Source organism: bacterium (assembly GCA_026708015.1).
In the GTDB taxonomy this organism is placed as follows: domain Bacteria; phylum Actinomycetota; class Acidimicrobiia; order Acidimicrobiales; family Bin134; genus Poriferisocius.
Map to the genome: position 1 here is coordinate 6,425 of JAPOVT010000007.1, position 83,564 is coordinate 89,988.

An 83,564-nucleotide genomic window follows, 5' to 3' on the forward strand; every position below is an offset into this window, starting at 1 on the left:
TTCCCCCCCCCCGCCCCGAAGCGAATCCGCGTCTCGGAGAACACCGGCATCCCCCAATGCCTACTGATCGCACGGCGCCGGGCCCCCCCCCCCCCCCCCACAGAATTCTTTTCGCTGCGAAAGATACCTCTGTCGCCCGAAGAGGCTCTTTCAGCTGCCGATTCCATCGCCAGCGGGGAGGCATCCGACTGGGGAAGTCGCACGCTCTGGCCAGCGGACCGAATTGCCGGTGGGGACTGGTCACCGGTGCAATGGTTCGAGGGTCGCTTGGCCGAAGCGGCCTACGAGATCAACCAGTCGCCGCTACTAGAGCCGGTAGGCAAGCGCCACGAGATCGGGCCGGCAGGCCAGAGAATTCGGGATGCCTATACGCAATGCGAATCTGACACTCCGGAAGCGGTGCCTATTTTCTGGTCGGTGAGCTCCCAAATCCACAACACCATGCACAGCAGCCCCGAAGCGAATGGCCTCGCAAAGAATGCCAAGAAGGGCTTGGCCCAGAAGTACTGGCAACGGCGCAGCCGTCTTCTCGTCGCCCAGCGGTACGACACCATTAGTGGGAGGCTTACCGCTATCTGGTCACCAACGCCGTCCATCGGATCAGGATGGACCCCTGTGACCGTTTCCGATGAGATCGACGGCCATGCATTAGCCGCATGGTGGAATTCGACGCCGACAAGGATCATGCTTTTGAACCTCAGAAGCAAGAAATTGACCTACCCCGCTTGGTCCTTGGACCAATTGCGCAGCGTTGGCATCCCAAATCCCGACAACCCTGCTTGGGCGACCCTTGCCCGAGCCTGGGAGGAAGTCAGCGACGTCGAGATTATGCCACTGTCACAAGCTGACGACTGCCCAGTTCGATCCACTATCGACCGAGCCGCCGCCCTTGCCCTCGGCGTGGAAGAACAACAGATCGCTGAGTGGCGAGGGATGCTTGCTCGTGAACCCACCATCAACAACCGCTTGGCCGACTGATTCCACCAAAGGAATGTTGTCACTGGTGTCGGTAGACATATGGGCATGGATTGTGGTGTTCTTACCAGGGAAAACGCCTCCGGCAGCAGGATTTTCGTGGACGCAGTGGACGTCTCCGGACTCGATGATTCTGCTTTGGACGCTCGTTTGCGGCAGATCGGACAGGCCCGCATCCGGTTGGACGGTTTCCTGGCGGAGGCGGTGGCGGAGAAGAAGCGACGGACCAGCCCCTACGACACCGCTTAGGCACTCAAGACCGAGTTGCGCCAATCGGGTCAACAGGCTCAGCGCATCATGCGCGATTCCAAGCAGCTTGAGGGCTTGGAAGCTACTCGGGGCGCATTGTCAGCCAGCAAGATCACCGCGGAGCACGCCCGCATCCTCGGCACCGCGGCACAGTGCGGCCCGATGGACGAAGCCAAGATGCTCGCCGCAGCTGAGATTCAGACTCCCGAGAGGCTTCGCCGCACAATGCACGAATATCAAGACGAATTCGTCGGCGACTACGGAACCAGCTCGCAGCGGCCCCCGGCACCGGGCGCGGCCGCCGGATGCGACCCTGAGGGTAGGCGACCTCCGCCTAGACGCAAACTAGCGTATCGAGGTCAAGCTACCCGGTGTTAGACCCTTCGGACCGACGTCCACCCCTGCATCCGACCTGGCGGAAACTGTCAGTTCGGAATTTGGGGCGGTCGTGGTACGCTGAATATCGTCAGGCAGAGTCGCGATAGGAGGTGCCCCCTTGAGCAACACGCTCAATCAGGCAGAAGCCAACTATGACGCGTATCTGGCCTTGCACAAAGACCGGCTGGAAAACGAGCGCCCCGGAGCAATAGCGCTCATGCACAACGAGGAGATCGTTGAGATCTACGACGACGAGGACAATGCGTATAGGCATGGCTGCGACACCTATGGACTCGGCAGCTTCTCCCTCGTGCGTATAGGCGAAAAGCCCCACCGCCGGGGACGTCGCCTGAAAGTGCTTTCCTGACAGCAGCGACTATGCCGACAATCGCAATCGAGATGACAGACAACGAGATTCGCCATGTCGCAGATGTCGCCCTGCCCGACCCGGAAGACCCATTTCACCCATTCGGGCTGTCCCCCACCCGATTCTCAGCGATAGTGGACACCGGCAGCACCCACACCGGCGTGACACAAAAGGTGGTTGACGCCCTTGAGGCCGAACAGGTAGGTGTGGCAATGGTCTCATATGCGGGGAACGAAACGGTCAGAACACCCACCTACAAGATGGTTATGGGAATCCCCATCATGGAAACCGAGGAACAGGGGGGAACAAGAACCTACGTGCGCGGCGAGAGCCTCCTGGTGGAGCTGATACCAGATCAGGAGGACGGCACGGACATCATTCTCGGGATCGACCTGCTGCAGAGTTTCCACATCACGATGTACGGGTCCCAGTGCATCATTAGTAACTGACACAGGCCTGACCTCGCTGCTCCAGCCGAAGACCTCAGAAAGGCGATACCCCGGGGCCTGTCCGAAGACATGAGCTTCCCGGGGATACACACATGCTATCGGCCGCCTTGACATAAAGCTGACGAATGGCAATGGGGACTTGGGCGCAGCCGAGGAAGAGGACTCGTTGCGCAAGCTGGGTACTGCCCGAAATCACGAGTCCTCTTCAAATGACGCTAAGAACTCCTCGGAGTTGAGATAGCGGGTGTACCGCCCCGCTGCGATATCCCCATGGGGATCTGGGATGCCGGGATCTTCTTGGTCTGAGGTGCAGTCTTCGGTTGCCAATGGTCGTCCCCTTCTAGGCCGCGCCGCCTTCGGCCATCAGCGCGGCCAGGCTGCGGCGCCATTCCACCGAGGGGCGGTCGGACTGTACGCTGACGGTGGCGGTGAGGTCCATGGGGAGCACGCCTTCGAGCTTTTCCAGCATGGCCTTGTCTTCGGCGCCGATGGCCAGGTCGAACTTCATGATCTCATCGGCGGGCACTGAGAAGTCGTCGTTGCGCCACACCACGAAGTTGAACAGCGAGTTCACGTCGTCCATCGGGGTGGTCAGCAGCAACAAGATGTGCTCCAAGCCCGACTCGTAGGCGATGGTGCTGCGCACCGAGAACGGCAGCACATAACCCGTAGTCATCCGGCGATGCAGCACATCGTCTTCCTGGCCGGTGACGGTCTGGCCCGCGTCGGAGGTGTTGTTGGCGTTCACCTCGTAGACATAGCCCCGGTAGCCGTCGGGCAGGTCGCCCATCTCCAATGGCGGGATCACCGTTTCTTGGGCCAGCCCGAAGGTGGCGGTGTGTACGAAGGGGAAGTGGGAGAAGTCCATGAAGTTGTCGGTGATCCGGGTAGACGACACCGCCCAGTGCTGGAATGGCGTATTGAGCCGCCGAAACTCGGGGTTGTCCTCTTGGGGGATCTCGGGGATCCGGCCCAGCGGCTTGCCCGGACACAGCCACACCAGGCCGTAGCGCTCCTCAATGTTGATGGTGTCGAGGTGGGCCTTGGGAGGCACCGGCGTTCCCGGCGGCGACGACGGAACCAGCTCGCACCGGCCCCCGGCACCAAAGCGCCAGCCGTGATAGGGGCACTCCAAGCAGCCGTCCACCATGCGCCCCTCCGAGAGCGGGGCCTGCCGGTGAGGACAGCGATCGGGTGCGGCGGTAAGCGATCCGCCTTCCGAGCGCCACAAGGCATAGCGGCGGCCCAGCACCTGGACACCGTGCGGTCCGGGATCGATGTCTTCGCTGAGCGCGATGGGATACCACTGGTGGTCCAGTGCGGGCTGTCCGACAAGTGCGTTGGAAGCGCCATTTCCGCTCATGGCCCGATGATATCCCGCTGGATTCCCCCGAAGAGGGGGAAGCTCATGTCCTTATGTGGTTGCTGCGCCACTCGCCCTATAGAAGAATCATGAGCGATTTTGAAGGCCCGGAGAGCTATCAAATGGACACATCCGAATCACACGTGATCGCCGAGGCGCTGGAACGGCCATCAGGCGCTCACTTCGTGCGATGCGCACTTCAGGTAAACCCCTATCACTACCGCGAGAGCTACCGGAACACACCCAACGACGGCGACGCCCAGAGCCATGCGGCAAGTCTCGTGGACAAGGCCCGCGAACTCGAAATTGGCGTGCTGGCGATAACCGACCACAACAGCGTTCAAGATGTAGAGGCATTCCGTAAGGCTGCAAGCAGTACTGAAGTGACCGTGCTGCCCGGATTCGAACTCGAGTCGAGAGACGGAATTCATGTTCTGTGCATCTACGACTCAGACACCACCACGGCTGAACTCAATCGGCTCCTGGGCGAATTCGGCATCCGCAAGACCGAGCCTTCAAGAGACAATTGCAACGAGGATTTCGCCACGATTTTGGAGATGGTCTCCAGCCAGGGCGGGATCGCCATCGCGGCCCACGCCGTTGGGGAGAAAGGACTCTTCAAGGCCCTCCGGAAGAGCGCTCGAGCGATGGCGTGGAAGAACGAGAACCTGTTGGCGATACAGATTCCCTCGTCGATTGACGAGCTTGACGAGGGGGAGCGCTCAATCATCAGGAACGAAGCACCGGAGTATGCCCGCCCGTACAAGGCGGGTCGCCATCAAGCAATTGCCGTGGTCAATGCCAAAGATGTCGCCAGCGTGAGCCATCTAAGCGAAGAGGGAGCCACCACCCTGATCAAGTTTGCCGGCCAACCCAGCGTCGAGGGGTTGCGGCAGGCCTTTCTCGATCCCGATTCGCGTGTTCGCCTCAACACCGATGAGGAACCTGAGGAGCATTCGGAGTTGGCAGCCATTGCGTGGGAGGGAGGTGGCTTTCTTGATGGCGGTGCGATTCACTTCAACCCGAATCTGAACGTGCTCATCGGTGGCCGCGGTACCGGCAAGTCGACCGTGATCGAGAGCATTCGGTACGTCTTGGACCTCGAACCTGCTGGTGACGAAGCACGCAATGCTCATCGCGACATTGTCCGTCATGTGCTTCGCAGCGGAACCAAGGTGTCGCTGCTGGTGCGTTCGCTGCACCCCGCTGAACGCCGGTATCGAATCGAGAGGACCGTTCCGAATCCGCCGGTGGTTCTCAATGACGAAGGCGAGATACTAGACCTACGGCCGACCGACGTGCTGCAACGGGTGGAGGTATATGGCCAGCACGAGATTTCTGAGCTCACCCGCAGCGGCCCCAAGCTCACCAGGCTCCTTGACCGCTTTGTGCGCTCCGACGCCGACCTCGAAACACGCAAGGCAAGCATCCAGCGCGGACTTCAAGCCTCCCGAGTAGCAATACTCGAAGCCGACGAAGAACTCGCCTCAATCGACGAGCGCCTCGCCGAGCTGCCCCGGCTTGAAGAAACCCTGGAGCGGTTTCAAGAAGCTGGTCTCGAAGAACGCCTCAAGGACCAGAGCCTGCTGGTTCGAGAGGACCGGATAGTCGAATCCATCTCGGAACGCCTACAGCCGGTACACGATGTTCTGGCGACGCTGCGCCAAGAACTACCGCTCGACCGCGCCTTTCTGTCAGAGCGCTCATTAGCGGAATTGCCCGGAGAACCGATCCTCGACAGGACGAACTCGGTGCTGGCAGAGCTGAGCGACGCACTTGAATTGGCGGCACAGCAGATCGAGGGCGCCTTGGAGCGGGCTCAGCAAGGCATCGACACAATCACCGCGGAGTGGTCGGAGCACAAGTCGGCCATAACTGAGCAGTACGAGGCGATTCTTCGTGAACTACAGAAGTCAGCCGTAGACGGGGAGGAGTTCATCCGCTTGCGTCGAAGCATCGAAAATCTGCGTCCCCTCAGAGAGCGGCGCGGCACGCTCGAGAAAGTGCGCAGCGAGGAAGTTCAGCGGCGACGCAAGCTGCTTGATGAGTGGGAGGGAGTCAAGGCCACCCAGTTCCGCGAGCTTTCAAAGGCTGCAAGTCGGGTGAGCAAGCAGCTCAAGGGCTATGTCCGGGTTGAAGTCACTGCCACGGGAGATCGGACGCCATTGACGAGCCTGCTGAGAGAAGTGGTCGGAGGTCGGTTAGATGTCGCGATCCGGAAACTCGAAGCAGCCGAGGACCTTTCCCTCACCGATCTTGCGGCTCGCGGTCGCTCGGGGGCTGAAAAGCTGACGAAGCACTACGGGATCACTCGGCAACAAGCCGAGAGCATCGCCGGAGCGGGCGAAAGCACGCTCATGAAGATTGAGGAACTGGAGTTGCCACCGACCACTGAGCTGCTCTTGAACACCTCGGGCAGCACAACAGAGGAGTCGTGGCAGTCGCTCCGCAAGTTGTCGAAAGGCCAGAAGGCCACCGCCGTGCTGCTGCTATTGCTGCTTGAATCCGATGCGCCGCTAATTGTCGACCAACCTGAGGACGACCTCGACAACCGCTTCATCAGCGAGGTAATCGTAGAAAAAATGCGAGAGAGCAAGAGGCAACGCCAGTTTGTCTTCTCGACGCACAACGCGAACATTCCCGTGCTCGGTGACGCTGAACTCATATTGGGCCTCGATGCCAAGGGCGACGTCGACGACGGCGATCTTGAAGGACGGGCATTTCTCAGCCCGGAGCACATGGGATCAATCGACACGCCCGCGGTCCGGACTCTGGTAGAAGAAATCCTCGAAGGCGGCAAGGAAGCGTTCGAGCGCCGTCGCCGCAAGTACGGCTTCTGAAGTCAACCGATGAATCAGACCGACTTGCTCCGACTGATTGCCGCTGGCGAGGGCTCGCGCGTGGAATTCAAGCGGGACGACGTACGTCCGGAAAAGCTCGCCCAGGTGATCGCCGGACTGCTGAACGTCGAGGGTGGTCAGGTGCTGCTCGGCGTCGAGGATAGCGGCGAGATCTCGGGGCTAACGCGAGCAGGTGGGGAAGCCGAGGAGTGGATTATGCAGGTCGCTCGCGATCATCTAGCGCCCCCCATCATCCCGACCTGGGAGGTCACCGAGTTCGAAGGCGGCACCATGGTCGGAATTGTGACTGTGCCGGCCAATGCACCTGACAAGCCTTACAAGTGCAAACAAGGAGCGCACTGGGTTACCAAGGTCCGGGTCGGCACCGCGACACGCGATGCCACTCGCGAGGAAGAACAGCGACTGTACCAGCAGTCGGGTGGTCTCCGCTTCGGCCTCAAGCCGGTACTAGGTGCTGGTGTAGCTGACCTCGATTCCCGACGCCTAGAGGACTACTTCGTGCGCATCCGCGGCGATGTGGAGATGCCCAGTCCTGGCTCGAAGCCGTGGCGCAGGTTGCTCTGCAACCTTGAACTTGCCATCGAGGCAGGTGGCGAAACGTACGCCACAGTCGACGGGATGCTCCTGTTCGGCCAGAACCCGGGGCGATTCCTGCCGCAGTGCGGAATTCGGGCGGTGTGCTTCGCGGGCCTTGAGCCGGGCTATGCCACCAAATCAGACGAAAGCATCAAGGGCCCATTAGTGGGCTTATTCTCAGACGGTGGCGAGCTAGTCGAAACTGGAGTGGTGGAGAGGGCTCTCGACTTCGTCCGTCGCAATACGGGCACCTCCGCGGCGCTCGAGGATGGTCGCCGTATCCAACGCCGAGACTTCCCCGAGGAGGCTGTCCGCGAAGTTGTGGTCAATGCCCTCATACACCGCGACTACAGCATCGCTGGAACCGACGTGCTGCTGTCGGTCTTCGATGATCGAATTGAAGTGCAGAGTCCGGGAAGTTTGCCTAACACAGTGAGCATCGAAGGCATGCGTGCGGGCATCCGCTACGCGCGTAACCAGGTGATGATGAGCATCATGCGTGACTACAAATACGTCGAGGGGCTGGGTATGGGCATCCGCCGACAGGTCATACCCGCCATGGAGCGACACAACGGAACCGAACCGGACTTCTTCGAAGAAGAGACCCGCTTCACCGTCTGCCTGCGGAAGTAGAAGCAGAACCGCACACTGCGCCGGTAACGTCAACTGACGTGTCAGCGGCCGACTGGGTGATCACCGGCGACATTGTGACCATGGACGCCGAGCGCACCATCATCTCCGGCGGCGCAGTGGCGGTAGCCGACGGGAAGATCGCCGCAGTAGGCAAAGCCGACGACATCCAGGCCAGGTACCCGGATGCACCCGAGCGGGGGTCGGCTGACTCGTTGGTGGTGCCCGGATTCGTCAACGCCCACCAGCACCTCACCGCCGACCGGCTGGTGGCCTCGGCCATCCCCGACGACCTGCCTCCGGGTGCCGCCATCTTCGAGTGGATCGTGCCCGTTCACGAGCATGTCACCGCCGACGACGACGAACTGGCCGCCACTTTGGGGTTGATGGAGGCGGCGACCAACGGCATCACCACCACCATCGACGCCGGCACGGTGGCCCATCCCGACCGGGTGGCCCAGGCCATGGCCCAAGTTGGCGTGCGGGGCGCCGTCGGGCGTTGGGGGTCTGATGCCGACGGCCTGCCCCAGTCCGCCCCGGCTCTTGAGGTGGTCGATGCTCAGCGGGACCTCATCGAGCGCTATCCACCCGGCGGGCTGGTGGAGTCGTCGGTCACCCTGGTGGGCCACGACCTGATGTCCGACGATCTGGTGGTGGCGGCTGCCGATCTGGCCCGCTCAACAGGGAGACGGCTGAGTTTCCACCTGTCCCCCACGCCCGACGACGCCGCCCGCTATCTGGAGCGCACCGGGCATCGTCCGCTGGTGCATCTGGATCACTTGGGGGTGCTCGGCCCCAACGTGCTGGTGGGCCACGCCGTACACATCGACGACGCCGAGATGGATGCGCTGGTGCGAACCGGCACCGCGGTGGCCTCATGTCCGTGGGCCTACCTGCGACTGGGCCAGGGACTGACACAGCGCTTCGCCCACCTGGATTTGTGGCGACAGGGAGGGCGGCTGGCGCTGGGATGCGACACCGAGAACGCCGGCGACGCCATCGACGGCCTGCGCGCCGCGGCCCTGTTCGCCGGGTTGGCCAAAGACACATCCGCCGATCCCACCGAGTTCGGCGCCCACCACGCCTTCGAGCTGCTGACCATCGCCGGGGCCGAGGCGGTGGGTTTGGCCGGCCGGATCGGCTCCTTGGAAGTGGGAAAGGCCGCCGACATCGTGGTGATCGACCGTTCCGGCATCCAGTGGCAACCGCCCAGCCCCGACCCGATTTTACAACTGGTGTGGGCGGGCGGAGGTGGATCGGTGACCGATGTGCTGGTAGACGGCCGCCTCGTGATTGCCGACGGCCAGTGCACAACAGTGGACACCGGATCGCTGCGCTCCGAGGCCCGCCAAGCCGCCCAGCGACTAATCGAGCGCTCAGGCATTCGCCCCCGTTCCCGCTGGCCGATGCGATAACCAACAACATCAACTAGAAATAGGGGCGATGACCTACCCCAACACTCTCATCTTCGTTGACTTCCCCTCCGACGACCCCGAGGCATCGGCGGTCTTCTACCACGAGGTGTTCGGCTGGGAGGTGGAGCCCCGTCCCGCGGGCATATTCCACCGGATCGTCCCCGGCCAGAACTTCCAGCTGGACGACGGCTCTCAGAGCGAGATCGGCAACCTGCACATGGGGATCCACAACGCGGCCAACGCCCGCCCCCACCCCGACCCCGACGGCGTCGAGCCCCGCGGGCTGTCCCAAGACGGGCGCACCGTGCGGATCTGGATCCTGGTGAGCGACGACGACTCCTCCGACGCCATCATGGACCGGGCCCTGGCCCGCGGCGCCACCGAGCTGTGGCGCGATCACTACTGGGCCGAGTTCAACGGGTTCAACGCCGCCTTCAAAGACCCGTGGGGCAACACCCTCATCTTGTGGACCAAGGGCGGCGACGATCCCCAGATCCCCGACGGCTGGACCGACGAGTAGACCCGCCGTGACCCATCACGATCACGACCCCGTCTACGACGTCCATCCCCCCGCCCCCCGCTGGACCCACATCGCCTTGCGGGTGGCCGACATGGACGCCACCATCGACTGGTACACCACCTACACCCCGATGCGGCTCCTCGACCGACGGGAAGACCACATGGGCTACGGGGCCTGGTTGGGCCACGGCGACTCCCCCGACTCGCCCTTCATCTTGGTGTTGGCCCAGTTCTTCCCCGAGACCGACCCGTTCAAAGACTCACCCATGGCCAAGCTGGCCCCCTTCGCCCACCTGGGCATCGAGCTGACCAGCCGAGAGGCGGTGGAGGAGACGGCGGCCAAGGGCAGCGCCGGCGGATGTCTGGCCATGCCCCCCACCGACATGCCACCCCCCATCGGCTACATCTGCATGCTGGCCGACCCCGACGGCAACATGGTGGAGTTCTCCTACGACCAGGGGGTCTACGCTCTGGCCAGCCAGCTCGCCCAGCAACAGAGCTGACCCAGCGGCGACGCTCAGCCGATCACCAGCGTCAGCTTGTCCCAGCCCCGCACCGTGGAGGTGTGGGCCCGCTCGGATTGGTCGAGGTCGACAGTCCAATCGGGGAATCGCTTGAGCATCTCATCGAGCGCCACCCGGCCCTCCAGGCGGGCCAGCGCCGCGCCGAGGCAGAAGTGCAGCCCATAGCCGAATGACAAGTGGTGGTTGATATCGCGGTGGATGTCGAAGTCGTCGGCGGTGTCGCCCCACTTGCGATGGTCGCGGTTGGCCGACCCGTTGAGCAGCAAGATGGCGCTGCCCTCGGGCACGGTGGTGCCGTGGTACTCCACGGCCTGCTTCACGTAGCGGGCCTGCACCGGCGACGGGGCCTCATAGCGCAGCGACTCTTCGATGGTGTTGGGGATGAGACCGGGGTCGGCAGCGACCTCCCAGCGCTGGTCGGGCAACAACCCCAGCATCAGCATCGTCCACCCGATGAGCTTGGTGGTGGTCTCGTTGCCTGCCGCGGACAACAGGCCGATGTAGCTGAGGATCTCCTCTCGGGTGAGGCGGCGGACAACGCCGGTGTGATCCTCGAACTCGGTGTGGATGAGCTGGGTCATCACATCGTCGGACGGATTCTCCTTCCGCCAGTCGAGGTACTCGCCGTAATTCCCCTCGGCCGCGGAAACTTCCATCGTCTGGACCGCGCCCCCTATCGGCATCTCGCTTGACTCAAGCCGCAGGCCGCTGTCGATCTGGTCGCGAATGGCCTGCTGATCCGACTCGGGGATGCCGAGCAGCATGCCGATTACCCGCATGGGCATCGGCGCACCCAACGACTCGATCACATCGAAGCTCTCGGCGCCTTTGAGGGCATCGAGTGCATCAGCGCAAAAGCGCCGCACTTGGGGCTCGATGGCATTCATCTGCTTGGGGGTGAATACCCGGGCCAGCAGACTCCGATAAACCGCGTGGCGGGGCGGATCGTCGAACAAGATCATGCCCGGGGGCATCTCCACCTCGGCCTTGAGCAACTCCAGCACCGTGCCCCGCCCGGAGATCAGCCGGGTGTGGTCTTTCAGGCCAGCCTCCACGTCGTCCCACCGGCTGAGCGCCCAGAAGTCGTGCTTATCGTTGTAGTACAGCGGGCACTCGTCGCGCAGCCGCTTCCACACCGAGTTGGGATCGTTGTCGATCTCGAAGTCGTAGGGGTCGTAGTAGGGGGCAGAAGGAGCCGATGCCGTCATGTCATTCCTCCTCACAAACGTCCTCCCGCTAGATGGCAGTCAGAAGACCGCAAAGTACCATGTTCTCCGGAAACGAGAAGATCGTTCCCCTTCGAGAGGAAGTCATGGATCAGGAGCGGATGGCCGACATCATCGAGATCGAGCAACTGCTGGCCCGCTACGCCGTCGGCATGACCAAAGACGACATCGACACCGTGATGGAGGTGTTCACCCCCGACGGCACCTACCGCGCGTTCGGCGACAAGTACGCCCTGGCCGACTTCCCCCGGCTGGTGGCCGCCGCCCCCAAGGGCCTGTTCTTGGTGGGCCCGCCGGAGATCGAGCTAGATGGCGACCAAGCCTCAGGCACCCAGCCGCTGTGCTTTGTAGGCCAGACGGACCATCAAATGCGGATCGGCTACTACAATGACACCTACCGCCGCACCCAGAGGGGCTGGCGGCTAGCCACCCGCTCGATGACCTTCCTTCGGCGAAGCGGCGCCCGAGACGCCGGCCGCACCCACGACCCCGACCGCCCCGAGCCGTCGGCTAGCTGAGGCTGAAACCGGTGAGCAGCTCCATCAGCTTGACGATCATCTTCAGGGGCAAGCGTCGCACCATGGACTACGTCGAGGGCGACACTGTGCTGGAATCGGCCCGGAGGGCCGGGCTGAGTCCGCCGTTTTCCTGCGAGGCAGGCAACTGTGCAACCTGCATGGCCTTTCTCAAAGAGGGCAGCGTCACCATGCGGGCCAACGAGGCGCTGGAACCCGATGAGGTGGAAGACGGGTACATTCTCACCTGCCAGTCGGTCCCCGACTGCGATTCAGTAGTCGACTACGACAGCTTGTGATCGGGGACGATGGCGTGGAGGCAGAAGCGCCAGACTTCCTCGCCGGTGACCGGCCGATCCACACCGGTGCTCCGCCCCGCGGTGACGGTGGCGGCCTGGAGGACGACAGCTGCTAGACGTCGCGGGCGCCCTTCCCGAAGGAGACCGGCTTCACCTACCTGCTCCACGATCTCGGCCACGTATTCGTAGAGGGGTGAATAGGCCGCCACCACCTCCTCGGGGTGGTCGACCAGTAGCCGCTGGGCGAACTCGGCAAACAGCGGCTGCTCCGATACCCGTCCCGGCGCGCACAGGTCGTACACCATCAGCACCACCTGCTCCAGACGGTCGAGCGGACCGCCCTCGGCAGTGGCCGTCCGGATACGGGCCACCGCGATGCCCATCTCCTCTTCGAACAGAACCAGCAGCAGCTCGTGCTTGCTGTCGAAGTACTGGTAGAAGCTCCGCACCGACTGCTTCGACTGGTCGACCACCTCTTGAACGGTGAACTCCGTTGAGGCCTTGGCCGCGATGGCATCGCGGGCCGCGTCGAGAAACTGCTGAACCCGCTTGGCCGCCCGGTCTCGGGCCGTCCGGGTCGACCGCTCGATGGCCCGGTCTCGCCACATCGTGTCCCGGCCCAGTTCGTCGACCTTCATGGCATCAGCTGGCCCGCTGCGCGCCGGTGCCCGCGGCGCTCTGGCCCATGTTCTGCCAGCGCGCCTGGACCTGCTCGGCGGTCAGCTTCTCCCGCCGGCTCATCGAGCGGATGCTCACGTCGTGGCCGGCGGCGGCCGCCCGCAGAGCGCCCACCGAGGCCTGCTCTAGAGGAACATGGCTGAAGGGGTCGAACGAATACCACGCCATGGCGTTTCGATGGGTGATCTTGTCCGCCTCGTCCTGGGCCACCCCAGCCTCGGTCATCAGCTTCGCCAATTCTTCGGGGGCGTCGGGCCACGCCGAGTCGCTGTGGGGGTAGTCGCACTCCCAGCTTATGTTGTCGATGCCGATCTGGTTGCGCAGATACACCCCGGTGTGGTCGGAGATGAAACAGGTGAGGAAGTGCTGGCGGAACACGTCGCTGGGCACCCGGCCGCCGAAATCCTGGCCGGTCCAGCGGTGGTGCATGTCGTAGGTGCGGTCGACCCGCTCCAAGAAATACGGCACCCATCCGGTGCTCCCCTCCGACAAGGCGATGCGGATGGCGGGGAACTCCTTGAGCACCCGGGACCACAGCAGGTCGGCGGCGGCCGATTGGATGTTCATCGGCTGAAGGGTGATCATCACGTCGGGGGGCGAGTCGGGCGCCGGGAAGCTGAGCTGACCCGATGAGCCCAAATGGATCGACAGCACCGTGTCGGTGTCGCACACCGCGGCCCACAGCGGGTCCCAGTACCGGTCGTGGAAACTCGGATAGCCCAGGGCGGCTGGGTTCTCGGTGAACGAAAGCGAGTGGCAGCCCTTGTCGGCCACCCGGCGCACCTCCTCAGCGCACTTCTCGGCGTCCCAAATAACCGGCAGCGCCATGGGGATGAACCGCCCCGGATGGGCCCCGCACCACTCGTCTATGTGCCAGTCGTTGTAAGCCCGCACCAGAGCCAGGCCGAACTCCTCGTCTTCCACTGCGAACAACCGGGCGGCAAATCCGGGAAACGACGGAAAGTTCATCGACGCCAGCACTCCGCAGGCGTTCATGTCCTTGATCCGCTCGTCAACCATGAAACACCCCGGCCGGATCTCCTCCAGCGACTGGGGCTCGACGCCGTACTCCTCCTTGGGACGGCCGGCCACTGCGTTGAGGGCCACGTTGGGCACCTCGACCTCGCCGAAACGCCACACATCGGCCCCGTCATCACGGCGCACGATACGGGGCGCGTCGGCCTTGTAGCGCTCCGGCAAGTGGGCATCGAAGAGATCGGGAGGCTCGATGATGTGATCGTCGACGCTGATGAGAATCAGGTCTTCGGGAGCAAAGGCCATGGCCGCCTCCGTGCGGGAATCTTGGTCAAGGTTAGGCTGGGAATGAGATTCCCCTATTATCGCAACAACATTCCAAGTCTCCTGAAAGGGACAGCGATGCCCAACCCGACGGCCACCGCCCTGCACGGGCGAGGGGTGCTCGACATCGACACCGGCGAGGTGATCGAGCCCGGCTATGTGCGGGTGGAGGGCAACCGCATCGCCGAAGTCGGTTCCGACAAGCACATTGCCGACGACTGCGACGAGGTGATCGAGCTTCCCGAGCTCACGCTGTTGCCCGGCTTCATGGACATGGAGGTCAACCTGTTCATGGGCGGTCCCGGCGCGGGCCTGTTCGACTCGGTGCAGGCCAACCCGGCCAAGATGACGCTGCGGGCCACCGCCAACGCCCGCCGCACGCTGCGGGCCGGCTACACCACGGTGCGAAACCTGGGCTTGTTCGTGAAGACGGGCGGATACCTGCTCGACGTTGCCCTGGGCGAGGCCATCGACGCCGGATGGGTGGACGGCCCCCGGATCGTGCCCGCCGGTCACGCCATCACCCCCACCGGCGGACATCTCGACCCCACCATGTTCCAGGCCCTCGCCCCCGACGTGCTGCCCATAACGGTGGAAGAAGGGGTGGCCGACGGCATCGACGAAATCCGCCGGGCCGTGCGCTACCAGATCAAATATGGCGCCCAGTTGATCAAGTGCTGCGGTTCCGGCGGGGTGATGTCGCACACCGGGCCCGCCGGGGCCCAGCAATACTCCACCGAGGAGTTGACCGCCATCGCCGACGAGGCCCACCGCCGAGGCCTCAAAGTGGCCATCCACTGCCACGGCGACCAAGCCGTCCGCTCGGCCATCGAGGCCGGCATAGACTGCATCGAGCACGGCTTTCTGATGAGCGACGACACCATCCAGCTCATGGTGGACACCGGCACGTTCCTGGTGAGCACCACCGCTTTGACCGAGAACTGGGACGTTTCCAACCAGCCGCCGGAGCTCCAGGCCAAGGCGGCTGAGGTATTCCCTCAGGCCCGCCAGACCATCTCCAAGGCCATCGAGGCCGGGGTCAAGATAGCCGCCGGCAGCGACGCCCCTGCTATCTGGCACGGTCGCAACGCCGAGGAGTTGGTCGTTTTGGTGAGGCGGGGGATGACCCCGCTTCAGGCCATCCGGGCCGCCACGGTGGTCAGCGCCGACCTGATCGACGCCCCCGACCTCGGTCGCATTGCTCCGGGGATGCTGGCCGACATTGTCGGGATGCCCGGCGACCCGCTCACCGAGATCGAGCGGGTGCAGTTCGTGATGAAAAACGGCGCGGTCTGCAAGCGCTAAGGAGACGCTATGGCCCATTTCCCCAAGCCAGCGGAGGGCAGCTGGACCGAGCACTACCCCGGCCTGGGAACCGGTCCGGTCTCCTACAAGGACTCCTACGACCCTGACTACTGGCAGCAGGAGATCGACGCCATCTTCAAAAAGGAGTGGCTGTGCATAGGGCGCGTCGAGCGGTTGGGACGGGCAGGCAGCTACTTCACCAGGGAATTCCCCTGGGCCAAGCGGAGCATTTTGGTGGTCAAAGACCGGGAGGGCACCGTGCGGGCGTTCTACAACGTCTGCCGCCACCGGGGAAACAAGCTGGTGTGGGATGACTTCCCCAACGAGGAGACCTCCGGGGTGTGCCGCCAGCTCACCTGCAAGTACCACGGCTGGCGCTACGACCTCGACGGCTCGCTGGTGTTCATCCAGCAGGAGTCGGAGTTCTTCGACGTTGACAAGGATTCTCTCGGCCTGGTTCCGGTAGCCTGTGACATATGGGAGGGCTTCATCTTCGTCAACCTCGACCCTGAACCCCAGCAAACGCTCGCCGAGGCCCTGGCGCCGCTGTCAGAGGGTCTGGCCGGCTATCCGTTCGGCGAGATGACCCAGACCTACGAGGTGCGCTCGGAGATCGACAGCAACTGGAAGCTGTTCATCGACGCGTTCGTGGAGTTCTACCACGCCCCGGTGCTGCACCAGCGCCAGGCGGCCGCCGAGGAGGCCGAGAAGCTGGCCGGATTCGGCTTCGAGGGACTCCACTACGAGCTGTTCAGCCCCCACTCCATGGTGTCGTCGTGGGGCGGCATGTCGCCGCCCAAGGACCCGAGCATGGTCAAGCCGATCGAGAACCTGCTGCGCAGCGGCCTGTTCGGTCCCTGGGACAAGCCCGCAGCCGTCAACGACAATCAGGATCTGCCTCCGCTGCTCAACCCGTCCAAGCACCGCTCGTGGGGCATCGACTCATTCGTGCTGTGGCCCAACTTCATGATCTTGTTCTGGGAGACAGGCTGGTATCTCACCTACTCCTACTGGCCCCTCGGCCCCGGCAAGCACCTGTTCGAGTCAACCCTCAACTTCGTTCCGCCGGAGAACGCCAGCCAGCGCGCCGCCCAGGAATTCGCGTTCTCCACCTTCAAGGAGTACGCCTTCCAAGACGCCAACACCCTGGAGGCCACCCAGGCCATGATCGAGAGCGAGGTGGTGGACACCTTCATGCTCAACGACCAGGAGATCCTCTGCCGCCACCACCACGCCGCGGTGCGCGAGCAGGTGAAGGCCGGCGGGCGGCCGGGCGGCTACCCGTGGATGCCGGCGTCGGACAACGGCGGAGGGGAATGACTGTGAGCGACACCTCCGCTGCGGCGCTGCCCTCCGACTTCGCCGACCTGGCCCCGTATGCCGACTGGGCCCTCGACTCCTGGCGGGAGCGCTATGAGAAGCGCTTGGACTCGACGATGGTCGATATGCAGGCGTTCTACGACGCCATGATGCCCCGGCTGTCCGAAATCATGGACTATTGCGACACTTTCGACCTCGACGACCTCCCCGATGATGCCCGCAACCTGCTCTTGCTGACGTTCTCTCTGTGCGAGGCCTCGTTTCCGGTGGAGGCGTGGCGGCAACCCCGCGTCCCCGACAGCGGCTCGGCCGACTTGGAGATGGTGCGGGAGCCTCCGCTGTAACCTAAAGCGCCTTGGCAACGATGGATCCTGACACCTTTCGACGCGACTTGGGGGCGTGGCTCGACGCCAACACCGATGATCTGACCCCGCCCTATGAGGGCGCGGGCTCGATGGACGAGCAGATGGCCCACTACGTCCACGTCAAGCGGGCCCTATTCGACGCCGGGTTCGGCCGGTACGGATGGCCGGAGTCGGTAGGGGGGCTAGGGGGCTCTCCGCTGTTGCGGGCCGTCGTCGGCGAGGAGGTCAACCTGCGGGGGCTGTCCGATCCGAGTCCCTGGACGATGATCGAGGTTCTGGCCCCCACCGTCATCGACTTCGCCCGGCCCGAGATTTCCGCCCGTTTCGTGCCGCCGTTTATGCGGGGCGACGAGATGTGGTGCCAGGGGTTCTCCGAGCCCGATGCGGGCAGCGACTTGGCCTCCCTGTCGTGCCGGGCCACCAAAACCGACGGCGGTTGGGTGGTGAGCGGACAGAAGATCTGGACCAGCTTCATCCAATACTCCTCGCGCTGCGTACTGCTCACCCGGACCGGCGACCCGGACAGCGCCCATCGAGGCATCACTGCTTTGCTGGTGGACGTGGACTCTCCGGGCATCACCTTTAGCCCGATCGAGACCATGCACGGTCGGCTGGACTTCGCCGAAGTCCATTACGACGAAGTTTTCGTGCCCTCCGACCGGCTCATCGGCGAGGAGAACGGGGGATGGCAAGTGGCCATGGACATCCTCCCCTACGAGCGGTCCACCACGTTCTGGCAACGGGGGGCCCTGTTGCACCGGCGATTGTCCGACTTGGTGACCCAGGTAGCCGATTCGGGCGATTTCAGCGACGCTGCGGCCAAGGCGGTTGGTCAGGCGTACCTGTCCCTGGTGGCCTTCCGCTGCCGATCCCGCGACACCCAGCACCGGCTCGACGCCGGCCAACAGCCAGGGGTGGAGACGTCGATCGACAAGATGCTCATCACATCGGCCGAGCAGCAGCTGTTCGAGGCAGTGCGTGACTTGCTCCCCGGCGTGATCGAGTTCGACGAAGACCTCACCGCCGCTCAGTGGCGCACCGATTACCTCTACTCCAAGGCGGCTTCCATCTACGGAGGAACCTCCGAGATTCAGCGCAACATCGTCGCCCGCCGTTTACTCGATTTGGGGCCAGAGTCATGAGCGAACTCCTCGATCACAACGATTGGACCCTGCTATCTGCGAGTTTCACGTCGGCGATGCTTGACGCGCCCGGTCCGGCTGAGGCTGACCAAGTGCTAAACGAGATGGGCTGGGCCGATCTGCTACATGCCGCCCCCGGACCGGCCGTGGCGATTGCTTTCAGCGCACTCGGCGCTTCAGGCTCGGCCGCCACCTTGCTCGATGACGTGGTAGCCCACGCGCTCGGCATACCCATATCGCCCTCCTCCTGCGTCTTCTTTCCTACCTCCTTGCACACCAACCCTGCGGCCCCACAACCAGGCGATCCCCGGTCCCTGATGGAGGAAGATCCCCTTGTCCTCAATGGTCTGGTGTCGTCGCGGATAGACCGGGCAAACACAGTGGTGTTGCCCGTGGATGAGTTCGAGGGCACAGAAACAGCAACGATTGAGGCCGGCTTGCTCCAAACACCGGCGCTAACCGGAATCGATCCCGATCACCCCTATCGCCATGTATCAGCTCACATCGCGACCGACGATCTGACTCCGTTGCAGACAAAGGGCAACTGGGAAGCCGCAATGACCGCCGCCCGGATGGCGCTGGCCTACCAGCTTCTCGGCGGAGCCCGATGGATGCTGGACGAAGCCCGCCAGCACGCCATCGACCGCGAGCAATTCGGTCGCCCGGTGGCGTCCTTTCAGGCGATTCGCCACAAATTGGCCGAGTCGCTAGCGCTAATCGAGGGAGCACAATCGGTGACCGAAGCGTGCCTCCGCGATCCCAACCCCCTGTTGGCCGGGCTGGCCAAGTCTTTGGCCGGTCAAGCTGCACTTACCACGGCGACCCATGCCCAGCAGGTGCTGGCCGGAATGGGCTTTACCGCCGAGCACAGCTTCCACCTGGGTCTCAAGCGAACGCTGGTGTTGGACGCGCTGTGCGGCTCATCCAACTGGCTCCCAACAGAGATCGGCCGCGATCTGTTGATATATGGGACCGTGCCCCGCCTCATCCAGCTCTGATTACTAGGAGGAACTATGGGTCGAGAGGACTACGCCAGATACGCCAAGAGCTGGTCGCCGCCCGACTACACCGTTGACGACAACGGCAAGGTGGTGGGCGGCTATGTGCCCGAGGGGCCCAACAACTGGGGGCGCTGGGGCGACGACGGCCGCTATGAATTCATGCTGGTAGCACCACCGCTCAACATCCCCGGCGCGGTGGGCTCGCCTCTAAACCCCATCGCCATCAAATAGGTGCCAACCGAACGCTAAGCGCCCTACTCCCCAGGGAACCGCAGGCCAATCTGGTCGCGGATCTGGTCGAGGGTGCCCATGATCGAGAGCGTTTCGGCGTGGGAGATCACCGGGCTCTCCAGCTCACCGGCGGCCAGGCAGCGGTGGAACTCATCTACTTGGAACCGGAGACCGTCGCCCTCCCAGGAGCCGTCAATCTCCTCCCGGTCGAACCCGCGAACCACCGTGAGCGACCCCGGGCAGTGCATGAACGCCGGGATCTCAATGGTTCCCTCGGTACCGGCAATGCGGGCGGTGCAGCCCAAGTTGGTGGCGATGGCCGCCTTCACCACCGCCAGCTCGCCGCCGGGGTGGCCGAGAACGGCGGCCACCTGCTCGTCGACCCCGGTCTCGCCGATCCGACCCTGAGCCGCCACGCTGGTGGGCGTGCCCAATACCAGAGAGGCAAACTGCACGGGGTACACGCCTAGGTCGAGGATCCCCCCGCCGCCCCGCTCGGGGTCGTACAGACGGTGGTCGGGATCGAATGGTTGGTGGAACCCGAAGTCGGCCTCCACCAGTTGGGGCTGGCCGATGGCCTGGTCTGCGAGCAGGTCGGCCAATACCCGATAGGCGGGGAGGAAGCGGCTCCACATGGCCTCCATCAGCAGCAGCCCTCGCTCCCGGGACGCATCGATCATGCGCTGGCTCTGGGCCCGGTTGAGCGCAAACGGCTTCTCGCACAACACAGGCTTGCCCGCCTCAAGAAACAGCAGCGTGTCCTGTTCGTGGCGGGATTGAGGGGTGGCCACGTACACCGCGTCCACTCCGGGATCGGCGGCCAGCTCCTCATAGCTGCCGTAGGAGGCCGAAGCTCCGTACTGGGCGGCAAAGTCCCTGGCCCGGTCGGCCGAGCGCGACCCAATAGCGTAGATCTCAGCGTCGTCCAGCAACTGGAGCCCGTTGGCAAACCCAACGGCGATGCCTCCCGGCCCGGCGATTCCCCATCGAACAGTCACGGCGGCACGCTACCGCACGCGATTGGCTGTGGCCCTCCCCTACCCTGGGCCGTTGAATGGACCAAGAGACACTGGCTTGGCTGACCGATCCCGACTCGGGGTGTTGGGAGGAGTTGGGTTACCAGCGATTCCCCCTGGGCGAGCCGGAATTGGTTGACACCGTGCCGCCGGTGGTCGATTGGGACGAGGTTCGGGATCGCTACGACGCGGTGGTGATCGGCAGCGGGGCAGGGGGCGGTGTGGCCGCTCACGTTCTGGCCGCAGCGGGCTGCTCGGTGCTGGTGGTGGAGCGGGGCCGCGCCCTCAAATCCACCGAAATCGGCTGGGACCCGGTGCGCAACCACCGCACCGCCGTCTTCGGGTTCGGCGAGGGGGTAACCCCGGTCGGAAACCCCCGGGCCGTAAAGGATGGGAATGGCGAACAGGCCGTCGAGCCCCACGATTTCCGCTACCACAACAACGCCGTTGTGCTGGGGGGCGGCCCCCGGCTGTACGGCTGCCAAGGATGGCGGTTCGCGCCGGAGACGTTTCGCATGGCCAGCGAGTACGGCGTACCCGACGGCTCGGCCTTGGCCGACTGGCCCATCACCTACGTGTTGGCCCACGGGCACGTCGACACCGACGAGCCGCTCAGCGATGGCATCGGCCCCGGCCTGGCCATGGCCACCCGAGAGCACTGCCACCACAACGACGGGATCGTCGGCGGCGGCATGATCGCCGACGAATATGCGGTGTCGCCGGTGCAGCACTGGGTGATGGGGTCGTGGTTCCGGCCCCAGCACCAAAGGGCCGCTGAGGCTGCGGGCGAGATCGACGAGTATGGGCGCCCGACGGGAGCGTCAGCTCGGCAGGCCCTGCGGGACACCTACCGGCGCACGATCATGATCATGGGCCCGATCCAGGAGATCCCCACCCGATCGGCCGGGCTCGACCTGTCGGCGGAAGTGCGGGATCGCTGGGGCCTGCCGGTGGCCCGCTTCTTCGGCGTGCAGCACGAAGAGGACCTGCACACCGCGGAGTTCCTGGGCGACCGGGCCAAGGAGTGGATTGCCGCCACCGGAGCCCGGGACATAACCGGGGGTTCGATGGGGTTCCAAATCCTGTCCGGCGGCCAGCACCAAGCCGGCACCGCCCGCATGGCCGAAACTCCGGCAGCCGGCGCCGTCGATCCCCAGGGGAAGGTGTGGGGCTGTGAGCGGACCTATGTGGCCGACTCCTCGCTCCATGTCACCAACGGCGGCGTCAATCCCGTGCTGTCCATCATGGCCAACTCCTGGCGAGTAGCCGACCTGCTCTCCCGCTGAACAGGGCCGATCCCCCGCTCAGGCGTTCAGCAGCTCCTCTTCGATGCGCTCGGCCATCACCTGGGTGGCCCATTCGATCTTGGCGGGCAGGTGCTCGGTGGGGAACAGCCCCTCAGAAGGCCGGTAGTCCTTGAGCACCTGCTTGGCGATGGTGTCCTTGTGGACCTCGGTGGGGCCGTCGGCCACCCCGAAGGTGGGAGCCATCATCCACATGTTGGCCAGCGGGGTCTCGTTGGACATTCCCAGCGAGCCGTGGATCTGCATGGAGCGGAAAACCACGTCCATCAGCACCCGGGGGGTGGCCACCTTCACTCCGGCGATGTAGAGCCGAGCCTTGGAGGTGTCGGACTGGTCGATCTGCCAGGCGGCGTGCAGCACCTGCAAGCGGAACTGCTCGATCTGGATCCACGAGTCGGCGATCATGTGCTGCACCGCCTGCTTCTCGGCCAACAGCGATCCCTTGGTCTCCCGGCTGAGGGCCCGCTCGCACATCATGTCGAACGCCTTCTTGGCCGTGCCCACCGAGCGCATTGCGTGGTGTACCCGGCCCCCGCCCAAGCGGGTCTGGGCGATCTTGAACCCGGCCCCCTCTTCGCCCATGAGGTTTTCGATTGGAACCCGGCACTCGTTGAACCGCAGATAGCTGTGGCCACCGTGGCCCCGGCGCTCGCCGCCCACGCCCACGTTGCGCACCAGCTCCAAGCCGGGGACGTCGTGGGGCACCAGCATCATGGACGATCCCCGGTACACCGACACGTCGGGGTTGGTGATGAGCATGACGATGAGGAACTCGGCCCGCGGGTAGTTGGAGGCGAACCACTTCTCGCCGTTGATCACCCACTCGTCGCCGTCTCGATGGGCGGTGCAGGTGAAGTGGTTGGGATCGGAGCCGCCCTGGGGCTCGGTCATGGAGTAGCAGGTGGAGATCTCTCCGGCCAGCAGAGGCTTTAGGTACTTCTCCTTCTGCTCGTCGTTGGCGTAGTGGGCCAAAATCTCGGCGTTGCCCGAGTCGGGCGCCTGGCTGCCAAACGCCGAGGGGCCGAACGTGGAGCGGCCCAAAATCTCGTTCATCAGCGCCAGCTGCACTTGGCCGAACCCCATGCCCCCCATCTCCGGCTTGAGGTGGCAGGCCCACAGCCCCCGGTCCTTGACCTTCTGCTGGATGCGGCGCAGGTGGCTCTGCACCTCCTCGTCGGACTTGTCGAACGGCGACCGACCCCGGAAATAGTGGTCCAGTGGCTCGATCTCGGTGTGCATCAGCTCGGTGAGCCAATCCAGGTGGTCTTGAAACTCAGGGTCAGTAGAAAAATCCCAGGCCATGCTCCGACACTAGTGACGGTGCGCTTGGTCAGCGAATGGGGGCGAGGTGGATGGGGAAGGCTTCTCGGATGCGGGCGTCAGCTTCGACGGAGATGTGGTCGGGCTTGGGGCCGCTGAGCACTCCGGTTACGTAGTCGTGGGCCACCTCGTCCATGAGACGGGCACCGGCGTCCACCCAGTCGTCGGGGCTGAGGCGGTCTCCGATCAGGGGATATATGTACTCGGTCTGCATGAGCGAGAGGGTTTGGGAGTGGCCGAGGAAGTGCCCTTCACCCTTCACCACGTCGGCGATCACCTGGGCCGACAGCGTCTCGGGGGTGATCTCGATGCCCCGCACCGTGCGGTTGATGGAGCCCAGCATGTCGTTGTCAATCACCAGAGCCTCCAGCGAGCAGGCCATGATGCTGGCCAGCATCCCGGCCGTCTCGTTGATCATGTTTGCCCCGGCGTTGGCGGCCAGGGTGATGGCGTTGGCTTTCTCGGCCCCGGCCTGGTTGTCGGGCAGCTTGGAGTCGGCCATTCCTGCGGCCACGCCCGACGGCAAGCCCAAGTAGTTCACCACCTGGGCCGCGGCGGCGTTGATGATCGCCTCTTCGCCGCTGCCCCCGCTCATCGCCCCGGTTCGCAGGTCGGACACGAACGGCCACATGCCCAAAACGCAGGGATGTCCGGGCAGCACCAGGTTCACCGCGGTCAAACCGGCCAGGCACTCGGCCAAGGCCTGCACCAGCGACCCGGCCAGCGCGGCCGGTGAGGTGGCCCCCGCCTGACCGGCTGAAAGCAGGTTGAGCGGCATGCCTCGGCGGGCTTGCTCAAGGAGGCACAGCGCCGACTCCTCGGCGAAGCGCAGCGGGGGCACCACGAAGGTGTTGTTGGCGATGCTGAAGGGACGGCGGGCGAACTCCCCCTCGGCGCCCAACGCCATGTCGAATAGGTCCACGCACTCGTGTACATGGTCGGGGTGGAACATGGCCGTGCCCAGCGGCTTGGTCGTGCCGGCCAGAATGGCGTAGGCGGTGTTGATGTCCAACTCCCGGGCGGTTTCCATGTCGCGGGCCACCAGCGTCCGCACGAACACGTGGATGTTGTCGAGGGTGTCGACGATCCGGGCCACGTCGTAGAGGTCGGCCAGAGTGCTATGGCGGAAGCGCTTGGTGTCGTGATCGAGCATCATGACCGCCGCCCCGCTGGTGCAGAAGTGGACTCGGTTTCCGCCGATCTCCACCCCCCGGTCGGGGTCGAACCCGTACAGCGTGAACTCCTTGCACGCCCCGTCTACCACTCGCCGGACGAGGTCGGGGGGGAAACGCAGACGGTCGTGCTCGTCCATCCGTCCGCCGTTGGCCGTCACCGCCTCGATGATCTCCGGGGTGGCCTGGCCCATACCCAGATCGGCCAACAGGCCGAGGGCCGACTCGAATACATCGTCGCACTGCCCTTCGGACAGAGGCCGAAAGGCTCCGCCGGGCATCCCCGGCCACACCGCCTGGGCATCTGCGGCCAGCGGGGCCTCCCGCATGGCCACTCGGGCCGCTCGTCCTCCTGCTCGCCTCGCCATATCACGCTCTCGATTTCTCGTTAGTGAGACCCCGTTCCATATCAGGATCAGGCTCTCGGTTTCTCGTTGTCGGGGTCGTAGGCCGGGCCGTCGAGCACCATCGCCGGTCGCCGGTCGCTCATCAGCTGCACCTCGAAGCGGGTGCCCGGTGCTTTGTACTGGGGCTTCACGTAGGCGAAGGCCAAGCCGCGCCCGGTGGTGTGGCCCCAGGTGCCCGATGTGGTTAGGCCGATGAGCTCGTCGCCGTCGTACACCGGCTCGTTGCCCCGGCAGTCGTTGTCGGTGGTGTCCACCTCGCAGTACACGAGGATCATCTCGATGTCATCGCCCATAGCCAGCCGTTCCTCGGAGGCCTCCTTGCCCTGGAACTCGCCCGACCAGTCCACGAACCGGCCCAAGTCGGCCTCCACCGGAGTGATCTCGGTGGTGAGCTCGAAGCCCATCGCCTTGTAGGCCTTCTCGATGCGCATGGTGTTCATGGCGTAGGCGCCGTAGTGGACCATGCCGAGAGGCTCCCCCGACTCCACCAGGGCGTCGTACAGCTCGGCAGTGTGCTCCTGGAAGTGGTGCAGTTCCCAGCCCAGCTCGCCCACATACGACACCCGCAAGGCCAGACACGGCACCCCGGCGACATTGATCTCTTGGCCGGTGAGCCAGCGGAACCCGGGCGCCTCCAGCTCGGCATCAGTGAGGGGGGCCAAGATTTTGCGGGACAGGGGGCCGGAAACGGCCAAGATGCCCATGTCGTCGGTACGGTCGAGAACGGTCACGTCCTCGCCGTCGGCAACATGGTGGGTCAACCAGTCCCGATCATGGAACTGCCCGACAATGGCAGAGTTCAGGTAGAACCGGTCTGGAGCCAGCCGGGTGATGGTCATCTCGGTCTCGATGCCGCCCAGGGTGGTCAGGAAGTGGGTGAGGCGCATCCCCCCGTCTTTGGCCGGCATCCGATTGGCGGTCAGGCGGTCGAGAAGCGCCTCGGCGTCGGCCCCGGTCACCTCGAACTTGGAGAAGGCGGTGAGATCGGCGATGCCAGCCCGCGCCCGGGTGGCCCGGCACTCGGCGCCCACGATGTCGAAGGCGTTGGAGTGGCGGAAGGTGTGGGCCTCAGGCTCTCCGTAATACTGCGGGCGCTCCCAGCCGAAGATCTCCATCCACTGGGCCTGCCGAGCGTCGAGCCGGTCGTAAATGGGATCGGTCTTCTGGGGGCGGCCGGCGAAGCGCTGCTCGCCGGGCAGGCGGGTGGCGTACATCTCGTGGAATTCGTCGATGGCCTTCTCGATGGCGTAGCGGCCGGTCGGGCCGCAGTGGTCGCCGAATCGACGGGGGTCCATCTCGGCCACGTTGATCTCGGTCTGGCCGTGCACCATCCACTGGGCCAAGTACTTGCCCGCGCCCGGACCCTGGGTGATGCCAATGGACGCCCCTGCGCACAGCCAGTAGTTCCGCAGCCCGGGGGCCGGCCCCATGAGGTAGCCGGAGTCGGGGGTGTGGGTGATCGGCCCGCTGACCACGGTTTTTATTCCTGCGTCAGCAAAGGCGGGGATGCGTTTGCCGGCTTCAATCAGCCAGGGCATGAGCTGGTCGAGGTCGGGCGGCGTCAGGTAGAAGTGCTTGTCCCAGTCGATGCCCTCCAGCCCGTACGTTTGGGCGTTTTCCCGCTCGTAGGGGCCGACCAGCAGCGAGTCGATCTCGCGCCGGTAATAGGCCGACGCTCGGGGGTCGCGGATCACCGGCGGGTCGAAGTCGCCCAGTTCCTTCATCTCGGCCATGGGCTCGGTGATGAGGTACTGGTGGATCACCGACACGATGGGCACGTCCAGGCCCACCATGGCGCCGAGCTGGGGGGCGTAGCACCCGGCCGCGTTCACCACGTGCTCAGCCACGATTCGGTGGGTCTCGCCGCCCACTTCGCAGACCAGCTCCCAACGGTGATCGGGAAGCTGGTTCATATCGGTGACCAGCGTGTTGCGATAGACCTCGCCGCCCAACTGCCGGGCCCCTTTGACCATGGCCTGGGTCACGCTGGACGGATCAGTCCAGCCGTCGTTGGGGGTCCAGCACCCCATCAGCACGTCGGACACGTCCATGAACGGCCAGTGGTCGAGGATCTCCTTGGGCTCGATTAGGTGGTTCTCCACCCCCACCAGATCGAGCATCCCGCTCACGTAGCGGAACCAGTCCACCTGATGGCGGTCGAGGGCCAGGCGAATGGCCCCGGTGCCGTGCCAACCGCTGGCCAGCCCAGTCTCGGCTTCGATGCTGTCGTAGAGGTCGGGGGCCACCTGGTGGCACTTGGCCATGTTCAGACTGCCGATGAAGTGGGGGATGAGGCCCGCGGCATGCCAGGTGGAGCCCGAGCACAGCTCTCCCTTCTCCACCAGCACGGTGTCGGTCCAACCCTCGTGGGCCAGGTAGTAGAAGAGGCCCGCGCCCATGGCCCCGCCGCCGATGATCACAACCTGGACTTCGTCGCGCACCGCTGGCCGCTCCTTGGCTTAGAGTCGAACCCGCTCTTTGCGGGGATCGTAGAACGAACGTATGGATGCGGTGGCGGCGATGGGCACCCCGGCCACCTCGATCTCGAAGCGCCCGGCCTCCACCCAGTCCTTGGTGACGCCATCGACGCATTCCACATAGCCCAGGGCCAGCGCCCGTTTCTCGGTGTAGCTCCACATCCCGCTGCTGGTGCGGCCCACCAACTGGCCATCGCAGTAGATGGGCTCATCGTGGTACAAGAGCCAATCAGGGTCCTCCAGCCGGAACTTGATGAGCCGCTTGGTGCGGGGCCCCTCCCGCTGGGCGGCCAGCGCGTCGCGGCCCCGGAAACCGCCGGCCTTGTCCCAAGCCACCGCAAACCCCAGCCCGGCCTCCAACGGGGTGTCCTCATCGGTGATGTCATGGCCCCAGTGGCAGTAGGCCGCCTCCATGCGCAGCGTGTTCATGGCGTGGTAGCCAGCGTGGCGCAATCCCAATGGCGATCCCGCGTCCACCACCGCATCGTGCAGAGCGACTGCGTGTTCGTTAGGCACATAGAGCTCCCAGCCCAGCTCGCCCACATAGGTCATGCGCAGCGCCAAAGCCTCCACTCCGGCAACGCACAGATCCTGGGCGGTGCCGAACGGGAAGCCGTCGTTGCCGAGATCGGCGTCGCAAAGCTGGCTCAGCGCGGCCCGGGAGTTAGGTCCCATCACGCCCAGCACGGCGTAGTGGTCGGTGACGTCTTCGATGACCACATCTCGGCCCCGAGCCGCCCGCCGCAGCCAAGCCCAATCGCGGGTGGCGGTAGCCGCCGAGGTGACCACCCAATAGGAGTTCTCCCCCCGGCGGGTCACGGTGAGGTCGGCTTCGATACCGCCGCAGTCGTTGAGCCACTGGGTATACACCGCCCGCCCCACTGGCACGTCCACCTCGTTGGCGCACACCCAGTTGAGCAGGGCCATGGCATCAGGGCCTTCCACGGTGAACTTGGCGAACGAAGTCTGGTCGAACAAGCCCACCGCGTTGCGGACCGCTTCACATTCGTCTCCGCTGGCCTCGAACCAGTTCTGCGGCCCCCAGCTGTAGCGGTATTCCCGCTCTTGGCCGGGAGCGGCGTACCAGTTGGGCCGCTCCCACCCCCCGACCTCGCCGAACACCGCTCCGGCTGCGTCGATGCGCTCGTGCAGCGGCGACCGGCGGATGTTCCGAGCGGTCTCGTACTGGCGGAACGGCCAGTGCATGGCATACAACAGCCCCAGGCTCTCAGGGATGCGGGCATCGAGATAGGCGGGCTCGCACTGGAACCCGAATGAGCGGCGGATGTCCACCATCGACAAGTCCATGGGCGGGTGGTCGTCGACGATCCAGTCGGCCAGCACCCAGCCCACCCCGCCAGCCGACTGAATGCCCACCGAGTTGAACCCGGCGGCCACAAAGCAGCGGTCCACCTCGGGGGATTCGCCCAGGTAGTACACCCCGTCGGGGGTGAAGGCCTCGGGGCCGTTGAAGAAGAGTTGAAGGCCGGCCTCCCCCAGTACGGGCATGCGATGGATGGCCCGCTCGAAGATCGGCCCGACGTGTTCCCAGTCCTCGGGCAGGGTCTTGAACTGGAGGTCGCGGGGGATGCCGTCGAGGTTCCAGACCTTGCCCCGGGGCTCGAAGAAGCCGGCCATCAGCTTGCCGGTCTCCTCTTTGAAGTAGGTGTAGTTGGACGGGTCGCGCACCGTGGGCATATTGGGATACGCACCATCGACTGGTTCGGTGACGATGTAGAAGTGCTCGCAGGCCTGCACCGGCACGCTCACCCCGGCGGTGGCAGCCAGCTGGCGGGTCCAAATCCCGGCGGCCAACACCACGGTCTCGGCCTCTACCCGACCCGCCTCAGTGTCCACCCCTACCGCCCGGCCGTCTTCCACCACCACCCCGGTCACCGCGGTGCCCTGGACGATCCGGGCGCCTGCGGCCCGAGCCCCCTTGGCCAGCGCCATGGTGGTGTCCACCGGAGAGGTAACCCCGTCTCGGGGAATGAACAGCGCACCCACCAGGTCGTCGATGTTGAGCAGCGGGCACAGCTCGAGGGCTTCGTCAAGGTCGATCTGACGGATGTCCACTCCCACGGTCCGGGCCATGGACATGCCCCGCAGCAGCTCCTCCCACCGCTCCTCATCGGCGGCCACCGAAATGGAACCCGGCGCTCGATAGCCGGTGGCCTGGCCGGTTTCGACCTCGAGCTCTTCGAACAGCTGGGCCGAGTAGGTGGCCAACCGGGTGAGGCTGTGGCTCGACTTGAGCTGGCTCACCAGCCCCGCGGCGTGCCAGGTGGTGCCGCTGGTGAGTTGTCCCTGCTCGATGAGCAGCACATCGGTAACCCCGCGGCGGGTGAGGTGGTACGCGATGGAACAGCCGACGATCCCGCCGCCAACAATGACTACCTGAGCCCGGTCGCCAAGCTCAGCCATCCCACCCCATTAGGCCGCTCCAGTGATGCGAGGTTTATGTTTGCCGTCAATTGCACCCCCTGAACCACACCTCCAGAGGCTGCTCCCGCTTTACAAAATTGCCAGCGGATTCACCGGCGAGCCGGTGCCGTAGCGTAACACCAGCGGAGCGCAAACGTATTGGAATTCCCAGCGGCCCAATTGCAGGACCGCTCCCGGTAGGCAGCGTACTCTTCCGCGGTCGGCGGCGTGCGATCACTCAGTCCCATAAGTCAGTCTCTATCACGAAAGCTCGTCTACAACCCACGGTGGCTTTATCACCAAAAGTGCTGTTATGATGTAGCTTCATGCGTACGCAGATTGCCCTAGAGCCTGAACAACACGCTGGAGTAAAGCGAAAGGCCGCTGAGCTGGGCATCAGCATGGCCGAATATATTCGCCGACTCGTTGAACGCGATCTCGCTGCCCCCAGATCCCAGGCCGACATTTCCGACATATTCGCACTGGGAGGTTCTGGGGGCAGCGATATTGCCGCGGAGGGCAAATCGGCAATTGCCGAGGCGGTTGAAGCGGACTGGATTCGACGCACGCGATGACCATTTTCGTCGACACATCGGTTTGGTACGCCGCTGCCGACGCAGACGACGTCAGTCACAAACAGGCCACGTCTCTGTTGGAGAGATTCGACGGCCGACTGCTAACCAGCGATCACGTTTTGGTTGAGACTTGGCTCCTTACCCGTAGGCGTCTGGGAAGCGCACTTGCCGAAACACTGGTGAATGCCATCCGCGAGGGACGTTCCCAAGTGGAGCTGACCACGCTCGCCGACCTCCAAGTCGCCGCCCAGATCCACGAGGCGTTCCCGGACCAGGGCTTCTCAATCGTCGACCGCACAAGCTGGGTGATCATGCAGCGCCTCGGCGTGCATGAGGCGCTCGCCTTCGACCGGGACTACTCGATATTCCGATTCGGCCGCGACCGGCGCGGAAGCTTCACGGTCCACAGTTAGCTGAGAGCTACCGGAAGACGGCTCAGGCCTCTCAGGGTGATGCGGGGCTTCCAGGGAGGGTCGACTTCGGTCGGGGTCCAGGTTTCGAAGCGGTCGAGCAGGCCAGCGAGCACCACATGGCCTTCGAGGCGGGCCAGTGATGCCCCCAGGCAGTAGTGGATGCCCGAGCCAAACGACAGCAGCGGTGCTTCCTGTCGACCGATGTCGAACCGATCGGGAGCGTCTATAGCTTCGGGATCGCGGTTGGCCGCCCCCAGGAGCATCAGCACCATGCTTCCCTTGGCGATGGCGTGCCCGCCGATCTCCACGTCCTCGAAGGTGTAGCGGGCGTCCACCTGCACGGGAGGCTGAAAGCGCAGCACCTCGTTCACCGCGCCAGGCACCAGCGACCGATCGGCCCGCAGCCGGGCCAGCTCGTCGGGATGCCGGATGAGCGTGTCAACCATGTTGCCAATCAGGTTGGTGGTGGTCTCGAAACCCGCGGCGTAGATCAGCGACAGCGTGAGCCCGATCTCTCGCTGGGTGAGCCGGTCCTCGCCGTCGCTGGCCGCAATCAGCGCAGATAGCAGGTCGTCGCGGGGCTCGATCCGCCGCCGGTCGATCAGATCGTCGAAGTACGCCTTTACCTTGACTCCCGAGGCCTCCGCTCGTTCCTGCTCTTCGGCGCTTTGGTTCGGCTCAAGGGAGCCGGCCAGATCCGACACCAATGGACGCAGCCAATCGCGGTCGGACCGGGGAACCCCCACCAGTTCGCTGATGACATTGGCCGGCAGGGGAAACGCCAACTGATCCATCAGATCTCCCCCACCGGAGGCGGCCAGCGAATCCAGCAGCTCGGAGGTCATTTCCTCCACCGCGGTCCGCAGGCCTTCAACCCGTCGAGGGGTGAACGCCCGGCTGACCAGAGAGCGCAGGCGAGTGTGGTCGGGAGGGTTCAAGAACAAGAAGGTCCGCTCTTCGTTGGGAGTTCGCACTCTCTCAGCAGTGAGCGTCGGAACCTCGTCTCCGGGTTCGGCGTTGCCCATCCGGTGATCCCGCAGTGCCATTCGACAGTCCTCGTACCGGGTGAGCACCCAATAGTCGGCGAAGCTCAGCTTGTGTACCGGCGCCGTCTCCCGAAGTTCCCGCAGCAGCGGATAGGGATCGGCGTACACCTCCGGATCGGTGACGATCCGAAGCAGCAGCTCGTCGCTCATGGGCGGGGGCTGTGGACCCGGCCGAAGGTGTAGGCGTCGGGCCAACCCCGCTCGGCGAGGTTGGCCTCTTGGCGGGCGATAGCGGTGGGGATGTCGGCCGGTTGCCAGCCATCCACCAGCGACTCGCCCATCAGGTCGAGCACCGGCCGGTTGAGCTCCACCAAGAGTTGGAGGCTGAAGGCGATGCGGCCGGTGAGCACATCGGGATCACCGGCGAGCAGGGCCAGGGCGGCCTCGGCCATGGTCTCAAGCGGCTCGTACATGCCCTCGTCAATCCATCCAGCCTCAACCAGCGCCGGGGTAGCTATGGCGGCCTGGGGAGTGAGGGCGTTCACCGACACTCCCTGGCCTTCGCATTCGCTGGCCGCAGACACGGTCAGCTTGTTGAGAGCTGCCTTGGGCGCTCCGTAGACGAAGCCGGCCTTGGAGGGCTTGCTGGTGGGGAACGGAGGTCCGGGAGGCAGTTCGGCGGAGAAAGTGGTGAGGTTCAAGATCGACCCGCTGCCCCGCTCGCGCATGCCGCCAATGACCGCCTTCATCAGCTCCCAGGGCGCCCATAGATTCACTTGCAGGCTCAGCTCAAGCTGCTTGGGGCTAACCTCCTCGAACGGGCGGTAGCCGTTCATCGCGGCGTTGTTCACTAACAGGTCGATGGGGCCGAACGCCTCTGTGGTTCTCGGTACCAATTCCGTGCGGGTGCCCGACGGGTCACTGAGGTCGGACGGGAGCACCAGGCACTCTCCGCCGAATGCCTCGATGCGGTCTTTGGTGGCAGCCAACCCCTGTTCATCACGAGCGGTGATTGCCACGCTGGCTCCTTCGGCGGCCAAACGCAGCGCGATCGCGGTGCCCGTGCCTCCCTTGCTGGCTCCGGTGACCAGCGCAACCTTGCCCTCACAAGCCCGTTCTGCCATAGCCTTGCCTTCCGGTGAAAAATTATGTGCGAGCCTACGCCGACGAGTTGACCCGAGGACTACTGGCAACATGACCGACAACCAACTCCAACCACGCCGAACCCTCTCCCTGCTGCACACGTCGGACTGCCATTTGGGCACCTCACCAGCTCGACGACAAGAGGCCGCCTTTGCCGCCGCCATGGACCTGGCCATTGCGGAAGATGTGGACGCAGTCATCATCTCCGGCGACCTGTTCGACCACAATCGGGTGGGCGATGACGTGCTGAGCTGGGCCGCCGATCAACTGGCTCGCCTGTCGTGCCCGGCGGTGATGATCGCCGGCAATCACGACGCCCACCCGGAATCGTCAGTGCTCCACCGGTTCAGCCCCCACATCCAAGACCTCCCGATCACCATCCTCGACTCCCTGGAGGGAACCACCACTCACCTCCCCGAGCTGGAACTCACCGTCTGGGGTAAGTCGATGGATGACCACCACCCCGGATTCCACCCCCTCGACGGGCTTCCCGTACGCCCCAAGGACGGCTGGTGCGTGGCCATGGGCCACGGCCTGGTCATGCCCGACGAGACGCCGTCGTACCGCTCGTCACCCATCTACCCCAGCCATCTCGACGCCCTCGACTGGGACTACGTCGCCCTCGGCCACATCCACCGCCACATGGTTATCCGGGAATCACCCTCCGTGGTCGCCTACTCCGGCGCCACCGCGGAATCGCTGGAAGGCGACCCCGCTGTACTGCTCGTGAGCCTCGATCCCGACTCCGGTGTCTCGTTGACCCTGCGGGAGTTGGCGCCCAGTCCCATCGCTTAAGGCTTGCCCACGCCGGGGACGGTGACGTCGGTGGCGTAGATGGAGCCGGTCTTGGCTGCGGTCACCACTTCTTTCTTCCAGTCGTCGGCGGCGCAGATGAGGAGCGTGTGGCGGTCGTCGCCGCCGAGCACGCAGGCTACCGGGACCTTGGGGGCCATGTCGTAGGAGTCGGTTACCTCTCCCCCGGGCAGCACCCGGAACACCCGCAGACCCAACGGGTCGGCTACCCACACCGCCCCCTCCGCGTCTAGGCAGATGCCATCGGGCGGGGCCACCGGCAGCTTGTCGGACTCGGGCACCAACTCGGCATAGACCCGCCGCTTGGAAAGGGTGCCGTCGGCGGCCACATCGAACGCCGTGAGGCGGGAGGCGGCGCTCTCGGCCACGATCAGCGTCTCCTCATCGGGGGTCAGGATGTGGCCGTTGGGGGCCTCCATCTCTGGCGCGCCCACGCTCACCGAGCCGTCGGGAGCCACTCGGAAGGTCTGGCCGGTGAACCGGTCGCCCCCCTGGTGGATCCTCTGGCCCATGTCGCCGATGTAGGCGGTGCCGTCGGAGCGCACGATCATGTCGTTGATGTCGCCGACGGCCAGAGGCGACAAGTCGGCGTGCTCCACCATGGAGCCGTCGGGCTCTTGGCGCAGCAGCTTCTGGGTGGACATGGCCACCACCAGCAGCCGGCCGTCGGGCAGCCAGCCCAATCCGGAGGGGTCGTCCCAATCGACCACCGCCACGGTTTCAGCGTTTCCGTCCAGGTCGGTGCGGATCACCCGATGGGCGTGCATGTCGGAGAACCACAGTGCGCCGTCACGCCATCGGGGACCCTCGGAGAAGTTGAGCCCGTCCAAGATCGTGCGCATCTAATGCCTCCTCATCGCCTTGCTTGCAGACGAGATGGCACAATAGCCCCATGAGCATGACCCTCACCCCCGGCATCGACACGGAAGAGTCCTACGAGACCATCCAGGTGTCCCGTATCGGCGGGTCGCTGGGCGCGGTCATCTCCGGGGTGGACCCCCGCGACAACCTCACCGACCAGCAGTTCGCCGAAATCCACGAGGCATTGCTCCGCCACGAGGTGATTATTTTCCGCAACGTGCCCATGAGCGCTGAGACTCAACTGGAGTTGGCCTCCCGCTGGGGCCAGCCCAGCATCTACCCGCTTCAAGCTCTGATGGGGGTCACCGAGCCCAATACCTCCGTCATCCGCGACGACGCCGACAGCCTGCCGACTACCGACAACTGGCACACCGACGTGACCTGGATCGAGGTGCCCCCCAAGGTCGCCCTGCTCCAAGCTCTGGTGGCGCCTCCCTACGGCGGAGACACCATGTGGTGCAGCATCACGTCGGCCTACGACGCTTTGTCGGAACCGATGCGAAACATGATCGACGGGCTGGAACTCCACCACTCCAACTACCCCCAGTACTGCACCAACATGGCGGAGAAATCAGGAAGCTGGGACCTGGTGCCCTTGCTGCGGGAGGCCTACCCGGGCGTGAACCATCCGCTGGTGCGCACCCACCCCGAAACTGGGCGGCGGGCGCTGTATGTGGCCACCAACTTCCAGCAGTACGTGGTGGGGCTGTCCGAGAATGAGAGCACGGCTCTGCTCGACTTCCTGCTGCGCCACATAAACCAGCCCCGTTTCCACTGCCGGTGGTCGTGGACCGAGGGTGACTTGGCCATCTGGGACGAGCGATCGACCAACCATCGGGGCGTGTCCGACCACTACCCCGAGGTCCGGGAAGTGCGCCGCTGCACGGTGGACGGCGACCGCCCCTACTTCGACCCGTCGATACCCTACGTGCCCAAGAGCGCCTACCAGCCCCAGTAATCACCGCCGAAGCGCTCATCGCGCTCGGCCAGCGCCCCCTTCATGCCCTTCTCCCGGGACGTCTCGTGGAAGTCGAACTCGTCGGGACTTCGGCGGGTGCCCATCACGAACAGCGGGTGGACGCCGTAGTGGGGGGTGAACGACTGGCCAATGCCCAGGATGTCGTAGGCCATGTGGGCTACCGTACGCCCAGTGGCGATGCCGTCGCGGGGCAGGCTGGCCAGGGTCCCGGTGAGCTGGGCCACTGCCTCATCGAGCTCTTCTGCGGGCACCACTCGGTTGACCAGGCCCAGACGCTCGGCCTCGGCGGCGTCGAACTTGCGCCCGGTCACCACCAGCTCGTTGGCCCGCTTCAACCCGATCTGGGAGGCCAGCATGGGGTACAGCCACGAGGTGCCCGCCGAGCCGAACCGCTCCTCGGGCAGTCCGAACGTCGCATCGTCGGTCACCACTGCGAAGTCGCACACCAGCACCAAGTAGAGCCCGGCACCGATGCAAGGCCCGTGGACTCGGGCCACGATGGGCTTGGCCGAATACAGCAGGTCGCGCATCACCCACGCCCGGCGGCGCAGACCAGCAACGGCGAACCGCCCGCCCTTAGTTTCGGCCCCGCCGTAGAAGTCGTCGGGGCTGGACAGGTCGAACCCCGCGGTGAACCCTCGACCCGCCCCGGCCAGCACGATGCACTTCACGTCGTCGTCGGCCTCGGCCTGGCGAACGAAGGCCACAATCTGGTCGAACATCTCGTCGGTCAGAGCGTTGAACACCTCTGGCCGGTTGAGAGTGATCAACGCCACCGCCCCGTCCGTTTCATACACCACTTGGTTGTCTGCCATGTTCCCTATCCTGCCGGACAACGGTCATCCTCGCCGCAGGGTAGGAGGAATACGCCTGCTGCCCCCGTATCCTGCGGACCGTGAGCAACCCCCTACCCGGTTGGCCCGGCGGCTGGGCACTGGGGATGCGATCGTCATGGGGCTGGGGTCGATGATCGGGGCCAGCGTGTTCGCCATGCCTTGAACCCGGCACCCTCATAACCCCTTGACCAAAAAACGGGGTCCGGTCACAAGACCATAGTTACCCCTCGACGGTTCAGCCCTCAGACGATAGGAAGACCCAACTCAGAATTCGAAGTACAGTTCAGATCTTGCTCTGCACGTTAGCGGCGATCTGGTCCTCGAAGGTGAAATCCAAATCGAGGCTCTGGTCGAGGCCCTCGGCAACCATCCAGCGGTACACATGGTCGACCATGGCTGCCAGGGTGTATTCCGGCTCCCAGCCGATGTCGGCTCGCAGCCGGTCGACGGAGAACACCACGCTGCGGTTCCAGCGGTGCAGGTTGGGAGCCAGCCGCTGCACGAGTTGAGCGAGTTTGAACCGCCGCCGCATGTTGTCGGCGTCGGCTCGGGCGGAGTCGGAGCTGCGGATGTCTATGTTCACCGGGGAGGCCTTGCCCTCCTCGAACACCAGGGCGCCGTCCCACAGGTCGTCCATGACCGGGGCGGGGATGAACACCTTGTTCGCCTCCACCCCCAACACATCGGCAAAAGCGTCCACATAGCCCACATCTGACTGATAGGTCCCGCCGGTGAGGTTGTAGCGCTTTCCGAAGGTTTGGGGCTGAAGCATCATCATCCGCAGCGCCCGAGCCTGGTCGTCCACATGGCCGACTTGGCCCAGGGTGGTGCCGTCGCCGGGGATCAGGACCGGGCGACCCCTCAGCAGCCGCAAGATCATCCGCTGCTCCCGGTCGGCGAGGATGTTGCGGGGGCCGAACACCATCGAGAACGGCACGATGGAGGCCGGGAACCCCCGGCTGCGCCAGGCGTCGACCAAGATGTCCTCGCACAGCAGCTTGTGCAGCCCGTACTCGTTCTGGTTGGGCCCCCGATCATCGGGGTGGTCCTCGGTGATGGGCAAGATGTCGGTGGGGGCATAGATGACGGTGGAGGAAGCGAATATGTAGTGGCCGACTCGTCCTTCAAACATCTCGATCATCAACTCCATGTCGGCCGGGTGATACGCGCTCATGTCCTGGACAGCGTCGAAGGTCTCGTCTTTGAGCGCCGACCGCACCTGGTCGTGATCAGTGCGGTCGGCCACCAGCCGACGGACCGACCGAGGAAAGCCCACCGCCGTGCGCCCCCGGTTCAGCACCGTGACCTCGTGGCCATACTTCACCAACTCCATGACCAAGGCGTAGCCGTTGAACTGGCTCCCGCCCATCACGAGGACTTTCATACCTGCTCCCTTGTCGGCTCCGTCTAGCGGCAAGTGTCGGCTTCGGCGCATACCAGCGCTTCGCGCACCGCCGCTGCAATGGCATGGGTGGGCTCGGGAGCAGGCACGATGCCCTCGGTGCGGGCAAACTGAAGTGCTGCCGCGAAGCACTCCGACTGGGAGATGGCCACTGCTTCGACCAGTCCCGAGTCGTAGATGTGCGACACCAGCGGGGACATGCCGTGGTAGCGCAGCCCGCCAGCATGGATGGGGTCGGGAATGAAGCTGTGACCCAGCGTGTGCATCTTCAACAGGGGAGCCAAATCATCAGGCCCGGCTGGCTCTAGCGTGCCTGGATGCAGTGGAGGCGGGGGTGGCGCTGGCAGGTCGGGGATGATGTTGTACCACTGCGTGGGAAGTTCCGAGTCAGGCAATGTGACCCGGTAGTACTCGTCGGCCATGGGTCTCCTCCGTGTTCAGGGCAGTGAAAACCTACACCATGCCAGCCCTGCGAGAAGACGGCACGGATCCGAATGCCTCAGTGGTTGCGCCGAAAACCCATCAGGTGTTCCAACTTTGGCCAGTTACTTATACTTTCGTCTATAAAACTATAATCATGTCTAGAATACTGGGGTGACCTTTCAGTTTCTTGGTCCTGACCCACTGGAGCAGCAAATCAACGCCGCACTCCAGCACCTCGCCGATGGCCAGGCCCCCAGCCAGGCCGAGACCACCCAAATCGACTTCAAAGAGGAGCCCGGGCGCCGACAGGGACAGTCGATCATCCCCGGCGAACGCACCAGCAAGGTGGCGGCTTCATATCTCGCCGAGGAGATGGCGTGCATGGCCAACACGCCAGGGGGAGGCGCTCTCATTGTGGGAATCGCCGACGATGGCACACGGATCGGAACCGAGCTCGATGCCGAATGGCTGCGTCACCGCATCTACGAGCTGACCGAGCGCAAGCTCACCATCGATGTCAGAGAGGCTGTCCTCTGTGAATGCAGAATCTTGGTGCTCACCGCCCATGAAGCAGTTGAACCCATCCGGTACGGGGGGCGCATCCGGTGGCGCATCGATGCCAACTGCGTTGAAATCGATGCCTCGACATGGTATACAAGAAAGCCCCATAACAGCGGCTTTGATTGGTCTGAGCAGCCATCTGGACAGACCCTCGACGACGTGAGCCCAGTAGCAGCCGAAATCGCAAGGCGCTACCTACGGCAGCGAGGCAGCCCAACCGATTCAGAGTTGGCAGAAGCCCCTGTCGCCGACCTCATGCGCCGCCTGAATCTGGCCGATAGCAGCAGTCGTCTGACCAACGCAGGCAGCTTGCTGTTTGTCGCGACTCCCTACCCCGGCATCGACTACATCCGACGCGACACCCCAGGCGGCGACAGTCGCAACCGCGTCCGCAGCACTGGTCCCCTGTTGGAGCAAATCCACGAGGTTGAACTGGCTTGCCAGGCCGCCAACCGCACGTTCCACATCGCCCATGGCTTTGCCTATGGCCAGCCGCAGGCCATCCCACCTAGAGCACTGCGTGAGGCAATTGTCAACGGATCGGTGCATCGTGACTGGCGTTCAACTCTACCCACCACTGTGGAACATGCGGGCGACACGATGACCGTCACTTCCCCAGGCGGATTTGTGGGTGGAATCGATCCGTCGAACATCATCTCCCACCCTGCGGTTCCGCGATACCGCAGCCTGGCAGAGGCAGCGGCTGCGTTGGGGATTGCCGAACGCCAGGGAATAGGCGTCGCCAGGATGACACGCGACATGCTTGCCATCGGGCGGCCTCGCCCGGAAATCAATGAGATCACTGGCCCTTACGTACGGGTCACTCTTCTCGGCGGCGAACCTGACAGAGGAGTGATCTTGTTCATTGCCGACATCTTCCCCGAGAACCTGACTACCGGCGTGGAGCCGCATCTGCTCATCAATGAATTGTGCCGACGCGGCTGGATCGACGCCGAAGCTGCCGCCCCTCTTCTCCAACGCACGAAGGCAGAGGCAGCTGAAGCCATCTCTCGCTTGGAAGCCGCGAAGCTTGCCGATGAGCAGGATGCCTACTGTGACCGGCCCGAGGAATTCATGCCAGGAGTGATCGCCAAGGTCGCCGGTGTGCCCGCCAACTACCCGCCCGCGTATCGCCTGAGCGATGAGGCACGGGGCCGACTCTCCCACCTATTTCCCTACCTCAGCACTCCCGAAGGGCAAAATGCCTTGATCTGCGACTGGGCCGCCCGGCGCGGCCGCGTGTCCAGCACTGAAGTCGCCGACCTCACGGGTCTGAGCGTGCTCACCTCCGGACGACGTCTATCTGCCCTTGCCGACGATGGCTTGATCAGGGCGGCGCAATCCGCTCGTACCGGACGAGGCTTTCACTACGTGCCCGAGCCTCCCCCACCGAATCAACAGCCCCGGTAGTCGCCGCGACTACTCCTCATTAAGCCATGCAGCCCCGGAAAGCTCGTTCCATCCGTTCGGATTGGCCAAGATTCTGTCGATCTCATCCCTCCTGCATCTCCTCTGCCAGGGGAAGCGCACACTGCCTCCGTTCCTCGGCACATGCTTCAGGATCTTTCGGAGCCTCTGACCACGCTGAGCATGTACTCGTCGAGTTCGTCGAGGGCGTCCTGCGACCCGCTGTCGCAGGCATCGCAGCCGCAATCAGGGGCCGCGAGGACGAGAACAGCAGGATCGCCGACCCCGAGGGAGACACCTGCATCGACGGCGCCGACAAGCTCTTCGACTGGACTCACCGCACCATCATGGCTGCACCCTCAGCTGCATGTGCAGGGAATAAGCGGCCATCTCTCAATGGCAACAACCGAAACGACCTCAGCGGTCCAGTAGCCCTGCTTGGCCATCTTGGCCGACCCGTCCCGACCACAGGTTGAACCTCCCCGGGTAATGCGCTGGCTGTGTGAAACCCGGGGAGGTTCACTGGATGTCGCCGCTCAGCGGCAGATGCCGGCTTCGGCTAGGGCTTCTACTTCGTCGGGAGGGATGCCGAGGACTTCGCCCAGCACTTCGACGGTATCGGCGCCAAGCAGTGGCGAAGGACCGGCGGTGCGGGTCTGGGTGAGGCTGAAGCGGATCGGATTGCCCACGTGGGTCTCTTTGCCCACCACCGGGTGCTCCAACACGTCGAGGGCGCCCCTTGAGGCCAAGTGCTCATCGCCCAAGTGGTCGTAGGGGCCCATCACCGGCATGGCTGACACTCCAGCGGCCTGCAACCGCTCGGCTCGGTCGGCAGCCAGTCCACCGGCCATCCAGGAGGCAATCGCAGCATCCACCGCCTCGACATCGGCCAGCCGGTCGGCGTTGGCCGGCCAGCGGTTCTCCACGCCAATGAGGTCACAGCACCGCTGCCACGACTCATCGTCGTGACAGGCCAGCGCCACCCAATCGTCGTCGCCTCCGGCTCGATACACATCGTGGGGAGCGATGGTCTCGGAGCGGTTTCCAATGGCCTGGGGATCGGCACCAGCAGCGGCCGCGCCCATGTACACGTCGCCGATCAGATAGGCCGCTGCCTCGGTCTGGGCCATGTCGATGAGCTGGCCCTGGCCAGTGCGCTGCTTGTGGTCGAGAGCGGCCAGCACCGCCACCGCCAACAGCTTCCCGGCGATGTGGTCAGGGTGATTCAGCGTGGTGCCGCAGGGAAACGGCACATCGGCGTGGTTCCAGAGCCAGTGGGCCCCGGCGAAGCTGGCGTTGAGCGGCCCGTAGGCCGGCATCTTCCCCATCGGCCCGCCCCGCCCGTAACCCTGCGAGCACACGTACACCAGGTCGGGCCGCCGGGCCGACATGTCGTCCCACCCCAGGCCCAGTTTGTCTAGCGAGCCGCCCCGCAGGTTCTCGGCCACCACATCAGCGGCCATGAACAGTTCCAAGGCCAACTCCCGGCCCTGTTCGGTGGTCAGATCGAGGGCCACCGACCGCCGTCCCCGGCTCTCGGCATTGAATGGGAAGGCCTTGTTGAGATCGCCCCGGCCGGCGAAGCGCAGCGAGTCGGGATGGGTCACCGATTCGATCTTGATGACATCGGCACCCAAGTCCGACAGCATCCAGGTGGCCTCGGGCACCACCGCAGCCATGCCGAACTCCACCACCCGCACTCCAGCCAGCAGCTGGCCGTTGTCGTTGGGACTCTTCGAAAGCCCGGCTGACCAGGGGTTATCGATGGGACGGGGGCCGAACTGAACTGCCTCGTCCCCGGCCGCGGGAGCCCGCTTCCTCACCCCGGCCAGGGTCCCCGAGAGCTTCCAGGCGGCGGCGGGCATGGGCTGGCCTTCGGAGCCCTCCACGTCGTGGCGGAAGAACCCCCGACCCACCACCTGGGGATGGTTGGCGAACTCACTGGGCGACTGGATCACGCCGATGGTGGTGCCTGCGGCCAGACCGTGCTGGAACAGATCGGTTCGGTCGCGCTGTGACGTGATCGCGTCGGCCACCACGTGGATAACGTCCCGATTGCGGCCTCGGAACACGCCGTCGGCCCACTCTGGTCCGGTCAAGGCGTCGGGGTTGCCCAGCACCTCCACGAAGCCGGTCCACTGGTAGGGAGTGCCGATCACCGTGCGCACCCAGCCGTCTCGGGCCGGGAAGATCCAGTAGTTTCCGTCGGCGTTGCGGCGACCCTCATCAGGCAGTTCGGGAAAGTGCCTCACGTAGTCGGGAATGAGCACCGACCACGGGTTGAGTCCGGACAGAGCAGCCTCCTGCACGCTCACTTCCACCACTTGGCCCTGGCCGTGGCGGCGGCGGTCTATGACCGCGGCCAACCCGCCGATGGCGCCGAACACCGAGGCGCAGTCGTGGGCCAGATAGCCGGGATGCCAGCACGGAGACTTGTCCCGAAACCCCGACAAGAAGTGCCCGCCGGATGAGGCGAATGCCGGTAGCGGCTCCAACCGCCACTCCGATCGGGGGCCAGTGAGGCCCATATCGGTCAGCGCAACCACCACCAAGGTGGGATGGCGCTCGACCATCTCGTCGAGGTCCAACCCGGTGTTGTCGATGAGCAAGTCGGCGTCTGCCATCAGCGACTCCAACTCGGCAGCCTCGCCCGCCGCCTTGTTGGCGTTGCGATGGGCGTGGGCCAGACCTTCGGGATCAGGTGTCGGCGGCACTCGGATCACCTCGGCCCCAAGGTCGCCCAGCACCCGCGCGCAAAGCGCGCCGCGCATATCGGTGTGGTCCACCACCCGCAGCCCGGCGAGTGCGCCGGGACTCATCGTTGGAGTCATCGATTGCTCAGTTCCCTCTTGCCTGCGGCCGGACTCATCGAATGCGGGGCTCGATTCGGGTTTGCTCCTTGATGCCCCGGGCCTTCTCGGTGATCTCCTCCTCGGCTCCAGCCAGGCTCAAGTAGGCCACCCCGCTGTTCATGGCGTTGGCCAGCGTGGTGTACTGGGCGGTCCACAGCCCCCGCATGGTGGCCTCAATGGCCAAGCGCTCGGGGGCCGATGCGATGGCCTCCGCGGCCCAGCGAGCCGCGTCCATCAACTCTTCCTGGGGTACCACCTCCTGCACCAGCCCGATCTGGAAGGCCCGTTGGGCCGACATGCGCTCATGGCGACCCAACAGCGACATCCGCATGACCTCGCCCAGCGGCATCCGCTGGAGCATGAACATGGGCTCGTTTACCGCGGGCATGCCGTGGCTCACGTGGGGGTCGAAGAAGGTGGCGTTCTCGGAGGCGATGATGAACTCCACCTCGCCCAGCAAGTAGAACGCGCCTCCGGCGGCCATGCCGTTCACGGCGGCGATGACCGGCCTCCAGTAGTCGTTGGACTTGGGCCCGACGGTGGAGATCGGGTCGTCGACCATGAATGGCGAGGCAGGCTGCTTCCACGATCCGGTGATGTCCACCCCGGTGCTGAACGCCCGCTCGCCAGTAGCGGTGAGGATCACACACCGCACGTCGTCGTTGTAGCGGAGATGAGCCCACACCGCCCGGAGCTCATCACAAGAGGTGTTGTCCATGGCGTTGAGCCGCTCGGGCCGGTTCAGCGTTACCACTGCCACCCCGTCGGACTCCTCGTACAGCAAGTTCTCATAGCTGGGCACGGCCCGAAGCGTAGCCCGCACATACGCCAGGGCTTATGGGTGTGCCAGTTCCAATCACTAACCTGCCCGCCCATGGACATCGGAAGAATTGGACTGTGGCAAGGAGTCTTGGACCAGCGGCCCTCAAGTCAGGTGCGAGAAGTCGTCGCCGAACTAGAGGAGATGGGCTGGCCCACGCTGTGGATCCCCGAGGCTGTCGGCCGGGACCCGTTCGTGTCGGCATCGGTCATGCTTGAGGCCACCAGCACTATGAAGGTCGCCACCGGCATCGTGCAGGTCCACGCCCGGCATCCCATGACCACCGCGGCGGCCCAGAAGACAGTGGCCGAAGCGTTCGACAACCGGTTCCTGCTGGGCATCGGCGTAAGCCACGGCCCGATGATCGAGGGCATTCGCAACCTGGACTACTCCAAGCCGTACTCCTACATGGTGGAGTACCTCGACGCCATGGAGGGGGCCATGTACTTGGCCGCCGGCCCTGACGAGGACCCGCCAGTGGTGCTGGCCGCACTGGGCCCCAAGATGCTGGCACTGGCCGCGGAGCGCGCTGCTGGCGCCCACCCCTACTTCGTGCCTCCCGAGCACACCGCCATTGCTCGGGGAATCATGGGACCCGACGCCCTGCTGGCCCCAGAGCAGAAGGTGTGCTTGGAGACCGATCCGGAGGTAGCTCGAGCGCTGGCCCGGGAGAACATGGCCTTCTACATGGATCTGCCCAACTACGTTAACAACCTTTATCGGCTGGGCTTCACCGAGGAGGACGTGACCAGTCAGTCCGACCGCCTGGTGGACGCCATCGTGGCCTGGGGCGACTTGGACGCCATCCGATCACGAATCCAGGCTCACCACGACGCCGGTGCCGACCACGTGGCCGTGCAGGTGCTCGCTCCCCGCGGTGAGCTACCCACGGCCCAATGGCGAATACTGGCTGACACCCTTCTATAGTTCGTCGGCGAAGCCCCTTCGAATGGACGAAGGGCTCGATAGCACGAGGGGTTCCACATCATGAGCAAGCTTTGTGAAGGACGGGTTGCGGTCATCACCGGCGCGGGTCGGGGCATCGGGCGGGAATACGCTCTGATGCTGGCCGAGCACGGTGCCAAGATCGTGGTGAACGACCTGGGTGCCGACCCCGACGGCGGGGGCGGCAACACCGGACCCGCGGGCGAGGTGGTCGAGGAGATCCGGGCCATGGGCGGCGAGGCGGTGGTGAACGGTGCCGACGTGAGCGACTTCGACGCGGCCCGGGACATGATCCACCAGGCCATCGACACGTTCGGCACTTTGGACATCCTCATCAACAACGCTGGCATCCTGCGGGATCGCATGGTGTTCTCCATGAGCGAATCCGACTGGGACGCCGTCGTTCAAGTTCACCTCAAGGGCACCTTCGCCCCCGTGCATCACGCGGCCGCCTGGTGGCGGGAGCAGACCAAGGCAGGGCGCAGCTTTCAAGCCCGGATCATCAACACTGCGTCGCCATCGGGCATCTTCGGCAATGTGGGCCAGACCAACTACGGCGCAGCCAAGGCCGGCATCGCCGCCTTCACGGTGATCTCCGCTATGGAACTGGTCCGCTACGGCATCACGGTGAACTGCATCGCCCCCAGTGCCCTAACCAGGCTGACCGCTTCGCTGATGGGCGGTGCCGATATATCCGAAGAGGTCCAGGAAACGATGTCCCCCACTTGGATCGCCCCCATCGTCACCTGGCTGTGCAGCCCTGAAGCGGCCAACGTTACCGGCCGGGTGTGGGTAGTGGGCAACGGCCGGCTGGGCATTGCCGAGGGCTGGGCCCTTGGCCCCAACGTGCCTCTCGCGTCCCAAAACCCCACCGAGCTCAAGCCAGTAGTAGCCGATCTGATGGCCAAAGCCCAGCTCAACGCCGACATGAGCGGCGAACCCGCCGGCGGCCCCGGGCGTCCTAGCCACGAGATCTAGAGAGCTTCTACCCGGCAGCGGACCTCGGGCTCGATTTCTGCCCCCACCCAGCGGAGGGCCAACCCGCCCCGGCTATGCCCCGCAGTGTCCAGCCAATTGGGATGGCCGGGATCGCGCCGGGCCACCACCACCCGCACCGTGCCGTCGTCCTCGACCGTCGCGGTGTGGTGGTTCAGGCTGGTCCGGTAGTACTCGAAGTCCAATGACTCCAGCCAGTGGTTGCCCAGTTGAATGTTCCAGTACTCGCACTCAGGGGGCTTGAATTCGATGATCCAAGCCACGTCGGGGCCCAGGTCGTAGTAGCCGTAGTTGTACGACGTGTCGGGGTCGCCTTGGGCAAAGGCCAGCAACTCGGGATCAATGGGCCAAATCTCATGGGGGTGGGCGGCGAAGCTGGCTGTCCAGCCCAGAAACTGACCCACGACGGCGGCCACGGTGAAGCCAGCCCGGCCCAGCGCATCGGACAACCGCCCGGGATCCACTGGCTGGGGTGGGCCACCGGCATCGGTGCGCTCCAAGACAAGCTCGGCCGGAGTCTGGTTGGGCCGGTCCAGCAGGGTCTGACGGATGGTCAGGGCGTTGGTGCCCTCCTTCATGGCTAGCCGCGGGCCGGATTGGGGCTCGGTGCTGATGGCCACCTCGAAGCAGCCATCGGCATCCAATGCCAGGTCCTCGGTGACCAAGTAGCTGTCGCGAATCAGCCCCTCGGGAGTGCCCAGGCCGCCGCTGAACGCCCCCATGCGGATGGAGTGGGCATCGTTGATGCGGCCGCGCAGCCGGTATTCGAAGCGGGGCGACAGCCGAGCTCCCCCGTAGGCGTAGTCGGGATTGTCAAGGCCGATCTTCACGCCCGACTGATTGAGGGTGGCTCGAGCCGGATCGGACTCCTCCAGGTTGGCCCGCAGGAAGTTGCTGGCCAGCCGGGTGACGTAGCGCAATCCTTCGGCCCGGTCGAAGTCGTCGTCGGGTGATGCGTCCAACACTTGGCGGCCTGCGTCTCGCAGAAGGTCGCAGAACTCCTCCCAGCACTTGGCCAGATCAACTTCGCTCATTCCACTGCCTTGCCGTTGCTTGTCCTGTTGCTCATTCCGCTGCCACCCCGCATGCCTCGATGTAGCTGGCATAGCGCTCGTGGATCACCTCGGCCCGCAGCCCGTACTGCTCGGGGCTGTAGTCATGGACACCGTGTTCGCCCTTGGGGTGATCGACGGCCCACTGGGCCACGGCCGCCTCGGCGGCGGTGTCGAACTGATAGCCGAATCGGTCGCAGATGGCAGCCACGCTGCCCAGCGGGTCACGCTGGAAGTCAGCGAAGTGCAGGTCGTAGAACCGGTCTTCGCGCCCGGCTCGGGAGGCCAGCATCCGCTCGATGCCCCGAGCCCACAGCTCGGTCTGCTCGGCACCGTGGGCGATGTTGTCGGGATGCTCTTCAAAACCCTGGCGGCTGACCGCGGTGAGGCTGCACACCGACGCCACCGCCTTCAGCGGATCACGGTGGGTCATCACCACGTTGGCATCGGGATAGGTGGCAAACAGCGCCTCAGGGGCAAAGAGGTGGCTGGGGTCTTTCAAGATCCAGCGAGTGTCGGGCTCGTCAACACCGATCAGACCGATGCTGCGGCGATGCTGGGCATAAGCCGCACCCATGTCGCAGTTGGCCCACCAGGTGGAATAGGTGGGTATCCGGAACAGGCACTCAAACGTCACGCTGGCAAATGACTGGCGGAAAATGTTCCAGCACTCGTCCACCGTGTCGGCCAATTGGAGATGGATGGCGGACTGATCCGGGTTCATCTCGGCTATTGCATCCATCTTCGCTTTGCAGGTGATGTAGTCGTCGATGTTCTCCCACTGGTCACGGGGCGGGCGGGGCTGGGGCATCTCGGCCAGCCAGAGCTCCAACCCCTGGAAATGAGGGCTGGCCGCCATCAGCTGGTGCAAGGCAGTGGTGCCAGTGCGGGGCAGGCCGATGATGACCAGCGGTTGCTCGATTGCGACGTCGGCAGCCTCGGGCCGGGCCTTCAAGCCGGCTGCCGCCTTGAGGCGCCCCATGAGGGCCCCAGTGATGATCTCGCCGATGGCAAAACGGCCGATGTCGGTCATGCCCGCTTCGGCTTCTAGCGACTCCTCCAGCACGGTCAAACCCTCGAGGTAGTCGTCGCCTCCAAAGTCGTCTAGTCCGGATCGCTCGACCGCGACAGCTTGCCATTGTTGGATGCTGCTCACCGGGCACCCCTAAGGCACTCCTCGATGTTGCTCATTGAGCCACGGCCTGAAGCTGCGCTCCGAATGCAGCCATCGTCTCGGCGGTGTCGGCGAAGAACAAGAAAGACGGCACGATCAGCCGGTGGGCCCCTAACTCAGCCACCTCCTGTACCAACCCAGCGGGGTCGTCCATCGGGGTATTGGGCAAGCCCACGGTGATCTCGATGCTCTCGGGATCTCGGCCAGCCGCCGCCGCCTCCTGACGCATGACGTCGATCAACTCGGCGATGGACACCCCCTCCCTCGGCCCGGGCCAGAAACCGTCGCCCAGCCGTCCAGCCCGACGGGCGGCGGCCTTCGAGTGGCCTCCGATCACGATGGGCACCCGGCCGCTGGCCGGCTTGGGGTTCACGCTGACCCCCGAGAACGAGGCGTGATCGCTGTCGAACGATGCGCTGTCGCCATCCCATAGTGCCCGCATGGCCCCGATGTAGTCGTCGGTGCGCTGGCCCCGCCGCTCCCAGGGAATGCCCAGCGCCGCGAACTCCTCCTTAAGCCAGCCCACGCCAACTCCGAGGCTCACCCGACCCCCCGACATGGAGTCGAGCGTTCCCAGCGACTTGGCCAACACCACCGGGTTGCGCTGGGGCAGGATCAAGATGCCTGTGCCTAGTCGCAGGCTCGTGGTGGCTGACGCCACCCAAGTCAGCCAGATCAGCGGGTCGGGCATAGGGGAGTCGGGCGTCATCGCCATCTTGCCCGACGGATCGTAGGGATACTCCGAGGCGTAGCTGTCCGGATACACCACGTGCTCCACCGTCCAGATCGAGTCGAACCCGGCCGCCTCCGCCGCCTGTCCGAACTCCACCGCCCCCTCTGCGGTGGTCCAGTGAAGAATGTTTGCGAAACCGATGCCGAACTTCATGGCCCGCCAGCGTAGGTGAAGCGCTAGCCGGTTGAGGAAGCTATGGCAGACCAGACCTTTTCAGGAGAGGCGGGCATGTCGAGGTGGCGGATGCCAATGTGCGACAAGGCATCGATCACCGCGTTTTGCACTGCCGGAGTAGAGCCCACCGTGCCCGACTCGCCGATTCCCTTGGCCCCCAACGGATTCAGCGGCGTGGGGGTGACCGACTCGTGGACTTCGAAGCTGGGCAGCTCGGTGGTGGAAATCACGCCGTAGTCGGCGAAGTTCGAGGTCAGCAGGTTGCCGTCGGAGTCGTAGTGGACCTCTTCCATAAGGGCTTGGGCCGCGCCGGCAGCCAGCCCGCCGTGGATCTGGCCGTGGGCCAGCAGCGGGTTCAAGAGGGTTCCGGCGTCGTCCACTGCCACCAGCCGCTCCAACGTCACCTCTCCGGTGTCCGCGTCTACCTCCACCACGGCCACGTGTGTTCCGAACGGGAAGGTGGCCCCGTGCTGCTCGAAGTCGTTTTCCACGAACAGGGCTTCTGAGACTGCCGCGGCCACATCGGCCCAACCAGCAGATCGGGCCGGGGTGCCGACCACATGAAACTGGCCGGTCTCTGAATCGAGCACCACATCCGCAGGCGCAGCCTCCAACAGATCAGCTGCCAATGGGCGGGCCGCATCTATCAGCTTCTCAGAGGCGTTGAGCAAGGCTGAACCGGCGATCTGGGCGGTGCGGGAGCCTCCGGTGATGTCGCTGGAGGGGATCTCGTCGGTGTCGCCGTGGATCATTTCGATTTGGTCCATATCGATGCCCAGGGTGTCGGCCACCACCATCGTCAGCGTGGTCACGTGGCCTTGGCCGAACGGGGTGGCGCCGGTGCGGGCCAGCACCGTGCCATTTGGGCGCAGTTCCAGGCTTCCCGTTTCCGTACAGACAGGCCCCATGGGTGAGGTGACCTCCACATAGGTGGCCACCCCGATGCCCAGAAGCCGATGATCGCCATGCTCCCGGCGAACGGCTTGCTCGGCCCGCAGCCCGCGGTAGTCGGCCGCTTCCAGCGCCGCCTCCAGCGAGGCCCGGTAGTCCCCGGAGTCATATGCCGCCCCAGTGGGCGTGGTGAGGGGAAAGGCGTCAGGGGCAAGGTAATTGCGGCGGCGCAATTCAGCCGGATCCATGTCGATCTCGGCCGCGAAGAGGTCCACCGCCCGCTCAATGGCTGCGGTGGCCTCCGGCCGACCAGCCCCTCGGAACGCGTTTACCGGGGAGGTGTTGGTGGCTACGGCGGTGGCCGACCAGGCCACATGGGCGATGTCGTAGTTGCCGCAGGCCATGAGCCCGGTGAAGGTGGGCAGAAGGGCCCCCACACCGGGATAGGCCCCTGCGTCGGCCAGCATGTCCAGGCGGTAGTGGGTGAAGCGACCATCGGCGGTGCCGCCCAGGGTGACGGTCTGGAACTGGGCCCGGCTGTGGCCTAGCGACTGGAGGCTCTCGGTGCGAGTCTCGGCCCAGCGCATCGGGCGGCCCACTCGACGGGCCAGCCATCCCAGCAGGCACTCCTCGGCACCGGGGCTGGCCTTTGTGCCGAAGCCGCCGCCTACATCGGGAATGATCACCCGCACCTGCGACAGGTCCAAACCCAGCGCGCCGGCAATGGCCCCTTGGGCAGTGTGAGGCCCCTGGGTACTCGACCAGCAGGTCAGTCGGCCGTCGTCGCCCCATGCCGCGGCGGCCACTCGGCCCTCAATGGGACTGGCGTAGATCTTGGAGTTGACAACGCGATGAGAGATCACCACCTCGCACTCGCTGAAGTCCACTTCGGATGTGGGGGGGAGGGCGATGGCAACATTGGACTCAGCATCGTCGAACAACTTGGGGCCGTCGGCCGCCGTCTCAGCATCGACCACCGCGGGCAGCGGGTCGTAGTCGGCCCATACTGCCTCGGCCGCGTCAGTGGCCTGCTCGACGGTCTCAGCGACAACCGCGGCCACCGCTTCGCCGACGAAGCGCACCTTGCCGGTGGCCAGCAGCGGGCGGGACATGGCGGCATCGCCTGCCATCGGAGGGCGGGGCGGCAAGTCCAAGTCGTCGCTCGTAACTACATCGATCACGCCGGGCATGGACCGGGCATCGCTTGTCTCCACCGACAACAGCCGGGCGTGGGCGATTGGCGATCGCACGAACACGACATGGGCCGCCCCATCAAGTGGGATGTCGGCCACATAGGTTCCCCCGTCGGTCAGCATCCGGGGGTCTTCCACCCGCCTCACCTCATTGCCCAAAATGCTCATGGATGAGAAGCGTAAGCCAGAGTCCCGTCGAGGTACCTACCGGCTATTGGTGGAGCGAACGACGCCAAGCTTGCGCATCTTCGCCCATCGGGGTTGATGGGGGCCGGTCGGTGAACGGCCACAGCTCCTCGGCGATGCTCCGCCAATTGGCGGTGGCACCGAGTTGGGCGAACAGCGAGATGAGCCCGAGGTTGATGCGCTGGAGCACTACCAGCGAGGGCGGCACGTTGAGCACCTTCTTCAGCTCGGCGTGCTCGCCAGAGGCATCGAAGATGGCCCTGACTCCCGCGGCGGCATACTCCTGGGTGAAGGTCCGGGTCTCGTCGGTGAGCACGAACTCGTAGAAATGGGTGAAGAACGCCTCTACCTCGTCATCGCTGAACGGGGCATCGGCCGGCAGCAGTCCGGCGGTCACCAGTTCGGCTCGGAATCGGGGGATGTCTCGGTCGATCACCATGGCGGTGAGCATTCGCTCGAACTGGGTGGTCTCCTGTTCGCTGAACCGCTTGACCAGGCCAAAGTCCAAGAACGTGACCGATCCGTCGGGGTGGAAGAGATAGTTCCCCGGGTGGGGATCGCCGTTGAACGCCCATAGGCGATAGATCGACCCGATCGAGAATCGGTAGACGGTTTCGGCTACCCGGTTGCGCTGATCTTGAGGCCAGCCCAGCACCTCCTCGAAAGTCGCTCCGGTTGCCAGTTCGGTGGTCAGCACTCGGGCCGAGCTCAGGTCGTCGCACACCTCGGGGATGGCAATGTAGGGATGGCCTCGGTAGTGATCGGCGAACAGGCGCTGGTTAGACGCCTCGTGCTCGTAGTCCAATTCCTCGGTAAGCCGCTGGCGCAGCTCCTCCACGATGGGGGCGGGGTCGAGGCCGGGAAACAGCACCGAGAGAGCTCGGAATACCATCTTCGCCGAGCCCAGATCGGCGGCGATGGCCTCGGCCACGCCGGGATACTGGATTTTGACCGCACAGGCCCGGCCGTCGGGCGTGATGGCCCGGTGGACTTGGCCGATGGAGGCCGCCGCGACGGGTACCGGATCCCATTGCTCGAAAAGCTCATCAGGCGGAGCGCCCAACTCGGCGGCTAGCGCCGACTCGGCCAGGGCCGGGCTCATAGGCGGGGCGTTGGCCTGGAGCTGAGCCAGAGACGACCGGGTGGACTCGGGCAGGCCAACGTCGAGATAGCTGGCCATCTGGCCGATCTTCATCAGCGCGCCCTTCATGTTTCCCAGCACTTCCACCACATCGGCCGCAGTGCGCAACTCTCGCTCGGCATCGAGGGTCTCAGTCCGCTCGGCGTCGGCGAACACTTGACGCGCTCGTACCATCGCCCACCGCCCGCCGCTACGGGCGCCCAAACCGGCCATCTTGGCCGTACGCCCGAGCCGACCCCGCCGAGGTACCGCTCCCCCACTGCGCCTGTCTGCCACGCCGCCGAAAATACCGGCCCAAGCACTGTCGCTGGCACGCTTTAAATCGCAAGGGCTCGCCTAAGCGAGCCCTGCACCCAGCCACCGAAGCGACTGGGGGAATACCCCCATTGTAGCTACATGGGTGTCATAAGCCTCAAGCTTCTCCCGGTGATTTCAATCGGCAGCTCATCGAAAAACGCGGTATCGTAGAGCGGAACAGTTCCGCTATACGGCACAGGAACGGGACCCGACCTGTGCCCCATCCCATCGCCTGCCGAGCAATAACGGAGTCCAAGCCATGCGAATCCTCTTTGCTGACAGCCTGGCTGAGAGTGCTCTCGAGCGGCTGAGGGCTGGCGGGGACGAGTGCGTGGTCGATCCCTCGCTAACTGCTGAGAGCCTGTCCGAACATGTTGCCGGATTCGACGTGCTGGTGGTGCGCAGCACCAAGGTCACCGCTGCCGCCCTTGAGGCCGCCGATCGACTTGGCCTGGTAGTGAGAGCCGGAGCCGGGACCAACACCATCGATGCCGACCGAGCCGCCGAGCTGGGAATATTCGTGTGCAACGTGCCGGGCCGAAACGCCATTGCGGTGGCTGAGCTGGCCATCGGCTTGATGTTCGCTATAGACCGCCACATCGCCCCCGCCACCGCCGATCTCCGGACCGGTGACTGGAACAAACAGGCCTACAGCCAGGCCCGAGGGCTGTTCGGCGCCACCCTGGGGATCATCGGCATGGGGGCAATCGGTATCGAAGTTGCCCAACGGGCCAGCGCATGCGGACTTCGGGTCATCACCGAGGCTCGGACTGATCGCACTCGCGAGGCATGTCGTCGCATGGCCGACATCGGGGTAGAGGAAGTGCCCGATCGGGCTGCGCTGTTGGCGGCAAGCGACATCGTTTCGCTGCATGTGCCGGGCGGCGAAGACACCGTGGGCATGGTGGACGCTGAGTTCCTGGCTGCTATGAAGCCCGACGCGGTGCTCATCAACACCAGCCGGGGCGAGGTGGTCGATGAGGCCGCGCTGCTGGCCGCGCTGGGCACCACCGGGCTGCGGGCCGGTCTCGATGTGTTCGCCAGCGAACCTTCGGGCAGTGTCGGACAGATCAGCTCTGAGCTGGCCCGTCACCCGAAGGTGACGGCTACTCACCACATTGGAGCCTCCACCGATCAGGCCCAGGTAGCGGTGGCCGAGGGTACAGCCGATGTGATCGAGGCCTACCGCAACGGCGTCGTTCTGGACTGCGTCAACCTGGAGAGGGCCCCCAAACGCACCGCCACACTGAGCGTCCGCCACCACGACCGGGTGGGAGTGTTGGCCTGTGTGCTGCAAGAACTGAGCCGTCGGCACGTGAATGTGGCCAACATGCAGAATCGGATTTTCTCCGGCTCGGAAGCGGCCGTGGCCATCATCGAAGTGGCTGGAGATGTCGATGACGATCTGCTCGAAGTCCTCGGTTCCATCGAGCATGTGATCTGTGCCTCGGTGCTCGACACCCACTCGGCGGCCATCTCGTGATCGGCGCACACCCCACCGACGCCGACCAAGCTGGGAGCGAGCCGCTGGTCGCCCCCTTCGCTGGCTGGGTGGTGCATCCCGACTGGGCCGACCGGGTGATCAGCCGGGCCTACGACAATCTTTCGCCACTACAGCGCCAGGCCCTGGTGGCATCAAACCCCTACAGCTACATGAATGTCACCAGGAGCCGAGAGGATCTCTTCGACAACTCCGACCTCTCGCATGAGGATCTGGTCACCCAAGGCGCCGCCGCCCTCACCCGGTTGCTCAACGCCAAGGCTTTCGTCCCGACCGGGCGATCGGCCCTGTACCTGTACCGCTTGACCCACAAACAGGGCTCACAGACGGGGGTGGTGTGTACAGTGCCGGTGCAGGGCTTTGAGGATGGGCGAATTCGCATTCACGAGAACGTTCACGACGAGCGGGCTGACCTGCTCACCGCCCACCTTCAGGGCGTGGGGGCTACCTCCAGTCCGGTGGCCATGGCCGTTCGGTCTAGCGCCGATCTCTACAACCAGTTATTCGACATCACCGCCGCCGCGCCCGCCGATTTGGAGTTCGGATCCACCGCGGTGCGCCACCAGGTGTGGACGGTTCCCGACGACTACACGGAGTCGCTGATTGCAGCCTTTGACAACCAGGTGCTGTACGTGACTGATGGCCACCACCGCTCGGCCGCCGCGGTGCGAGCCAGGGCCGCCGAACCTGACAACTCGGCATTCGCTCGAACATTGGCCGTGGTGTTCCCTGATGAACAGCTTCAAGTGCAAGCCTTCCACCGACTGGCTGTCGATCAGCACGACCGCAGTCCTGAAGAATGCCTGACCGCCCTGGATGATGTGGCGGAGGTGACGCCGGTGTTCTCTTCCATGCAGGCCCGGCCCCAGAAGAAGGGGGTGGCCGGGCTTTACCTGGGGGGTTCATGGCACCAAGTGGCATTGCCCCCGGCGGTAGGCAATGGAGCGGTGAACGGCTTGGACGTGGAGCGCCTGCGGCGATCCGTCCTCGACCCCGTGCTCGGAGCCGACGAGCTCGGTGTGCTCGGGACCGTGGAATACCTTCCTGCCTCACTCGGTTTCGACGAGATGGCCCGTCGCTGTGATGCGGAGAACCGGGTGGGGTTCGCCCTGCACCCCATGACGGTGCGCGAGCTGATGGCGGTGGCCGACGAGAACGGGCTCATGCCCCCCAAGTCGAGCTTCTTCGCCCCCAAGCCCCGCTCAGGTGTGTTCCTCAGGATGCTGGGGCGGGGAGCAACCGCCCACCTGCCTCCCTCCTGAGACAACTGCCAACATCAAGCCAGTACTGTTGCCGACGTGTTGATTTCATCGGACTCCCACGTCGTTGAGCCGGGTGATCTGTGGCTGGAGCGACTGCCCCAGCGGCTTCGGGATCGGGCCCCTCGGGCGGTGCAAGATCCCGGCAACCACTACTGGTACTTCGAGGCCCCCGAGATGGGCCGGGGAGTGAATCTCACCCTGTCGCGAAACGCCGGGATGACGCAGGGTGAGGTGGATGCCCTGCTGGCCGCCGACCCCGACGCCTGGGTGGGGGCGACTGGCGGGCATGATCCGGCGACCCGTCTGGCCGACATGTGGGTTGACGACACCTTGGCCGACGTGGTCTACCCCACTGCCGGCCTGTCTCTTCTGCAATACGACGATGTGGAGCTCCAGCTGGCTTGCATCCAGGTTTACAACGACTGGCTGGCCGAGTTCTGCGCGGTAGACCCCGACCGGATCATCGGCATCGCCATGATCCCCACCTGGGACATCGAGGTGGGGGTGGCCGAGATGAATCGCTGCGGCGACATGGGACTGCGCGGTGCCATTGTCTGGAGCTCGCCGCCCGCCACCCGGGAGTTCAGCTTCTTCTCCGACCGCTACGAGTCACTGTGGGCCACTGCCGCCGATCGATCGATACCGATCTCCATCCACATCTTTGGCGGACACCAAACCAAGGCCATAAACAATTACGGGGTGACCGTGGAGGGCACCTACTACTTCGGGATCACGGCCCGCGACGAGCTGGCCCATACCACAGCCGAGTTGATCGCGGCCGGGGTGTTCGAGCGCCATCCCAACCTGCGGATCGTGGCCGCAGAAGGGGGCATCGACTACGCCGCCCGCCTGGAGCAGCGGCTCGATCTGACCTACAGCGGAGCATGGAGCCGGATCGACGACCGGCTGACCATGAAGCCTTCGGAGTACTTCCGCCGCAATGTGTACCTGACCTACATCGAAGACCCCATCGGGTTGAACAACCTGCGGTTCACCGGCAGCGACCACTTCATGTGGTCCAGCGACTACCCCCATGGGGCGGCCACTTGGCCCCGGTCCCGCGAGTTCACCGCCAACGAGTTCGACGAGGCGGGAGTGAGCGAGGCCGACCGCCGCAAGCTCACCCTCACCAACGTGGCCGAGCTTTACAACATCAACCTGGAGGCGGTGAGCCGGCCGTCGCCGGTCATTGCCGACAAAGTGGCGGCGGCAGTCAGCTGATCGGCACTCGCCGCGAACCAGTCGGCGGCGCGGGCGGCTGCTTGTTGATGAGGTGGGTGGCAGCCGACTCGAAATAGTCCACCATGGCGGTGTGGATGTCTTCGCCTAGCCCGGCCCCAGCCAGCGCAGCCCGCATGTGGCCCATCCAGGCATCTCGCTCGGCGACGCCGATCTCGAATGGAGCGTGGCGCATTCGCAACCGGGGATGGCCCCGCTCGGCGCTGTAGAGGGGCGGCCCTCCCCAGTATTGGGCCAAGAAGCCGGCCAGATGATCCCGTGAGGGGCCCAAGTCTTCAGGGTAGAGCGGCCGAAGCACCGGATCGTCGGCCACGCCGTCATAGAAGCGGTCCACCAATTGGTCGAAGAATGCCTGACCGCCTACTGCGTCGTACACCGTTTGCTCCACCGGCCTAGCGTATTGCGACATGTCTGCGGTCATCTTCCTCAGGCACGCCAAATCCGACTGGCATGCAGGAGCTACCAACGACATCGAGCGGCCGCTGAATAAGCGGGGACGCCAAGCCGCCGCGGCCGTGGGCAGCTTCTTGGCCCAGTCCGGCCATGTGCCCGACCTAGTGCTGTGCTCGCCCGCCACTCGAACCCGCCAAACCCTCGAATTGGCCATGGAAGCAGGGGGCTGGACCAGTCCGACGGAGACCGCCGACGAGCTGTACTACGGATCGGTCAACCACATGATCGCCCTTGCCTGCCAGCGGCAGGCTCCCGTCACCATGCTGGTCGGGCACGAGCCGACCACGTCAACCGCAATCGGGCGATTGACCGGCGCCGACGTGCGGATGCCTACAGCAGCGCTTGCCCGAGTCAGCCTCAACCCCGACAACACCGGTCAACTCGACTGGCTGATCCCCCCTCGCCTGCTGACTGACCGTTAGTCGTCCTCAGGATCGCTGGGCTCGGCCAACTCCGACACTGCCTCGGCTTCCACCAACTCAGCCGCGGCCACGGCTCGGGGATACGCCTCCACCGGTGAGACCCCCTCGATGCTCTTGACTCCGCTCACTGGGCCCAATTCCTCAAATCTGCGCGCCCGGGGAAGCACTCGACCCTCCAATGAGCCAATGCTGTCGTTGTAGGCCTTCACCGCCCGTTGCAATCCCTTGCCCACATTGTCAACGTGGCCTGCGTAGACCCTCAGGCTGTCGTACAAAGCGGTCGCACCATCGGCAATCTCTTGCGCGTTCTCTTGGAGATCCTGTTGCTGCCAGGCCAGAGCCACCGTGCGTAGAAACGCCAACAAGAGCCCGGGCGTGGCGATAAGCACCCGGTGCTTTTGCCAGGCATCTTCCCAAAGGGTGGGCTGCACGTCTACCGCGGCATCCAGAATCGGGTCAGCCGGCACAAACATCACTGTGAAGTCGGGGGACCCGTCGATCGCCGCTGCGTAGTCCTTATCCCCCAGTTCCTTCGCTCGCCCCATCAGAGATCGGGCATGGCTCTGAAGCAGCTCACCCTGACGCTGTTCGTCTTTCTCGCTGTGGGCCTCGAGATATGAGTCCAAAGGGGTCTTGGCATCTATTACCACCTGCACGCCGCCGGGCACACGGACCACGGCATCGGGCCGAACGCTGCCATCGTCGGTGGCAACGGTGTGCTGCTCGACGAAATCGATGTGTTCCCGCATTCCCGACACTTCGAGAATGTTGCGCAAGGTCTGCTCCCCCCACAATCCCCTCACTTGCGGCGAACGCAGCGCCTCTCTCAATCCGCCGGTCGCCTCCCGGAGCTGTCCGATCTGGGTTGTCAATCCCTCGTAGGCGCCTTCCCGCTTCTCTTCGATCTCGTTAACCCGTTTTTCGAATTTGGCCAGGTTTTCCTTGACTGGTTTGACCAACTCGTCGATGGCCTGCTGGCGCTGCTTGAGATCGGCCTCACTCAACTTCTTCTGATCTTCGAATTGCGCCTTGGCCCGCTCCAAGAACACCTTGCTATTGGCTTCCACCACATTGGAAGCAATGCCCTTGAACTGTGTCTCCAACTCCTCACGGGCCTTGGCCAATTCCTCGGTTCGGGCTTCATGATCGGCCTTGACGGCAGCAAGCTCCACGCGAGCGGCATCTCGCTCGTCGCGCACTTCTTCCAACTGAGTTCTGGCCGTGTCGCGCTCGCTTGCTGCCTCACTGAGCTGCAGATTCCGTTCAGCCAGTTGGACTTCTAGTTGAGCCGCCCGCGTCCTTTGGTCGTCGGCCCCGGCCACACCCTTAGCAAGCCGCCACTGCTGCAGGGCAACGGACAGGCCAACCGCTAGAACCACAACAACAACGACGAGAACAATCTCCATAGGCCCACATCCTAGGAAGCCCCGGTGACAGTTTCTGGCCCAGACTTCAACAAGCGGTTTCGCCTAGCCCGCACAGCGGCAACAAGGGAGGCTTTCCATGACCCAGATGAACGAGCTCGGCTTCTACACGCTGGCCGGGGCCCCGGAGTCGCCTCGGGAGCTGATCGACTCCAGGGCCACCGGGATCGAGCCTGGATGCCCACCACGCCGGGCTGATCGACTCCAGGGCCACCGCGGCCACCGGGATCGAGCCTGGATGCCCACCACGCCGGGCTGATCGAGCCGGGATCGAGCCGGTGGCCCTACACGCCACCGGGATCGAGGTATGGTGCTAGGCCGATCTAGCGGTTTTTTGCTGTTTAGGCGTTGCGCTTGCGGGAACGTTCTATGGCGTCGAGCACTGATGGGTTGGCCATGCCGTTGTCATCGGCTAGCGCTCTCAGTGTGTGTCCGTGGTGATCGTGGAGTAGCCGCATATGAGGAACCTTGGCTCGTATCGACCAGGCGTCGATGCCCTAGTCGTTGGCAGCGGGTTCGATGCCTGGCGCTGGAGGTACGCTAACGGGCTCAGATGCAGGAGCCTCGGTTGATGCTGCTTCGGCTGGGGCGGGCATGCCGATCCTCAGGAAACCCTCAATACGGGCCAGCCTCTGCCCGTTGCTGACCACTTCCTGACGCAGGCCGTTATGGTCGTCGCGCAATCCGTTGATGGCCCGGTTGAAGTCGTCGCGCAGCTTCTCGGTGCTGCGCTGTTGATGCCAGATGATACCCAAGACGGCGATCAGCACGGTAAGAATCTGTGCGATTGTCTCCGTAGCCATCAGCGCTCTTCCCGTCCCTCCAATTGTATGACTGTAATTATCTGAAATTATCTTATATTCGCCAACTATCGAATTGCAACAGGATTCCTTGTGAGGTTAGCGGGTCATGGCCGGACCTAGCCGGTATAGCGTCATGGCGATGCAAACCGTCACGACAACCGTTGCCGGGCTGGGGATGCGGGAATTCACCGGGGGGTCGGGAGACCCGCTGGTGATTCTGCACCACTCGTTCGGGAACCCGGGGTGGATGCCGGTCCACGAGGCCCTAGCTGACCACTACACGGTGCACGCGCTGGACTTGCCGGGCTACGGCGGCACCGAAGGGTCGGAGCGGCCCGATTGGGCCCGCCATCCCCGCGACTTGGCCCTGCTGGTGGGCCAGTGGCTGCGGGCCAAAGACCTCGGCCCGGTGGTGCTGGTGGGCTGCGGGTTCGGCGGTTGGGTGGCGGCCGAGTTGGCCACCATGGCCCCGGAACTGCTCAAGCGGCTCATCTTGGTGGGCGCGGCCGGGCTGCTACCCGAACAAGGCCGCATCTATGACCAGTTCTTGGTGTCGCACTCCAACTATGTGCAGGCCGCCTTTTCCCGACCGGAAGCCTACGACGCCATCTTCTCAAGCAACGGCGATAGCCCCGACGAGCTTCCCATGAGTGACGACACCCTGGTCATCTGGGACATGAACCGGGAGATGACCACCCGGGTGGCGTGGAAGCCATACATGTACAACCGCCGGCTGCGGCCTCTGCTGGGCGGAGTGAACGTGCCCGCTCTAGTGGTGTGGGGCGACAACGACGCCGTGGTACCGATTGAATGCGCCCACGCCTTCGTCGAGGCCCTGCCCGACGCCCGATTGGAAGTTGTCCCCGACTGCGGCCACGCCGTCGACCTCGAAGCCCCCGAATCCCTCGCCGCCATCATCACGAGCGGCACCGCCAAATCGGCAGGCACCGCACAAATCACCGGAGGAGCTAGCTGATGTTCTTGTCGTATTTCACCGAGCAGCCCATGAGCGCCTACCCGGCCGAGGAGGGCCTGAAGGAGGGCTTCACCTCGGTGATGTTCTCCAACAAGTACTACGACCCCGAAGAGGGCAGCCGCCTGTTCAACGAGCGCATCGAGGAGTACAAACTGGCCGAGCAGGTGGGCTTCGACGGGATCATGGTGAACGAGCACCACAACGCCCCGTTCTGCATGCAGGCCCGCATCACGGTGATGTCGAGCATCCTGGCCGCCATCACCGAGAGAGCCAAGATCGTGCAGCTCGGCAACCCGCTGCCCACCTACGACAGCCCGCTCATGTTCGCCGAGGAGATCGCCATGATCGACATGATCTCCAAAGGCCGGCTGATTTCGGGCATCGTGCGGGGCGCAGGGCAGGAGTCGGTGTGCCTCAACGCCAACCCGGCCTACAACCGGGAGCGGTTCAACGAGGCCCACGATCTGCTGGTGAAGACCATGACCGACGACGGGCCGTTCTCCTGGGAGGGCGAGCACTTCCAGTACCGGGTGGTCAACCCCTGGGCCCGGGTGCTGCAAAAGCCCCACCCCCGCATCTGGGTGCCCGGCGTGTTCAGCGCCGAGACCATCCGCTGGGCGGCCCAGCACCGCTACCCCTACATCTCGCTCAACACCCCCCTGCACCTCACCGGCGAACTGTGGCAGATCTACGACCAGGCCGCCCGGGCGGTGGGGTACGAGGCCGGCCCGGAAAACCGGGGCTATCTGCTGCGGGTCCACGTGCAGGAAGACGGCGACAAGGCCCGAGAGAACGCCCGAGAGTTCATGTGGATGCAGGGCGAGTTCACCGGCATCGGCCACCCCTATTGGGTGAGCCCCTCGGGATACGGGTCGTCGGCCCGCCGGCTGGACTACGCCAAGATGGCCAATGCCGAGGTCCGGGGCTCACGGGCCGCTTCGTTCGAGAAGCAGTTGGCCGCCCGCGAGATCGTGGCCGGAACCCCCGACGAGGTGATCGCCGAGCTGCGGGTGGTGCTGGAGACCTGTCGCCCGTCGATCCTCATGCTGTGGGGCAACGACGGCGGCGTCACCCACGACGACTCCCTGCGGTGCATCGAGCTCATGGGCACCGAGGTGCTGCCCGCGCTGCGGGACATGGGCGACGAGCTGGGCCTGCACGACCCGTTTGAGTTGGACTCCCCCGTCAGCCTGGCCCTCACCCCGCCCGACGAGCTGAACCCGGTTGAATCCGACGACGGCGCCCGCCCCGAGGACACCTCAGACAGCACAGCGCTGAAGATGTTCCGGTGATCTCCCTGCGAGACCCGAGTCCCAAAGGAGCACGCCGATGACAGAGACTCAGCCCCAGGTGTCGTACATCCACGCCGAGGACATGGACTTCGCCGAGGTCAAGTCCCAGCAGCACGCCGACGGCCGCCGGGTGTCGGTGTGGCTGAAGCTCATGGAGCTGACCCAGGAACGGGCGGTGTACCACACCCGCTACGACCCCGGACTGGTGCTGGAGCGCCACGGCCACAACAGCGACCACTTCATCTTCGTCATCGACGGCGAAGTCACCTTCGACGAGGAGGTGTGCCGGGCTGGAACCCTCATCAAGCTCCCCCACCTGGCCACCTTCGGGCCCATCAAGGTGGGTGACGAGGGCGCCGAAATCCTGGAGATCTACTTCGGCGACTCCCGCCCCGCCCCCGCCGACAAAGCCGAATACGCCTCCATCCTTGAAGAGCGGGGCATCACCCCACTCCCCCACCCCCCAGTGGACTTACCCGACTGGTTCGGCCCGAGGACTGACTAAGGCGCTGTGTCGCGACTAGCCGATACTCTGCTCACTCATGGAATGGGAAGCGAAAGACCGCTTGCGCTATAGGCCGCACACCCGGGTCACTCTGAAAGACCATCCAACTCTGGATGAAAAATGGCTCCAACAGCGAATTGTTGATGACCCTTAGAGGCCGCGCGGATAGGTAGCCTACCTGGGATAACGCTGTCGAGGGATATCTCATTGAGAAACCTGTCACCTGCGGATACGCGCCAAACTGCGCGCCCGTTATGCCCAAAGGGTGCAGATCGGGGCCGCGATTATGCCGTCGTCAAGTTTGAACGGCCGTGGGCCAGTATGCAGCACCACTCCGGCGACGAACCGGTCGCCTAGTTGGTCCCGCAACCAGGCGAGGTGGCGAGCGTCTCTGGCGTTGGGGGCGCTCGTCGCTTTGATCTCGATGCCGACAATTCTTCTGGCATCGAGTTCGGCAACCACGTCGACTTCACGTTCTCCACGTTCTAGGCGTAGGTGGTAGAGGCGGGGCCTGTTCGCTGCGGTTTCCACCTCAGCTCGGAGTTGAGCAGTGACGAAGATGTCGAGCAGCCGCCCGAGCAGGCCGCCGTCGCTTCGCACTGCGGCTTGGTCGATCTGGAGCGCCGAGGCCCAAAGCGCTGAATCCACCACGCTCCGCTTCGAAGCCAGCGTCAACCGCTTGAGCCTGTTGGACGTCCACGCCGGCAACTCATCGATAACCAGCAGGTTTTCAAAGAGTCGCTTGTAGGCGGCGGCTGTCTTGGAGTTGACGTCTGCGGCATCGTAGATCGTCTTGTCGGTGGCAATGCCGCCGGCATTCAAGGCATAGGCCTCAAAGAATCTACGCAAGCGGACGGGATCGGGGCTCGGCCCAATAGCCTCTGGATCACGGGTGAACATCTGCCCCAGATAGCTCTGCATCCATCGGGAGCGGAGTTGGGGCGTTCGAGCAATCACTGCTTCGGGGAAGCCGCCTCGCAGGGCTAGGTCGGCATAGCCGAGGATGTCGGGTGGGTCGGGCGGCACGAGCAAGTCGTCGCCTTCTGCTACTCGATCCAGGAAGGGCTTTGTGGCCCGACCAAACTGCTCGGCAACAGTAAGAGGTTGCATCTTGATTCGTATAACCCGACCAGTGCCTGGCCAAGTCTGACCTTGCAGATCTGCGTACACCGACCCGGTGAGCAAAAATCGGCCGGGTCGCCGTTCGCTGTCCACTGCCCGCTTGACTGCTCCGAGAACAGCGGGCACCTCCTGCCATTCGTCTAGCAGTATCGGCTCTGGCAAACCTTGCAGTGCCGCATCAGGGTCGGCCTCGAAGATGGCCGCCTCGTTTGGTCTGTCCAACCGAACCACGCTGGCGGCATACCTCTTGGCGGTTGTGGATTTCCCGACAGCTCGCGGCCCTACCAGCATCACTGCTGGGAACTCGCCCAAGATTTCCGCTAGAAGCGGGTCGACCATCCGGGGGTGGTAGCTGCTAGTAGGGGGCATTGGAAACACGATACCAGTTTGCAGAAGGAACTTATCCTAATTTTCGCACCCTTTTAGTACCATATTTCCGATAGATATAATACTAATTGTCAGATGAAGATAGTACCAATTGTCGTACCTGGGGCAGTTAGGGAACCGGGATCCCGAACAGCCGGGCCGGGTTGTCGGTCAGGATATTGCGCTTTCGCTCGTCGCGCTCCACCAGCAGCTTCACCGAGTGGGGGAAGTCGCAGTCCCAGTGGCAGTAGTCCGAGGAGTAGCACAAGATGTCGTCGCCCACCTGGTCCATCACGTAGGGCAGGGCCGACTCGGTGGACTCCACCCCCACAAAGCACCGCCCCGACAAGAAGTACTCCGACGGCTTGCGATCCAAGATGGGAGCCTGGTCGGGCATCAGCTCGTACTCCTCGTCCAAGCACTCCAGCCAGAACGGCAGCCAGCCGCACCCAGCCTCCATGACCCCCAACCGCAAGTTGGGGAACCGCTGTCGATCACATAGTACCCGTACTTGCCCATCCCACCATCGTGGCACTTGAGAGACTTAGCTGCTAGAAGTCAACCCGTGAGGTTCCAGCAATGAGGATTCAGCAGTGAAGGCAGTGGTGATCTTTGAGAGCCGCACGGGGAACACCCAGCGAGCAGCGGAGATGATCGGCGGGGAGCTGCGCCAGGCCGGCTACGAGGTATCGGTTCGCCCGGTGCATGGGATCAAGCTCACCGAGATCGCCGAGGCCGACCTGCTGGCGGTGGGCACTTGGGTGGACGGGCTGGTGCTGTTCGGGCACCGCCCCGGCGGCACGGCCAAACTGATGACCCTGCCGTCGCTGCACCACAAGCCGGTGGCCGCCTTCGCCACCTACAAGTGGTATCCGGGCAACTGCATCGACCAGATCGCCGATCTGCTGGCCTATAAGGGCGCCGATGTGATCCACCAGCGGGCGTTCAACAAAGCGCAACTCGATGTACTGGTTCCCGAGTTCGTCGACGACGTGCTGGCCGCAGTGCAGGCGGCGGAGTCGGCCGGAGCCACCGCATGACCATGACCGCCGAGTCTTCGACTGAATCCCCTGCTGGCACCGAGATGCCCCGCATCATCAGCGTGGACGACCACGTGGTGGAGCCTCCCGAGCTGTGGTCGAGCCGGCTGCCGGCCAAATACCGCGACATCGGCCCCCGCATCGAGTATCTGCCCCAAGGCGAGGTGGTGCTCGATGGCGGCACCTACCGGGAGCGCCCCGGCACCGAGGGCCGCAACGTGGCTTGGTGGCGGTACGAAGACCACACCTACTCCATCAAGCGGCTCATCGCTGCGGCCGGCTACCCCTATGACGAGGTGTCCACCGACGGCATCACCTACGACGAGATGCGCCCCGGCTGCTGGCAGCCCAAGGCCCGGGTGGCCGACATGGAGATGAACCACACCGACGCCTCGCTGTGCTTCCCCAACTACCCCCGGTTCTGCGGGCAGCTGTTCAACGAGCGCCAGGACAAAGAACTGTCGCTTCTGTGTGTGAAGGCCTACAACGACTGGATGGTGGAGGAGTGGTGCGGCGACTCCGGCGGGCGGCTCATCCCGCTGTGCCTGGTGCCTCTGTGGGACGCCGATCTGGCCGCCGCCGAGATCTACCGCAACGCTGAGCGGAGGGTGCGGGCGGTGGCGTTCAGCGAGCTGCCCACCTGGCTGGGCCTGCCCAGCATCCACTCGGGCTACTGGGATCCGTTCTTCTCTGCCTGCGCCGAGACCGGCACGGTGGTGTGCATGCACATCGGGTCGGGCACCCGCACCGTTTCTCCCGCCGACGACGCCCCCGATGCGGTTACCGCCTCGCTGATCTTCTGCAACAGTGCGGCCTCACTGGTCGACTTCCTCTATTCCGGGGTGCTGCACCGCTATCCCGACCTCAAGCTGATGTACGCCGAGGCCCAGATAGGGTGGATTCCCTACGCCCTGGAGCGGGCCGACGACGTGTGGGTGACCCACGCCGGCTGGAGCGGGGCCAAGAGCAACATCCCCGAGCCGCCGTCGTTCTACTACTACCGCCAGGTGTACGGCTGTTTCTTCAAGGACAGCGTGGGCATGGACATGCTCGACCGGGTGGGGATCGACAACATCACCTTCGAGACCGACTACCCCCACACCGACGGCACCTGGCCCAACACCAAAGAGGTGGCCACCCGCCTGTTCGGCCACCTCGACGCCGAGTCGGTCTACAAGATCGCCCGCGGCAACGCCATCAAGCTCTTAGGCCTGGATTTCGACTGAGCCCGGCCTGGGGCCGGTGGCGGGTTAGCTGGCGGCCAAAGCCTGCCAGATGCGCTCGGGGGTGGTGGGCATCTCGATGTGGGACACACCCAGGTGCGACACGGCGTCGACCACAGCGTTGTGGATGGCGGGGGTCGAGCCGATGGTGCCCGACTCGCCGATGCCCTTGGCCCCCAGCGGATTCATCGGGCTGGCCGTCTCGGTGTTGCTCACCTCGAAGCTGGGCAGCTCGGCCGCGCTGGGCATGAGATAGTCGGCCAGGTTGGCGGTGCGGGGATTGGCGTCCTCGTCGTACTGCACCCACTCGAACAGCGCCTGAGCCGCGCCCTGGGCCACGCCCCCGTGTTGCTGGCCGGCCACCAGCAGCGGGTTCAAGATAGTGCCGCAGTCGTCCACCGCCACATGGCGCAGCAGCTCCACGCCGCCGGTCTCGGTGTCCACCTCCACCACGGCCACGTGGGCACCGAACGGGAAGGTGGCCCCGCCCTGGTCGAAGTCGAGCTCGTGGGTGATCGCCCCGCCCTCGGCCGCCGAGGCCAGATCGGCCCACGACGCCGACTGGGCGGGCACACCGGCCACGTGCAGGCCGCCATCTCCCACCACGATGTCATCGGCGCTGGCCTCGAGTTGCTGGGCGGCCAGCTCCTTGGCCTGAGTCAGTACTTCTTCGCTGGCCTTGTACACCGCGCTGCCCGCGGTCTGAAGCGAGCGGGAGCCCATGGTGCCCGCGCCCCGGGGAATCTCGTCGGTGTCCGACTGGATGAGCTTGATGCTCTCCATGGGCACGCCCAATAGATCGCTGACGATCATCGAGAAGGCGGTCTCATGGCCCTGGCCATGGGCGCTGGTGCCCACCCGCACTTCCGCGGTGCCGTCGCTCAACACGTCTACCCGGCCGTATTCGGTGTGCAGGCCCAACGGCGCGGTGATCTCCACATACGAAGAAACCCCGACGCCCAGCAGCTTGGAGTCTCCCGAATCCCGCCGGGCGGCCTGCTCGGCCCGCAGATCGGCGTAGCCTGAGGCTTCCAGGGCGGCGTCCAGGGCCTTCTCGTACTCGCCGGAGTCGTAGTTGGCGCCGGTCACGGTGGCGTACGGGAACTGGTCGGCGCCGATTAAGTTGCGCCGCCGGATCTCGGCGGGGTCGATGCCCAGCTCGTCGGCGCCCACATCCAGCACCCGCTCCAAGATCTGAGTGGCCTCGGGACGGCCCGCTCCCCGGTAGGCAGCGATCTGCGTGGTGTTGGTCACCACCGCGTCGGCCACGAACCGGACCTTGGGAATCTGGTACACGCCCTGGGCCATGGTCTGGGTGAGTACGGGCAAAAAGCTGCCGATGGCCGGATAGGCCCCGGAGTCGGCCAAGCAGTGCAGATTCAACCCGGTGATGCGGCCATCGCTGTCGAACCCCATCTTGGCGGTGAAGATGTGGCCCCGGCCCTGCACCAGCGACACCATGTCTTCAGAGCGCGACTCGGTCCACTTCACTGGGCGACCCAGCTCCAGGGCGGCCTTGGCTGCCACCAGGTATTCGGGATACAGGCCGGACTTGGCCCCGAAACCGCCGCCCACCGCCGGGGCGATCAACCGCACGTTGTCGCCGTCGAGACCGAACAGGCCGGCGAACCCGTCCTTGAGGCCGATGGGTGCCTGGCTGGGGAAGATCACGGTCATCCCGCCTTCGGGGGTGCCGGGCTCTACCAGAATCCCGTTGGGCTCCATGGGCACCGCGGCCAGCCGCTGGCTCTCCATCTTCACTTCGGCCACATGGGCCGCCTCGGCCAAACCGTCGTCTTCGCCCAGTTCGGTGTGGAAGGCCAGGTTACCGCCCTCGTTCTGGGGCCAGAGCACCTCGGCGCCTTCGGCCAGTGCCTTCTCGGGGTCGGCGTTGGCCGGCAGCGGGTCGTAGTCCACGAACACCGCTTCAGCGGCGTCCATGCCCTGCTCACGGGTCTCGGTGACCACCGCAGCCACGATGTCGCCCACGAACAGCACCCGGTCGCCGGCGATCTGCGGACGCTCGAACACCGGGAGCATAGGGAATCCGGCCGTGGCCGGCAGGCCGATGTTCTCGCCGGTGTACACCGCCAGCACGCCGTCCATGGCCTCGGCCTCGCTGGTGTCCACCGACTCGATGGTGGCGTGGGCCATCGGCGAGCGCACAAAGGTGACGTAGGCGGTGCCCTCAGGGGTGAAGTCGTCGTAGTAGCGCTCCGCGCCGGTCAACAGCCCCGGATCCTCACGGCGGACAACTGAATTTCCCAGAATCGAACCAGAACTCGACACGGCTTTCCCCTTTTTCTGTTCTCGGGAGTCGGGAGGATGTTAGAACCACCTCATGGATTTGAGCCAGCTTTGCGCCCCGGCCCTCGACGAATACGTCCCCGAAGCCTTGGACATCTTGTCGAAGTTCTCGTTCGACTCGATGGTCAACGACCTGTCGACCCCCGAGGGCTTGGCTCAAGCCCGGGACCTCGACTCGCTAGGGAGCGATCTCGTGTCGTTCTCCGAGTCTTGAGAAGACATCCCAGCAGGTAGAGCAATACAAGTTAGGCTCCAGAGCCACAGCCTCTGGAAGAGGAGGCGGGTTGTAATCAGGGCTGCACCCCGGACAAGGCACATCAGCCAGCAGTCGATCAACATAAGCCCGACCGGCATCACCGAAGAGGCAGAACACCCATCTGCCGCCGATGTGATGGCGGAGGAAATGGACCCGCATAAGAAACTCCCGCCAAAGCTCAAGTGCCGTCACAATCTACCCCCTAGCTGATCGACCGCACAGTACCATGAAGCATCTCAGCAAGGTTGGCCTGCCCTCCCAGTCCGATACATGAGCCGTGACCATCCACATAGCTCGGCACCCCTGCTCACCGGCAGGACTTTGGCCGGGGCCAACCTGGTATTCGGGGTGTTCGACGTGAGCGGCACGCCGTCGCAGGTCGCTCTGGGCGACATCGAGTTCCGGGACACGGATTCACCGCGATCCCCACCAAGATGACCCAGGCTGCCAACGACCGCACCGACGCCTGGCTGGCCCAAATCTTGGAAGGTATCGACAGCTAGCCTGCTGGGATGAGCCTCCTAGACCAAGTGGGGCCGTCGGCGTGCTCAGCCGGTGGTGTCGAGGTGGCGGAGACTGCCGCGGGTGAGTTGGCTGGCCAGGTAGGCGGCCACCGCGATGGCGGTGATGACCAACACCCAGCGGATGCCGATGACGCTGGCTATGCCTCCTTGCACCAGGATGCTCGCCGGCGCAGCCAGGCCGAACAGCATCATCCACAGGCTCATCACCCGGCCCCGATAGGCATCATCGCATTGGCTTTGCAGCGCACTGGTGAGGGTGGGCATGGTCACCATGAAGGCCAAGCCCACCCCGCCCATGGCCACTACTCCCAGGGCAAAGGTCGGCACCACCGCCAACACCAGGGTGAACGCCGCCACCGCAGCCATCCCGATGGCCACAAGGCGGCTATACGGCGTATTCGGGTCGAATTGGAGCAGCAGCACCGCACCGACCAGCGATCCGACCCCGAACGCGCCCAGCAGCACGCCAAAGCCGGCGGCATCCACGCCGAAGGCGTCGTCGGCGATCACGGGAGCCAGCCACTGGGTGGGGGATATGGCCGCGGCCAACATGAAGCTGGCCAGCATCACCACTCGGATGCCCTCTATGCCGCTGGCATAGCGGAACCCCGATAGGAAGTCAGCCAGAAATCCCTGGCTCGAGGATGCCCCCGGCGGGGGCCGGGGCGGCAAGAAGCTCAGACCTATGACGAGCACGGTGAAGCTGGCCGCATTGAACCAGAATGCCGACGCCGCTCCAAAGAACTGGATGAGCCACCCGCCCAGCATGGGGCCTACTGCCCGGGAGATGTTCCACTGGGTGGAATTCAAGAAGACGGCATTGCGCATGACCCCGCCGGGTACGAGTTCCACCACAATGGCCTGCTGCACCGGTGCTCCCACCGACGCGGTGGCGCCCCCGCCGAACGAGAATGCCACCAGCACCCAAAACGTCTCGGCGTCGATCTGGACCACCCAGGCCAGGGCCATCGCCACCACCATCTGACCGACCACCGTGGCCAAGAACAGGCGGGTGCGGCTGTAGCGGTCGGCCAGCGATCCCCCGAACGGGCTCATTATCAGCAAGGGCACGAGTCCGACGGTGGCCGCCACCGTCACCTTCCAGGGATCGTCGGTGATGTCCTCCACTAGCCAACCGATGGCGGCCAGATACATCATCGACCCGATGTTGGACACCACGCTGGTGGTCCAATACAGCCGATAGTCCCGATATCCCAGCGCCTGCACCGAGCGCGGCACCCGCCAATCAGGACCTTCGATCACCCGCTCTTTCTAGTGGTCCCCCTGCGAATGGGGCGAGGCAGTTTGAGGAGATCAGGGACCAGCGGCGGTCACGGTGTCGGTGTCGCGACCTGACCGGATCACGGTACCGGGTCGGGCTTCGGTGAGGACTCCGGCCCTCTGGGTCTCCACGCCGTTGACCAAGACGTGCTCGATGCCCTCAGCACCGCCGGTCAACCGCCACCCTCCGCCAGGCATGTCCCAAGCGGTGGTCACCGGAGCCTTGGTCAGGCGGGCGGGGTCGAACACCACGATGTCGGCGAACCAGCCCTCAGCCAGCCGTCCCCGGCCCCGCAGGCCGTAGTGGCGGGCGGGGCGGTCGGTCACCAGGTTCACCGCCTGCTCCAGGCTCAACAGTCCCCGATCCCGCACCGTGTCGCCCACCAGGGCCGAGGAGCAGCCCCAAGTCATCATCATGTCCAAATGGGCCCCGGCGTCGGAACCGCCGGCCAGCACCCGGGGGTCGCGCAGCATCTCGGCCCGAATTTTCCACGACTCGTCGTCATCACCCACCACCGGTGGCCCGAACCCGGTCATCAGTTCGTCTTCCAGGGCAATGTCGCACATCACGTCGAAAGGATGCTGGTCCCGCTCGGCAGCCAGTTCGCCGACGTTACGGCCCACCAGCGCCTCCAGCAAGGGAGAGGACACGTCTACCACTGTGGTTTCGGCCCACAGCACCCAAGTGCGATGCGGAGCCTGGGCCGCACCGTCGAGCAGCCGCTGCCGCACTTCGGGGCGGGTCAGGGCCTCGGTTTTGGCCGCCGGGTCAAGGTGCATGATCTCGGCCCAGTCGGGCAGGGTGTCGAACAGCACGCCGGTGGCGAAGTTCAACCGCATCTGCATTACATCGGGCAGCATTAGCCCAACCACGGCGGCGCCCCGCTGTCGGGCGTGGTCGGCGGAACCCAGGCGATTCTCCAGGTAAGCGTCCTCGCCGGGCCGCACGTTGAACAGGTTCCAGTTCAGAGGCCGGTCGGCGGCCAGCACCATGGCCGTCATCAGTTCGTAGACCTCCGGCACCCAGATCGGGTCGATGCTGGGGATGAGCTCCAGGGTGGTGCCAGGGTGATCCCGGCACACTCCGGCCAGCGCCACCAACTCGGCGTCGGTGGCCGCCCGCGACGGCACTGGATCGCCGTGGTGGTCGTTGTGGGCTGCCGCCTTGGTGGAGGAAAACCCCAGTCCTCCCTCGGCCAGGCTCTGGCCCAGCAGCGCCTTCATGGCCTCAATCTGCTCGTCGGTGGCTGTCTCGCTCACCGATGCCGACCCCATGACCAAGCGGCGCACCGTGCTGTGGCCCACGAGGAACCCGGCGTTGACCCCCAGCCCGTTGCCTTCCAGCCGATCCAGCCACGAACCGAATGACGACCACCCGAAGTCCAGCCCCGCCTCCAGCGACTCGGTGGGCATACCCTCCACCCGAGCCAGCATCCTCATGACGTAGTCGGCCTCGTCGGGGACCATCGGCGCAATGGTGAAACCGCAGTTCCCGCCAATGGCGGTGGTGATCCCGTGCAAGGACGACGGAGTGAGGTGGGGATCCCACAGTACTTGGGCGTCGTAGTGGGTGTGGACGTCGATAAACCCCGGGGCCACCGCCAACCCGTCGGCGTTGATCACCTGGCTTGCCGCCTCATCCAACCGGCCGATGGACACTATGCGCCCGTCTCGAACACCAACGTCGGCCACCCGAGCCGGTGCCCCAGTGCCATCGACTACCGTCCCGCCCCGAATAACACAATCCAACATCGCTATACCCCTGCGCTATCGTCGTTTTCCGGGCCACTGAGCCCAACTCCCCTACCGTACCTGAGACGCCCGACTGGAGTTTCTGGTCCCGCTTGCCTACAGCCCTCTTCACCAAAGAGTCACTATATATTTCATGTAATTTCCATTTATTGGGTTGCAATCTGGAATGACGGTAGCTAGGGTCAAAACATGAGCATTGAGGTGATCGCTCAGATGGCGACAATGGCGTTGGCCGTGCTCGCCATCATCTGGCATCAGCAACGGTCTACCGACAAGCTCCGCGACGACTTCAGCCAAGCCACCGACAAGCTCCGCGACGACTTCAGCCAAGCCACCGACAAGCTCCAGACGGGACTAGCAGCGAACGGACAGCGGTTAGCCCGCATTGAAGGGTTTCTCGGCATTGGCATGCCGACGGCAGTCGCCGACAAGGCCGCAGGTGCAGAGGTAGCACATCCGCCCACCCCTGGCTGAGCCAACCTCCCAATTGCTGGCCAAAATAGAGGCGTGTCCCCAAATCGCTCAGGATCGGCAGTTGCTGTGAAGAGGCGACGGATTGCCGTCGTGGGAGCCGGGTGGACCGGGGCGGTGGCCGGACGCCTGCTTACCGATGCTGGATTCGCCGTGGAGGTGATGGAGAAGACCAGAGTGGTGGGCGGACACTCTCGGGCCGAGACCATGAACGGGGTGGTGTACGAGCCCAACGGCGCCCACATCTTTCACACATCAAACGAGGCGGTGAATGAGTTCGTAAACGCCCACGGCCTCACCCGGCCCTACGACCACAAGGTGCTCACCGAGGTGCATCTGTCGCCCGACGATGACGACCATGAGAGCCGCCTGCTGTCGTGGCCTCCCCAAGTCTCAGAGCTGAGAGAACTGCCCATTTGGCCGACGGTGGAGCGTGAGCTGGCCTCCCTCCCTTCGCAGCCCACCGGCGACAACTTCGAGGACTACGTGGTCTCGATGATGGGCCGCACCCTCTACGACCTCTTCATCCGGGATTACACCGCCAAGCAATGGGGCCGACCGGCCATCGAGCTGTCAGCCCGATTCGCCCCCAAGCGGGTGGAGCTGCGCGATGACGGCCACCGAGGACTGTTCCGAGACCGCTGGCAGTATTTCCCTCCCAACGGCATCAACGAGGTAATCGAGTCGGTGCTGTCCACCGTGGCGGTCACGCTGAACACCGAGATCACCACCGACGACGCCGACCGCCTCGGCCAAGACTACGACGCGGTGGTCATCACCGCGGCGCTGGACGACTTCGCCCGCTGCCCCGGCGAGCTGGAGTGGCGGGGCATCGAGATGGTGTCCCAACACCACGCCACCGATGAACCCGGCGGTGTTGTCACCCCGGCCTATGTAACCAATCGCCCGTCGATGCGGGTGCCCCACACCCGCACGGTGGAGACCAAGCATGCCACCGGACAGCAGATCGGGGGCACGGTGGTCAGCGAGGAGATGCCCGGCGCTCCCCGGCGCCACTACCCGGTGCTGACTGCCGACGGCACCAACGAGCGCCGCAACGCCGAGTTGGCCGACAAGATCGCCGGCTGCTTCGACATCCCGGTGTACTTCGCCGGGCGGCTGGCCACCTATCGCTACATCAACCAGGACGAGGCCATCGCCGACGCCATGGCAGTAGCCGACCGGGTGGCCAAAGAGCTCTCGGGATAGCCGATCATGGTTGATACAACATCACAGGGCTGGCGCTTCTGGATTGATCGGGGGGGCACGTTCACCGATGTGGTGGCCCAGCAGCCCGACGGGGAGATCGTTACCTCCAAGCTGCTGTCGAAGAGCCACCGGTATCGCGACGCCGCGGTAGAGGCCATCCGGACCCTGCTGGAGCTGGCCCCCGGCCACCCCATCCCGTCGGACCAGGTGGCCGAGGTGAAGATGGGCACCACGGTGGCCACCAACGCCTTGCTGGAACGTCAGGGCGAGCCCACTGTTCTGATCACCACCAAGGGTTTCGCCGACGCCCTTCGCATCGGCTACCAAACCCGGCCCGACCTTTTCGCCCTCGACATCGTGCTGCCCGACATGGTGTACAGCCAGGTTGTGGCAGTGAGTGAGCGGGTACGGGCCGACGGCACCGTGGAGCGACCCCTAGACGAGGACGACGCCCGCCGACAACTGGCGGCGACTTACCAGGCCGGACTGCGATCGGCCGCCATCGTGCTGCTGCACGGCTACCGCTACCCCGAGCACGAAGCCCGCCTGGTGGAAGTCGCCGCCCAAGTGGGTTTCGAGCACATCTCAGCCAGCCACCAGGTCAACCCGCTCATCCGCATCGTGCCCCGAGGTGACACCACGGTGGCCGACGCCTACCTGACCCCGGTACTGCACCGTCACATCCAGACCGTGCAAGACCAACTCGACACATCGCTCCTGTTCATGCAGTCCAATGGAGGCCTGGCCCACCCCCATCACTTCCGGGGCAAGGACGCGTTGCTGTCCGGCCCGGCCGGCGGGGTCGTGGGCATGGCCCGCACCGGGGAGGCCGCGGGGCACGGCCGGCTGATCGGCTTCGACATGGGCGGCACTTCTACCGATGTGTCGCACTACGACGGCCGTTTCGAGCGCACCACCGACGCCGTCGTTGCCGGTGTCCGTGTGCGAGCGCCCATGATCCTGATCCACACCGTGGCTGCCGGCGGAGGGTCGATCCTTTCCTTCGGCGGCAGCCGCTTCCGGGTGGGTCCTGACTCGGCCGGGGCCGAGCCCGGCCCGGCCTGCTACGGCAACGGCGGTCCTCTCACCGTGACCGACGCCAATGTCGTCCTCGGCCGCCTGCACCCTGACCACTTCCCGGCGGTGTTCGGCACCGGCGGCGACCAGCCTCTCGACACCGCCGCGGCCCAGACCGCGTTCGCCAATCTGGCCGCGGCCATCACCGACGCCACCGGACAGCCGTGGACCCCAGAGAGAGCTGCCAAGGGGTTCTTGGATGTGGCGGTTCAGAACATGGCCAACGCCATCAAGACCATCTCGGTGCAGCAGGGCCATGACGTGAGCGCCTACACGCTGGCCTGCTTCGGAGGGGCCGGGGGCCAACACGCCTGCCGGGTGGCCGACGAGTTGGGCATGTCCACCGTGTTGATCCATCCTCACGCCGGCGTGCTCTCGGCGCTGGGCATCGGCCTAGCCGACGTGCGTTCGGTAACCGAGCGGGCGGTGGGCCAGCCGCTCACCGAAGAGTTGCTGACGACGATCGCCCACGAAATTGGCGAATTGGCCGCCGCGGCCTACACCGAGGTGGGCGCCGACCTAGCCCACTCGCAGATCCACATCGAGGCCGGCTACTTCCTGCGCTACGAGGGATCCGACACCGCGCTCGAAGTCACCGCCGACGACTACTTGCCGGTGATCACCGCCTTCGAGAATCTGCACCGGACCCGCTTCGGATTCGCCTCCCCCGAGACGCCGATCGTGCTGGAGTCGATCCAAGTTGAGGCCATCGGCCGCCGCGGCCTCTCGGAGACCCTGGCCGACCAGCCTGCCGCGGCTGCCCCAGGGCCTTCCGACGATCCCGCCCCCCGGGCCCGCCACCTGGCCAGTTTCGAGGGGCAGACCCTCGACACCCCCTTCTACGACCGGGCCGATCTGGTCTCTGGCGCAGCCGTGGACGGTCCCGCGGTCGTCGTGGACCCCCACTCCACCACGGTGGTGGAGCCGGGCTGGGCCGCAGCGGTTGCCCCCGGCGGCGAACTGGTGTTGAACCGGGTCGTGCCCCGACCAGAGGCCGCGGTGGGCACCCACGCCGACCCGGTGATGCTGGAGATCTTCAACAACCTCTTCATGAACGTGGCCGAACAGATGGGGGTGGCCCTGGAGAACACCGCCGCTTCGGTGAACATCAAGGAGCGACTGGACTTCTCCTGCGCCATCTTCGACCCCAACGGCGAGCTGATCGCCAACGCCCCCCACATGCCGGTGCATCTGGGGTCGATGGACATGGCGGTCAAAGCCATCATCGCCCGCCATCCAAACATGGCGCCCGGCGACGCCTTCATCACCAACGCCCCCTACAACGGCGGCACCCATCTGCCCGATGTAACCGTGGTCATGCCGGTGTTCGATGCCGACGGTGTCGAGGTTTTGTTCTTCACCGCGTCCCGAGGTCACCACGCCGACATCGGCGGCAGTGTCCCCGGATCAGCCCCGGCCCATGCGTCCAACATCGCCGAAGAGGGAGTGCTGTTCGACGGCGAGGTGCTGGCCCGAACTGGGCGGTTCCAAGAATCGGAGATTCGGGCCATGCTCACCGGCGCCGAATGGCCAGCCCGCAACCCCGACACCAACCTCGCCGACATCAAGGCGCAGCTGGCCGCCTGCCAGAAGGGGGCCGTCTCCCTGGGTGGGGTGATCGACTACTACAGCTTGGCCACAGTCCACGCCTACATGGACCATGTCCGAGCCAACGCCGCCGAATCAGTCCGCCGCTTGATCGACCGCTTGGAAGACGCCTCGTTTGCCGCCAGCTTTGACGACGGCGCCCAGGTGTCGGTGGCCTTACGGGTCGATCACGACCGCCGTGCGCTGACCGTCGACTTCACCGGCACCAGCGACCAGCACCCGGGGAACTTCAACGCTCCCCAACCGGTGTGTCGGGCCGCGGTGCTGTACGTGCTGCGCTGTTTGGTGGACGACAACATCCCGCTCAACAGCGGCTGCCTGGAGCCGGTGGAGCTGATTATGCCGTCACCCAGCATGATCAGCCCGGTGGAGCCCGCCGCAGTATTCGCCGGCAATGTGGAAACCTCCCAGCTCATCGTGGACACCCTGTTCGGCGCCGTGGGCTCAGTGGCCGCCTCACAGGGAACCATGAACAACGTGATATGGGGCAACGAACGCCACCAGTACTACGAGACCGTGTGCGGCGGTGCCGGGGCCACCGCCCGGCGCCACGGCTGCGACGCCGTCCACACCGGTATGACCAACGCCCGGCTCACCGACCCCGAGGTGTTGGAGCAGCGCCATCCCGTGGTGGTGGAGGACTTTGCTATCCGTCGGGGCAGCGGGGGCGCGGGCCAACGTCAGGGCGGCGACGGCGTGGTGCGGCGTACCCGATTCGAGGAGCCCATGAGCCTCAACGTGCTGTCATCTCGGCGGGACATCGCCCCTTACGGCATCAAGGGAGGCTGGCCCGGCGAGGTCGGAGTCAACCGTGTCCTGCGGGCGGACGGCACCGTGGAGAACTATCCCGGCGTGTTCCGCACCGAGGTGCAGCCCGGCGACCGGCTAGAGATCGCCACACCGGGCGGAGGCGGCTACGGCCCGCCTGAAGAGGAGCGCTGAGCGGCCAGGCGGACGCCCTCCACGATGCTGGTGTAGCCGGTGCAGCGGCACAGGGTGCCGGCCAAGAACTCCCGGATTTCCCCGTCTGTGGGCTCGGCGGCGCCGACGGGCCGATCGGCCAGCCAGGCCACGGTGGACATGATGATGCCCGGCGTGCAGAAGCCGCATTGAAAGCTCATGGCGTCGGCAAACGCCTGCTGCACCGGGCCCAGCACCGGGTTGCCGGGGTCTGTCGTGTCGACCAGGCCCTCGATGGTGGACACCTCGCAGCCGTCAGCTTGTACGGCCAGGATGAGGCATGACCGCACCGCGGCGCCGTCCACTAGTACCGTGCACGTCCCGCACACCCCGTGCTCGCACCCCAAGTGGGTGCCGGTGAGCCCGCACTGGCGGCGCAAGAAGTCGGCCAGCGTGGTGCGGGTCTCGGCTTCGGCGGCGTACTCAGTCCCGTTGGCCCGCAACTGGACCGTGCGCATTGGACTCATCAGGACTGGCTACCAGGTGATGCTCTGGCCGGCGTTGGCCCGCAGGATTTGACCGGTCACATAGCGGGAGGCGTCGGAAGCCAAGAACCAGATGAGATTGGCCTGGTCAGACGCCTCGCACACCTCGGCCAGCGGAGATCGGTCCCGCATCAGCTTGAGGTAGCTGTCCATCTCCACAGCGTCGACATTGCCCTCAGAATCCCGCAGATGGCCGCCTACAAAATTGGTGAGCGTGAACCCGGGGGCGATGGTGTTGACCCGAACTCCGCTAGGCCCCGCCTCCACGGCCAGCGACTGGGTGAGCATCGCCACCGCCGCTTTAGTGGCGGCGTACACCGATAAACCGCCCACTGGAGTGTTGATGGCAGTGGCCGACACATTGATGATCGAACCCGACCCTTGGGGAACCATGACCCGCATGGCCGCTTGGCAGCCGAAGAACACTCCCTTGAAGTTGATGGCCAGCACCCGGTCGAGCTCGGCCTCGGTCACGTCCACCGCATCGCCGTAGCTGCCCACCCCAGCCACGTTGGCCATCACATCCAGCCGTCCGAATTCGTCTGTGGCCGCGGCCACCAGCGCGCTCACCTGCTCGGCCCGGGTGGTATCCACTGATTGGGCCATCGCCCGGCCGCCGCCGTCAACAATGCGGTCCCGGGTTCGGGCTGCCCCGTCGCCGTCGATGTCGCCCAGTACCACCGCAGCCCCCGCCGCGGCCAGCGTCTCCGCGGTTGCTTCGCCGATGCCGCTAGCCGCCCCGGTGATGCACGCCACTCGCCCGCTCAAGTCGAACACGCCGAGCCTCTCCATAAAACCAGTTTGTCTTACCGTTTTCCGGCTTGCCCCACCGCCGTGCCGGTGCGAGTCTTGGACTATGGCGGTGGAAATGGAATGGCTGGTCGACCAACCCTCCCAATCCAACCCGGTCATGGTGGTGGCCCTGGAGGGTCTGTTCGACGCCGCCGATGCGGCCACCACTGCGGTTCGGTCGATGAAAGAAAGTGCCAACAGCGTCGAACCGCTGGCTCAGATCGACCCTGAGGGCTTCTTCAACTTCCAAGACCGACGCCCCGAGGTCCGTTTGGATGACAATGGCAGGCGGGTCATCGACTGGCCGTCAACCCAGGTGGATGCAGTGGAGCGTTTCGGCGCCAAACACCCCCTTGTGGTGGTGGACGGCGTGGAGCCCCACCTGCGGTGGAGAACCTTCGCCGATTACCTGGTTGAGGTGGCCACCGAGTGCCAAGCCGGCCTGGTGGTCACGCTCGGGGCCATGGTGGGCCTCGCCCCCCACACGCGACCCCTTGGCGTCGTCGGCAGCTCCACCAACGCCGAGTTGGCCCGCATGTTCGGCTTGGGCCGCCCCACCTATGAGGGCCCCACCGGACTGGTGGGCGCCCTCCACGACGCTCTGGACCAAGCCCGCATCCCGGTCATCTCCCTGCGGGTATCGGTGCCCCACTACGTTCCTGGACCGCCCAACCCCGAAGCCACCCGATCGTTGCTCAAGCGGTTCGAGTTGATCACCGGCATCATCACCGACCATGCCGAGCTCGACGAGGCCGCCGCCGCCTGGCGCGAGCGAGTTGACTCTGCGGTAGCCGGCGACGACGACCTCAAGAACTACGTCGCCCAACTCGAACAGCAGATCGACGAGGCCGACGACCTCCTCCCCACCGGCGACGACCTCGCCACCCAGTTCGAAGCCTTCCTCCGCGACCCCTGGAAATAGTACCTTTCATTGAATTTCAATGCGTTATAACTAGAACAGCGTCGAATCATGTGACTCGACGCTGTTCCATGAGATCGGTACGATCCCAATTTGGTGGGGCTGGCATGGTGCACGGACCGCCTCCAAAGTGGATTCCGTGGGGGTTCGAGTCCCCCCAGCTCCACCGTCCACTATACCGGGGTGGACTAAGCGCCGGTCAACCGGCTAACGGCTTCGTCGATGATGGTGGTGGCCAGCTTTTGGAGGGACTCGTCGTCGAGGGTGGAGACGGGGTGGGGGACGGTGACCGCGGGGTAGGTGGCCATGCCCACGGTGGGGGCGAACGACTCGACCACCGGCTCAAACGGCTCGGTGATCAGCAGCATCGAGGGGATGCCGCGGGATTCCATGTGAACGGCGTCGTGCAGACTGCACGCGGTGCAGGCGCCTCAATCGCCCAGGCCGGAGATGATGAGGTGGGAGCGGGCGGCCAGCATCTCGGCATCGTCGGCGTCGATGGGCTTGCCCGCGGCCGACTTGGAGTGAACCACGATGTCGGCCACCGGGAGGCGATCCCGCAGCTCCTCGGCCAGGTAGGTGAGCAGCTCTTTGGCGTTGTTCTTGGCGTTGTCGATCACCCCGATGACCACGGGCTCGGTGGGCGTCTGGCGATGCGCCATTGCGACCGGGTCAACTTGGGCTTCTTCGTAGACCGGCGACAACACCGTTACTGACGACACGAGAACTCCTCCCTCACGCCAAGGGTAGCCCGTCGCCGGGCGCGGCCACCTTTCGGGTAACGGCCACCGAATGCACAACCGGCGCCCAGTTGGGGATGTAGGCCGACCAGCCCGCTCCCGCGCTGCCCGCAGTAACCAGGAAGATGTCGTCGGGGCCTCGAACCGTGTTGAGTTTGCCGTCGGCGTCGGGGGTCATGTCGTTTTGGGCGGTGAACTCCTGTAAGACCCCGCCCGCCGCCAGGTGCTCGGGGGTCACCCTGCTGTGGTCGGCTAAGAACTCCCGCACCATCGGCTTGGTCCAGCCCGCCTCGGCCAGAATCTGGCGGTGCTCGGGGCCGATCACCAGCAACACCTGGTGCTTCTTAGCCACCGCATAGGTGGCCGGGCCGGTCATGGCGGCGGCAAAGGTCAACAGAACGCCCTCGGGATCGCCGTTGAGGTGGTTGGCCACCTGATGGGGGCTCTCGGAGGGGAACATGGTCACTGTGGTGTCGTTTTCGCCATATCCCAGCTCCACCCGCAGCGGTGGCCAACCCTGCGGCTGGGTCTCCTCGGCCACCAGCATCGTGTACTTGCCGGGGTGACCCAGTGATGATCCGTCGAGAGTGTCCGACCGGGCCCCCAGCACGTTCATGGCCACCAGCCGCAAAGCCCGCCCCACCGTGGCGTTGGCCCGATAGCCCGGACCCAGAGCATTGCGGCCGGTGTTGAACCCCAGTTCGGCCACCAGCGGCCCGCTCACCACCGCACACAGCGCAGCGCCGCCAGTGCTGGTCACCACCGTGTGGCACCCGAACCGGGGATCGAACATGGCCGACAACCCGGCCAGCACCACCGGGAAGTACTCAGGGCGGCAGCCGGCCATCACTGCGTTGACGGCCGCCTTCTCCGCGGTCACCTCCCGGGACCGCTCGGGCACATTGCCCACGATGTCGCCCGCCCCCACCCCGGCATGGTCGAGCATGGCCTGGACCCGCTCCGGCGTGGGCGGAACCACTGGCAGTCCGTCGGTCCACCCCCGGCCGAAGAACTCCTCTTGGACGTCCCCCGCGTCGAGCACCAACTCCTGAGCCATGCCGAGACGCTAGTAGGGTTCCCCGCCGTGACCGGAAGACTGACAGGCAAAAGAACCATCGTGACCGGGGCGGGCTCGGGCATCGGCAAGGCTGCGGCCCAGTTGTTCGCCGCCGAGGGGGCGCTGGTGATGTGCGCCGACATCAACGACGACGCTGCTGCGGCCACTGCGGCCGAGATCGGCGACCAGGCCATCAGCCTGGGGGTGGACGTGACCCAACCCGACGACTGCCAAGCCATGACCGAACAGGCTGCATCCGCATTCGGCGGCATCGACGCGGTTTACTCCAACGCCGGGGTGGACGGTCCCGGCCGAGCCGGCGACCTCAGCCTCGAGGAATGGAACCGGGTGATCGGGGTGAACCTTACCGGCAAGTGGCTGGCGGTCAAGTTCGCCATTCCCCACCTCATCGAAGCCGGCGGCGGGTCGTTGGTGCTCCAGGCCAGCGTCGGCGGGGTGATCGGCGTGCCGGGCATCGCCGCCTATGCCGCGGCCAAGGCCGGGGTGATCGGCCTCACCCGGCAGATGGCGGTGGACTACGGCCCCGACAACATCCGGGTCAACGCCATCTGCCCAGGCACGGTGCCCACTCCCCTGGTGCGGGCCACCTACGAGAAGCGGGGCGGGTTCTCAGCCACCGCCAATGCGCCGGAAGATGCCACCGTCGACGAGATGATCGAAGCCGCCGTGATTCGCCATCCCATCGGCCGCTTGGGCACCACCACCGACATCGCCCAACTCGCCCTGCACCTGGCCTCCGACGAGTCGTCGTGGACCACCGGTGCCGCCATCGTGATCGACGGCGGCATGTCAGTGGCCTGATCAGCCCACGGTGGAGCCCAGGAGAGACTGGCCATGCCCAAGGTCCGAGACGCTATCCGAGCCGAGCAACCATCGCTGGCAAACCGAGCGACGACCTGCCCCCGGTACTTGGGGCAGTATTCTGAAAAAGAGCTGTCGCCATCGGTGATCTAGGTGAACTGCCCGGCGGGCGCGTCCAACTCGACCAAGCTCCTGAGGTAGGCGTGCCTCTGCTCGTCCCAATCTCCTTGTTCCCAGTACCAGCAGGCGACGGTCTGATCGGCCCGCAACCCACAAATAGAGCTGTCGCCATCGGAGATCGAGGTGAACTCTCCGGCGGGCGCGTCCAACTCGACCAAGACCCAGCTGCGTACCCAGTGCCAGCAAGCGACGGTCTGGTCGGCCCGCAACCCACACTGAGTGCCGGCGAAACGTCCTTCGTCGGGGGCCTCGTAGCCGATCGCGGCGGTCTCTGTGAACTGCCCGGCGGGCGCGTCCCACTCGACTAGGATCGAAGGGCCAAGCCGTGTGAACTCTCGGTCATAGCTCCAGTCTCGGTCATAGCTCCAGCAGGCAATGATCTGGTTGGCCCGCCACCCACACCGGCGATAGTAAACTTTTCGACCAGCGCCTAAGCCGAACTCACGGACCGTGAATCGGTCACCTTCAATCTTGGTGAATGGTCCGGGGGGCGCGTCCAACTCGGTGTAGAACCAATGCCAGTTGCCGTCGTCGTCGCGCTGTTCTCCCCAAGTCCAGCAGACGGGAGCCTGCTCGGCCGTCAACCCGCACAAAGATGTCTCATAGTCGGGGGATAGTGGGTCTTCGGGCGGATTTGCTGGGTCGTCAGGGATGGCGAAGTGAAAGTGCGCGTCGATATCGGTAAGCGGTACGTCTGGGGCGTCCACCTGGATCCCGTCGATGGAACAGGCGATAGTCTTATCGGGGTTGGGGGCACAGAAGTACTCCCTGAAGTCCGACCCTGAGGTTCCCCCTGTTGTCCGGTCACTTGGTTTATGCGGCTTGTTCTAGTCGGT

At 64.8% G+C, this 83,564-nt stretch carries 79 protein-coding genes, 1 tRNA gene and 1 pseudogene; 44 read left to right on the forward strand and 37 right to left on the reverse strand.

Going from position 1 to position 83,564, the window contains the following annotated elements; translation table 11 throughout:
- The first annotated feature begins 246 nt into the window (after positions 1 to 246).
- The 5 genes from OXG30_01985 (at position 247) to OXG30_02005 (ending at position 2,418) form a co-directional block, all read left to right on the forward strand.
- The gene (locus tag OXG30_01985) at positions 247 to 978 is read left to right on the forward strand and encodes a hypothetical protein (GenBank protein MCY4133671.1); all 732 of its coding nucleotides are present in this window, start codon (positions 247 to 249) and stop codon (positions 976 to 978) included.
- 45 nt (positions 979 to 1,023) lie between these two features.
- Positions 1,024 to 1,224 (forward strand): hypothetical protein, encoded by a 201-nt coding sequence (locus OXG30_01990; protein MCY4133672.1) that lies wholly within the window; start codon positions 1,024 to 1,026, stop codon positions 1,222 to 1,224.
- Positions 1,225 to 1,272: 48 nt separating this feature from the next.
- Positions 1,273 to 1,602 (forward strand): hypothetical protein, encoded by a 330-nt coding sequence (locus OXG30_01995; GenBank protein MCY4133673.1) that lies wholly within the window; start codon positions 1,273 to 1,275, stop codon positions 1,600 to 1,602.
- 118 nt (positions 1,603 to 1,720) lie between these two features.
- Positions 1,721 to 1,969, forward strand: coding sequence for a hypothetical protein (locus OXG30_02000; protein ID MCY4133674.1), 249 nt, complete (start codon positions 1,721 to 1,723; stop codon positions 1,967 to 1,969).
- Between the two features lie 11 nt (positions 1,970 to 1,980).
- Entirely contained in the window at positions 1,981 to 2,418 is a 438-nt protein-coding gene (locus OXG30_02005; GenBank protein ID MCY4133675.1) for a hypothetical protein, read from the forward strand.
- 340 nt (positions 2,419 to 2,758) lie between these two features.
- Here the strand turns inward: OXG30_02005 and OXG30_02010 are convergent, their stop codons facing one another.
- Complete coding sequence (locus tag OXG30_02010) at positions 2,759 to 3,781, reverse strand: aromatic ring-hydroxylating dioxygenase subunit alpha (protein MCY4133676.1); 1,023 nt, start codon at positions 3,779 to 3,781, stop codon at positions 2,759 to 2,761.
- Between the two features lie 89 nt (positions 3,782 to 3,870).
- On the opposite strand from OXG30_02010, the gene OXG30_02015 reads away from it, so the two are divergent.
- From OXG30_02015 to OXG30_02035, 5 genes are read left to right on the forward strand one after another with little or no spacing between them, the layout of a single operon-like run.
- Complete coding sequence (locus tag OXG30_02015; protein ID MCY4133677.1) at positions 3,871 to 6,621, forward strand: AAA family ATPase; 2,751 nt, start codon at positions 3,871 to 3,873, stop codon at positions 6,619 to 6,621.
- A gap of 9 nt (positions 6,622 to 6,630) precedes the next feature.
- Positions 6,631 to 7,851: a putative DNA binding domain-containing protein gene (locus OXG30_02020; protein ID MCY4133678.1), complete on the forward strand. Its 1,221-nt coding sequence runs from the start codon at positions 6,631 to 6,633 to the stop codon at positions 7,849 to 7,851.
- Positions 7,852 to 7,889: 38 nt separating this feature from the next.
- The gene (locus OXG30_02025; protein ID MCY4133679.1) at positions 7,890 to 9,263 is read left to right on the forward strand and encodes an amidohydrolase family protein; all 1,374 of its coding nucleotides are present in this window, start codon (positions 7,890 to 7,892) and stop codon (positions 9,261 to 9,263) included.
- A 28-nt stretch (positions 9,264 to 9,291) separates the two neighbouring features.
- On the forward strand, positions 9,292 to 9,783 hold the full coding sequence (locus tag OXG30_02030) for a VOC family protein (protein ID MCY4133680.1): 492 nt from the start codon (positions 9,292 to 9,294) through the stop codon (positions 9,781 to 9,783).
- A 7-nt stretch (positions 9,784 to 9,790) separates the two neighbouring features.
- Positions 9,791 to 10,285: a VOC family protein gene (locus OXG30_02035; GenBank protein MCY4133681.1), complete on the forward strand. Its 495-nt coding sequence runs from the start codon at positions 9,791 to 9,793 to the stop codon at positions 10,283 to 10,285.
- 14 nt (positions 10,286 to 10,299) lie between these two features.
- On the opposite strand, the gene OXG30_02040 is transcribed toward OXG30_02035, so the two are convergent.
- Complete coding sequence (locus tag OXG30_02040) at positions 10,300 to 11,514, reverse strand: cytochrome P450 (GenBank protein MCY4133682.1); 1,215 nt, start codon at positions 11,512 to 11,514, stop codon at positions 10,300 to 10,302.
- A 104-nt stretch (positions 11,515 to 11,618) separates the two neighbouring features.
- Between OXG30_02040 and OXG30_02045 the strand changes: the two genes are divergently transcribed.
- Both OXG30_02045 and OXG30_02050 read left to right on the forward strand, forming a co-directional pair.
- Positions 11,619 to 12,050, forward strand: coding sequence for a nuclear transport factor 2 family protein (locus OXG30_02045; GenBank protein ID MCY4133683.1), 432 nt, complete (start codon positions 11,619 to 11,621; stop codon positions 12,048 to 12,050).
- 62 nt (positions 12,051 to 12,112) lie between these two features.
- Positions 12,113 to 12,346: a 2Fe-2S iron-sulfur cluster binding domain-containing protein gene (locus tag OXG30_02050; GenBank protein ID MCY4133684.1), complete on the forward strand. Its 234-nt coding sequence runs from the start codon at positions 12,113 to 12,115 to the stop codon at positions 12,344 to 12,346.
- On the opposite strand, the gene OXG30_02055 is transcribed toward OXG30_02050, so the two are convergent.
- Both OXG30_02055 and OXG30_02060 read right to left on the reverse strand, forming a co-directional pair.
- On the reverse strand, positions 12,331 to 12,984 hold the full coding sequence (locus tag OXG30_02055) for a TetR/AcrR family transcriptional regulator (protein ID MCY4133685.1): 654 nt from the start codon (positions 12,982 to 12,984) through the stop codon (positions 12,331 to 12,333). The genes OXG30_02050 and OXG30_02055 overlap by 16 nt on opposite strands.
- A gap of 4 nt (positions 12,985 to 12,988) precedes the next feature.
- Complete coding sequence (locus OXG30_02060) at positions 12,989 to 14,305, reverse strand: amidohydrolase family protein (GenBank protein ID MCY4133686.1); 1,317 nt, start codon at positions 14,303 to 14,305, stop codon at positions 12,989 to 12,991.
- Positions 14,306 to 14,401: 96 nt separating this feature from the next.
- Between OXG30_02060 and OXG30_02065 the strand changes: the two genes are divergently transcribed.
- The 6 genes from OXG30_02065 to OXG30_02090 are packed head-to-tail and all read left to right on the forward strand — an operon-like array spanning position 14,402 to position 19,687.
- A complete protein-coding gene (locus OXG30_02065) occupies positions 14,402 to 15,628 on the forward strand; it encodes an amidohydrolase family protein (GenBank protein MCY4133687.1) in 1,227 nt (408 codons plus the stop codon).
- Positions 15,629 to 15,637: 9 nt separating this feature from the next.
- Positions 15,638 to 16,948, forward strand: coding sequence for an aromatic ring-hydroxylating dioxygenase subunit alpha (locus OXG30_02070; protein MCY4133688.1), 1,311 nt, complete (start codon positions 15,638 to 15,640; stop codon positions 16,946 to 16,948).
- Positions 16,945 to 17,292 carry a hypothetical protein gene (locus tag OXG30_02075; GenBank protein ID MCY4133689.1) on the forward strand — a complete coding sequence of 116 codons (348 nt, stop codon included), beginning with the start codon at positions 16,945 to 16,947 and terminating at the stop codon, positions 17,290 to 17,292. Before OXG30_02070 ends, OXG30_02075 begins: the two co-directional genes overlap by 4 nt.
- Before the next feature lie 20 nt (positions 17,293 to 17,312).
- Entirely contained in the window at positions 17,313 to 18,455 is a 1,143-nt protein-coding gene (locus OXG30_02080) for an acyl-CoA dehydrogenase family protein (GenBank protein ID MCY4133690.1), read from the forward strand.
- Complete coding sequence (locus OXG30_02085; GenBank protein MCY4133691.1) at positions 18,452 to 19,453, forward strand: acyl-CoA dehydrogenase family protein; 1,002 nt, start codon at positions 18,452 to 18,454, stop codon at positions 19,451 to 19,453. Before OXG30_02080 ends, OXG30_02085 begins: the two co-directional genes overlap by 4 nt.
- Before the next feature lie 15 nt (positions 19,454 to 19,468).
- Positions 19,469 to 19,687 (forward strand): hypothetical protein, encoded by a 219-nt coding sequence (locus OXG30_02090; GenBank protein ID MCY4133692.1) that lies wholly within the window; start codon positions 19,469 to 19,471, stop codon positions 19,685 to 19,687.
- Between the two features lie 23 nt (positions 19,688 to 19,710).
- Here the strand turns inward: OXG30_02090 and OXG30_02095 are convergent, their stop codons facing one another.
- Positions 19,711 to 20,685, reverse strand: coding sequence for a Gfo/Idh/MocA family oxidoreductase (locus tag OXG30_02095; protein ID MCY4133693.1), 975 nt, complete (start codon positions 20,683 to 20,685; stop codon positions 19,711 to 19,713).
- A 56-nt stretch (positions 20,686 to 20,741) separates the two neighbouring features.
- On the opposite strand from OXG30_02095, the gene OXG30_02100 reads away from it, so the two are divergent.
- Complete coding sequence (locus OXG30_02100; GenBank protein MCY4133694.1) at positions 20,742 to 21,989, forward strand: GMC oxidoreductase; 1,248 nt, start codon at positions 20,742 to 20,744, stop codon at positions 21,987 to 21,989.
- An 18-nt stretch (positions 21,990 to 22,007) separates the two neighbouring features.
- Here the strand turns inward: OXG30_02100 and OXG30_02105 are convergent, their stop codons facing one another.
- The 4 genes from OXG30_02105 to OXG30_02120 are packed head-to-tail and all read right to left on the reverse strand — an operon-like array spanning position 22,008 to position 29,807.
- Positions 22,008 to 23,309, reverse strand: coding sequence for an acyl-CoA dehydrogenase family protein (locus tag OXG30_02105; protein MCY4133695.1), 1,302 nt, complete (start codon positions 23,307 to 23,309; stop codon positions 22,008 to 22,010).
- A gap of 28 nt (positions 23,310 to 23,337) precedes the next feature.
- Entirely contained in the window at positions 23,338 to 24,867 is a 1,530-nt protein-coding gene (locus OXG30_02110; GenBank protein ID MCY4133696.1) for a trimethylamine methyltransferase family protein, read from the reverse strand.
- A 47-nt stretch (positions 24,868 to 24,914) separates the two neighbouring features.
- A complete protein-coding gene (locus tag OXG30_02115; protein MCY4133697.1) occupies positions 24,915 to 27,347 on the reverse strand; it encodes an FAD-dependent oxidoreductase in 2,433 nt (810 codons plus the stop codon).
- 18 nt (positions 27,348 to 27,365) lie between these two features.
- Positions 27,366 to 29,807, reverse strand: coding sequence for an FAD-dependent oxidoreductase (locus OXG30_02120; GenBank protein ID MCY4133698.1), 2,442 nt, complete (start codon positions 29,805 to 29,807; stop codon positions 27,366 to 27,368).
- Positions 29,808 to 30,133: 326 nt separating this feature from the next.
- Here OXG30_02120 and OXG30_02125 point away from each other — a divergent pair, with 326 nt between their 5' ends.
- Together OXG30_02125 and OXG30_02130 are read left to right on the forward strand one after the other, a co-directional pair.
- Positions 30,134 to 30,382: a ribbon-helix-helix protein, CopG family gene (locus OXG30_02125; GenBank protein MCY4133699.1), complete on the forward strand. Its 249-nt coding sequence runs from the start codon at positions 30,134 to 30,136 to the stop codon at positions 30,380 to 30,382.
- On the forward strand, positions 30,379 to 30,795 hold the full coding sequence (locus OXG30_02130; protein ID MCY4133700.1) for a PIN domain-containing protein: 417 nt from the start codon (positions 30,379 to 30,381) through the stop codon (positions 30,793 to 30,795). Before OXG30_02125 ends, OXG30_02130 begins: the two co-directional genes overlap by 4 nt.
- Here OXG30_02130 and OXG30_02135 read toward each other — a convergent pair.
- Both OXG30_02135 and OXG30_02140 read right to left on the reverse strand, forming a co-directional pair.
- Entirely contained in the window at positions 30,792 to 31,991 is a 1,200-nt protein-coding gene (locus OXG30_02135) for a cytochrome P450 (GenBank protein ID MCY4133701.1), read from the reverse strand. The two genes, OXG30_02130 and OXG30_02135, sit on opposite strands and share 4 nt — an antisense overlap.
- Complete coding sequence (locus OXG30_02140; GenBank protein MCY4133702.1) at positions 31,988 to 32,905, reverse strand: SDR family NAD(P)-dependent oxidoreductase; 918 nt, start codon at positions 32,903 to 32,905, stop codon at positions 31,988 to 31,990. Before OXG30_02140 ends, OXG30_02135 begins: the two co-directional genes overlap by 4 nt.
- A gap of 70 nt (positions 32,906 to 32,975) precedes the next feature.
- Here OXG30_02140 and OXG30_02145 point away from each other — a divergent pair, with 70 nt between their 5' ends.
- Positions 32,976 to 33,719, forward strand: a complete 744-nt coding sequence (locus tag OXG30_02145; GenBank protein MCY4133703.1) for a metallophosphoesterase — start codon at positions 32,976 to 32,978, stop codon at positions 33,717 to 33,719.
- Here the strand turns inward: OXG30_02145 and OXG30_02150 are convergent.
- Positions 33,716 to 34,579, reverse strand: a complete 864-nt coding sequence (locus OXG30_02150) for an SMP-30/gluconolactonase/LRE family protein (protein MCY4133704.1) — start codon at positions 34,577 to 34,579, stop codon at positions 33,716 to 33,718. The genes OXG30_02145 and OXG30_02150 overlap by 4 nt on opposite strands.
- Before the next feature lie 50 nt (positions 34,580 to 34,629).
- Between OXG30_02150 and OXG30_02155 the strand changes: the two genes are divergently transcribed.
- Positions 34,630 to 35,556, forward strand: a complete 927-nt coding sequence (locus tag OXG30_02155) for a TauD/TfdA family dioxygenase (GenBank protein MCY4133705.1) — start codon at positions 34,630 to 34,632, stop codon at positions 35,554 to 35,556.
- On the opposite strand, the gene OXG30_02160 is transcribed toward OXG30_02155, so the two are convergent.
- The 3 genes and pseudogenes from OXG30_02160 to OXG30_02170 all read right to left on the reverse strand — a co-directional run bounded on the left by OXG30_02160 (position 35,541) and on the right by OXG30_02170 (position 38,093).
- Positions 35,541 to 36,392, reverse strand: a complete 852-nt coding sequence (locus OXG30_02160) for an enoyl-CoA hydratase/isomerase family protein (protein ID MCY4133706.1) — start codon at positions 36,390 to 36,392, stop codon at positions 35,541 to 35,543. The genes OXG30_02155 and OXG30_02160 overlap by 16 nt on opposite strands.
- Before the next feature lie 304 nt (positions 36,393 to 36,696).
- Entirely contained in the window at positions 36,697 to 37,797 is a 1,101-nt protein-coding gene (locus tag OXG30_02165) for an NAD-dependent epimerase/dehydratase family protein (protein ID MCY4133707.1), read from the reverse strand.
- 53 nt (positions 37,798 to 37,850) lie between these two features.
- Positions 37,851 to 38,093: pseudogene (locus tag OXG30_02170) on the reverse strand (TrpB-like pyridoxal-phosphate dependent enzyme).
- 316 nt (positions 38,094 to 38,409) lie between these two features.
- Between OXG30_02170 and OXG30_02175 the strand changes: the two are divergent.
- Entirely contained in the window at positions 38,410 to 40,209 is a 1,800-nt protein-coding gene (locus OXG30_02175) for a putative DNA binding domain-containing protein (protein MCY4133708.1), read from the forward strand.
- Between the two features lie 146 nt (positions 40,210 to 40,355).
- On the opposite strand, the gene OXG30_02180 is transcribed toward OXG30_02175, so the two are convergent.
- The 3 genes from OXG30_02180 to OXG30_02190 all read right to left on the reverse strand — a co-directional run bounded on the left by OXG30_02180 (position 40,356) and on the right by OXG30_02190 (position 43,860).
- The gene (locus OXG30_02180) at positions 40,356 to 40,544 is read right to left on the reverse strand and encodes a DUF6226 family protein (GenBank protein MCY4133709.1); all 189 of its coding nucleotides are present in this window, start codon (positions 40,542 to 40,544) and stop codon (positions 40,356 to 40,358) included.
- Positions 40,545 to 40,742: 198 nt separating this feature from the next.
- On the reverse strand, positions 40,743 to 43,025 hold the full coding sequence (locus OXG30_02185; protein ID MCY4133710.1) for a CoA transferase: 2,283 nt from the start codon (positions 43,023 to 43,025) through the stop codon (positions 40,743 to 40,745).
- 46 nt (positions 43,026 to 43,071) lie between these two features.
- Positions 43,072 to 43,860, reverse strand: coding sequence for an enoyl-CoA hydratase/isomerase family protein (locus OXG30_02190; protein MCY4133711.1), 789 nt, complete (start codon positions 43,858 to 43,860; stop codon positions 43,072 to 43,074).
- 72 nt (positions 43,861 to 43,932) lie between these two features.
- Between OXG30_02190 and OXG30_02195 the strand changes: the two genes are divergently transcribed.
- Positions 43,933 to 44,805, forward strand: a complete 873-nt coding sequence (locus tag OXG30_02195) for an LLM class F420-dependent oxidoreductase (protein MCY4133712.1) — start codon at positions 43,933 to 43,935, stop codon at positions 44,803 to 44,805.
- 60 nt (positions 44,806 to 44,865) lie between these two features.
- Positions 44,866 to 45,801, forward strand: a complete 936-nt coding sequence (locus OXG30_02200; protein ID MCY4133713.1) for an SDR family oxidoreductase — start codon at positions 44,866 to 44,868, stop codon at positions 45,799 to 45,801.
- On the opposite strand, the gene OXG30_02205 is transcribed toward OXG30_02200, so the two are convergent.
- From OXG30_02205 to OXG30_02225, 5 genes are read right to left on the reverse strand one after another with little or no spacing between them, the layout of a single operon-like run.
- Positions 45,798 to 46,853: a DUF1214 domain-containing protein gene (locus OXG30_02205; GenBank protein MCY4133714.1), complete on the reverse strand. Its 1,056-nt coding sequence runs from the start codon at positions 46,851 to 46,853 to the stop codon at positions 45,798 to 45,800. The genes OXG30_02200 and OXG30_02205 overlap by 4 nt on opposite strands.
- 31 nt (positions 46,854 to 46,884) lie before the next feature.
- Positions 46,885 to 48,027, reverse strand: a complete 1,143-nt coding sequence (locus tag OXG30_02210; GenBank protein MCY4133715.1) for a sulfotransferase — start codon at positions 48,025 to 48,027, stop codon at positions 46,885 to 46,887.
- A gap of 31 nt (positions 48,028 to 48,058) precedes the next feature.
- Entirely contained in the window at positions 48,059 to 48,931 is an 873-nt protein-coding gene (locus OXG30_02215; GenBank protein MCY4133716.1) for an LLM class F420-dependent oxidoreductase, read from the reverse strand.
- A 23-nt stretch (positions 48,932 to 48,954) separates the two neighbouring features.
- A complete protein-coding gene (locus OXG30_02220; GenBank protein MCY4133717.1) occupies positions 48,955 to 51,204 on the reverse strand; it encodes a xanthine dehydrogenase family protein molybdopterin-binding subunit in 2,250 nt (749 codons plus the stop codon).
- Between the two features lie 43 nt (positions 51,205 to 51,247).
- Positions 51,248 to 52,639: an AarF/ABC1/UbiB kinase family protein gene (locus tag OXG30_02225; GenBank protein ID MCY4133718.1), complete on the reverse strand. Its 1,392-nt coding sequence runs from the start codon at positions 52,637 to 52,639 to the stop codon at positions 51,248 to 51,250.
- 280 nt (positions 52,640 to 52,919) lie between these two features.
- Here OXG30_02225 and OXG30_02230 point away from each other — a divergent pair, with 280 nt between their 5' ends.
- Genes OXG30_02230 through OXG30_02240 form a run of 3 tightly spaced genes read left to right on the forward strand, consistent with a single transcriptional unit; the run spans position 52,920 to position 56,644 of the window.
- The gene (locus OXG30_02230) at positions 52,920 to 54,143 is read left to right on the forward strand and encodes an NAD(P)-binding domain-containing protein (protein ID MCY4133719.1); all 1,224 of its coding nucleotides are present in this window, start codon (positions 52,920 to 52,922) and stop codon (positions 54,141 to 54,143) included.
- Positions 54,140 to 55,423, forward strand: a complete 1,284-nt coding sequence (locus OXG30_02235) for a DUF1015 family protein (protein MCY4133720.1) — start codon at positions 54,140 to 54,142, stop codon at positions 55,421 to 55,423. Before OXG30_02230 ends, OXG30_02235 begins: the two co-directional genes overlap by 4 nt.
- 36 nt (positions 55,424 to 55,459) lie before the next feature.
- Entirely contained in the window at positions 55,460 to 56,644 is a 1,185-nt protein-coding gene (locus tag OXG30_02240) for an amidohydrolase family protein (GenBank protein ID MCY4133721.1), read from the forward strand.
- Here the strand turns inward: OXG30_02240 and OXG30_02245 are convergent.
- Positions 56,637 to 57,050, reverse strand: a complete 414-nt coding sequence (locus OXG30_02245) for a globin (GenBank protein MCY4133722.1) — start codon at positions 57,048 to 57,050, stop codon at positions 56,637 to 56,639. The two genes, OXG30_02240 and OXG30_02245, sit on opposite strands and share 8 nt — an antisense overlap.
- A 19-nt stretch (positions 57,051 to 57,069) precedes the next feature.
- On the opposite strand from OXG30_02245, the gene OXG30_02250 reads away from it, so the two are divergent.
- Positions 57,070 to 57,537 (forward strand): histidine phosphatase family protein, encoded by a 468-nt coding sequence (locus tag OXG30_02250; GenBank protein ID MCY4133723.1) that lies wholly within the window; start codon positions 57,070 to 57,072, stop codon positions 57,535 to 57,537.
- Here OXG30_02250 and rmuC read toward each other — a convergent pair.
- On the reverse strand, positions 57,534 to 58,943 hold the full coding sequence (gene rmuC, locus OXG30_02255) for a DNA recombination protein RmuC (GenBank protein MCY4133724.1): 1,410 nt from the start codon (positions 58,941 to 58,943) through the stop codon (positions 57,534 to 57,536). The genes OXG30_02250 and rmuC overlap by 4 nt on opposite strands.
- A 97-nt stretch (positions 58,944 to 59,040) precedes the next feature.
- Here rmuC and OXG30_02260 point away from each other — a divergent pair, with 97 nt between their 5' ends.
- Positions 59,041 to 59,220 carry a hypothetical protein gene (locus tag OXG30_02260; GenBank protein MCY4133725.1) on the forward strand — a complete coding sequence of 60 codons (180 nt, stop codon included), beginning with the start codon at positions 59,041 to 59,043 and terminating at the stop codon, positions 59,218 to 59,220.
- A gap of 238 nt (positions 59,221 to 59,458) precedes the next feature.
- Here OXG30_02260 and OXG30_02265 read toward each other — a convergent pair whose 3' ends face one another.
- Positions 59,459 to 59,764: a hypothetical protein gene (locus tag OXG30_02265; protein MCY4133726.1), complete on the reverse strand. Its 306-nt coding sequence runs from the start codon at positions 59,762 to 59,764 to the stop codon at positions 59,459 to 59,461.
- 139 nt (positions 59,765 to 59,903) lie between these two features.
- On the opposite strand from OXG30_02265, the gene OXG30_02270 reads away from it, so the two are divergent.
- From OXG30_02270 to OXG30_02280, 3 genes are read left to right on the forward strand one after another with little or no spacing between them, the layout of a single operon-like run.
- The gene (locus tag OXG30_02270) at positions 59,904 to 60,740 is read left to right on the forward strand and encodes an alpha/beta hydrolase (protein MCY4133727.1); all 837 of its coding nucleotides are present in this window, start codon (positions 59,904 to 59,906) and stop codon (positions 60,738 to 60,740) included.
- Positions 60,740 to 62,032, forward strand: coding sequence for an LLM class flavin-dependent oxidoreductase (locus tag OXG30_02275; protein MCY4133728.1), 1,293 nt, complete (start codon positions 60,740 to 60,742; stop codon positions 62,030 to 62,032). Before OXG30_02270 ends, OXG30_02275 begins: the two co-directional genes overlap by 1 nt.
- Before the next feature lie 37 nt (positions 62,033 to 62,069).
- Positions 62,070 to 62,537, forward strand: coding sequence for a cupin domain-containing protein (locus tag OXG30_02280; GenBank protein MCY4133729.1), 468 nt, complete (start codon positions 62,070 to 62,072; stop codon positions 62,535 to 62,537).
- 252 nt (positions 62,538 to 62,789) lie between these two features.
- Here OXG30_02280 and OXG30_02285 read toward each other — a convergent pair whose 3' ends face one another.
- Positions 62,790 to 63,998 (reverse strand): DUF4143 domain-containing protein, encoded by a 1,209-nt coding sequence (locus OXG30_02285; protein ID MCY4133730.1) that lies wholly within the window; start codon positions 63,996 to 63,998, stop codon positions 62,790 to 62,792.
- 157 nt (positions 63,999 to 64,155) lie between these two features.
- Positions 64,156 to 64,560 carry an amidohydrolase family protein gene (locus tag OXG30_02290; GenBank protein MCY4133731.1) on the reverse strand — a complete coding sequence of 135 codons (405 nt, stop codon included), beginning with the start codon at positions 64,558 to 64,560 and terminating at the stop codon, positions 64,156 to 64,158.
- Between the two features lie 58 nt (positions 64,561 to 64,618).
- Between OXG30_02290 and OXG30_02295 the strand changes: the two genes are divergently transcribed.
- Together OXG30_02295 and OXG30_02300 are read left to right on the forward strand one after the other, a co-directional pair.
- Positions 64,619 to 65,065: a flavodoxin family protein gene (locus OXG30_02295; GenBank protein MCY4133732.1), complete on the forward strand. Its 447-nt coding sequence runs from the start codon at positions 64,619 to 64,621 to the stop codon at positions 65,063 to 65,065.
- Complete coding sequence (locus OXG30_02300; protein MCY4133733.1) at positions 65,062 to 66,291, forward strand: amidohydrolase family protein; 1,230 nt, start codon at positions 65,062 to 65,064, stop codon at positions 66,289 to 66,291. Before OXG30_02295 ends, OXG30_02300 begins: the two co-directional genes overlap by 4 nt.
- Positions 66,292 to 66,315: 24 nt before the next feature.
- Here the strand turns inward: OXG30_02300 and OXG30_02305 are convergent, their stop codons facing one another.
- On the reverse strand, positions 66,316 to 68,577 hold the full coding sequence (locus OXG30_02305) for a xanthine dehydrogenase family protein molybdopterin-binding subunit (GenBank protein ID MCY4133734.1): 2,262 nt from the start codon (positions 68,575 to 68,577) through the stop codon (positions 66,316 to 66,318).
- A 52-nt stretch (positions 68,578 to 68,629) separates the two neighbouring features.
- Between OXG30_02305 and OXG30_02310 the strand changes: the two genes are divergently transcribed.
- The gene (locus OXG30_02310) at positions 68,630 to 68,809 is read left to right on the forward strand and encodes a hypothetical protein (GenBank protein MCY4133735.1); all 180 of its coding nucleotides are present in this window, start codon (positions 68,630 to 68,632) and stop codon (positions 68,807 to 68,809) included.
- A gap of 312 nt (positions 68,810 to 69,121) precedes the next feature.
- Positions 69,122 to 69,289: a hypothetical protein gene (locus OXG30_02315; protein MCY4133736.1), complete on the forward strand. Its 168-nt coding sequence runs from the start codon at positions 69,122 to 69,124 to the stop codon at positions 69,287 to 69,289.
- A 110-nt stretch (positions 69,290 to 69,399) separates the two neighbouring features.
- Here the strand turns inward: OXG30_02315 and OXG30_02320 are convergent, their stop codons facing one another.
- Together OXG30_02320 and OXG30_02325 are read right to left on the reverse strand one after the other, a co-directional pair.
- Positions 69,400 to 70,638: an MFS transporter gene (locus OXG30_02320; GenBank protein MCY4133737.1), complete on the reverse strand. Its 1,239-nt coding sequence runs from the start codon at positions 70,636 to 70,638 to the stop codon at positions 69,400 to 69,402.
- 51 nt (positions 70,639 to 70,689) lie between these two features.
- Positions 70,690 to 72,408 (reverse strand): amidohydrolase family protein, encoded by a 1,719-nt coding sequence (locus OXG30_02325; GenBank protein MCY4133738.1) that lies wholly within the window; start codon positions 72,406 to 72,408, stop codon positions 70,690 to 70,692.
- Between the two features lie 189 nt (positions 72,409 to 72,597).
- On the opposite strand from OXG30_02325, the gene OXG30_02330 reads away from it, so the two are divergent.
- The 3 genes from OXG30_02330 to OXG30_02340 all read left to right on the forward strand — a co-directional run bounded on the left by OXG30_02330 (position 72,598) and on the right by OXG30_02340 (position 77,715).
- Positions 72,598 to 72,882: a hypothetical protein gene (locus OXG30_02330; GenBank protein MCY4133739.1), complete on the forward strand. Its 285-nt coding sequence runs from the start codon at positions 72,598 to 72,600 to the stop codon at positions 72,880 to 72,882.
- A 66-nt stretch (positions 72,883 to 72,948) separates the two neighbouring features.
- Positions 72,949 to 74,088: an NAD(P)-binding protein gene (locus OXG30_02335; protein ID MCY4133740.1), complete on the forward strand. Its 1,140-nt coding sequence runs from the start codon at positions 72,949 to 72,951 to the stop codon at positions 74,086 to 74,088.
- Positions 74,089 to 74,094: 6 nt separating this feature from the next.
- On the forward strand, positions 74,095 to 77,715 hold the full coding sequence (locus OXG30_02340) for a hydantoinase B/oxoprolinase family protein (GenBank protein ID MCY4133741.1): 3,621 nt from the start codon (positions 74,095 to 74,097) through the stop codon (positions 77,713 to 77,715).
- On the opposite strand, the gene OXG30_02345 is transcribed toward OXG30_02340, so the two are convergent.
- Both OXG30_02345 and OXG30_02350 read right to left on the reverse strand, forming a co-directional pair.
- Positions 77,688 to 78,200 carry a (2Fe-2S)-binding protein gene (locus OXG30_02345; protein ID MCY4133742.1) on the reverse strand — a complete coding sequence of 171 codons (513 nt, stop codon included), beginning with the start codon at positions 78,198 to 78,200 and terminating at the stop codon, positions 77,688 to 77,690. The genes OXG30_02340 and OXG30_02345 overlap by 28 nt on opposite strands.
- Before the next feature lie 9 nt (positions 78,201 to 78,209).
- Complete coding sequence (locus OXG30_02350) at positions 78,210 to 79,010, reverse strand: SDR family oxidoreductase (GenBank protein ID MCY4133743.1); 801 nt, start codon at positions 79,008 to 79,010, stop codon at positions 78,210 to 78,212.
- Between the two features lie 64 nt (positions 79,011 to 79,074).
- Between OXG30_02350 and OXG30_02355 the strand changes: the two genes are divergently transcribed.
- Positions 79,075 to 79,932, forward strand: coding sequence for a PAC2 family protein (locus tag OXG30_02355; protein ID MCY4133744.1), 858 nt, complete (start codon positions 79,075 to 79,077; stop codon positions 79,930 to 79,932).
- A gap of 95 nt (positions 79,933 to 80,027) precedes the next feature.
- Positions 80,028 to 80,095 (forward strand) — tRNA-OTHER (locus tag OXG30_02360).
- A gap of 22 nt (positions 80,096 to 80,117) precedes the next feature.
- Here the strand turns inward: OXG30_02360 and OXG30_02365 are convergent.
- Genes OXG30_02365 through OXG30_02375 form a run of 3 tightly spaced genes read right to left on the reverse strand, consistent with a single transcriptional unit; the run spans position 80,118 to position 81,726 of the window.
- Positions 80,118 to 80,321, reverse strand: coding sequence for a hypothetical protein (locus tag OXG30_02365; protein ID MCY4133745.1), 204 nt, complete (start codon positions 80,319 to 80,321; stop codon positions 80,118 to 80,120).
- 39 nt (positions 80,322 to 80,360) lie between these two features.
- Positions 80,361 to 80,651, reverse strand: a complete 291-nt coding sequence (locus OXG30_02370) for a hypothetical protein (GenBank protein MCY4133746.1) — start codon at positions 80,649 to 80,651, stop codon at positions 80,361 to 80,363.
- 13 nt (positions 80,652 to 80,664) lie between these two features.
- On the reverse strand, positions 80,665 to 81,726 hold the full coding sequence (locus tag OXG30_02375) for a hypothetical protein (protein ID MCY4133747.1): 1,062 nt from the start codon (positions 81,724 to 81,726) through the stop codon (positions 80,665 to 80,667).
- A gap of 27 nt (positions 81,727 to 81,753) precedes the next feature.
- Here OXG30_02375 and OXG30_02380 point away from each other — a divergent pair, with 27 nt between their 5' ends.
- Complete coding sequence (locus OXG30_02380; GenBank protein ID MCY4133748.1) at positions 81,754 to 82,548, forward strand: SDR family NAD(P)-dependent oxidoreductase; 795 nt, start codon at positions 81,754 to 81,756, stop codon at positions 82,546 to 82,548.
- Between the two features lie 149 nt (positions 82,549 to 82,697).
- Here the strand turns inward: OXG30_02380 and OXG30_02385 are convergent, their stop codons facing one another.
- The gene (locus OXG30_02385; protein ID MCY4133749.1) at positions 82,698 to 83,435 is read right to left on the reverse strand and encodes a hypothetical protein; all 738 of its coding nucleotides are present in this window, start codon (positions 83,433 to 83,435) and stop codon (positions 82,698 to 82,700) included.
- Positions 83,436 to 83,564 lie beyond the last annotated feature (129 nt).

Excerpts from the sequence above, each read along its gene's own strand:
- OXG30_02365 (MCY4133745.1), bottom strand. The coding sequence starts at position 80,321 with ATGGAATCCCGCGGCATCCCCTCGATGCTGCTGATCACCGAGCCGTTT.
- OXG30_02045 (MCY4133683.1), top strand. The coding sequence starts at position 11,619 with ATGGATCAGGAGCGGATGGCCGACATCATCGAGATCGAGCAACTGCTG.
- OXG30_02375 (MCY4133747.1), bottom strand. The coding sequence starts at position 81,726 with ATGGCTCAGGAGTTGGTGCTCGACGCGGGGGACGTCCAAGAGGAGTTC.
- OXG30_02195 (MCY4133712.1), top strand. The coding sequence starts at position 43,933 with ATGGACATCGGAAGAATTGGACTGTGGCAAGGAGTCTTGGACCAGCGG.
- OXG30_02165 (MCY4133707.1), bottom strand. The coding sequence starts at position 37,797 with ATGAAAGTCCTCGTGATGGGCGGGAGCCAGTTCAACGGCTACGCCTTG.
- OXG30_02105 (MCY4133695.1), bottom strand. The coding sequence starts at position 23,309 with ATGGCCTGGGATTTTTCTACTGACCCTGAGTTTCAAGACCACCTGGAT.
- OXG30_02060 (MCY4133686.1), bottom strand. The coding sequence starts at position 14,305 with ATGGCCTTTGCTCCCGAAGACCTGATTCTCATCAGCGTCGACGATCAC.
- OXG30_02070 (MCY4133688.1), top strand. The coding sequence starts at position 15,638 with ATGGCCCATTTCCCCAAGCCAGCGGAGGGCAGCTGGACCGAGCACTAC.
- OXG30_02090 (MCY4133692.1), top strand. The coding sequence starts at position 19,469 with ATGGGTCGAGAGGACTACGCCAGATACGCCAAGAGCTGGTCGCCGCCC.
- OXG30_02275 (MCY4133728.1), top strand. The coding sequence starts at position 60,740 with ATGTTCTTGTCGTATTTCACCGAGCAGCCCATGAGCGCCTACCCGGCC.
- OXG30_02145 (MCY4133703.1), top strand. The coding sequence starts at position 32,976 with ATGACCGACAACCAACTCCAACCACGCCGAACCCTCTCCCTGCTGCAC.
- OXG30_02155 (MCY4133705.1), top strand. The coding sequence starts at position 34,630 with ATGAGCATGACCCTCACCCCCGGCATCGACACGGAAGAGTCCTACGAG.
- OXG30_02120 (MCY4133698.1), bottom strand. The coding sequence starts at position 29,807 with ATGGCTGAGCTTGGCGACCGGGCTCAGGTAGTCATTGTTGGCGGCGGG.
- OXG30_02310 (MCY4133735.1), top strand. The coding sequence starts at position 68,630 with ATGGATTTGAGCCAGCTTTGCGCCCCGGCCCTCGACGAATACGTCCCC.
- OXG30_02215 (MCY4133716.1), bottom strand. The coding sequence starts at position 48,931 with ATGAAGTTCGGCATCGGTTTCGCAAACATTCTTCACTGGACCACCGCA.
- OXG30_02265 (MCY4133726.1), bottom strand. The coding sequence starts at position 59,764 with ATGGCTACGGAGACAATCGCACAGATTCTTACCGTGCTGATCGCCGTC.
- OXG30_02075 (MCY4133689.1), top strand. The coding sequence starts at position 16,945 with ATGACTGTGAGCGACACCTCCGCTGCGGCGCTGCCCTCCGACTTCGCC.
- OXG30_02130 (MCY4133700.1), top strand. The coding sequence starts at position 30,379 with ATGACCATTTTCGTCGACACATCGGTTTGGTACGCCGCTGCCGACGCA.
- OXG30_02030 (MCY4133680.1), top strand. The coding sequence starts at position 9,292 with ATGACCTACCCCAACACTCTCATCTTCGTTGACTTCCCCTCCGACGAC.
- OXG30_02050 (MCY4133684.1), top strand. The coding sequence starts at position 12,113 with ATGGACTACGTCGAGGGCGACACTGTGCTGGAATCGGCCCGGAGGGCC.
- OXG30_02260 (MCY4133725.1), top strand. The coding sequence starts at position 59,041 with ATGACCCAGATGAACGAGCTCGGCTTCTACACGCTGGCCGGGGCCCCG.
- OXG30_01995 (MCY4133673.1), top strand. The coding sequence starts at position 1,273 with ATGCGCGATTCCAAGCAGCTTGAGGGCTTGGAAGCTACTCGGGGCGCA.
- OXG30_02200 (MCY4133713.1), top strand. The coding sequence starts at position 44,866 with ATGAGCAAGCTTTGTGAAGGACGGGTTGCGGTCATCACCGGCGCGGGT.
- OXG30_02300 (MCY4133733.1), top strand. The coding sequence starts at position 65,062 with ATGACCATGACCGCCGAGTCTTCGACTGAATCCCCTGCTGGCACCGAG.
- OXG30_02015 (MCY4133677.1), top strand. The coding sequence starts at position 3,871 with ATGAGCGATTTTGAAGGCCCGGAGAGCTATCAAATGGACACATCCGAA.
- OXG30_02065 (MCY4133687.1), top strand. The coding sequence starts at position 14,402 with ATGCCCAACCCGACGGCCACCGCCCTGCACGGGCGAGGGGTGCTCGAC.
- OXG30_02355 (MCY4133744.1), top strand. The coding sequence starts at position 79,075 with ATGGCGGTGGAAATGGAATGGCTGGTCGACCAACCCTCCCAATCCAAC.
- OXG30_02135 (MCY4133701.1), bottom strand. The coding sequence starts at position 31,991 with ATGAGCGACGAGCTGCTGCTTCGGATCGTCACCGATCCGGAGGTGTAC.
- OXG30_02055 (MCY4133685.1), bottom strand. The coding sequence starts at position 12,984 with ATGAAGGTCGACGAACTGGGCCGGGACACGATGTGGCGAGACCGGGCC.
- OXG30_02345 (MCY4133742.1), bottom strand. The coding sequence starts at position 78,200 with ATGAGTCCAATGCGCACGGTCCAGTTGCGGGCCAACGGGACTGAGTAC.
- OXG30_02280 (MCY4133729.1), top strand. The coding sequence starts at position 62,070 with ATGACAGAGACTCAGCCCCAGGTGTCGTACATCCACGCCGAGGACATG.
- OXG30_02185 (MCY4133710.1), bottom strand. The coding sequence starts at position 43,025 with ATGAGTCCCGGCGCACTCGCCGGGCTGCGGGTGGTGGACCACACCGAT.
- OXG30_02250 (MCY4133723.1), top strand. The coding sequence starts at position 57,070 with ATGTCTGCGGTCATCTTCCTCAGGCACGCCAAATCCGACTGGCATGCA.
- OXG30_02220 (MCY4133717.1), bottom strand. The coding sequence starts at position 51,204 with ATGAGCATTTTGGGCAATGAGGTGAGGCGGGTGGAAGACCCCCGGATG.
- OXG30_02110 (MCY4133696.1), bottom strand. The coding sequence starts at position 24,867 with ATGGCGAGGCGAGCAGGAGGACGAGCGGCCCGAGTGGCCATGCGGGAG.
- OXG30_02160 (MCY4133706.1), bottom strand. The coding sequence starts at position 36,392 with ATGGCAGACAACCAAGTGGTGTATGAAACGGACGGGGCGGTGGCGTTG.
- OXG30_02285 (MCY4133730.1), bottom strand. The coding sequence starts at position 63,998 with ATGGTCGACCCGCTTCTAGCGGAAATCTTGGGCGAGTTCCCAGCAGTG.
- OXG30_01990 (MCY4133672.1), top strand. The coding sequence starts at position 1,024 with ATGGATTGTGGTGTTCTTACCAGGGAAAACGCCTCCGGCAGCAGGATT.
- OXG30_02205 (MCY4133714.1), bottom strand. The coding sequence starts at position 46,853 with ATGAGCGAAGTTGATCTGGCCAAGTGCTGGGAGGAGTTCTGCGACCTT.
- OXG30_02340 (MCY4133741.1), top strand. The coding sequence starts at position 74,095 with ATGGTTGATACAACATCACAGGGCTGGCGCTTCTGGATTGATCGGGGG.
- OXG30_02230 (MCY4133719.1), top strand. The coding sequence starts at position 52,920 with ATGCGAATCCTCTTTGCTGACAGCCTGGCTGAGAGTGCTCTCGAGCGG.
- OXG30_02325 (MCY4133738.1), bottom strand. The coding sequence starts at position 72,408 with ATGTTGGATTGTGTTATTCGGGGCGGGACGGTAGTCGATGGCACTGGG.
- OXG30_02315 (MCY4133736.1), top strand. The coding sequence starts at position 69,122 with ATGAGCCGTGACCATCCACATAGCTCGGCACCCCTGCTCACCGGCAGG.
- OXG30_02100 (MCY4133694.1), top strand. The coding sequence starts at position 20,742 with ATGGACCAAGAGACACTGGCTTGGCTGACCGATCCCGACTCGGGGTGT.
- OXG30_02140 (MCY4133702.1), bottom strand. The coding sequence starts at position 32,905 with ATGGCAGAACGGGCTTGTGAGGGCAAGGTTGCGCTGGTCACCGGAGCC.
- OXG30_02150 (MCY4133704.1), bottom strand. The coding sequence starts at position 34,579 with ATGCGCACGATCTTGGACGGGCTCAACTTCTCCGAGGGTCCCCGATGG.
- OXG30_02010 (MCY4133676.1), bottom strand. The coding sequence starts at position 3,781 with ATGAGCGGAAATGGCGCTTCCAACGCACTTGTCGGACAGCCCGCACTG.
- rmuC (MCY4133724.1), bottom strand. The coding sequence starts at position 58,943 with ATGGAGATTGTTCTCGTCGTTGTTGTTGTGGTTCTAGCGGTTGGCCTG.
- OXG30_02040 (MCY4133682.1), bottom strand. The coding sequence starts at position 11,514 with ATGACGGCATCGGCTCCTTCTGCCCCCTACTACGACCCCTACGACTTC.
- OXG30_02270 (MCY4133727.1), top strand. The coding sequence starts at position 59,904 with ATGCAAACCGTCACGACAACCGTTGCCGGGCTGGGGATGCGGGAATTC.
- OXG30_02080 (MCY4133690.1), top strand. The coding sequence starts at position 17,313 with ATGGATCCTGACACCTTTCGACGCGACTTGGGGGCGTGGCTCGACGCC.
- OXG30_02020 (MCY4133678.1), top strand. The coding sequence starts at position 6,631 with ATGAATCAGACCGACTTGCTCCGACTGATTGCCGCTGGCGAGGGCTCG.
- OXG30_02350 (MCY4133743.1), bottom strand. The coding sequence starts at position 79,010 with ATGGAGAGGCTCGGCGTGTTCGACTTGAGCGGGCGAGTGGCGTGCATC.
- OXG30_02330 (MCY4133739.1), top strand. The coding sequence starts at position 72,598 with ATGAGCATTGAGGTGATCGCTCAGATGGCGACAATGGCGTTGGCCGTG.
- OXG30_02085 (MCY4133691.1), top strand. The coding sequence starts at position 18,452 with ATGAGCGAACTCCTCGATCACAACGATTGGACCCTGCTATCTGCGAGT.
- OXG30_02125 (MCY4133699.1), top strand. The coding sequence starts at position 30,134 with ATGCGTACGCAGATTGCCCTAGAGCCTGAACAACACGCTGGAGTAAAG.
- OXG30_02005 (MCY4133675.1), top strand. The coding sequence starts at position 1,981 with ATGCCGACAATCGCAATCGAGATGACAGACAACGAGATTCGCCATGTC.